The sequence below is a fragment of the Paenibacillus sp. M2 genome, assembly GCF_046713495.1.
Lineage (GTDB): Bacteria > Bacillota > Bacilli > Paenibacillales > Paenibacillaceae > Paenibacillus > Paenibacillus amylolyticus_B.
On record NZ_CP169648.1, the window covers coordinates 6,910,610 to 7,025,952 of the forward strand.

At 48.6% G+C, this 115,343-nt stretch carries 102 protein-coding genes (2 of these 102 running past the window's edge); 24 read left to right on the top strand and 78 right to left on the bottom strand.

Annotation, left to right across the window (positions count from 1 at the left end):
* Positions 1-244, top strand: the 3' portion of a protein-coding gene (locus tag ACETMN_RS31430; protein ID WP_026081419.1) for a winged helix-turn-helix transcriptional regulator. 56 nt of this gene lie to the left of the window's left edge; the window shows 244 of its 300 coding nt (coding positions 57-300); its start codon lies beyond the left edge, outside the window; its stop codon occupies positions 242-244.
* Between the two features lie 106 nt (positions 245-350).
* On the opposite strand, the gene ACETMN_RS31435 is transcribed toward ACETMN_RS31430, so the two are convergent.
* The 5 genes from ACETMN_RS31435 to ACETMN_RS31455 form a co-directional block, all read right to left on the bottom strand.
* Positions 351-1,355, bottom strand: a complete 1,005-nt coding sequence (locus ACETMN_RS31435) for a Gfo/Idh/MocA family protein (RefSeq protein WP_091012653.1) — start codon at positions 1,353-1,355, stop codon at positions 351-353.
* Between the two features lie 68 nt (positions 1,356-1,423).
* Positions 1,424-3,082 carry a glycerol-3-phosphate dehydrogenase/oxidase gene (locus ACETMN_RS31440; RefSeq protein ID WP_091012651.1) on the bottom strand — a complete coding sequence of 553 codons (1,659 nt, stop codon included), beginning with the start codon at positions 3,080-3,082 and terminating at the stop codon, positions 1,424-1,426.
* Between the two features lie 401 nt (positions 3,083-3,483).
* Positions 3,484-4,971: a glycerol kinase GlpK gene (gene glpK, locus ACETMN_RS31445; RefSeq protein WP_091012650.1), complete on the bottom strand. Its 1,488-nt coding sequence runs from the start codon at positions 4,969-4,971 to the stop codon at positions 3,484-3,486.
* A 28-nt stretch (positions 4,972-4,999) separates the two neighbouring features.
* Positions 5,000-5,569, bottom strand: a complete 570-nt coding sequence (locus tag ACETMN_RS31450) for a glycerol-3-phosphate responsive antiterminator (protein WP_091013254.1) — start codon at positions 5,567-5,569, stop codon at positions 5,000-5,002.
* 192 nt (positions 5,570-5,761) lie between these two features.
* Positions 5,762-6,529 carry a GTP cyclohydrolase II gene (locus tag ACETMN_RS31455; RefSeq protein ID WP_047840826.1) on the bottom strand — a complete coding sequence of 256 codons (768 nt, stop codon included), beginning with the start codon at positions 6,527-6,529 and terminating at the stop codon, positions 5,762-5,764.
* A gap of 323 nt (positions 6,530-6,852) precedes the next feature.
* Here ACETMN_RS31455 and ACETMN_RS31460 point away from each other — a divergent pair, with 323 nt between their 5' ends.
* The 4 genes from ACETMN_RS31460 (at position 6,853) to gntK (ending at position 11,811) form a co-directional block, all read left to right on the top strand.
* A complete protein-coding gene (locus tag ACETMN_RS31460; RefSeq protein WP_091012648.1) occupies positions 6,853-8,127 on the top strand; it encodes an ABC transporter substrate-binding protein in 1,275 nt (424 codons plus the stop codon).
* A 128-nt stretch (positions 8,128-8,255) separates the two neighbouring features.
* The gene (locus tag ACETMN_RS31465) at positions 8,256-9,122 is read left to right on the top strand and encodes a carbohydrate ABC transporter permease (protein ID WP_091013252.1); all 867 of its coding nucleotides are present in this window, start codon (positions 8,256-8,258) and stop codon (positions 9,120-9,122) included.
* A 20-nt stretch (positions 9,123-9,142) separates the two neighbouring features.
* Positions 9,143-9,970, top strand: coding sequence for a carbohydrate ABC transporter permease (locus ACETMN_RS31470; RefSeq protein ID WP_036612996.1), 828 nt, complete (start codon positions 9,143-9,145; stop codon positions 9,968-9,970).
* A gap of 290 nt (positions 9,971-10,260) precedes the next feature.
* Complete coding sequence (gene gntK, locus ACETMN_RS31475; RefSeq protein ID WP_091012646.1) at positions 10,261-11,811, top strand: gluconokinase; 1,551 nt, start codon at positions 10,261-10,263, stop codon at positions 11,809-11,811.
* A gap of 587 nt (positions 11,812-12,398) precedes the next feature.
* Here the strand turns inward: gntK and ACETMN_RS31480 are convergent.
* On the bottom strand, positions 12,399-12,788 hold the full coding sequence (locus ACETMN_RS31480) for a nuclear transport factor 2 family protein (RefSeq protein ID WP_105600290.1): 390 nt from the start codon (positions 12,786-12,788) through the stop codon (positions 12,399-12,401).
* Positions 12,789-12,950: 162 nt separating this feature from the next.
* Here ACETMN_RS31480 and ACETMN_RS31485 point away from each other — a divergent pair, with 162 nt between their 5' ends.
* The 3 genes from ACETMN_RS31485 (at position 12,951) to ACETMN_RS31495 (ending at position 15,223) form a co-directional block, all read left to right on the top strand.
* Positions 12,951-13,274, top strand: a complete 324-nt coding sequence (locus ACETMN_RS31485) for an ArsR/SmtB family transcription factor (protein ID WP_244661071.1) — start codon at positions 12,951-12,953, stop codon at positions 13,272-13,274.
* Between the two features lie 55 nt (positions 13,275-13,329).
* Entirely contained in the window at positions 13,330-14,142 is an 813-nt protein-coding gene (locus tag ACETMN_RS31490) for a hypothetical protein (protein WP_411735530.1), read from the top strand.
* Between the two features lie 121 nt (positions 14,143-14,263).
* Positions 14,264-15,223: an MraY family glycosyltransferase gene (locus ACETMN_RS31495; RefSeq protein WP_036613004.1), complete on the top strand. Its 960-nt coding sequence runs from the start codon at positions 14,264-14,266 to the stop codon at positions 15,221-15,223.
* 94 nt (positions 15,224-15,317) lie between these two features.
* Here ACETMN_RS31495 and ACETMN_RS31500 read toward each other — a convergent pair whose 3' ends face one another.
* The 3 genes from ACETMN_RS31500 to ACETMN_RS31510 all read right to left on the bottom strand — a co-directional run bounded on the left by ACETMN_RS31500 (position 15,318) and on the right by ACETMN_RS31510 (position 18,511).
* On the bottom strand, positions 15,318-16,136 hold the full coding sequence (locus ACETMN_RS31500; RefSeq protein ID WP_091012639.1) for a carbohydrate ABC transporter permease: 819 nt from the start codon (positions 16,134-16,136) through the stop codon (positions 15,318-15,320).
* Positions 16,136-17,029 carry a carbohydrate ABC transporter permease gene (locus ACETMN_RS31505; RefSeq protein ID WP_076320327.1) on the bottom strand — a complete coding sequence of 298 codons (894 nt, stop codon included), beginning with the start codon at positions 17,027-17,029 and terminating at the stop codon, positions 16,136-16,138. Before ACETMN_RS31505 ends, ACETMN_RS31500 begins: the two co-directional genes overlap by 1 nt.
* Positions 17,030-17,167: 138 nt before the next feature.
* A complete protein-coding gene (locus ACETMN_RS31510; RefSeq protein ID WP_411735531.1) occupies positions 17,168-18,511 on the bottom strand; it encodes an ABC transporter substrate-binding protein in 1,344 nt (447 codons plus the stop codon).
* Between the two features lie 491 nt (positions 18,512-19,002).
* Between ACETMN_RS31510 and ACETMN_RS31515 the strand changes: the two genes are divergently transcribed.
* Positions 19,003-20,034 (top strand): LacI family DNA-binding transcriptional regulator, encoded by a 1,032-nt coding sequence (locus ACETMN_RS31515; protein ID WP_105600660.1) that lies wholly within the window; start codon positions 19,003-19,005, stop codon positions 20,032-20,034.
* Positions 20,035-20,210: 176 nt separating this feature from the next.
* Here the strand turns inward: ACETMN_RS31515 and cydC are convergent, their stop codons facing one another.
* The 4 genes from cydC to ACETMN_RS31535 are packed head-to-tail and all read right to left on the bottom strand — an operon-like array spanning position 20,211 to position 26,408.
* The gene (cydC, locus tag ACETMN_RS31520) at positions 20,211-22,073 is read right to left on the bottom strand and encodes a thiol reductant ABC exporter subunit CydC (protein WP_341074096.1); all 1,863 of its coding nucleotides are present in this window, start codon (positions 22,071-22,073) and stop codon (positions 20,211-20,213) included.
* Between the two features lies 1 nt (position 22,074).
* Complete coding sequence (gene cydD, locus ACETMN_RS31525) at positions 22,075-23,991, bottom strand: thiol reductant ABC exporter subunit CydD (protein WP_091012631.1); 1,917 nt, start codon at positions 23,989-23,991, stop codon at positions 22,075-22,077.
* A 1-nt stretch (position 23,992) separates the two neighbouring features.
* On the bottom strand, positions 23,993-25,048 hold the full coding sequence (gene cydB, locus ACETMN_RS31530) for a cytochrome d ubiquinol oxidase subunit II (RefSeq protein WP_256974918.1): 1,056 nt from the start codon (positions 25,046-25,048) through the stop codon (positions 23,993-23,995).
* Positions 24,993-26,408 (bottom strand): cytochrome ubiquinol oxidase subunit I, encoded by a 1,416-nt coding sequence (locus tag ACETMN_RS31535; RefSeq protein WP_091012627.1) that lies wholly within the window; start codon positions 26,406-26,408, stop codon positions 24,993-24,995. The genes cydB and ACETMN_RS31535 overlap by 56 nt, the downstream gene beginning before the upstream one ends.
* A 467-nt stretch (positions 26,409-26,875) precedes the next feature.
* On the opposite strand from ACETMN_RS31535, the gene ACETMN_RS31540 reads away from it, so the two are divergent.
* Genes ACETMN_RS31540 through ACETMN_RS31555 form a run of 4 tightly spaced genes read left to right on the top strand, consistent with a single transcriptional unit; the run spans position 26,876 to position 31,368 of the window.
* Positions 26,876-28,168, top strand: a complete 1,293-nt coding sequence (locus ACETMN_RS31540; RefSeq protein WP_091012626.1) for a tetratricopeptide repeat protein — start codon at positions 26,876-26,878, stop codon at positions 28,166-28,168.
* Positions 28,168-29,160: a glycosyltransferase gene (locus tag ACETMN_RS31545; RefSeq protein ID WP_091012624.1), complete on the top strand. Its 993-nt coding sequence runs from the start codon at positions 28,168-28,170 to the stop codon at positions 29,158-29,160. The genes ACETMN_RS31540 and ACETMN_RS31545 overlap by 1 nt, the downstream gene beginning before the upstream one ends.
* 1 nt (position 29,161) lies before the next feature.
* Positions 29,162-30,700, top strand: a complete 1,539-nt coding sequence (locus ACETMN_RS31550; RefSeq protein ID WP_411735532.1) for a glycosyltransferase — start codon at positions 29,162-29,164, stop codon at positions 30,698-30,700.
* Positions 30,697-31,368: a class I SAM-dependent methyltransferase gene (locus ACETMN_RS31555; protein WP_091012623.1), complete on the top strand. Its 672-nt coding sequence runs from the start codon at positions 30,697-30,699 to the stop codon at positions 31,366-31,368. The genes ACETMN_RS31550 and ACETMN_RS31555 overlap by 4 nt, the downstream gene beginning before the upstream one ends.
* Before the next feature lie 280 nt (positions 31,369-31,648).
* On the opposite strand, the gene ACETMN_RS31560 is transcribed toward ACETMN_RS31555, so the two are convergent.
* The 5 genes from ACETMN_RS31560 to ACETMN_RS31580 form a co-directional block, all read right to left on the bottom strand.
* Positions 31,649-33,682, bottom strand: coding sequence for a glycosyltransferase family 2 protein (locus ACETMN_RS31560; protein ID WP_091012621.1), 2,034 nt, complete (start codon positions 33,680-33,682; stop codon positions 31,649-31,651).
* A gap of 82 nt (positions 33,683-33,764) precedes the next feature.
* Positions 33,765-35,759, bottom strand: a complete 1,995-nt coding sequence (locus ACETMN_RS31565; RefSeq protein WP_411735533.1) for a glycosyltransferase — start codon at positions 35,757-35,759, stop codon at positions 33,765-33,767.
* Positions 35,716-37,998, bottom strand: a complete 2,283-nt coding sequence (locus tag ACETMN_RS31570) for a glycosyltransferase (protein WP_411735534.1) — start codon at positions 37,996-37,998, stop codon at positions 35,716-35,718. The genes ACETMN_RS31565 and ACETMN_RS31570 overlap by 44 nt, the downstream gene beginning before the upstream one ends.
* Positions 37,999-38,075: 77 nt before the next feature.
* Complete coding sequence (locus ACETMN_RS31575) at positions 38,076-39,356, bottom strand: DUF6385 domain-containing protein (RefSeq protein ID WP_411735535.1); 1,281 nt, start codon at positions 39,354-39,356, stop codon at positions 38,076-38,078.
* A gap of 45 nt (positions 39,357-39,401) precedes the next feature.
* Positions 39,402-39,899, bottom strand: coding sequence for a DUF6385 domain-containing protein (locus tag ACETMN_RS31580; RefSeq protein ID WP_091012617.1), 498 nt, complete (start codon positions 39,897-39,899; stop codon positions 39,402-39,404).
* 199 nt (positions 39,900-40,098) lie between these two features.
* On the opposite strand from ACETMN_RS31580, the gene ACETMN_RS31585 reads away from it, so the two are divergent.
* Positions 40,099-40,632, top strand: coding sequence for a hypothetical protein (locus tag ACETMN_RS31585; RefSeq protein ID WP_091012615.1), 534 nt, complete (start codon positions 40,099-40,101; stop codon positions 40,630-40,632).
* 30 nt (positions 40,633-40,662) lie between these two features.
* Positions 40,663-41,244 carry a hypothetical protein gene (locus ACETMN_RS31590; protein WP_091012614.1) on the top strand — a complete coding sequence of 194 codons (582 nt, stop codon included), beginning with the start codon at positions 40,663-40,665 and terminating at the stop codon, positions 41,242-41,244.
* A gap of 121 nt (positions 41,245-41,365) precedes the next feature.
* On the opposite strand, the gene ACETMN_RS31595 is transcribed toward ACETMN_RS31590, so the two are convergent.
* From ACETMN_RS31595 to lspA, 23 genes are all read right to left on the bottom strand, one after another.
* Positions 41,366-42,712: an MFS transporter gene (locus ACETMN_RS31595; protein ID WP_411735536.1), complete on the bottom strand. Its 1,347-nt coding sequence runs from the start codon at positions 42,710-42,712 to the stop codon at positions 41,366-41,368.
* 69 nt (positions 42,713-42,781) lie between these two features.
* Positions 42,782-43,960, bottom strand: a complete 1,179-nt coding sequence (locus tag ACETMN_RS31600) for a winged helix-turn-helix domain-containing protein (protein WP_105600315.1) — start codon at positions 43,958-43,960, stop codon at positions 42,782-42,784.
* 174 nt (positions 43,961-44,134) lie between these two features.
* Positions 44,135-44,929 carry an ABC transporter ATP-binding protein gene (locus tag ACETMN_RS31605; protein ID WP_036606660.1) on the bottom strand — a complete coding sequence of 265 codons (795 nt, stop codon included), beginning with the start codon at positions 44,927-44,929 and terminating at the stop codon, positions 44,135-44,137.
* Between the two features lie 2 nt (positions 44,930-44,931).
* Entirely contained in the window at positions 44,932-45,792 is an 861-nt protein-coding gene (locus ACETMN_RS31610) for an ABC transporter permease (protein WP_051154091.1), read from the bottom strand.
* A 151-nt stretch (positions 45,793-45,943) separates the two neighbouring features.
* Positions 45,944-46,993, bottom strand: a complete 1,050-nt coding sequence (locus tag ACETMN_RS31615) for an ABC transporter substrate-binding protein (protein ID WP_047840843.1) — start codon at positions 46,991-46,993, stop codon at positions 45,944-45,946.
* Positions 46,994-47,316: 323 nt separating this feature from the next.
* Entirely contained in the window at positions 47,317-48,006 is a 690-nt protein-coding gene (locus ACETMN_RS31620; protein WP_411735537.1) for an Rpn family recombination-promoting nuclease/putative transposase, read from the bottom strand.
* A gap of 16 nt (positions 48,007-48,022) precedes the next feature.
* Positions 48,023-48,166 carry a PD-(D/E)XK nuclease family transposase gene (locus ACETMN_RS31625; RefSeq protein WP_411735538.1) on the bottom strand — a complete coding sequence of 48 codons (144 nt, stop codon included), beginning with the start codon at positions 48,164-48,166 and terminating at the stop codon, positions 48,023-48,025.
* A 195-nt stretch (positions 48,167-48,361) separates the two neighbouring features.
* The gene (locus ACETMN_RS31630; RefSeq protein WP_411735539.1) at positions 48,362-49,009 is read right to left on the bottom strand and encodes a helix-turn-helix transcriptional regulator; all 648 of its coding nucleotides are present in this window, start codon (positions 49,007-49,009) and stop codon (positions 48,362-48,364) included.
* Positions 49,010-49,021: 12 nt separating this feature from the next.
* A complete protein-coding gene (locus tag ACETMN_RS31635; protein WP_210109331.1) occupies positions 49,022-49,909 on the bottom strand; it encodes a rhodanese-related sulfurtransferase in 888 nt (295 codons plus the stop codon).
* A gap of 239 nt (positions 49,910-50,148) precedes the next feature.
* Positions 50,149-51,255 carry a hypothetical protein gene (locus tag ACETMN_RS31640; protein WP_411735540.1) on the bottom strand — a complete coding sequence of 369 codons (1,107 nt, stop codon included), beginning with the start codon at positions 51,253-51,255 and terminating at the stop codon, positions 50,149-50,151.
* A 60-nt stretch (positions 51,256-51,315) separates the two neighbouring features.
* Positions 51,316-52,821: a sensor histidine kinase gene (locus ACETMN_RS31645; protein ID WP_091012605.1), complete on the bottom strand. Its 1,506-nt coding sequence runs from the start codon at positions 52,819-52,821 to the stop codon at positions 51,316-51,318.
* A complete protein-coding gene (locus ACETMN_RS31650) occupies positions 52,818-53,528 on the bottom strand; it encodes a response regulator transcription factor (RefSeq protein WP_076216802.1) in 711 nt (236 codons plus the stop codon). The genes ACETMN_RS31645 and ACETMN_RS31650 overlap by 4 nt, the downstream gene beginning before the upstream one ends.
* A 253-nt stretch (positions 53,529-53,781) precedes the next feature.
* The gene (locus tag ACETMN_RS31655; RefSeq protein WP_411735541.1) at positions 53,782-54,660 is read right to left on the bottom strand and encodes a helix-turn-helix transcriptional regulator; all 879 of its coding nucleotides are present in this window, start codon (positions 54,658-54,660) and stop codon (positions 53,782-53,784) included.
* A 247-nt stretch (positions 54,661-54,907) separates the two neighbouring features.
* Positions 54,908-56,317: an MATE family efflux transporter gene (locus tag ACETMN_RS31660; RefSeq protein WP_091012600.1), complete on the bottom strand. Its 1,410-nt coding sequence runs from the start codon at positions 56,315-56,317 to the stop codon at positions 54,908-54,910.
* Positions 56,318-56,553: 236 nt separating this feature from the next.
* Entirely contained in the window at positions 56,554-57,441 is an 888-nt protein-coding gene (locus ACETMN_RS31665) for a carbohydrate ABC transporter permease (protein WP_373419796.1), read from the bottom strand.
* A gap of 192 nt (positions 57,442-57,633) precedes the next feature.
* Entirely contained in the window at positions 57,634-58,515 is an 882-nt protein-coding gene (locus ACETMN_RS31670) for a carbohydrate ABC transporter permease (RefSeq protein WP_036606643.1), read from the bottom strand.
* 38 nt (positions 58,516-58,553) lie between these two features.
* A complete protein-coding gene (locus ACETMN_RS31675; RefSeq protein ID WP_091012598.1) occupies positions 58,554-59,873 on the bottom strand; it encodes an extracellular solute-binding protein in 1,320 nt (439 codons plus the stop codon).
* Between the two features lie 127 nt (positions 59,874-60,000).
* Positions 60,001-60,783 carry a response regulator gene (locus tag ACETMN_RS31680; RefSeq protein ID WP_091012597.1) on the bottom strand — a complete coding sequence of 261 codons (783 nt, stop codon included), beginning with the start codon at positions 60,781-60,783 and terminating at the stop codon, positions 60,001-60,003.
* Positions 60,780-62,537, bottom strand: coding sequence for a sensor histidine kinase (locus tag ACETMN_RS31685; protein ID WP_091012595.1), 1,758 nt, complete (start codon positions 62,535-62,537; stop codon positions 60,780-60,782). The genes ACETMN_RS31680 and ACETMN_RS31685 overlap by 4 nt, the downstream gene beginning before the upstream one ends.
* 341 nt (positions 62,538-62,878) lie before the next feature.
* The gene (locus tag ACETMN_RS31690; protein WP_105600348.1) at positions 62,879-63,706 is read right to left on the bottom strand and encodes a carbohydrate ABC transporter permease; all 828 of its coding nucleotides are present in this window, start codon (positions 63,704-63,706) and stop codon (positions 62,879-62,881) included.
* Positions 63,706-64,572, bottom strand: a complete 867-nt coding sequence (locus ACETMN_RS31695) for a carbohydrate ABC transporter permease (protein WP_091012591.1) — start codon at positions 64,570-64,572, stop codon at positions 63,706-63,708. The genes ACETMN_RS31690 and ACETMN_RS31695 overlap by 1 nt, the downstream gene beginning before the upstream one ends.
* Positions 64,573-64,596: 24 nt before the next feature.
* Entirely contained in the window at positions 64,597-65,787 is a 1,191-nt protein-coding gene (locus ACETMN_RS31700; protein WP_373419802.1) for an ABC transporter substrate-binding protein, read from the bottom strand.
* A 495-nt stretch (positions 65,788-66,282) separates the two neighbouring features.
* Positions 66,283-66,774, bottom strand: a complete 492-nt coding sequence (gene lspA, locus ACETMN_RS31705) for a signal peptidase II (RefSeq protein WP_091012590.1) — start codon at positions 66,772-66,774, stop codon at positions 66,283-66,285.
* 237 nt (positions 66,775-67,011) lie between these two features.
* On the opposite strand from lspA, the gene ACETMN_RS31710 reads away from it, so the two are divergent.
* Complete coding sequence (locus ACETMN_RS31710; RefSeq protein WP_091013234.1) at positions 67,012-67,479, top strand: heme-degrading domain-containing protein; 468 nt, start codon at positions 67,012-67,014, stop codon at positions 67,477-67,479.
* A gap of 74 nt (positions 67,480-67,553) precedes the next feature.
* Here ACETMN_RS31710 and ACETMN_RS31715 read toward each other — a convergent pair whose 3' ends face one another.
* From ACETMN_RS31715 to ACETMN_RS31760, 10 genes are all read right to left on the bottom strand, one after another.
* On the bottom strand, positions 67,554-68,501 hold the full coding sequence (locus ACETMN_RS31715) for a nucleoside hydrolase (RefSeq protein ID WP_036671600.1): 948 nt from the start codon (positions 68,499-68,501) through the stop codon (positions 67,554-67,556).
* Positions 68,502-68,559: 58 nt separating this feature from the next.
* The gene (locus ACETMN_RS31720) at positions 68,560-68,964 is read right to left on the bottom strand and encodes a DUF350 domain-containing protein (RefSeq protein WP_091012588.1); all 405 of its coding nucleotides are present in this window, start codon (positions 68,962-68,964) and stop codon (positions 68,560-68,562) included.
* Positions 68,946-70,349 (bottom strand): glutathionylspermidine synthase family protein, encoded by a 1,404-nt coding sequence (locus tag ACETMN_RS31725; RefSeq protein ID WP_091012586.1) that lies wholly within the window; start codon positions 70,347-70,349, stop codon positions 68,946-68,948. The genes ACETMN_RS31720 and ACETMN_RS31725 overlap by 19 nt, the downstream gene beginning before the upstream one ends.
* Before the next feature lie 4 nt (positions 70,350-70,353).
* Positions 70,354-70,638 (bottom strand): hypothetical protein, encoded by a 285-nt coding sequence (locus tag ACETMN_RS31730; protein ID WP_036671603.1) that lies wholly within the window; start codon positions 70,636-70,638, stop codon positions 70,354-70,356.
* The gene (locus ACETMN_RS31735) at positions 70,638-71,105 is read right to left on the bottom strand and encodes a hypothetical protein (RefSeq protein ID WP_091012585.1); all 468 of its coding nucleotides are present in this window, start codon (positions 71,103-71,105) and stop codon (positions 70,638-70,640) included. The genes ACETMN_RS31730 and ACETMN_RS31735 overlap by 1 nt, the downstream gene beginning before the upstream one ends.
* A 275-nt stretch (positions 71,106-71,380) precedes the next feature.
* Positions 71,381-73,462 carry an ABC-F family ATP-binding cassette domain-containing protein gene (locus ACETMN_RS31740; protein ID WP_091012584.1) on the bottom strand — a complete coding sequence of 694 codons (2,082 nt, stop codon included), beginning with the start codon at positions 73,460-73,462 and terminating at the stop codon, positions 71,381-71,383.
* Between the two features lie 98 nt (positions 73,463-73,560).
* Entirely contained in the window at positions 73,561-73,722 is a 162-nt protein-coding gene (locus ACETMN_RS31745) for a hypothetical protein (protein WP_017691697.1), read from the bottom strand.
* Between the two features lie 113 nt (positions 73,723-73,835).
* Positions 73,836-74,120 (bottom strand): hypothetical protein, encoded by a 285-nt coding sequence (locus ACETMN_RS31750; protein WP_091012582.1) that lies wholly within the window; start codon positions 74,118-74,120, stop codon positions 73,836-73,838.
* A 53-nt stretch (positions 74,121-74,173) separates the two neighbouring features.
* Complete coding sequence (locus ACETMN_RS31755) at positions 74,174-75,172, bottom strand: glycosyltransferase (RefSeq protein ID WP_091012580.1); 999 nt, start codon at positions 75,170-75,172, stop codon at positions 74,174-74,176.
* Between the two features lie 18 nt (positions 75,173-75,190).
* Positions 75,191-76,162, bottom strand: a complete 972-nt coding sequence (locus ACETMN_RS31760; protein ID WP_411735542.1) for an aminoglycoside phosphotransferase family protein — start codon at positions 76,160-76,162, stop codon at positions 75,191-75,193.
* 172 nt (positions 76,163-76,334) lie between these two features.
* Between ACETMN_RS31760 and ACETMN_RS31765 the strand changes: the two genes are divergently transcribed.
* Together ACETMN_RS31765 and ACETMN_RS31770 are read left to right on the top strand one after the other, a co-directional pair.
* Positions 76,335-76,925 carry a TetR/AcrR family transcriptional regulator gene (locus ACETMN_RS31765; protein WP_091012577.1) on the top strand — a complete coding sequence of 197 codons (591 nt, stop codon included), beginning with the start codon at positions 76,335-76,337 and terminating at the stop codon, positions 76,923-76,925.
* Positions 76,926-77,151: 226 nt separating this feature from the next.
* Positions 77,152-77,733 (top strand): NAD(P)H-dependent oxidoreductase, encoded by a 582-nt coding sequence (locus ACETMN_RS31770; protein WP_091012575.1) that lies wholly within the window; start codon positions 77,152-77,154, stop codon positions 77,731-77,733.
* Positions 77,734-78,225: 492 nt separating this feature from the next.
* Here ACETMN_RS31770 and nikE read toward each other — a convergent pair whose 3' ends face one another.
* The 10 genes from nikE to ACETMN_RS31820 form a co-directional block, all read right to left on the bottom strand.
* Positions 78,226-79,026, bottom strand: a complete 801-nt coding sequence (gene nikE, locus ACETMN_RS31775) for a nickel import ATP-binding protein NikE (RefSeq protein ID WP_411735543.1) — start codon at positions 79,024-79,026, stop codon at positions 78,226-78,228.
* Positions 79,027-79,185: 159 nt separating this feature from the next.
* Positions 79,186-79,992: an ABC transporter ATP-binding protein gene (locus ACETMN_RS31780; protein ID WP_411736451.1), complete on the bottom strand. Its 807-nt coding sequence runs from the start codon at positions 79,990-79,992 to the stop codon at positions 79,186-79,188.
* 32 nt (positions 79,993-80,024) lie between these two features.
* Positions 80,025-80,855 (bottom strand): nickel ABC transporter permease subunit NikC, encoded by an 831-nt coding sequence (gene nikC / locus ACETMN_RS31785; protein ID WP_091012570.1) that lies wholly within the window; start codon positions 80,853-80,855, stop codon positions 80,025-80,027.
* A complete protein-coding gene (gene nikB / locus ACETMN_RS31790; RefSeq protein ID WP_091012569.1) occupies positions 80,852-81,796 on the bottom strand; it encodes a nickel ABC transporter permease subunit NikB in 945 nt (314 codons plus the stop codon). The genes nikC and nikB overlap by 4 nt, the downstream gene beginning before the upstream one ends.
* Positions 81,797-81,872: 76 nt before the next feature.
* Complete coding sequence (gene nikA, locus ACETMN_RS31795; protein WP_091013231.1) at positions 81,873-83,507, bottom strand: nickel ABC transporter substrate-binding protein; 1,635 nt, start codon at positions 83,505-83,507, stop codon at positions 81,873-81,875.
* Between the two features lie 293 nt (positions 83,508-83,800).
* A complete protein-coding gene (locus ACETMN_RS31800; RefSeq protein ID WP_091012565.1) occupies positions 83,801-84,742 on the bottom strand; it encodes a glycoside hydrolase family 113 in 942 nt (313 codons plus the stop codon).
* Positions 84,743-84,940: 198 nt separating this feature from the next.
* Positions 84,941-85,978 (bottom strand): glycosylase, encoded by a 1,038-nt coding sequence (locus tag ACETMN_RS31805; protein WP_411735544.1) that lies wholly within the window; start codon positions 85,976-85,978, stop codon positions 84,941-84,943.
* 267 nt (positions 85,979-86,245) lie between these two features.
* The gene (locus ACETMN_RS31810; RefSeq protein WP_091012558.1) at positions 86,246-87,079 is read right to left on the bottom strand and encodes a carbohydrate ABC transporter permease; all 834 of its coding nucleotides are present in this window, start codon (positions 87,077-87,079) and stop codon (positions 86,246-86,248) included.
* 2 nt (positions 87,080-87,081) lie between these two features.
* The gene (locus ACETMN_RS31815; protein WP_091012556.1) at positions 87,082-87,969 is read right to left on the bottom strand and encodes a carbohydrate ABC transporter permease; all 888 of its coding nucleotides are present in this window, start codon (positions 87,967-87,969) and stop codon (positions 87,082-87,084) included.
* 195 nt (positions 87,970-88,164) lie between these two features.
* Entirely contained in the window at positions 88,165-89,478 is a 1,314-nt protein-coding gene (locus ACETMN_RS31820; RefSeq protein ID WP_091012554.1) for an ABC transporter substrate-binding protein, read from the bottom strand.
* Between the two features lie 223 nt (positions 89,479-89,701).
* Here ACETMN_RS31820 and ACETMN_RS31825 point away from each other — a divergent pair, with 223 nt between their 5' ends.
* The 3 genes from ACETMN_RS31825 (at position 89,702) to ACETMN_RS31835 (ending at position 93,290) form a co-directional block, all read left to right on the top strand.
* Positions 89,702-90,892 carry an AGE family epimerase/isomerase gene (locus ACETMN_RS31825; protein WP_411735545.1) on the top strand — a complete coding sequence of 397 codons (1,191 nt, stop codon included), beginning with the start codon at positions 89,702-89,704 and terminating at the stop codon, positions 90,890-90,892.
* Entirely contained in the window at positions 90,889-92,073 is a 1,185-nt protein-coding gene (locus tag ACETMN_RS31830) for a glycosidase (RefSeq protein WP_411735546.1), read from the top strand. Before ACETMN_RS31825 ends, ACETMN_RS31830 begins: the two co-directional genes overlap by 4 nt.
* Positions 92,074-92,213: 140 nt before the next feature.
* Complete coding sequence (locus ACETMN_RS31835) at positions 92,214-93,290, top strand: substrate-binding domain-containing protein (RefSeq protein ID WP_411735547.1); 1,077 nt, start codon at positions 92,214-92,216, stop codon at positions 93,288-93,290.
* A 75-nt stretch (positions 93,291-93,365) separates the two neighbouring features.
* On the opposite strand, the gene ACETMN_RS31840 is transcribed toward ACETMN_RS31835, so the two are convergent.
* The 3 genes from ACETMN_RS31840 to ACETMN_RS31850 form a co-directional block, all read right to left on the bottom strand.
* On the bottom strand, positions 93,366-94,043 hold the full coding sequence (locus tag ACETMN_RS31840) for a hypothetical protein (protein ID WP_411735548.1): 678 nt from the start codon (positions 94,041-94,043) through the stop codon (positions 93,366-93,368).
* A 325-nt stretch (positions 94,044-94,368) separates the two neighbouring features.
* The gene (locus ACETMN_RS31845) at positions 94,369-95,796 is read right to left on the bottom strand and encodes a hypothetical protein (protein WP_411735549.1); all 1,428 of its coding nucleotides are present in this window, start codon (positions 95,794-95,796) and stop codon (positions 94,369-94,371) included.
* 290 nt (positions 95,797-96,086) lie between these two features.
* Entirely contained in the window at positions 96,087-96,602 is a 516-nt protein-coding gene (locus ACETMN_RS31850; protein WP_091012544.1) for a DUF2179 domain-containing protein, read from the bottom strand.
* A gap of 344 nt (positions 96,603-96,946) precedes the next feature.
* Here ACETMN_RS31850 and ACETMN_RS31855 point away from each other — a divergent pair, with 344 nt between their 5' ends.
* The gene (locus ACETMN_RS31855) at positions 96,947-98,161 is read left to right on the top strand and encodes a Leu/Phe/Val dehydrogenase (protein ID WP_411735550.1); all 1,215 of its coding nucleotides are present in this window, start codon (positions 96,947-96,949) and stop codon (positions 98,159-98,161) included.
* 424 nt (positions 98,162-98,585) lie between these two features.
* Here the strand turns inward: ACETMN_RS31855 and ACETMN_RS31860 are convergent, their stop codons facing one another.
* From ACETMN_RS31860 to ACETMN_RS31920, 13 genes are all read right to left on the bottom strand, one after another.
* Positions 98,586-100,253 carry a hypothetical protein gene (locus ACETMN_RS31860; protein ID WP_411735551.1) on the bottom strand — a complete coding sequence of 556 codons (1,668 nt, stop codon included), beginning with the start codon at positions 100,251-100,253 and terminating at the stop codon, positions 98,586-98,588.
* A 1-nt stretch (position 100,254) separates the two neighbouring features.
* Complete coding sequence (locus tag ACETMN_RS31865) at positions 100,255-101,040, bottom strand: ABC transporter ATP-binding protein (protein ID WP_105600387.1); 786 nt, start codon at positions 101,038-101,040, stop codon at positions 100,255-100,257.
* A gap of 234 nt (positions 101,041-101,274) precedes the next feature.
* Entirely contained in the window at positions 101,275-102,783 is a 1,509-nt protein-coding gene (locus ACETMN_RS31870) for an RICIN domain-containing protein (protein ID WP_411735552.1), read from the bottom strand.
* 45 nt (positions 102,784-102,828) lie between these two features.
* Positions 102,829-103,011 (bottom strand): hypothetical protein, encoded by a 183-nt coding sequence (locus ACETMN_RS31875; RefSeq protein ID WP_411735553.1) that lies wholly within the window; start codon positions 103,009-103,011, stop codon positions 102,829-102,831.
* Between the two features lie 136 nt (positions 103,012-103,147).
* Positions 103,148-103,777 carry a PepSY domain-containing protein gene (locus tag ACETMN_RS31880; RefSeq protein WP_411735554.1) on the bottom strand — a complete coding sequence of 210 codons (630 nt, stop codon included), beginning with the start codon at positions 103,775-103,777 and terminating at the stop codon, positions 103,148-103,150.
* 235 nt (positions 103,778-104,012) lie between these two features.
* Positions 104,013-104,813 (bottom strand): PepSY domain-containing protein, encoded by an 801-nt coding sequence (locus ACETMN_RS31885; RefSeq protein WP_411735555.1) that lies wholly within the window; start codon positions 104,811-104,813, stop codon positions 104,013-104,015.
* A gap of 297 nt (positions 104,814-105,110) precedes the next feature.
* A complete protein-coding gene (locus tag ACETMN_RS31890; protein WP_411735556.1) occupies positions 105,111-106,487 on the bottom strand; it encodes an ATP-binding protein in 1,377 nt (458 codons plus the stop codon).
* Entirely contained in the window at positions 106,484-107,239 is a 756-nt protein-coding gene (locus ACETMN_RS31895; RefSeq protein ID WP_411735557.1) for a response regulator transcription factor, read from the bottom strand. Before ACETMN_RS31895 ends, ACETMN_RS31890 begins: the two co-directional genes overlap by 4 nt.
* A gap of 55 nt (positions 107,240-107,294) precedes the next feature.
* Entirely contained in the window at positions 107,295-107,939 is a 645-nt protein-coding gene (locus tag ACETMN_RS31900; RefSeq protein ID WP_411735558.1) for an SDR family oxidoreductase, read from the bottom strand.
* 319 nt (positions 107,940-108,258) lie between these two features.
* Complete coding sequence (locus ACETMN_RS31905; RefSeq protein WP_091012527.1) at positions 108,259-109,440, bottom strand: NAD(P)/FAD-dependent oxidoreductase; 1,182 nt, start codon at positions 109,438-109,440, stop codon at positions 108,259-108,261.
* Between the two features lie 24 nt (positions 109,441-109,464).
* Positions 109,465-109,911 carry a DUF1641 domain-containing protein gene (locus ACETMN_RS31910; RefSeq protein ID WP_017691658.1) on the bottom strand — a complete coding sequence of 149 codons (447 nt, stop codon included), beginning with the start codon at positions 109,909-109,911 and terminating at the stop codon, positions 109,465-109,467.
* Between the two features lie 688 nt (positions 109,912-110,599).
* Positions 110,600-112,399 (bottom strand): sigma-70 family RNA polymerase sigma factor, encoded by a 1,800-nt coding sequence (locus tag ACETMN_RS31915; RefSeq protein WP_341074140.1) that lies wholly within the window; start codon positions 112,397-112,399, stop codon positions 110,600-110,602.
* Positions 112,400-112,436: 37 nt separating this feature from the next.
* Positions 112,437-113,369 (bottom strand): hypothetical protein, encoded by a 933-nt coding sequence (locus ACETMN_RS31920; RefSeq protein WP_091012522.1) that lies wholly within the window; start codon positions 113,367-113,369, stop codon positions 112,437-112,439.
* 193 nt (positions 113,370-113,562) lie between these two features.
* On the opposite strand from ACETMN_RS31920, the gene ACETMN_RS31925 reads away from it, so the two are divergent.
* Positions 113,563-113,736: a CsbD family protein gene (locus tag ACETMN_RS31925; RefSeq protein ID WP_091012520.1), complete on the top strand. Its 174-nt coding sequence runs from the start codon at positions 113,563-113,565 to the stop codon at positions 113,734-113,736.
* A 166-nt stretch (positions 113,737-113,902) separates the two neighbouring features.
* On the opposite strand, the gene ACETMN_RS31930 is transcribed toward ACETMN_RS31925, so the two are convergent.
* Positions 113,903-114,904 carry an NAD-dependent epimerase/dehydratase family protein gene (locus tag ACETMN_RS31930; protein ID WP_192135223.1) on the bottom strand — a complete coding sequence of 334 codons (1,002 nt, stop codon included), beginning with the start codon at positions 114,902-114,904 and terminating at the stop codon, positions 113,903-113,905.
* 152 nt (positions 114,905-115,056) lie between these two features.
* On the opposite strand from ACETMN_RS31930, the gene ACETMN_RS31935 reads away from it, so the two are divergent.
* Positions 115,057-115,343 carry the 5' portion of a cupin domain-containing protein gene (locus ACETMN_RS31935; protein WP_341074141.1) on the top strand. Its footprint extends 232 nt past the window's final position, so only the first 287 of its 519 coding nucleotides appear in the window; its start codon is at positions 115,057-115,059; its stop codon lies off the right edge, out of view.

Consider the following 115,343-nt stretch of genomic DNA (forward strand, 5'->3'; position numbering starts at 1 on the left):
CCAACTGTTGTCCGGACCCAAACGGTTTACGGAGCTTGAAGCAGAGATGGCGATCAGTGGACGACTTTTATCGGAGCGTTTGAAGGAAATGGAGACGGAAGGTATCGTAACCCGACACATGTTTCCCGAGATACCTCCCCGTGTAGAGTATGAATTAACACCTAAAGGCAGAGCCATTGAACCTGTCATTGATCAGATCTACAGCTGGTCATCCGACTGGTTGAAACAGCAGAAATCCGAGTAGTTGAATTGCTGCTTAATAATCTCTACTCAACACAAATACGCCTGAATCGGGCCGATCTGCGGATCATTCCCTGATTCAGGCGTATTTATATTACGTTCAACTTTTATTAATGAGAGAGATATTTTGAAGGCTGAAGCTGTACCGGCAGACCGGAATCTGCCGATGCCAAGGCCGCCGTTGTAATCTCCTGTGTACGGCAGGCATCCGCATAATCGGACAGAATTCGTGAACGGTCTCCCGTACGAAGGGCGTGAATGAACGCTTCATTCTCACGCTCGTATGGATTATGTCCTGCCGGAATCTCCAGACCTGCCATCGCATGTTTTGCCGCACTTGGCAGAAGCAAACGTTCTGGCGTCCAATCCCACACGCCTGCATCCGTGTAGAACTGGAGCCCCGCGCCGCCCTCTCCGTCTGGCAACAGACATGTATTGGCGATACTGGCAATCGCTCCACTTTCCAGCTTGAGCGTCACATTCGCCACATCGGCTACGGTCACATGCTCATGCTTCTCATGCATGCTTCGCTGAGCTGCTACGGCATATACCTCCGTAACTTCTCCTGCACAATACCGAAGCAAGTCTACAATATGTGTAGTCTGCTCTACGAATTGTCCTCCTGAACCGTCCTGACGCCGCCACCAGGCGACCCCTGGCATTCCGCCCATCCAGCGGCCAAGAGCCATGCCGACCGTCTGTTCTTTCATCGATTGCTGCAGGACCTGCGCGGCCTCCTGATAACGGAAATGGTATCCTACAGAGGTTAACAATCCGCTCTTTTGCACCTGATCCAACACCTGACGCGGAACATCCATTCCGGTGCTCAAAGGTTTCTCCACCAGGAATGGAATACCGCGGCGGATTAATTCGGACTCAATCGACCCGTGAGACATCGGAGGCACACAGATATACACCGCATCCAGCTTCTCACCATCCAGCATATGTTCAAGTTCCCCGTAACCAACTGCATCATAAACGGAGGCCATGGCCTCTGCCTTTTCGAGCGATGTTCCACAGACACTCGCAACACGAACACCTTCCATCCGTGCGAGAATATCCGCGTGTACCTTACTGAACCAGCCTGTTCCAATGATTCCGATCTGTAATGTCATGGATGTAATCCCCTCTCTATGTTACACGCTTACATGTTCCATTCGACTCTTGACCTTGAAATCCTGCCTTAGATTTTGCCGGATGCTTCCAGCAACAGCTGATCCAGTTCCTGTGTATGTTTAACCTCTTCTTCTTCAGACCAGTTCAAACGACCTGCCATATACGAGATAACCGCTGTTTTATAGCGACGAACTTCATCAATACGGAAGAATAAATCACCTGTTCTTCGTACCAAAAAGTCAGACGGGGTTACAGCCATCTCTTCATCAATCGCGTAAAGCAGCATCAGCAATAGCTCCTGTGGCATGCCATGAAGCTCGGACTTGGTGCGTGGATCGGGCATTCGCTCATACAGTGCCTCCACATTGGAACCATACGTGCGAACCAGCCGCTCCGCAGCAGGTCGGGCAAGCCCGAGGGCAACACCGTCCTTGATCTTGCGCTCCGCATACGATACAAATCCAGCCGATCCCCCTACGTCACCGCCGGAGATGGGCATCTTCTTCGTTACACAAGGGCCTATGGAATACCCACTCTCCTGCTCCATCTGGCGTGCGACCAGATCAACAACCATCTCGGCCATCTTACGGTATCCGGTTAACTTGCCCCCGGCAATCGTAATCAGATTGGAATCGGATACCCAGACTTCATCTTTACGTGAAATTTCGGAAGGATTCTTGCCTTCCTCATGAATGAGTGGACGTACACCCGCCCATCCGGATTCCACGTCCTCGGTACCAATGTGTACATCTGGAAACATGCCGTTGACTGCATCGATCACATAATCGCGATCTGAGTCGGAAATTTGCGGGTGTGCAGGATCATCCTGATATACAGTGTCGGTTGTTCCTACATAGGTTTTGCCATCACGTGGGACAGCAAATACCATTCGACCATCTGGTGTATCAAAATAGACAGCCTGCCTCAATGGGAATCGTTCACCATCAAAGACCAAATGAATGCCTTTGGTCATCTGTAGCGTTTTCCCCTTGCGCGAACCATCCAATTCCCGCAGCCCATCCACCCAGGGGCCGGAAGCGTTGATCACCTTGCTTGCTTTTAGCGTATATATCTGCCCATCGATCTGATCCATAGCTTCAATACCTGTAATCTTGCCATTCTCCTTCAGGAAACCTTTTGCCTTGACGTAGTTCACTGCCTGTGCCCCACGTTTGACAGCTTCTTTCATAACTTCTATGGTGAGCCTGGCATCATCAGTCCGGTACTCCACATAGAGTCCACCACCCAACAACCCCTGTTTGCGTAATAAAGGTTCACTGTCTGACACCGCTCCAGCATTCAACATTTGGCGCCGTTCACTGCGCTTCACCCCGGCGAGCCGATCATACACCATCAGTCCAATGGATGTGCTGAAGCGGCCGAACGTGCCAGCCGTATAGATCGGTAACAACATCGGTTCCGGTGTGGTTACATGTGGCCCATTCTCATAAACTACAGCCCGCTCCCGTCCTACCTCAGCAACCATCTTCACTTCATATTGCTTCAAATATCGTAATCCGCCATGGACAAGCTTGGTCGAACGACTGGATGTACCTGCTGCAAAATCCTGCATTTCTACAAGCGCCGTCTTCAATCCACGGGAAGCTGCGTCCAATGCAATCCCTGCGCCTGTAATTCCACCACCAATAATTAATACGTCAAAATGTACATTCGCCATGTTTTGCAAATATTCGGTCCGGTGTGCTGACGAGAACGTTTCTGTCATTCTTGAACCTCCTATTGATTTTCTCAATTTTTCCGTAAAGAAAACAAAAAAAGGACCACGTCATTCGCTCAGCAATTGCTGAGCGGCACGTGGTCCCTCCCGATCTCCAGACATCATTTTTTAACTTGTGCCTTTATCCTATCACAGATTTTTGACGGCGTGAAGTCCTGAAATGACACATTATTCAAAAAAAATTCAAAAAGTTGTTCTGCCAAAGGATGGAATTTCAAATGAATCCACTAACCTTGTTTTTTTCCTTATAGTGGGTATGCATTTTGCCTTCTCCAGGAAGAATAACCCTGTAAATCATGCATCATTTTCCACCAGTAAATATCATTTATAACATATGTTTAGTTAAAAAGTACAAATACCCACACCAAGAAATATTCATTTCATTTCTTTTATTTAAAAGCCATTGCTGCATTCACTGCACGTTTCCAGCCTGCATACAGTTCTGTCCGTTGTTGCTCAGCCATAACAGGCTTGAAGACACGCTCCGTATTCTCATGATCCGTCAATTCATCCGCACTCGTCCAATATCCAACCGCCAATCCTGCCAGATAAGCCGCACCCAATGCAGTCGTTTCATTCACCGTTGGGCGTTCGACAGGAATGCCCAGAATATCACTCTGGAACTGCATGAGAAAATCATTCGCCGCCGCTCCTCCATCCACACGCAGAGCATGCACGGGAATACCCGAGTCGGATTCCATGGCCTCCAGTACATCTTTGGTCTGATACGCCAACGCCTCAAGCGTAGCACGGATAAAGTGTTCCTTCGTCGTACCTCGGGTCAGGCCAAACACCGCACCCTTAACCTCACTATCCCAATATGGACTGCCCAGTCCCACAAAGGCAGGTACCATATAAACGCCATCTGTGGAAGGCACACGTGAGGCGTAATCCTCGCTGTCTTTTGAAGAGCGAAGCATTCTTAATCCGTCACGCAGCCACTGAACCGCTGAACCTGCGACAAAAATGCTGCCTTCGAGCGCATATTCAACCTTGCCATTCATCCCCCAAGCAATCGTCGTAATCAGTCCGTGATTGGATTGTACCGGGTTCTCTCCCGTATTCATAAGCATGAAACAACCGGTACCATATGTATTTTTCATACTGCCCTTGGTGTAACAGCCCTGACCAAACATCGCTGCCTGTTGATCTCCTGCTGCTCCCGCGATCGGAATCCGATGACCGAAGAAATGATAATCTGTTGTGTGTGCATACACCTCGGATGAACCCCGTACCTCTGGCAGCATGGCCTTAGGAATGTCGAGGATAGCCAACAATTCGTCATCCCATTGCAGATCATAGATGTTATAGATCAAGGTACGTGAGGCATTGGATATATCCGTGACATGTGTACCCCCGCTCAGTTTCCAGATTAACCAGCTATCAATCGTGCCAAAGAGCAATTCACCCTTCTCGGCCCGCTCCCGGGCACCAGGGACATGATCCAGAATCCACTTCACCTTTGTTCCGGAGAAGTAGGGATCGATCAGTAATCCTGTTTTACGGCGGAAAAGGTCCCCGAGACCCTGCGTCTTCAATTCTTCACAGATATCTGCGGTCTGTCTGGATTGCCATACCACTGCATTATAGATGGGTCTGCCTGTTTCTTTGTCCCATACCACAACAGTCTCACGTTGATTCGTAATTCCAATTCCGGCAATCTGAACAGGTTTGATTCCGCTCTCTGCCAGACATGAAGCCATCACGGCAAGAATGGAACTCCAGATTTCGTTGGCATTCTGCTCTACCCAGCCCGGTTTGGGGAAATACTGGGGGAATTCCTGCTGTGCAATGTGCACAATCTCTCCGCCACGGTTAAACAGAATAGCTCGGGAGCTTGTCGTTCCCTGATCCAGAGCCAATATATATTTTTCCATACAACCAACCTCCTGTTGTGGGTTATTTTTAATTTGTAAGCGATTTCTCAAAATGTCGGATCAGCTCTGCGTTGGATGTGGTCACTGCCGTAGCCCCGACGCCAAGCGCAAGTTCAACCTCTTCAGGTGAACGGATCAATCCCCCCGCAATAATGGGTATCCCTGTACGCACAGATACTTCCGCAATAATATGCGGAATGACGCCAGGTAATACTTCAATGTAATCAGGTTGGGTTTTGGCCAGCAACAGATAACTTTTCTCCAGTGCATGGGTATCCAGCAGAAACACACGCTGAATGGCTGTGATGCCTTTCTGCTTCGCCTTCTGGATGACACTTGCCCTAGTCGAAATCAGTCCTGCCGGGCGAATGTGCTGACACAGATACTCTGCCGCGTACTCATCGTTTTTTAATCCCTGTACCAGATCTGCATGCAAAAGTATCTTTTTGTCATACCGCCGCGCCTCATCCATTACACTCTGAAGCTGTGCAATATGCGTTTCCAGCATCACCCCATAGGTATAAGGGCCTTCAATGATCGCTTCAAACTGCTTCATGCTCTTCGCAGCCGGCAATATACGTTGTCCCTCAAATGGCACCTTGGTTCCTCCCGCATTCATCAGATGACTATATTGTATAATCCACACTGTCGGAACGGCAAGCCATTCCATGAATCAGGGAAACCTGATCGCTACCCTGTCATCCATGCAAAAAAGCCGCTGTATACTTCTCCATAGCGGAGAGTAAAACAACGGCTAATCAGCTAATCGTATATGTTCAATGAATAAAGATTAAGCCTGCGCATGCGGAAGCAGCGTCTCTGCCCCAGCCCAGCCATCACTTTCCGCCAAGTGACCAGAACGGTTCACTTTCGTTTGCAGATATTTCTCGTTGAATGCAGAGCGATCTCCCCACAGTGGGACACGTCCGCCCACATTCAATCCTGCTTCCTGCAAAGCAGCCAGCTTCCGTGGATTGTTCGTGATCAATGTAACCGGTGCGGAGCGAAGTGCACGCAGCACAGCAATCGCATCGTCATAATTACGAGCATCGTCCGTGAATCCGAGCTGCAAGTTCGCATCTACCGTGTCCAGACCTTCTTCTTGCAAAATGTACGCCATGGCTTTGCTGAACAGACCGATGCCACGGCCTTCATGATTCGCAAGATAGAACAGTGCACCCGCTCCGTGAGCGGCGATCATTTTCATGGATTGCTCCAATTGGAAGCCACAATCACAACGCTTGCTGCCAAAGATGTCGCCTGTATGACAGATGCTATGCATCCGGATCAGCGCTTCTTGTGCTTCAGCAAAGTCACCGTACACCAGAACACTGGATTGTTGACGCTCTGCTAGTTCAGCCTCAGCAAGGGATTCGATTAACTCGCCGCTCTCCATCGCTTTGTCCGATTTCATCCAGCTGTACCACTGGAATGTCTTGGTCTCCCCATCGAGGTTAACCGGAAGCTTGATTGGTCCCACCAGGTATATAAACTCTTTTCCACTCGGAAAAGTCTGAATTTTAGGGGCAAGCAGTTGAATAATATGTGAATTGATCATTGTCGTTCCTCCTGTTTAGGCCAACTTGTATGTTGATTGATTCGCATCCAGCGTGAAATTGGATCACTTGGATGTTATATAGTACGCATCTATATTATTCTCATCATCATTAGTTACTTTATGTAAGTTAGTTTAGAATAAAAATTATAATGTGTCAAGTAACTTTTATTTTTAAAGTAACTACCCAATTTATGTTACGCAACGGACACAAATATGTGTTTCATTTCAGGAATATTGGGTATGAGTTTATAAACTGCTCATACACTAATGTTGTAGTCCAAAGCACTTCATGCCTCGAACTTAACGATGAGGGGGTAATGCACATGATCCGCCGGAAAAGAACATGCTGGACAGCCATACTGATGGTCTGCGTCCTGCTCATAAGCGGATGCTCCATCTGGCCCGGACAGGACGATTCAGCGAACAACAAAAAGGTAACGCTTACATTATGGTACTGGAACCGTTCCATCGATGATAAGTTGATTGCCAGGGCTAAGGAAAAGTTCCCCAACATTGAACTGACAGCTCAGAAAATCGGCGGTGATTTCAAAGCAAAGCTCAAAACAACACTCGCTGCACGCTCAGGTGAACCAGACATTGTGGCATTGAACGACTGGATCATGGAGCTATTCCCCAGTGAGGACCGTTTCTATAATCTGTATGATCTCGGTGCAGGCGATATTGAAGACCAGTATCTGCCGTGGAAATGGAAGCAAGGCGTTACGCCAAGCGGACAGATGATCGGGTTCCCGATGGATACGGGACCAACAGCTCTCTTCTATCGTGAAGATCTCTTCAAGGAGGCAGGATTGCCATCTGATCCCGAGGACGTTACACGTCAGATTAACAGCTGGGATGCATATGCCGCTGCCGGAGAACAGATCAAGGAGAAATTCGGAGGCAAGGTATTTCTGACCGATAACATTGGAAGCGTTTACAACCAAGTGTTGTCACAAGGCGCTGAACGTTATTTCCGTCCAGATGGTTCATTCATCGGCATGGATTCTGCTCTGGTGCGAACAAGCTGGGATACATCCATAGCTTTCAAAGAGAAGGGACTGCTTGCCAATGCAGACGGCTGGACTCCAGGCTGGAACGCAGCGATGAATAACGGTGAAGTCGCCTCGTTCGTGGGTGCTGTCTGGATGAAGCAAGTGCTTCAGGAAGCTGCACCGGATACATCCGGGAAGTGGCGGGTAGCTCGGGCTCCGGGAGGGGATGGCAACAACGGGGGATCATTCCTGTCTATCCTGAAGTCGAGTGAACATCCTCAGGAAGCCTTTGAACTGGTTCAATGGCTGCAAAGTCCCGAAAATCAGCTGGAGCAATACCAGACATTGAACCTGTTCCCTTCCGCACCAGGTGTGTTTGATGACCCTGCTATGAAAGAAAAAGAACCTTTCTTCGGCGGACAGGCGACGGGGCCTGTATTTGCCGAATCGGCACAGGAGGTGCCGGATGCTTTTTTTGGCGAAAGATACCCCTCCGTACACAACATTATCACCCGACGGCTGAATGATGTGGCGAAGCAAAATGCCGATCCACAGCAGGTCTGGACAGATACGGTACACCGCGTCGAGCGGGAATTGCAGCGTTAACCTGAAGAACGTGTGGTTTCGTTATCCGCAAAGGAGGAATTCATATGGCTGTAACTGAACCTCGTCTTACTCCCGATCCCGGAAATGCAAGACCTGATCTGGATCGGCAGAAGTCACTATGGGCGAGAATGTGGGAGCATCGTGCACTTTATGTTGCAATATCGCCGTTTTATATTCTGTTTGCGGTATTTGGCCTGTTCCCGATTGGATTCTCACTCTATCTGGCTTTTCATAAATGGGATGGCATCGGTGTCATGACGTACAACGGGTTCAACAACTTCAAATACATGCTGACCGATGCCGAGTTCTGGCAAGCCGTGGGCAACACGTTCATGATCTGGATCTATTCGACGATTCCGATGCTCTTCTTCGCCCTGATTATTGCCTTTCTGCTGCATGCACCCTTTGTGAAGTTCCGTACATTATTTCGGGTCGGTTATTTCCTGCCAAACGTCACGTCCATCGTAGCGGTAGCCATTATCTTCGGTGCTTTATTTGCCAACAATTATGGCTTTCTCAATTATCTGTTGCAGTCGGTCGGGCTACCTGTTGTGGAATGGCTTAATGCACCATGGGGCATCAAAGTCGCAATCTCCTCCATGGTGGTCTGGCGCTGGACCGGATATAACGCTGTCATCTATCTGGCCGGGCTACAAAGTATCCCGCAGACATTATACGAAGCGGCCAAGATTGACGGCGCATCAGCGATACAGTCCTTTTTCCGAATTACGATTCCGATGCTGCGCCCTGTAATCCTGTTTACGGTCATTACATCAACGATAGGCGGAATGCAGCTGTTCACCGAGCCGCAAGTATTGGTAGGTAATGATGGCGGCGCTGGTGCAGCAGGCATGACGATTGTATTGTACCTCTACCGTGAATCCTTCATTAACAATTACTTCGGCTATGGCGCTGCCGTTGGTTGGGGCATGTTCCTCATTATCGCCCTGTTCTCGATTGTGAACTGGAAGCTTGTTCAAGGCAAATCATCCTGATGTGATAAGGGGGAGCGCTCATGGCGACCAAACACCTCAAATCGCTGGTGTTGTATACCGGTCTTATCGGGGGCATGCTCATATCCATGTTCCCGTTCTATTGGCTGATTGTAATGTCTACCCGGACAACGTCCGATATCTACAAGTTCCCACCGCAGCTCTGGTTCGGGGGTGAGCTATGGAATAATATTACGCGGGTATTGCAGCAAATTGATTTCTGGGGCGCCTTTCTGAATACGTTGTTTGTGTCGGGCCTCGTGACCATACTTGTACTGTTTTTTGACTCACTGGCGGGGTTTGCGTTTGCGAAGTTTGAATTTCCCGGCAAAAAATGGCTCTTCATCCTGCTGCTCGCGACCATGATGGTACCTTCCCAGCTGTCGCTGGTGCCTTCCTTCGTACTGATGGCAACGTTCGGTTGGGTCGGTTCCTTCAAAGCCCTCATTATTCCCGGCATGGTGAACGCCTTCGGCATCTTCTGGATTCGCCAGTATGCGACAGAGTCGATTCCAAACGATCTGCTGGATGCAGGCCGCATCGACGGCTGTAATTTCTTCCGGCTCTATTGGAACGTAGCGCTGCCAATTCTGCGACCTGCCTTTGCTTTCCTCGGCGCGTTCACTTTTATCGGCGTATGGAATGATTATCTGTGGCCTTTGATCGTCCTGACGGATGAACGCAAATATACGTTGCAGATTGCGTTGTCTCAATTGAACGGGTTGTATAACACAGACTATGCCATGGTTATCGCGGGTACGTTGCTTGCCGTCATTCCACTCATCGTTATGTTCCTGTTCATCAGCCGCCAGTTTATTTCGGATATTGCCGCAGGAGCGGTGAAGGATTAAGGATGATGTAATCGAGATCGACGTAATCTGCTCCATTTTGATCCATCCCTCAAGTCTGATATTCTTAACTATAGATGAAATAACAGATGTCATATAAGTTGGATGAATAGCGTCACGTGCACGAAGGGAACAGAAAGGGCCTGAAGAAATGGAATTAAAAGCTTTCTGAAGGAAAGCTACTTCGAAAGCATATGCTTCGCATTTACGCGATCGGAAGGCTTTTTGTACCGGAAGTGTTAACGTGTAACAGCATTCTTTCACTTATATATTTAAGAAAGAGGGATGACAAAATGGCTTCTTCACCCTATATGATCGGCGTAGATATCGGCACGACCTCCACCAAGGCCGTCTTGTTCGAACAGAACGGAACCATTGTGGCTCAAGGCAGTGCCGATTATCCGCTGCACACCCCCACACCTGCGATTGCGGAGCAGGATGCGGAAGATATTTTCAAAGCAGTCATCGAATCCGTTAAACAGGCCACGTCCAAAGCGGGAGTGAAGCCAGAGGACATCCTGTTTGTATCCTTCAGTTCAGCCATGCACAGTATTCTGCCAGTCGATCAACACGGCAAACCGCTGATGCGAGCCATGACATGGGCAGATAATCGCAGTGCCGAGTGGACCGAAGCACTCAAATCCGAGATGAATGGCCACGAAATCTATCTGAGAACAGGTACGCCCATTCATCCGATGTCCCCACTCACCAAGATCATGTGGCTCACTCGGGATCAACCGGAACTGTTCAGACAGACGTACAAATTCATATCCATGAAAGAATATGTCTTCTATAAATTATTTTCTGAATACGTCATTGACCACTCGATGGCCTCCGCCACCGGACTCATGAATCTGGAGAAACTCGACTGGGATGCAGAAGCGCTGCATGTGGCCGGCATTACGCCGGAACACCTGTCCCGATTGGTCCCAACCACACATGTGCTGAAACATGGATTGCACCCGGAGTACGCCAAGGAGATGGGCATTGCGGTCACCACACCGTTTGTCATCGGGGCCAGTGATGGCGTACTCTCCAATCTGGGCGTGAACGCCATTGATCCGGGCGTCGTGGCCGTGACCATTGGTACCAGTGGAGCGATTCGCACAGTCGTAGATAAACCGGTGACCGATCCAAAAGGACGCTTCTTCTGTTATGCGCTCACGGAGGATGCCTGGGTCATTGGCGGACCAGTCAATAACGGCGGTGTTATTTTCCGCTGGATTCGGGACGAGTTTGCGGCTTCCGAGGTGGAGACTGCGAAAAGACTTGGTATCGATCCGTATGAGGTGCTCACTCGTGTTGCAGAAAATGTACCTCCGGGTTCGGAGGGTCTCTTGTTCCATCCGTACATGACAGGTGAGCGGGCTCCGCTCTGGAATCCGAACGCACGCGGCTCGTTTTTTGGCCTGACGCTGCATCATAAGAAAGAACATATGATTCGCGCTGCCCTCGAAGGTGTGTTGTTTAACCTGTACACGGTCATGCTGGCAATTGAAGAAAAGATCGGTCGTCCAAAAAAAATTCAGGCAACTGGCGGCTTCGCCCGCTCTGAGTTGTGGCGCCAGATGATGGCCGATATTTTCGATCAGGATGTCATCATCCCGGAAAGTATTGAAAGCTCCTGTCTCGGCGCAGCCGTACTGGGCTTGTATGCTCTGGGCCGCATTGATTCCCTAAGTGCCGTCTCCGGCATGATCGGATCAACGCACCGGCACCAGCCTGACCCGGACAGTGTCCGTGTTTATCGGGAGTTGCTGCCCATCTTCATCCGCATCTCCCGCAAATTCGAAGAAGAGTACGCGGATATCGCTGCTTTTCAGAATAAGACGATGCAGGGGTAGGGAAGGCGTGGGATGTTACACGTCGGAGATTCAAAAAGTCGAACCGGAATACGCTAACGAATCGTAGACGTCTTATTTGAAGCTTTTAACATGTTTTCAAAATCTAACGAACCTGAGCCACCTTATATCGGATTACATGGGCAAAAAACTGCTCTAGAACCTAATATGTAGCCTATTAACGTGTCTGTGTTTCGTTAGAATCTTGAATTCACGAAATACCTTCCAATAGCGTGCGTCTGGTTCGTTAAAAGTGACCAAACAACGTTAATACAAAGGAAATCACCCTCTCCTAAGCTACATCCGGCTCAGATTAACATTCGACTCTAACGACTAGTTTTATACACGTTTACTAGGACCCTCCCGCCATGTTTTGGACATGCGGGAGGGTCTTTTTCATTTACAAATCAGATCTTCACAGACTGTTTTTGTGTACCAATTATCTTGAGGAAATTGCGCTATTCGATAAATGAATCCCCCCACCTCAGCGCCTTTCAAATTAGCTAAATATACACAAAAAAGCCACACAGCTTAAAGACTGTGGAGCTTCGTTTCTAACCATTTCAATTTCTCATATTTACATTCCGCTGTTACTGATTATACTTGCTGAACGCATTCTGGTCGGCCTGTACATTCTCCAGATACACAATCTGGCCCGCATCATTTACACGCGCGATATCAATGCCTGCTTTGGCATATACCGTTCCGTCTGCCGCTTGTCCGCATACCGCCCAGTTGGTTTGGTAGCTGCCGTCAGGCTGTTCCACCCAACCGTCCCACATATGTTTTACGTCCTTATTGTATTCGTAGAAAGCCTTCATGAAACCATCGAACCCTGATCTGCTGGTGCCGTTAAGCACAATCTCTGCGTCCGGTGTAAACAGAGACAATAAGTCCTGCATGGCGCGCTCGTCTGTACGTGAAGCATCAAATAAACGGAAATAGTTGTTCAACAGTGTAGTGGTACTTATAGTACTCATTTATATTCCTCCTAGAATAAAAAGCCATTTTCCAATCTTTCAGTTCGAACATTTTCGAACTAACTGAAAAGAAATGTAACATACTTCTTATACTGCCCGCAAGAGACAGTTCGATTTTTTTCAAACATTGAAAGAGGAAGCCGAATATGCTAACGTCAAGATATGAGAACTCCAACGATACCTATGGCTTCGGAACTGAAGCTGACCACGGTCTGCAATGCATTGGGTGATCCGATCCGTATGAAAATTGCACACTGTCTGGCCAGCTCTGGCGAGAAAAACTGTTCCGCCTTCGAAGTAGACCATATTTCCAAATCCACGTTGTCCCATCACATCAAGATTTTACGTGAAGCTGGCGTGATCCAGCCGCGCATTGAAGGTAAACAGCACTTTTACTCCCTACGAAAGGAAGAACTAAACGTACGTTTTCCAGGCCTCGTCGAGATGATTCTGAATACAACCGAGGAATACGTGACATTAAAGTAAGCAGGTCTGGGATAAACAAATGATGATCGCAATTCCCATAAAGGAGGCTAACCATATGGACAAAAAGGCAGCAAAGATACTGCTGAGTACCTTCTGGGGAGGTGGTGGCTGGAAAACAACCTCTCTACCCTTCTCTGGAGATGAATTTGAATATGCCAAAAGCAAAGGTGTTATGTTCGATCCACTCACGATCACGCATGACGAGATTGTCCAGCGTCTGTACGACATGCATCAGGATGGCTCGTTTAAGGAACGGGTGATTTCGGCATTTCTACATAGTCTGTCCACCAAAAAAGTCTATCTACGCAGCGCATTATCCAGCTGGGCTTTAACATCGCACATGCCTTTACACACCTATGCGGAACGACCTGCCCTTCACCCTAACACCAGTGCCTGTGGGGATTGTAACTTCCTGCGTTTGCAGTCAGACAAGGAATATTCCAACATCGACTTAAACGTCCTTAATTTTGAACGGATCAAGTGGGGCGGCGTGCGTCACGGTTGGCTTATCTATTGCCTGATGGATCTGGAATTACTGCGTAAGGACAACGATGCAAACTATGAAGTAACTCCTGAAGACCAAGCCATCCTTGTAAAGCTGCTTGAAGCAGCTCAGACGGAAGACCCCAAGGACAGTGCACGTTCACTGGAGAAAAAGTGGAAAGATATCTTGCCTTCCAGCAAACAGGAGCGGGATGCCCTGCTGGAAATCTGGGCGGCAGCCGGAATATTGGTTCCTGGAGATAAACCGAGAAAACGCAAAGGTGGTTCCAGCGATTTTGTTTTTGCAGCAACCTGGCAAGGTGATGATGGATATCAGGCCGAAGCCGTAAAACATTATTTTGGCTCCTATCTTCCTCAAATGTGATAAAACCTGAACTTTTGCTCACCTTTGCGTACGTATGGTTACAATAATGACATCGACAGATTTCCTGTTTAACTCGTATAATAAGGGGAAATTGGTAGATGGGAGTGAAACAAGCGAGTTTATGGTATACATACTGGCTTTTATAGTGTCTTTTGCTGTCGTGGTTCTGCTTATTCCGCCGCTTGGTCGACTGGCTCACCGGCTCGATTTTGTGGACAAGCCTCGGGAAGATGTGGAGCGTAAGCTACACAGGCAACCTATCCCGCTCACGGCGAGTTACGCGATATTTACTGGATTTTTCCTGACATACATTGCTCTGACGAAAGAAATCACATGGGAAACAGCGGCTCTGGTCGCTGGTGGTATGCTTCTGCTAACGATTGGTACCGTCGACGACTGGTACAAAACAAAAGGCAAAGATTTTCCTGCCCTGCCCAAAATGCTCGTACAGGTCTCTGCGGCAGTACTCGTATTTGCTTCTGGCATTGCGTTCACCGGATTTGTGAATCCCTTCAACGCGGAGTATGTCATGCTTCCAATCTGGCTGCAATTCATTCTCACGATCCTGTGGATCTTCGGGGTGACAACAGTCATCAACTTCTCGGACGGCATGGACGGACTGGCTGGCGGGTTATCGGCCATCTCGGCAATTACCCTGTTCATCGTGGCGCTTGCCAAAGGTCAAAGTGATTCCGCACTCATGTCGATCATTCTGGTCGGTGTAACGATTGGTTATCTGAAGTACAACAAAGCTCCTGCCAAAGTGTTCATGGGTGATGCAGGCGCTACGTTCCTTGGCTTCATTCTGGCGGTTATCGCTCTGGACGGTGCATTTAAACAAGCAACCATGTTGTCCATCTTCATTCCAATTCTGGCGCTGGGTGTACCGATCTTCGACAACATCTTTGTCGTTATCAAACGTTTCATTCAAGGTAAAGCGATCTACCAGGCCGATGCGAGTCAAGCCCATTATCGACTGCTGCGTGCAGGATTGAATCAAAATCAGGTGGTGGGTGTACTGTATCTAGTCAGCACATGTCTGTGTCTATCCTCCATTATTCTGATGTTAGTGGAGTTATAAAACCAAAATAACGATGAAAATAATAGAAGCCACCTTCATTGCGTTGAGGGTGGCTTTCTTATGATGTTTTTTTGGAAAGCTGAGTGATTCTAACTTACGATTTAACAGCCCCTGCCATAGCACCTCCAACAATGAAACGTTGCAAAGCAACATAGAGGACAACCAGTGGCAAGGTAACAATCAGAATGCCACAGGCGAGCAGCGGCCAGTTGTTCATGTACTGTCCATAAAATGTAAAGAGTCCTTTGGTTACCGGCTGATAATTCGGATCAGATAAATAAATGGTCGGCCCGATAATATCGTTCCATACACCAATCGCAGTAAGAATAATACCTGTTGCCAGGATCGGTTTCATTAACGGAACAAGGATAGTAAACAGATAACGTGTATATCCACTCCCGTCCATGGCCGCCGCCTCATCCAGTTCACGCGATATTGATTTGATATAACCCACAAACATGAGAAAGGCAATGCCCGTACCTGTCGTCTTCAATAAGATGTACCCGATTTGGGTGTTGTAGAGACCCAGATTATTAATCAGGGAAAACTGCGGAATGAGCGGGTTGGGAAGGTACATGGAAATCAGAAAGAAAATATAAATGAGTGTGCTGAATTTAACATATCTGCGTGCGAGCGGGAATGCAGCAAATATAGATAAAATCAACGTCAGCAGGGTGGACATCCCTGTATAGAGCACACTGTTCCACATATACTGAGAGAAGTTCCCTTTGTTCCATGCTTCGGAAAAGTTCTCAAGCCGGATCCCTTCGGTAAGAGCTACAGGATTGAGCAGATACTCTGTCTGTGTCTTCATGGATACATTGAACAGATAGAATAGAGGAAAGACGTACAACGCAAGCATGAGCAGAACGATGACGTAGCTGACCATTCTGGACGTTTGGCTCTGTTTCATTACGCTTCCACCTCTCTTCTGCGAAGGTAAAATAAAGCGACCATCGATATGGTAAATACAAAGAGGAACTGAATCATCGCGACAGCAGAAGCCAAACCGTAATCAGCCGTTCCTGTGCCAAATGCTGTAGCATAAACATCAAACGCAAGCGTCGTTGTATTGAACTTGCCGCCTGTAAGTACATAGATAATATCAAAGGTTTGCAATGCCCCTATGATAGACAAGAGCATATTAACCGTGAATGCAGGAGCAATCATGGGGAATGTAATGTTCGTAAATGCTTTCCATCCCGAAGCACCATCCATGTAACCCGCCTCATACAGATCGCTCGGAATGGACTGCAGACCTGCAAGAAAAATCGTCATGGAGTAACCCATGTACATCCAGATTTGAACAAAAATAATCAGTTCAAAGGCGATATTATAATCGCCAAAAAAGTTGGAACTGGTACCAAAGAAATTCAGAAAGGACTGGGCTGGTCCGCCCAGCGGATTTGCAACGAGTTGCCAAATGAGTCCAGACACAGTAACCCCCAGCACCACTGGCAAAAAGAATACCGCGCGATATAATTTATCGCCTCTAAGCTTTTTATTGATCAAAATCGCTATAAACAAACCCACTGCATTTTGTATGATCACAACAGCAAACGCAAAGTATAAGGATCGCCCAATAGCATCCATTCGGTCTCCAGCATTGGATGCACCAAAAAATGTTTTATAGTTTTCAAAGCCGATAAAGCTCCATTCCTGGCCCCGAACACCAGTAGCATCTGTAAACGAAAACAGTATCGTTACAAGTGATGGACCGAAGCCAAACACGACATAAAGTAACAACGGAATGCTTAAATACAGATAAGGAATCAGTCTTGCCTTGCCTTTCCCAAACGGATACATCGTCCTCACACCTTTCATGGGGTAAAACTAAGACATAAGAAAACCGGAATAACAGCCTTGTCTGGCCTGAAGGCTCAGACCCGAGCGCTATTCCGGCGCATACGGCCAACTTGTGCCATGAATATGAATGATTATGAACTACTTTGGAGCAGCAGCATCCCAGTCCGCTTGGGATTTACCTGCAAGCTCTTCCGGTGTTGCAATCGGTCCGGCTGGCTTGAGCATCTCTGCGTGAACGCTGGCCTCCGAAATGTACTGTCCTACATTCTGACGATTAATGAACAACTGATCCCAAGAAAGTTTAAAGCCCTCCAGGTAAGGCTGAATGCCTTGGATAAACTCACTTGTCATCTCCACATCAGGCTGTGTGGGCAGGAAGCCTGCTGCATTCACAAATTCCGTGTAGTTCTCTTTCTCCGATAACATATCAAGCCATTTCATTGCGTAATCCTTGTTCGGTGAGTTATCCACCACCATCCAGGTCATATCGTATTTACCCGCCAGATTTTTGTTCTTGGCTGCATCATTGCTACCTGGAATTGGGAAATATCCAAACTTCAGATCAGGGTTGGCCGTTTGAATTGTTGTTGCATCCCAAGTGCCGTCAGCAATCATAGCCACCTTGCCTGTAGCGAACAAACTGGGCAATGTTCCGTAGTCAATACCCATGAAACCAGGCATTGCATTGTTCATCAGATCCTGGGATTTCTGCAAGACTTCAAGTTGAACCGGATCAGTCAGCTTGGTTTCACCAGTCCATAGACCTTTGATATAAGCAAGCTGATCTTCATGAATAGAGGCCTGGAGCCCTTGCACCGCAAGACCTGTTGGCCATACATCTTTACCCGCCAGACCCAGCGCTTCGACACCATTGTCTTTGAACACTTTGATAACATGTTGCAATTCATCCCAGGTTGTAGGGATCTCCAGATTATATTTTGCGAAGAGTTCCTTATTGTAGAACAGTCCTGTGAATGCCACCTTGCCCATGTTTACACCGTACACCTTATCGTTATACGTCATTGCGTTCTGTACATCCGCTTCATTGTAGTTGTTGATAAAAGATTGATCTGACAGATCACTGATTAACCCGGCATCGATCCATTGCTTCCACATCGGATCAGCAGCACCACTGGACCATTCCTGCGGAGCGCCTACAAAGCTTGATTTGAGTGGAATGATATCTACGTCCCCATTACTTCCGGCGTTCATCCGTGTTTGCATCAACTGATCGTAAGTCGCGTCTGCCGGAACCGTAGTATATTCCACCTTTACGTCCGGATATTTCGCTTCAAATTTCGTATTAAACTCTTTGATGTAGTTGTTAATATTCTCTTGCTGCCAGTGAATGATCTTCAAGGTAACTTTTTTGCTGCCGTCTGTAGCCTGAGTTCCTTCTGATTCCGAAGAGCTGCTACTACAAGCGGCGAGCACACATAATAAAGCGGTTACAAGTACAATGGCTAAATTCATTTTCTTCATTTTCGTTGTCCCCCAAATTTTTGAATTAAATCTACGAAATCAGTTTCGTTAATTCCACCCTTATTATGACTTCAGATCTTTATTTTGTAAATAGTCATTTTGTTTTTTTGATTCCCATACTCCAATTCGCTTGATAAAAGCTTTATTTATTGCTGTATACGTTGAAATCAAGGTAACCTTTACGACAGTTACGAAAGTTACGAAAAACAGCACATGACATGGTTTCATGTACAGTCCCAGACAATCCGGTAATCCTTTAAATGGACTCAAAATCTGTAAAACAATTAAGATTATGAGCTAAAATTAGCCTTTATTTTCGCAACAAACCTCTTTGATCGCTTCAAACCTATGGATGCATATTATTTCAAGTGTGATTCCCTCCTTTCTTCTGTTGACTCTCCGGTCTTTGTAGCATAGAATACTTGCAAGAAAGCAAAAAAACCGATACAGCCCCAGTTTACGAAACTAGTTTAGGAATCCGAGGGATGTTTATGAATATCAAAACGATAGCGAGTTTAGCCGGCGTGTCTGTAGCCACGGTGTCCAAGATTATCAATAACTATCCAGATATTAGCGAGGAAACGCGCCAGCGTGTGCTTAAAATTATGGAAGAGACAGGCTATCGTCCATCTTCTTCAGCCAAAACACTGGCAACCAAAAAATCCAGCCTCGTTGGCGTTGTGTTTGCAGGGAAGCTGAACGTGGATTTCAGCCACCCTTTCTTCGTACAGGTTATCAATGCGTTTAAGAAACAAATTGGCTTGCTTGGATACGATCTACTCTTCTTCTCAAATGAGAAGTTTCTGGATCAGGGTGAGGACTACTTGGCGAGATCCAAGTATTTTCAAGTGGATGGCTGTATTATTATTGCGGGGGATGAAGTCGAGAGCAGTATATTTGACCTGGATGCCAGCCCGATTCCTTGTATCGGAATAGATATCGAACTAACAGGACAAAGCTCCTGTTACATCATGTCCGATAACGATAAGATCTCAACCAAAGTTGTAGAACAATTTTATATGAACGGTTATCGAGAAGTTGGTTTTATCGGGCTGGAGCGCGCCTCTCTTGTGATGCAACAGAGAGAGATGGCTTTCAAACGTTCACTAAATCAGTTTAGTCTTGATGAAAAGCCCGAGTGGGTTGTATACAGCAAAGATTATGCCGCAGCGGATGGATACGAAGCGGCCAAGAAAATGCTTGCCTGCAAGACTCTGCCACGTGCCGTGTTTGCAGCCACAGATCTACTTGCCTTTGGAGCTATTCGCGCCTTTAAGGAAGTGGGGTTACGCATTCCAGAAGATATAGCTGTGGCAGGTTGTGACGACATCGAAGCCTGCCGTTATACCGATCCAGCGCTAACAACCGTCAAGCAGGATACGGATAAAATTGGACGCCTTGCTGCCATGATTCTGTTCGATCTGATGAACAAACAAATGGATAATCGTTGCATTAAAGTAGAGCCGGAACTGGTTGTGCGTCAATCCTGTGGCACAGCCATGCTGCTGGCACAGGAAATCTGAGCGTTACCAAGAAGCAAAAAGGGGATGTCCCATAGTCATGAATATGACAGGGGACATCCCGTGTTTGTGTTATTTTGTTTTAATAAACCTGAGACACACTATCCGCTCCCATTTGCGATGCTGAGTGAACGGACAGTCCCGACTCTGAGATCATGGTTATACCGGGAAAGTTCCTGCTATCTGGAAGCGGCAGTAGGCAGCTTGCCCTCTACTGTCTGCAAGTCAGACCATCCGGGTCGATCGAGTTCGATGAGACGGCGGTATCGCTCTTCTCCAGCCAGCAATTGTTCGTGAGAACCCTGCATGGCAATCTGTCCATTTTCCATAAAAATAAGTTCGTCCATCTGTTCCGCACCAATCAGGTGATGGGTGACCCAGATCATCGTTTTGCCTTGCAAGCTGTCCAGAATGGTCCGCATCAACTCGCGTTCCGTCACCGGATCAAGCCCTACGGTTGGTTCATCCAATATAATAACAGGTGTCTCCCGAAGCAGTACCCGGGCCAGAGCGATCCGTTGTCTTTCCCCACCGGAGAAACGCAAACCCGTCTCCAGCATTGGCGTATCATATCCCTGCGGCAAAGATTCGATCAGACCGGATAAACCTACCTGGGCGGCCACCTGACGAATCTCCTCATCCGTTGCATGTGGACGACCAATCCGAATATTATTGGCTACAGTGGTGTCGAACAGGTGTGGGCTCTGGTTCAGCACTGCGATGACATCAGTGACACTCTCACCCAAGGTCTGCACAGGCATATTATTGATCAGAACTTTCCCCGCAGACGGAAGTAATGCCCCCTGAATCAGCTTCAACAATGTCGATTTGCCACCGCCGCTTCGTCCAAGAATGGCTAATCGTTTGCCTTGTGGCAGATGAAGGGATACATCATGTACGGCGTAGGAATCATCCGCTGCATAACGGTAACTTACGCGATTAATCTCGATGTCTGCTCTGATTTTGGGTGGAATGCGTAGACGAATTCGTCTGTCCGAGTCGCCCGTTCCATCAACATCATTCGCTCCATTCTGCCCCGGAAGATACCCTTTCCCTTCGAGCTGCTTCAAGCGATCCAGTGATTCTCGATACTGTGGAAGATGCTCCACCGCATCCCCTACAGGCAGAAGTGTTTCCGTGAGCGGAAATAACACCAATACAAAAGCAGCAATCATCACGGCAGGTAATTGCCCGACAGAAGCGGCGTTTCCGGCCCATAACGTAACCGATACCACCAGCAGGCCAATGACGCACTGGGCCATCAGATCACGCCAGCGTGTCCAACGCCGCAACTTGCGACGAACCGCGTCGACCCGTTCCTCCGCTTCTTCCTGCTGCTGAACAAATTCGGCCGCTCGTCCACTTGCAAGCCAATCTCCCAGTCCAAGTACACCGTCGGTCAGACGGGTATACAACCTGCTGTTTTCCTTTTTCAGCCGTACACGCCATTTCCACGTCACTTTCAGGGTGATCGCAGGTAACACGGCAATGAGAAATAACATATACAAGCCCATCCACAGCGCAAATCCCAGATCAACACTGCCAAAAGCAATCACAGCCCCACCGTACATCACAAGTGCCGTAACGGCGGGGAAGACTGTACGCAGATAGATATCCTGCAGCCGCTCCACATCATCGGCGAGTGCTCCGAGTACATCTCCGGTCTGCATGCGAGAGCGCAGGAACAGGGCCTGTGGCTCCAGAATGCGATATAACTTCACCCGTTGATCGGCCAACACACGCAGTACGGCATCATGTCCTGCCAATCGCTCGATATATCGAAAGACGGCGCGAAATATCCCAAATGCACGTACACCGACAATAGGTACATACACCATCAGAATATTTTCAGGACGCAGCGCAGACTTGGAGATCAGAAATCCGGAGGTGAACAGCAGCAGTACCGCACACAAGGCAGCGCATGTACCCAGCGCAATGACTGCGATGAATCTCCAGCGGTACTGTGCCACATACGGAGCGATCCAGCTATTTTTTTCTTTTCCGTTACGGACGGTCTCCATATGTTCATATCCGGACTTCATTTTATATCGCCTCCATCTGAGCCTGAATCATCTGATAATATACACCTTGTCGTGCCAGCAATTCCTGATGTGTTCCCGTCTCTGCCACTGTGCCACCGTCCATGACAATAATTCGATCCATATGCGGCATCCAATGCAGACGATGGGTAGCCAAAAATACAAGTTTGCCTTCAAACAGTGGCAGCATGGTCTGTTTCAGTTCATACTCTGTCTCTACATCCAGATGAGCTGTCGGTTCATCGAGCAACAGGATGTTTCGTTGACTAAGCAAAGCTCTTGCCAGTGCCACCCGTTGCTCCTGCCCCCCACTGAGCTGTCTGCCACCAGCCCCAATGAGCTCATGTAGCCCACCGGATAATGAGAACAGCAGCTTGGTTAATCCAGCTGCGCTAATGGCCTTGGCCACCTCCGCATCCGAAGCCTCTGGCATGTAGAAACGAACGTTATCGGCCAGGCTTCCACTAAAGATATACGGATGCTGCGGGATAGCTGCCGTCTGTCTTCGCCAAGATTCGAGCATATCCGGTGTAACCGGCTGTCCGTTAGCCAGTACTTGACCCGAAGTAGGTAACTGGAAACCAGCCAATACATCGATTAATGTGGACTTGCCTGCTCCGCTGGCACCGATAATACCGATTTTTCCAAGACCTGTGATCTGAAATGTGACATCCTTTAGCGAATAAGGACCTTCATCATCATGTCGTACCTGTACATCGGTTAGAGCCAATCTGCTATTCTCATTCCAGGAGAACACTGAGGAAGCGGAAGAAACAAGCTCAGGAATAGTAGAAACAGAAGCAGGATCAGGAGCAAGATGTCCCGCAGCCGTTTTATCGTTCAACACGACACGTATGGTCGAAATGCCCGCTTTCCTTTTACCCCAAGATAACGATGATGCATGTCCCGTCCCATCCTCTGCCATGTCCGCGTGCGCAACAACGTTTGCATAAGCTTCTTTCTGTTTCCGTTCAGCAGCTTTCCCCCGTTCAATCACCTGATTAATGGCCGCTCCGGCTTCCTTACCGTCCAATGTGGCATGATAATCAGCGCCGAGCATACGTACAGGCAGGAAATATTCGGGTGCCAGAATCAGTACCGCCAACGCAGGGCCAAGCAGCATATGCCCTTCCGTCAGACGTAATCCCAGACCAACCGCCACCGAAGCAACGGACAGCATGGTGAAGAAATCGAGTGCAAATGAAGAAAGGAAGGCCATACGCAGGGTGGACATCGTCGCCTTCCGATACCGCTGACTGACCCGCCGAATGGAGCCTTCATGTGTTTTGCTCTGTCCCAATGTTTTTAGCGTCTCCAGCCCACGCAAGGTATCAACAAAATGGTTAGCGAGTGCTTTGTAGGATCGGAATTGTCCGTCTATCTTCCGCTGAGCTGCGAGGCCAATCAGAATCATGAACACGATCAGGATTGGTAGTGTCAGCATCAGAATAACCCCGGACATCATATCCAGCTTGAACACATACAGCAAAATGACGATGGGTGTGAATCCTATGCCCAGCATGCGAGGAATGAATAGTTCGAGATACGTCTTGTATTGAGCGGTTCCCTCACGTGCCAGTGTAACCAGATGCCCTGTGCCCTCGGTCTTGGCATAACGCGGCCCAAGTTTGAACCACTGCTCCACCATCTGTCTGCGCAGATCAGTCCCTGTCTTATCCGCATATCGTGAAGTCACAAGTTGTAACCAGAAGGATAGGGCGTAGCGGGCGGCAAAAGCAGCCAGGAACAACAGCAGTACCGGGTACTGCTCCGTTATGGATGAACCTTCAAACAATGCCGTGATGGCCTGTGCCAGCCATTTGGCTTGCATAATGATCGTCATCGCCTGTAACAGTACCAGCGCTGATGCCAGCGCGAGTACTGGCCGGATGCCCGGCAGCTTCAGCAGCCCCCGTCCCATATCAGTACTCCAGGTGGTGCTGCTCGTTCAGACGTTTGCGGAAGATATAATAACTCCAGATCTGATAGCCAAGAACAAACGGCAGCAATGTGCAAGCTACAATGGTCATTACTTTCAATGAATACGCACCGGATGCGGCGTTGTATACAGTCAGGTCATATGCCGCTCCAAAGGAACTCACCATCACTCTTGGGAACAGTCCAATAAAGACCGAGGCAAAGGCAATTGCAATCACTGCTCCAGTCATACCAAAAGCCCAGCCTTCACGCTTCTGACGAACAAAGTATGCCGCAAGTGCAAGCGCGACTGCGCCAAGTACAACCATGATCCAAAGAGCCCAGCCCCGTACGGCGAACACATCCGTCATGAAATACGTCATTAACGCGTAAACAGCGAGTAGTGCAGCCAGCGGCAGCATCAATTTTTGTGCTGTCTTCAAGGCACGCTCTCTTAGATCACCAACTGTTCGTAGTGATGCAAACAGCAATCCATGAACGAGACACAACAGCGTTACGCTCAAGCCACCAATCACGGTGTACGGATTAACAATATCGAGGAATCCTGCACGCAACTGCATCTCCCCATCAATGGGCAGACCCTTCATGAACGTGGCAAAGACTACGCCGAACAGGAAAGGCAGGAGAGCGCTGGATACCACAATGATGATATCCCATGTTTTGCGCCAGCGCTGCTGTTTCATTTTACTGCGGAATTCGAAGGCAACCCCGCGACCAATCAAGCCGAGTAACACGACCACAAGCGGCAGGTAGAAACCACTGAACATCGTGGCATACCAGTGCGGGAAGGCAGCAAACATTGCGCCCCCTGCTGTAATCAGCCATACTTCGTTACCATCCCAGAACGGACCAATCGAGTTGATCAGGGTCCGGCGTTCACGATCCGTTTTGGCAATAATGCCTGTAGACATCCCCACACCAAAATCAAAACCTTCCAAAAAGAAGAAACCAACAAACAATACGGCAATCAGCAAAAACCACAACTCACTTAGTGACAACGGAATAACCTCCATCCACGCCGAACGGATCGGCCGATTCATCGTGATCTTCCGGCTTATCGACCGCAAATGGTCCTGCCTTGATCTCACGTACGAACAGGTATACCATCACGATACCAAGAACCGTATACGCGGCTGTGAACGCAATCGTGGAGAACAGGATCATTCCTGCGGATACGTTCGGTGAGACCCCGGCCTCGGTGGTCATATAACCAAATACCGTCCATGGCTGTCTTCCAACCTCGGTCATGATCCAACCTGATGTATTGGCGATAAACGGCAGGGAGATGGCAAATACCATCAGACGCATAAACCACTTTCCAGCGACCTCCAGCTTCTTGCGCACAGCCAGAAACGTACCGTACAGAGCCAGCACAATCATCAAACCACCCGCTGCGATCATAATACGGAAACTCCAGAACGTTGTCCGTACCGGCGGGATGTAGTCCCCCGGTCCATACGTCTGCTGATACTCAGCATTCAGTTCCTTCATGCCTTTGACACTACCGGAGAACTTGCTGTAGGACAGGTAACTGAGCAATCCAGGGATTTTGATCTCACCCGTACTCTCCTGTTTATCCGGATCGATAAAAGCGACCACCGTCCATGGTGCCGGATCTTCTGTCGTTGTCCATGTGCCTTCACTGGCTGCCATCTTCATCGGCTGTGTCTCCACGAGATATTGAGCCTGGAAGTGTCCAGAGAAAGCTACACCAAATGAAGAAACAAGAGCGATAATGATCGCGATATTAAACGATTTGCGGAAGATCTCCACATCCTGCTTCTTCATTAATTTGTAGGCACTGATCCCGGTTACAACAAAGGCCCCTGTCATCAATGCCCCAAAAATCGTATGTGGGAACTCGACGAGCAACTGACCATTCGTGATGAGTGCAAAGAAATCATTCATCTCGGCTCGGCCGTTGTTAATCTCAAACCCGACCGGATGCTGCATAAATGAATTGGCTGCCAGAATCCACAGCGCGGACAGGAATGTGCCGACAAACACCAGCCAGATGCAGGCCAGGTGCACTTTTTTGGACAAACGATCCCATCCAAATATCCACAAACCAATAAATGTAGACTCCATAAAAAACGCCAGTAGCGCTTCAATAGCCAGTGGCGCACCGAACACGTCCCCGACAAATCGGGAGTACTCGGACCAGTTCATACCGAACTGAAACTCTTGCAAAATACCTGTGACTACCCCGACGGCAAAGTTAATCAGGAACAGCTTGCCCCAGAACTTCGCCATCGTTTTGTAGATTTCCTTACCCTTAACAACGTACAACGTCTCCATGATTGCAACCAACAGTACAAGACCGATGGATAGCGGGACAAAAAAGAAATGGAAAATCGTTGTAAGTGCATATTGGATACGCGATAACATAATCGGATCCATACCGTTACCCCTTCTTTCTGTTCACTTCGCAGTATGCGTATCTGGCATTGAAGCTGCACCTTCGCTGTCTGTCCGCCAAATACGTTGATGAACGTATTGTGCCAGATTCCCTATTTTATACATGTGATAATTATCACAATCTCCGTCTCCAGAGCAAAAAAAAGTGATCCTGGTCACACAAAAGATAAAAATCAGCCTATTGTAGTGCGAATTCAAATATCTTTTTTTCAGTATCGAGAACGTGGAATGAAGCCAAAATGGAGGATTGGAGCTTAGGGAAGCTCTATAATGGCTTGCCTACTTCATCTATTCATGGAAGATACTCATGTTTGGGACGGAATGCCCATATGTTAGTCTCAGGCATATCATGCGAAGTACCGTGAGGGCTTTACATATGAAGTGAAAGCATGAAGTACATGCAGAACGAATGACGCGCCATATTACAGTCAAGGTGAGGTGAACGATTCATGGAAAAACCTGCGCCATTACCAGGTGAAGACTCCGAAGTCAGCCTGAATAAGGCCAGTACAACACAGTCCCCGGTCCGATATGTTCTCTTCCCCCGCAAAGGGGGCTGGTCATCCTTTCCCTATCCCGATATTGCTGCACTGCTGTCGATCGAGGGAGAGGTCTACTACGTCAGCAGCCTGACGCAAACAGAAGATGTACCTCCAGCCATTACCGTCATCTCCCTCCCTGAAGCCGAGCAGCTATTGCTGAAACCTCGCACCGTAGCCGTAGTCGCCCATCCCTACTGGCTAATAGCTACGGCTTCGCTGGAGCCTGAGCTATGTATTGCCCTGCTCCCTGAGCCTGCTGGAAACGAAGCAGAATCTCCGCTATGGGAGAGCAGTATTTCCAAACTGGTCGGCATCGCCGATCTGGTCGGCACATCCTCCGAAACACGTTATATGAAGCTGCTTTTCCAAGGCGTACGTGCCATCTGGCTGGGCGGTGAAGACCCTGCACCTGCAGGTACGATGCAAAAAGATGATCTCGAAGTCCCTCTCCGGGACTACGAACTGTTCTTCCTGCATGCGCTGCGGCAGATCCTGTCAGGCACTCCGGATAGCGTCACCCTGCTTCAATGCAGTGTACGTGCCGACTTCTACCGACAGCTCCGAGCCAAAGCAGGTGCACATGAGACGATATCCTTTTTGCTGGCAGCCTATGAGTACTTGCTTGAAGATCCGCGGTCTATCAATTCACTTCAAGAGGCATTCTCCCATGCGGTATTGAATGGTCGCGGTGACTGTGTAGTCTCCCACTATAGATTCCTGTCTGCCATTCATGCCCGGGCCGGACAGTTGGAGGACGCCCTGCGGGTGTATGGAATTAGTGCAGCCGATGAACAAGAACGGCATCATTATGAACAGTTATGTCGCTGGCTTGAGGCGGGAGAAGATCAACTTGTACGAGCGGAAGTACTGCGTATGAACGATGATTACGGAAATGCCCTGCGTATCCTTGACGAACTTGGCGGAGAAACCGCGAGACATTGGAAATTCCGCATCTACCAGGAGACTGGACGCGTGGAAGAGGCACTGGCGCTGGTGCATGCAGTCGATATTCAGGATGATGCCAGTCGCCGGGACTATCAGCAATTATCCGGCAGTGCGCTGGCACTGCGAGGGGAACGACACGGGGCAGTCCGACATTTCCTTGAGACAGCACTGGAGGATGAAGATGCGCTGGCCCGGATTGTCGAGCTGGAGCTGTTGGATCATGCCGTACAGCAATTGCTTGGGGAGGTGCCATGATGCTGGACCCGAAGAAGCGCAGGCAACAGTTGAATGGACCGATGGTGCACAGGAATATCCGAACCGAAACTACTTACACGCCAACCGAAATAGTCGATCGAACACATACAGACGCATTGGAAAGTGGAGATCATCCCCCGGATCATGTACAACCAACGCAGGACATCCGAAGCCAAGTGCATCACTGGAATGATTCACAAGGTCAGGCAGAACAGAATGCTGCTGTATCACAAGAGGAAACGAGTGTATTCAAAGAACCCTTCTCCATTCGTCGGGTTCGCAAAAGCAAAGGTAACAAGCTCACCGCCATGCTCCAGGTTCGCAATGAACGTGGCCGATACCTGGAAGAAGTATTGCATGATCTGAGTGAGTTCGTGGATGAGATCGTCATTGTGGACGATGCCAGCACAGACGGAACACCGGATATATGTAAATCCTACCCTAAGGTGGTCCGTCTGGAAGTACTGGAGAAACCGCTGTTCGCTGAGGAATGGCGTCTTCGCAACACTTTGTGGCAAGCGGCTGCGGGAACATGTCCCGACTGGTTGCTCTCAGTTGATGCGGATGAGCTGTACAGCTCAGAAGCCAAGAAAGCCATCCGCACGCTGATTAATCAGGAGTATGCGGACTGGTTTGCATTCCGTTTCTACGACATGTGGGGTGGCCGGACCCACTACCGGGAAGATGATCTCTGGTCTCTGCACAAACGGCATACCGCTTCACTTGTACGATATATGCCTGGATATCCTTATTTCTATCCACAACAGAATCATCATGTTCCCCGCCTTCCCTTGTCCTGCACGGTATTGCCTGGGGTCAGCACGGAATTGAAGGTTCAGCATCTCGGATGGGCAGGCAGTCTGGAGGACCGGGTTCGTAAATATTTGCGTTACAAGCGCATTGATCCCAGCGGTGAGTGGGGCAATCTTGCACATTACGAGTCTATTCTCGATCCGGAACCTCGGCTGATTCCCTGGAAGGAGGGACCGTGAGATGGGCGTGGTGAGTATTCTGACACATAGTTTCACCGACGGGTACAACCGGGAATTCGGTCGTGTATTTGGTGGTGGACTGGAACGCTATATTCTGGAACTGTGCAGTGTCATCCGTGGACTCGGGCATATTCCCGAAGTTCATCAACTGTCCTATTTTGAAGCATTCCAGACTCGGACGGAGCAGATTGACGTATTTGGTTATTCGTATGACATGGATAATGTACCGGAAGCCTTTGACCGGATGGCAGCCGCAGCGCGCGGCCCAGTGATCTATGCCAGCTGTCTGTGGCAACCCATCACCTACAAACCCGGCAGTCTTGGCATCTGTCACGGCATTAACTGGGATCGTCCCGGACTGCCACTGGAGACCAAACAACAAGTCGCGGAACATATTCAACTGGCTCTGGATGGACTCGTGCGCATTGTATCCGTGGATTCTCATTTTCAGACCTTTTGCCGGGCTGCGTGCACCTATACCGATCCAAGACAGGTTGTCCTGATTCCAAACGCAGTGGATACGTCCTATTTCACACCAGCCCCGCCAACACGGACCTTCGAGCAGAAACAGGAAGACGAATGGCTTGTCGCATGGAAGAATGATCTGGCGAGTCATGGAGAAAATGTTGGTGCAGTTATATCAGGGATGAAAGCTGAGGAAAGCCAGGCTGGACCAAGTGGTGATGGAGCGTACAGTGCGAAGGCTAACGGAGATGGAGGTGGGGATACAGACGATCAAGAACGAGAGGAGAAGGGAGCGGTAGATCTCCATTTGGAATTATCAAAACTGGAAACAGCCGAGGTAAATGGCGAAACGTATAGGGTTGCTCGTAACCTCCGAAATGCAACGGATTGGGCTACAGATGTTCTAGCAGAAGCAGATGCTGAATATCAGGTTAATGGTCCCATTCAGGGACAGGTTGAAAAGAAAACTGTAGATGCCCGGATGACCTCTCCCCGCCCAATTCGCATCATATATCCGCGTCGCATCAGCATGGAACGGGGTATTATTCCAATGATGCTGGCGGCGGATAAACTACTCGGAGCCTTTCCAGATCTGGAGGTTGAATTTGCCGGGGAATTGGTCGAAGGCAGTACGGTCGGGAGAGTCTTTCGTTACTGGCATCGTACTCATCCACATGCGGGGCGAATTAACCAGCGCACGTATGATTTCAGGGATATTCGGGAGGCCTACCATCAGGCAGATATCGCCGTAATTCCAACAATATTCTCGGAGGGTACCTCCTATGCCTGTCTGGAAGCGATGAGCTGTGGACTCCCGGTAATTGCCTCCAATGTCGGCGGATTGAATGATCTCATTCAGGATGGTTTTAATGGGCTACTGGTACCTCCCGGCGAGCAGGAACTAACCGCTGCTCTGGTTCGTCTCGTACAGGATCGGGCCGAGCGAGAACGACTGGGAATCTATGCGCGCGAGACTGCACTGTCCTATGATCTTGCCAGGTGGCGGAGCCGGTGGAGCACGGTGTTGGAATCATTTATGGCAGAGACAGGATTAAAGGAGGGAATTCGGGGATGATGGATACGCCCAAGGCACCGGAATTCATGGAATCAAGATACATTAGGCAAAGTGACCCTAAAACGGACACATTGGTCTTCCCCCTGCATCCGGCATGGTGGAGCCGTCCCTACGAATATGAATGGGCCCGGCGGTTTGCACGTCCAGACGATGTGGTCCTTGATGCAGCCTGCGGCATCTCCCATCCGTTCAAATTCTGGCTTGCCGAACACTGCCGTGAGGTTCACGCCTGCGATTGGGATGAACGCATTTTGTCTGAAGAGGCGATAAGACTGGATATTGTTTCTGATTTTGGCGAGCAGGCCGCCCATGATCTGCCGGAATCAACTCTCGTCCGATTGCAGCGCGCAAAGGCTAATCTGGCCCAGCTTCCGTATGAGTCGGGTAAGTTTGATCGGGTGTTCTGTATCTCTGTACTGGAGCATCTGGATACGGGCACGATGCTGCGGGCGTTTCGTGAATTCGCTCGGGTGCTGAAGCCAAACGGACAGTTGATCGCTACTTTCGATGTACCCGAGATGCGGCCTGATCTGCTGGAGACAATCATGGCTGTCACCGGATTAACCATTGAAGATAAGCTGAATGTGGTAGAGCCGGACGATGCCATCTGGTCTGACATGTACGGCACGCCGATCCGCTGTTTTCGAGCGGTGATATGCAAAGGTTGAGACGAATTGGGTTACGCTGATTTAAGTGCAGAGTGGAAAATTGAGGGCTTGAGGGCTTCACCCATTAGCAACGGAACCATGCACGGTTCGGGCAATGCTCCGATTACCGGTAGCTCCGTTGCTTTTGCAATTTCAATCGGATGGTCTATTGCGGGAATATGTGGGGATGTACAGGGGGGTTGGAGGTTGGGGACTAGGAATCAGAGATTAGTGATTAAAGATTAAAGATTAAAGATTAAAGATTAAAGATTAAAGATTAAAGATTAAAGATTAAAGGAAATTATAGGTGTACCAGTAACATGTTGCACTGGTTGGTGTATTCATCAGCAGAGGCTGCGCCGGGTGCTGTCAGGCGCAGCAGGGTTTGCAGGCCCGGCGGGATTGCAGTTGCCGGGCGACCTGTGGCGGCAGGTTGCCGGGCAGTGAGTTGGGCCGATTCGGCCCATTCACGTGCCAGGTTCTGCCGCCCGGCGAGCAACGCGAGCGTGCCCGCAAGGAGTGCGTGAGCGACGCGCTCCGGGGTGGGCACCGCGTCCGCGTGGGGCTGCTGCGCGCCGTCAGGCGTGCCGCATAGCGCAAGCAGCCCTTCGCGGACGCTCGCGGGTGCGCGCAGCAGCCCGCAGCGTGCCGCAGGCGGAAGCGCTGCGAGCAACGCCAGCGCGCCGCGGGGCGGCAGGGCTTGCAGCATGCGCAGCCATGCGGCCCAGGCGCCTACGCCGGCGAGCGCTTGCGCAGCGGCGAGCACGCCGCCAGGCACAGGCCCGGCCGAGCCGCCGGGCGTTGCATCGCCGGGCGGGCTAGACGCCATGCTGCTGCGAGCCCTGGCCCCGCGCTGCAGCAGCGCCTCGGCGGCGTGGGCCGCTGCGGGCAGCACAGCCCGCTGGCGAGCCGCCCCTCGGGCGCTGCGCCTGCCGGGCTGCTTGTGGCCCAGCGCCCACAGCGCCAGGGCCGCCTCTGGCCCGTGCTGCGCATGCGCCGCCCAGGGCTGCAAAGCCGCCCGGGCCGCGGCGTCCTCGCCCAGCTGGGCGAGCGCAAGCCCGGCGGCTAGCGGCTGTGCACGCAACGGGGCAGCAAGCGCCGCCGCATGGCGCAGCAGCCACTCCGGCCGATGCGCTGCAAGCGCGGCCGGGATCAGCGCTTGCCATGCCGCAGGCGGCAAGCTTACCCGAGCGGCAACGCTGGCGATGGAATGCGGCCGCCCTGTGGCTGCGGCCAGCAACAACAACCGCTGCCATGCAGGCAAGCTGCCGGGTTGTATACCCAGCGCCGCTATGTACGCGGCTTCTGCCTCTGCCCAGCGGCCAGCCCGCTCATATGCCATGCCTTCCAGCGTCAGGCTGCGATAGGTCCCGGCACCAGAGACTGATGTATACCTGCTGGCTGTGGAGGCAGCTGATTTAGCCTGATTTAACCAGTCTAAGGCCACATCCTCTCTCCCTTGATCCAGTTCGAGTACAGCACCAAGCTCCAACAAATCCGGAAAATCCTCATACACGGGCGCCCATGCTTCCACTACAGCAATTGCCCGTTCCGGACTACCAATCTCTCGCCAGGCGTAAGCCGTTTTCAGCACCAAATCCGAGTGATATCCACACTCCGGCATAAGTTGTGCCAATAATGGCTGCAACAACCGGAGTGCTTCATCATACTTCGCTTGCTGAAACCATTCGGCAGCCAGAGCATACAACAACTCCGGTTGATCTACCTCCTGATTCAACGCGGAACGTATCAACTGCATGTTGCGTGCACCTTTATGTTTGGCGGTAATCGCCTGCTCCAGATATCCGTAATGAATGACCTCAAGTCCAGAATGAAGCACACCTTGCGGAGCCAGTGCCATGATGGAAGAAGCAATCTCTTCATGAATTCTGCCATGAAAGGCAATTCGGGGATCATTCCGGAACAATCGACATACCGCATCCGTCACACGTTCTTCACCGGACACACCCAGCAGACTTGTGACTTGTATCCAGTACCCCCATACGTCGTCCCTGCTTGTCGCTATCAACTGCACGAGTTCTTCCTTCATCTGCGGAGTCTGTACCCATACCTCATCTGCATCAAGCACCAGAATCCACGGTTTCGTAGCAGCGGCCAGCGACAGATTACGGGCTTCACTGAAATCTCCGTTCCATTCCGTACGAATTACAATGGCCCCATGGAGACGCGCAATTTCAGTTGTATCATCTACCGATCCGGTATCCACGATGATGATCTCATCCACAACATTCCTGACTGCATTCAAGCACCGCTGAAGTGATCCGGCTTCATCCTTCACGATCATACACAAGCTAATCCCTATGCCCATATTCATCACCACCCCTCACCAACGGAGTTCAGCCCCACCCATTAGCCCGCTGAATTAAGTTGAACTCCCGGACCTGCCTGATCCCCTCTCAGATCTCAAACCCGTCCGCTCCCGGCAACTCCAGCCGAATATGCTGAACGACAGGCCAACAACGGTGCCTCTGTCCAGCTGCATGCTGAGCGAACACCTCCAGATGATGATCCGCAGCACTAACCAATCCTTTCACCAACCAACTGGTTCCCACCAGCGTATCCAAAGATCCAGGGAATGCTCCCATATCTTCTCCTTTTTCCCTATCCATATCCTTATCCTTCTCGCTTCTCTTCCCTTCCTCTTTCTCCTTCTCTCCCACTCGAACGCTCTCTCCCGCCGATAATCCTGCTCCCGCCAATTGGTGTCGACACATCTGAATCAGGCCATGCAGCTCTTTCCATCTCCCTGACTGTACACATCCCTCCATCATCAGTCCAAGGGTCTGCCAGCCATCATACTCTGTTCCTGCAACCGTTCCGTCTATGCTGGAGCCCCTGTCCTTCTTCGTTGTTACTCTCAGACCCACCGTTCGCCCTGTCTGCACAGTAGATTCCTCATCATCAGTTACTGCTGCACCTCCCTGAGAACTACGCTTCAACCACAACGTCAATGGATCATCTCCGTTGACTTCCTTCCCCTCGATCCACTCCAAACGTTCGAGCCACCGGGCAGATGAAGTTGCGAGCAACCCTTTTTTGCGCTGCACAGGTTCCAGTTTCAGACGAGCCTTGTTCCATCTTCCCTGTTGGATTTGGAGCATCGCCTCCGCCACAGATAAACGCTCCCTCATCTCTGCGGAGGGTTGTGAGGATACACTCGGTAACAATTGCAGAGCCGCTTCATAACAACGACTTTGCTCCAAAATGCCCAATACTTTGTGTGTAGCCTCTTCCGAACCGATTGCAAAGCGCTCCCTCACCAGCTCAGGAATCTGATGTTCCTGCCCGGAGACTCGCATAATTCGGAATATCCGATAGAGCGGCGGTAACAGACTCGATTTGGCACGTACCGCTTCCACGTAAGCATCCACCGCACCCTCCAGATCTGCCCTTCCTTCCAGTAATCGTCCTAACATATACCACGTCTGATAGGTGCCGATGCCTTCTTCCGTATGATATATGGGTGGAGGTGGTCCCATACGGACAGCTTCACGCAGCGAATATTCTGCCCGATCTGCATCACCCAATGCGTCTGCACATACCCCGCGATGGTGCATCAGATCCGTGTACTCTGGAAAGAGTTCAAGCGCAGCATCAATGCGATCCAATGCCTCCTGCCAGCGATTCAGGTGCTGGAGACAACGAACTTCATATTTGAACAGCAAATGCGCGTAACTGGTCACCGCAGGATCAATCCCCATCCGAGCCACACCAAACGTCTCCAAAGCCCGCTCCGCTTCCCCCACACGCAGATACTCGACACCCAGATTATAGTGATGGAATGGCTGATCCGGTTCTTCCTGCACTGCCTGTTGCAGCAGGCGAACATTACGGTTCACCTTATCTTTGCGCTCCACAATCGCCGTCTGATACCCATAATGATGGATGACCATGTCCGTCACATGAAAAGCCGCCTCTGGATTCCTACGGCAAATCGCCGCCGCAATCTGCTCATGAATCCGACCTTCGAACCGATGCTCCGGGGCATTACGGAAGAGACGCAAAACCGGATTCACGGTAACCCCCTGCTGACCCGTACCTGTATAGTTATGAATGTTTAAAAACAATCCGTCACATCCGCTGACCGACGTCCAGCTCCTGATCTGCTCCCGCGCAGCCCTATCGAGCACCTCGTCCGCATCAAGAAAAAGAATCCAGTCGCCGGAAGCCTGCTCCAGGCCAGCATTCCGTGCTGCGGCAAAATCTTCGCACCACTCAAATCGCACAACCACCGCTCCATATTGCTGCGCAATTTCCGCGCTGCGATCCGATGAACCGGTGTCCACTACAATCATTTCCTCCACCGCTCCCTGGACACTGGCAAGACAATGAGGCAGTAACTCTTCCTCATCCTTCACGATCATGCATAGGGAAATTCGTTCCGCTCGCAAGCTGATTCCTCCTTTCCTTTGCATGGAAAAGCGTACGCCATGGGATGCCTTCCGTCGTTCGCAGCCTTTGTTCCAATGCGGTATATTGTGCAGCGAGTACCCCTGAAGACGGAGATCGTACCAATTCCTGCTGAATCGCCTCCATTGCCAATCGCATGTAACATACAGCTACTCCAGCTCGGGCCTGCCACATATCAGGCTCCCGCTCCAGAGCCTGCTCGAACAGAGAGAGCGCTTGATCATTGTGACCTTTGGCATACAGCGTTTCACCCAGCCAGAATAAACCTTCGGCATCCAGTTCACTCTCGGTCATGCACTGAATCAGGATGTTCGCGGCTACCATGGTATACCCCTGACGATACAGCAGACTTGCAAACTCCCGTCGTAAAGTTATAGCCGTTCCCCAATGGTCACACATCATCATGGCCCGCAACTCATGCAGTTGCTCAGCAAGTGTAAGCTGTCCTGTCTTTATGGCTTGCCGCACAACCTTTTCTGCTACCATCTCTGAATGCGGACCCCATTGCATAAGCTTTTGTTCATGTGAAGCAAGTTTCATGCTTCGCGGCTCCTTGGTTAACTGATTCAGCAGTCGATCCATGACCTTCCAAACGTTCTTTTCTTGTGGAAGCGTAGTTGCGAGGAACGCCTCGGATAATGGTAATCCGTTGGTCCAACAAGCCAGTGCCCAATCCATTCTGTGCTCAGCCAGCAGATTGACTTCATTTACACACCCCACGCTCCAGTGTTCTTCTGCCAGTTGCAGTGCTTCGGAAACCCTATTCGCACATAACATCCAATGTATTCGATCCACAACATGGATACGAGCAGTACGCGCATCTGTATCCAGCATTTTCAATGCCTGCTCATATGCTCCACAGCCTGTTAGAACATAAATCACTTGCAACAGATGATCCTCATTTGTCATTGCATATGAATGGGGCATTTTACCACGAATCAAATCACCTTGATCTAACTCTCCGATTCCGCTACTTCTGGAAAGTAATGTTTCTGCTATGTTCTCATCGGTTTCACCGGATTGTTGCAGCACGTCTGCCAACCCGGCCCATGCCGGAGCATATGTGAACATACTGTTCAGAGCCAGCCCGTACAGATGTGCAGACTCATTCAGGAATCCCCGTTTCTGTGCAAGTCTTGCCATGGCAGTATAGGCTCTGTAACTGTTAGAACCCGCTTCCGTTACATATGACGCGTCTAACATGCTACCGCCATCACTCTGTCCAACACGGTTCGTTCTCTCCCAGCAGTCCGTTGCTCGCGCATACGATTGATATGCACGCTCCTCCAAACCTTGCTGCTCCAACGTCTCCCCATACAGCAGGTGCAGATCAGCATAAGATGGATAACGCTGTCTTTCCAAAGCCAGAATTGCATGCGCCTCGTCGTAATGTTCTGATCCCACAAGGGTCTTTGCATAATCTCTAACCAGTGTTGGTCGATATGGCGCGAGCAACTCTGTCAGGTGTAATGATTCACGGAACACTTCAATTGCCTGTTCGATCTGACCAAGCTGGCAATACGTTACTCCCAGATTGTACAGGTGAAAAGGCTGTGCAGGCTCATCTGCGAGTTCCCGCTCAATCAGCTTTAAATTACGTCTTGGTTTATGTTCCTTCGAAATCGTTGAGGCCAGATATCCATCATGAACCAGACATAGTGGAGCAAGCGGTTCTGTTTCGATCAACATATGTTCCTCACCTGTAAAGGTCTCGCTCTTATCCATATCACCAGCCTCTTCCTGGACAAGCTCGCTTGGGCCACTACGAACCAATTGCTCATGAATACGCCCCTTGTATCGATATCCCTGATGAGCACGGAACAGTCTCACTGGCTGAGAGATAACGTTCTCTTCTACCTCTTCACCGTATCGATTCTCTATGGTGATACGTAATCTCGAAATGCTTTTATGGACTTTAGGTAAAAAATTCAGCAGTTCTTCCAATCCCTGCGTAACGTATTCATCCGCATCCAAACACAGGACCCATTCCGTGCTCGCCAGAGGCAGACTGATATTTCGTGCATGGGCAAAGTCATCTTGCCAACAGGCGTGCAACACCGTTGCTCCGTACGTTCTGGCGATCTCGGGTGTACGGTCAGATGAGCCGGTATCGGTAATAAAACATTCCGTGCTGATATGCTTCAAGCTGTCGAGACAGCGGGGCAGGTGATGTTCTTCATTTTGCACAATCATATGGATTCCAAGTAAACGGTTCTTCAATGCAAACACCTCCAATACAAAAAAATACATGAAGTCCATCAAAGGAACTCCATGTACCTATATGACAAATAAATGGGTTATGTGCCTTGTCCATTGAAGAACACATCAATCGTGCTTGGTGCACCGATTAGGCTGGAGCGGTAGGAAAGACGCGTGTATTTGAGAAAACGCTGCGGAACCAATACATCGACTGACCCGGACAAAATGCCTGTTACCGTCGTTACATCCGTGTACCAGTTCGTTCCGTTGGCGCTGATCTCAACAAGAGCATCTACCCGGTTTACACCCGGCCCCCGGTTATATACAAAGAAAGAATACGTGCCAAATACACTGGTCGTAACCGCTGGGAGCGCTGTGAAGGTGTTTGCGGTCGGGGTGCTTATGAGTTGGGACTCCTGAAAACTCTTCTGTGAAATGGACGTCACACTGCTAAGTGTTCCCGCGGTAATTGTAGCACCTAGCACGCTGGTGATTGTACCATTCAGCAGGTTTGTCAACGTCCCTGCAGTCACGGTTGCGCCAAGTACGCTTGTGATGGTTCCGTTCAATAAGTTTGTCAGTGTTCCTGCGGTAATCGTTGCTCCCAATACACTCGTGATCGTACCATTCAGCAGGTTCGTCAGTGTTCCGGCTGTAATTGTCGCTCCGAGTATACCTGTGATGGTACCCGCTGTAATCGTTGCTCCAAGCACACTGGTGATCGTTCCGGCGGTAATCGTCGCTCCCAATACACTTGTGATTGTACCATTCAGCAAGTTGGTCAGTGTTCCTGCGGTCACCGTGGCTCCGAGCACACTCGTGATCGTTCCTGCGGTAATCGTCGCTCCCAATACACTTGTGATTGTACCATTCAGCAAGTTGGTCAGCGTTCCTGCGGTCACCGTGGCTCCGAGCACACTCGTGATCGTTCCTGCGGTAATCGTTGCTCCCAATACACTCGTAATCGTACCATTCAGCAAGTTCGTTAGTGTTCCGGCTGTTACGGTTGCGCCGAGCACACTAGTGATCGTTCCCGCCGTGATCGTCGCTCCCAATACACTTGTGATTGTACCATTCAGCAAGTTCGTTAGTGTTCCGGCTGTTACGGTTGCGCCGAGCACACTAGTGATCGTTCCCGCCGTGATCGTCGCTCCAAGTACACTCGTAATCGTTCCGTTCAGAATGTTGGTAATGGTTCCTGCGTTAATTGTAACGGTAGTCAGACCTGAGATATTACTAATGGTCCCGTCCAAAATAATGCCAACCACATTCCCGCTCGTATCGGTTCTGACAGGCTGGGCTGTCCCTGTACTATCCTGGCCGAAAATCAACGTTCTTAGATTATCCGGATTCGTATTAAACGTCGTAAAGTTAGGCATGTGCCTCGTCCTCCTCCCTGGTCAAATCTGTGAGATCATACTCCCTTACGGCATACGTTGTGCCTGAAAGTAAACGTCGAGCCGGGTCGGTTGATCCGGTTCAACGGATCGAATTGCAAGCCGGGTATAGTGTAAAAATCGCAATGGTACCAGCGCTTTGGTCTGGCCTCCCGCGACCACCTCCTGGCTGTCCACAGCATAATCCACGGCATTTGGGCTGATCTGGATCTGTACAAGAGCCGGATGTTTTCCCCGATTCACAACGCCATAGGTATACATGCTGAGTGATGAGGTGTCTTGTGCCGGGAGTGAATCCATACTGCTACTGGTTTCGGCTCCGACATACGTATGCTCTGTAAAACAATGAATAGCACCAGGGAGTTTCGTACGTGAGGAAGCACCCTGCTTGAACCGGGGACGAGTAATCCGGGAACAAGGGGGTTTCAGCAATTTAGCGCGGCAGGAATGACGGGAACGGCGGCGACTGACATATTTAGTTGGTTGCTTCGTTCTCTTCTTGCTTTGCTTTGCTGTTCGACTCATCTCGATTTCCCCTTAAAAAATGTGCTTACGCATCGTATGCCCGGATCGGATTTACGGGCACGGCATCTGCCGTTATTTTGGAATTTGCAGTCCGTTCCCAAACGCTTTCTCTTGTTCTTACATACAATGCAAGTAATGAGGACATGCGAAACAAATAGTATCGCCAGACCATTTCCATCTATTCAGAGGGGGGGACAAGATGACAAACTCTAATGTATTCAACCAGTCTAATGGGCCCCTGTTCACTCAAATGACCAACACTTATGCAGCCCCGGGTATTGAAGCTTCAGTAGATACCGGTGCGGCTGCGGCAGGCAGTTTTTTTGCCCTGACGACCAATAATATAGCGATTCCTGCCAGTCAAAATCTTCTTCTTCAGATCCTGAATGCAACTGGAAGTGGCAGAACAGTACGTATTGCCAGCCTTTCGGGAGGTACAACTGCTGCAGCTACTCTGGTCGTTTATTCCGGCGGCACTGTAACCGTAGGAACTACACCTGTACCCGTTAATACGTTGCTTGGTAACGCCAACACCAGCATCGTTACCACCCGGCAAAATACCGGAACGCTTGGGGGGACTTTCACAAGCTTGCTCAGCATACCTCTCACTGCTGGAATGTACTCTTTGAATTTAAACGGTTCCATTCTTGTTCCACCGGGACAATCACTATCCATCAGTTTAGGAACTGGCAGTCAGACGGCAGCCATTAATCTCTTCTGGTGGGAATTCTGAACATGATTCTGATAAAAGGAGGTGCACACTGTGCCGAACAACAATGTATTTAATCCATTAAATCTGCCCGTCTATACGTCCAACACGAACACATATATTTCTCCCGGCATTGTTGCTCCTCCGGAGAATAATGCTGGCAGTACAGGCAATCTGTACAATGCAGGTTCCACCAACTCTACAACACTGGGGTTGCTGGGAGGAACGGTTATCGCCACCGTACAATTGGCCAATCCTGTAGGGAGCGGGAAAACCCTATACGTATCGCGGCTCTCTGGTGGAATTACGGTCTCACTTAATCTGTTATCTTCCTTCAGCGGTTCCATGAGTCTGAGCGCTAATGGAACACTGTCATCGCCCAACACACTAACATCGGTAAACAGCAATCTTTCCAGCAGCAATACCAGTGCAGCCATCGTACGATTCTCTTCTGCTGCACCTTCAGGAGCAACCCCATTGATGGCTATGCCCCTTCAAGCGGGACCGTTTCTATCCAATGAATTTGGCCGTTATGTGGTTCCTCCAGGTCAAGCCATTAACCTCTCTGTCAGCGGATCACTTTCGGTTGGTGGACTGCTGGCCTCTACTGCTTATTTCGCTTGGTGGGAAGTGTGATTCGCTTAATCGTGCTTAACTATGCAATGTGCAAACAGCCGCCTTCGGATGAGTACCGAAAGCGGCTGTTCGTTATATTGTAGATGCATTGAAGTTAACAAATATTAACCGGACGAGTCTGTCAGACCGTTTCCTGCGGGATGGTCTCTTTTGCTTCAGACACGAGAGGCTGCTTTCCCTCCCACAAGATTCGTTGCAGCAGTATGCCAGCAAGACCAATCGCCAGCGTAGCGAGACCGATATATTGAAAGGTGGGGCTCGGACCCGCAACTCGAATGAGCGCTCCACCTGCAAGTGGAGCTACGACCAGTACAACACTGGATAGTGAATTTTGAATGCCAAAGACGCGCCCTACATAGGCAGGAGGGGTTTCCTTTTGCAGCAAATAATTCAGTGTTACCATAAAGAGCCCATTGCCTACCCCAATGCATAACCCCCAGATTAAGACCCAATTTTCAGGTGTTTGTGGGCTACTCCACCCTAATGCAGCAATTCCGGCCCCGATGAACAGATATCCTCCACCTAGCCCCCACCCATACCCAATTCTCGGCAAGCGATTTAACAACAAAATGATGACGACTGCCCCGGCTCCTGCCGACGACCCCAACCAGCCGAGCAGTGATTCATTACCTGGCTTGATCTCCCGAAACAGGGTCGTAAACTGATAATCAATCATGAGAATGGCCATGAGTCCAAAACAGCCGAACAGAATCGTACTCAGCACGGTGCGACTGCTCTGTATAAAACGCCAGCCTTGCTGCCACTGGGTAAACAACGATTCCGAGATAACCTTTGCATCAGCAGTACTTCCGTCTGGTTCCACAGGCTCCGGCTTCTCCATCAATCGTCGCAAGGGCCATAACACTGCGCCCGACAACAGGCGGGTACAAGCATTGATTAATATACAGATCTGTGGTGAAAAAAAGGCTAGTATGACGGCTCCCAGAAGTGGCCCTGCGACCTTCGAACATTGGCTCACAAAACCATTTAGGGACGATGCCTGAAACAGATGCTCCTCTGCCACCACCTGGCGGGTTAGCGCCTGTTGGGCGGGAACGTGGAACACTCCCATCATGGCACGCAGAGCGAGCAGTGGAAGCAACCATGCCGGGCTTGGTGCGAATAAAATAGCAACGGTTAATCCCACGGTGATTACATCACACAAAATCATGATTTTCACTTTGTGCAGTCGATCAGCCAGAGCACCTGCAAAGGAGCCAAGCAGTATACCCGGGACAGCCATACATACAGGAATAAGTGCAATAATCAGCGGATCAGCACCCCAGCGGTAGGCCACCATCACCTGTATGGCAAGTGCATCGAACCAATCTCCAAACGTAGCTAGCGAGTATGCAATAAACATGCGGACAAACCGGAGGTTAGTCCATAAGCTTTTGGAAGATTGTGCAGATGAGGCGGGCGATTCGGTGGATTCATTGGATGTGGATTCAGTTGAAATGACGGTCATACATGTACTTCCTCCCTTGATTACAGCCGTTAGCGATCTGTATGTTCCTTGGCTGTAATCATAAAGAAGTTATATCAGAGGAAGATCAGAGGATGGGGGGATAGGGGATAAAAAGTTGCGTATTTCATCTACAATTTGCTGTCCATATGCGGGAACACCGTAACTTTTGCCGATCTCAGCATACACTTGTCGATACTTACTCCGAAGTCTGCCTTCAATTCGATGATGACCCAGGAATAGGAGAATCTGATATGCAGCATTCAGATATAGCGGTGCGTTCAGCGACATTTTCAATACATCCAGACCGTCATCCATTCTTAACTCTGCCTCACGAATCCGTCCCTGCCGAAGTAACCATAATCCTTCCATCACCTGAAAACGTCCGATCTCTCGCAGATAGGGTTCATCCTTTAATCCTGACCGCAGAACTGCCATCTGGGCCTCAACAGCTTCACCGCTACCACCCCACAGTTCCACATACAACGCTGCAAGTGCCACAGGCAGTCTGAAATTCTTTAGCTCGTCAGTCTCTATTACACGATACGTTTCCTCCAGTTGTGCTTTGGCCCGTTGATATTGGCCCACCTCTACATAGACTTCAATGATGTTCAGAATGCGGAGTTCGCGAAGCTGATCGGCAGACAATGCCGATGAATTCAGCGCCTGTTCATACAACTGAATACTATCCGCCGGCTCGATCAGGGGGTGCACGAAAATTAGTAGCCAGTATAGTCGCTCCTCAAAGGGAATTTCCTTTGTTGTAATCAGCCATTCCAGATCTCCCTGTATAAAACGGATATACAACTGATAATAAGGGGCGATCTGAATGCCGAGTGCTTCCTGCTGTTGAACCAGGGTCTGTATGGCATTTCCCTGCCCAAACAAGTGATATTTACGAAGTAATCCGTGAATGACTTCCTGCATTTCTGGGTCCTGAGCAGAAGGGCTAGCGGGTAGAGCGGACTTGTTCTCATGCACAGCAAGCCGATATCCGTAGCCCCGTACTGTATCCAGACGGATCTCATCCCAGCGTTTCAGCTTCTTGCGCAGGCGATAGATATGATCGTCCACGGTGCGTTCAACCGGATATTCCAGTGGCCATACCCGATCCAGCAGTTGGCTGCGGGTGAAGGCTTTTTCCTTGTTTTCATACAGAAAATGCAGCAGTGCAAATTCCTTGGCGAGTAGACGAATGGATTCCGTTCGCCGTGTTACCGTATATGTCCCTTCATCCAATTGCAAAGACATGCCTGGTTCCCCCTACTATGTATAATTCGCTAATCCGAAATCGTATAGATTCATTCCATTTTTTCAACGTGTTCAACATACCATAAAAACCCTTTGCGAGAACGCAAAAGGTTTTTATCGTCTATCTTATAGATAGCTAGATTGTAGACGCTACGTATATGGTATTACCTTGCCTTAACCCAGCACGACACGATCATCCGCCATTTTTTTGCCGCTAATCCGCTCGAATTCACCAAGCAACTCAGGGACAGTCAACGTACGCTTGCGCTCTTCGCTGACATCCAGAATAATTCGGCCTTTGTCCATCATGATCAGACGGTTACCCAGACGAATGGCCTGCTCCATATTGTGCGTCACCATCAATGTAGTCAGTCTCATCTCACGCACAAGTGTCTCCGTTAGTTCCGTTATCAGTTCAGCACGTGAAGGGTCAAGTGCAGCCGTATGCTCATCCAGCAGTAGAATCTGCGGTTGGGTAAAGGTCGCCATCAATAGACTAAGTGCCTGCCGCTCCCCACCTGACAAGAGACCGACTTTCGCGTTAGGCCGCTTTTCCAGTCCGATTCCCAGCTTCTCCAATTGCGTGTTAAAAATCTCACGTCTGGCACGGGTAACTCCGAAGCCCAGTCCGCGTCCTTTGCCACGTTTGTATGCCATTGCCATATTTTCTTCAATGGACATATGTGGTGCTGTTCCTGCCATTGGGTCCTGAAACACCCGGCCAATCCAGCTGCTACGCTTATGCTCCGGCAGGTTTTTAATGGAGCGGTCATTGATTAGTACATCGCCCATATCCGGCTTCATCACACCCGAAATGATGTTCATCAGCGTGGATTTCCCGGCCCCGTTACTGCCAATCACCGTCACAAAATCTCCCGGATTCATCGTCAGATTCACGCCAACCAGCGCGGTCTTCTCGTCCGTTGTGCCTGGGTTGAACAGCTTGGTTACTTGCGTAATCTCCAGCATGCTCACATACCTCCCTTCGCCTGATGACCCCCGGATCGCATCAACTCTTCCGTTCGTTTGCGAGCCAGACTACGCTGCTTCATGGAGCGCTGCATCGTTGGGAATACAAGAGCAATAATGACAATCACCGCGGTGATCAACTTCAGATCAGATGTATCAAACCATTCGACCTGTAGGGCAAGGGCGACCACAATTCGATAAATGATTGAACCAACGATCGCTGCAAGTGTAGCCCAGAATACCGTTCTTGCTCCAAGAATGGCCTCACCGATAATCACTGAAGCCAGTCCGATGACGATCATACCAATACCCATCGTGATGTCTGCAAAGCCTGATTGCTGTGCAATGAATGCACCAGACAAGGCAACCAATCCATTGGATAAGCTGACCCCTACAATCGTAGTCACATCCGTATTTGCACCAAAGCTGCGAATCATGCGTTTGTTATCACCTGTCGCGCGGAGTGCCAGTCCAACATCTGTTTTCATGAACAGATCGAGCATGATTTTAAACACCAGCACCACGATGATAATTAGTACCATGACATGCTCACCTGAGAATGGATTATCCATACCCATAATGGATTTATTCGGTGCGCCAAGAATACGCATATTAATGGAGTAGAGCGCGATCATCATCAAGATCCCGGATAACAATCCATTAATCTTGCCTTTGGTATGAAGCAGGCCCGTACAAGCTCCGGCTACCATACCGCCAGCCATTGCCGCCAGACAGGCGAGCCAAGGAGAAAAGTCATTGGAGATCATCACCGCCGCGATTGCGCCCCCTGTTGTAAAACTTCCGTCTACGGTAAGGTCAGGAAAATCGAGTATGCGAAACGTAATATATACACCAAGTGCCATCAGTGCATATAAAAGCCCCAGCTCGATCGCCCCTTCAATTGAATTCCAGCTTATACTCACACTACTTCCTCCCTGTCTATCAAAAAGAATGAGGCGAACCCGTTGCATGTTCGCCTCGCATCCATACTGCCGGATTTACACTCCGGTCAGATTATTGAATAATGTTGTTTTCCTGGTCTTTTACTTCCGCTTTCATCTCATCCGTAACCGTGATACCTTGGGCTTCAGCCGCTTTCAGGTTCAGGATCAGATCCAGTTTGTCCGGAACGGTGACTTTCATATCACCAGGTTTTGTACCATTTTTCAGAATGTCCGCGGCCATCTCACCAACCTGATATCCATGGTCATAATATTTGAAGCCAACCGTTGCAAAAGCTCCTTTTTCAACGGTATCCCGATCACTGGAGAAGAACGGAATTTTATTACTGTTCGCCGTTTGAATGATCGTATCAACCGCACTCACGACAGAGTTATCAAGCGTGATGTAGAAAGCGTCTACTTTGCCAACAAGAGAATCCGTTGCCTGTTTTACTTCAGATGTATTTGTAACCGGTGCTTTCACCAGCTTGATATTATGTGTTGCGAGCGCTTTTTCTGCATTATCTGCCATAACCACCGCATTTGGTTCACCTTCGTTAATGACCAAGCCCACCGTTTTCACATCCGGCAGATTTTTAGCGATAAAGTCAGCCAATTGTACAATAGCTTCCGGATTCGTATCGGATGCACCTGTAACATTGCCACCCGGCTTGTCCATATCGGTCACTAGTTTGGCACCCAACGGGTCCGTTACCGCTGCGAACAGCAATGGCTTGTCCTTCACTTGTTGAGCCAGCGCCAGCGCAGATGGTGTTGCGATGCCGAGTACAAGATCATTTTTGGAATCACCCGAGATTTTCTGTGCAATGGACAGGTTGTTCGTCGAATCACCTTGCGCGTTATTGTAATCGATTTTGAGGTTCTTGTTCTCTTCAATGCCCGCTTCCTTCAGGGCTGCAATGAATCCTTCACGTGTAGCATCCAGAGATGGATGTTCAACAATCTGCGAGATGGCAATCTGGTATGATTTTTCCTCGCTTCCTCCACCTGTTGTGGTCCCTGATCCTTCGGATTCCGAGCCTGTACCGCTGTTATTTCCGCAACCTGCTGCAACGATCATTGAAGCAACCATCATCAGTGACATCCAAAATTTCTTTTTCATGTGTGAGAACCCCTCTCCATCTTATAAAATGTGGTTACCCTTATCGAGATTCCATTGACACGATAGGGCGGGACAAAACAAACGCTTCAACGCATTGTTGCTTTGATCGACAAAAGCAGACAAATATAGACTTTTCTCATGCGACTGAAGTCCATGACCCGTGTTGGTGTTTTATTGTTCCCCTAATATTAAGGGGCGTCCCGGTATCCGTCAATGGTTGAACCGCTTCCAATTTACTCTCATCGTATGATTGTGATAGAAAACATTACATAAGATCAAAAAAGGCAACCCACATGTTATGCGAGTAGCCTCATATAGATAGCTTATTTTTCTTCTTGAATTGCTTTTAGCTCAGCAGAGGTTAGTCCCGTCGCTTTGACAATGGTCTCATGATCAAGACCCAAGGTGAGCATATTCAATGCAATTTTCCGCTTGCTCTCAGCTTCACCTTCTTTAATTCCTTCTTTAATCCCTTCTTTAATCCCTTCTTCGATTCCTTTTTGAATTCCTTCCTCCATGCCTTTCTTGAGACCCTCTTCTCGTGCGCCCTCAATCATGGAAGCTTCGTCCCATAGAAATTTTTGTCGGTCGATATATCGTTGACGTGCTTGCTCATCCTGGCTCAGAAACTCTAATACACTCATGGCTTTTTTCAAAGCCGGTTCCGGTTCGTGCATCATTAACGCCTCCCAGCTTGATTTAGTCATTCCTTTCAGAAATAACAGCCAACGCACCAATCCATCCTGTATTTGAATATTTTCATCATTCAGCTTTGGTATTTCCATAAAATGAATCTCTATGACATCCGTCAACGGAATATCGGTATGGTCTTCTCTTAAGCGAAATACGTTGTGGTACTGGTCATTAGCGAGCATTTTGAAATTAACAATGTTGATTGCAACACATTTTTTGAGCTGACTATATCTCTGTCCTTCAAGTAATTGTCCGGAATATTGTTTACCCCAATAGAACAAAGTCCTCTTCTCTAAATCATACTGATTAAACAACTGCATTTCAACATTAATTAGCTCACCTTGATCTCTCGGTCAGTAAAGATTCGCCTGCATTTTTGAAGGTATGATTCAGAAAAGCCAGAAGAACATCCTTATTCTCTTCACTTCCAAAGATTCGTTTGAACACATAATCGTTCTTGGGATCAAGCAACTCTGTCATTATTATTCACTCCTACGCGCAAAATGAACAGAATATATCTGCTGAAGTATCAGCAAATATAAGGATGCGAACATGCACTGGATGTTAACTCCATTATAACACGCATCACCATATGGAAATAGCGTTTATACGTAATTCATTATCAAAAAAAGAGACTATTTCGACGAATCGAAACAATCTCTTGTGTATAAACCGTTAATTCCCCGATGCTTCGCGAATCTCATACTTGCACCTTTTGCCGCCATCGGCGTAACATTCGGTACGCTCTACCTCAGCTTGAAGCAGCGAGCGAAACAGTTCCAGTTCACAGCGGCAAGCCTGCTTGTATACACTCGCGACTTGTACAATCGGGCAGTTCATTTCCGTAATGACGTAGGTTCCATCTTCTTCTCTGGACGCATCCGCCATATATCCGTTGGCATTCTGGATTCGCGCGAGCTCCTCCACCCGTCCGGCCAGATCCTGGCCCTCCATCTGGGGCAATCCGCTACGAAGCAGCTTGTCCCGGCGACTCTCGAACAATGCATCCACCACACCGCTACCGGCAGAGTCAGACAATTCTTCAAGAAGTTCCAAAGTAAGGGACGAATATGATTTTGGGAAAAAGCTGTCCCCGCGTACCGTCAGTTGGTACACCGAGGACGGACGTCCGGCCGTAGCCCGGGCCTCCCGAACCTCGATCCAGCCGTCCTGCTCCAGTGCCGTCAGATGACGACGAATGGCCATGCCGGTCAGACCCAGATCAACTGTCATTTCCCTCGCGGTCAATGTACCTTGCTGCTTCAGCATGAACAAAATCCGTTCACGCGTCGTTCGTTCCTCTTCGCGCTTCACGATCAGCACCTGCTCTCCTGCTTATGCGTGTACCGGTGCTGCCTCCCGGCAGGCATCCGAGCAAAAGCGGTTATGCGTCTCTTCGCAATCCTCACAGCTTACGTGCTGCAGGTTGCAGGTTGGACAATTAATATATCGATCATGTGTCGTTCCACAGTGATAACAGCTGGCAATGACAATATCCTCGTCTGTCCGGTTAATCGGTACAGAGATCCGCTCGTCAAACACGTAACACTTGCCATCAAACAGATGTCCTTGTACTTCCGGATCTTTACCGTACGTGACAATACCGCCGTCTAATTGAGCTACGTCCTGGAATCCTTCATTAATCATGAACCCGGTCAGCTTCTCGCAGCGAATACCACCCGTGCAATAAGTAATGATCGTTTTGTCCTTCATGTCACCGAGGTTCTCGCGAATCCACTCCGGGAACTCGCGGAACGACTCAACATCTGGACGGATGGCGCCGCGGAAGTGACCAATTTCGTATTCGTAATCATTGCGGCCATCGATAACGATGACATCATCCCGTTGCAAATGCTCATGGAACTCCTTCGGTGAGAGACGTTTGCCGCTAATTTCATTCGGATCAAGTTCGTCTTCCACGCGGAAGGTAACCAGCTCTGCTTTGTGACGAACAAAGATTTTTTTGAACGCATGCTCTTCCACATCATCAATCTTGAACACCATATCGCTGAACAGCGGGTTGGCATGCATGTCTTTCATATACTGTTCCGTCTGTTCAGGCGTTCCGGATACCGTACCGTTAATGCCTTCGGATGCGATCAGAATACGGCCTTTCACACCGAGGTCCTTGCAGTATTGCAGATGCTCTTGTGTAAACGTCTCGGGGTCTTCAATCTTCACGAACTTATAATATAAAAGCACGCGGTACGCGCTGTTACACATGTATATCACCTGTTCCTATTCCATGTTGTTATTAGCCGGATCATCCGGCAAGACGACTACGTTGCACCCTTACTGTTAAAAAGAAAATAAACAGCCGCCCGAAACATCGTCTCGAACTGCTGCCTGACATTCGACTTTTATTCCTGCATTCTAGTTTATCGGAAGCGGAATAGCTTAGTCAATATAAATGTATAGAAAGGGATGAAAGATATGGAACATATCTGTCCACAACAATCATCCTATTCCGAGATCGTAATGACTGAGGTTACAAAGTGATACGATTCGTTCTCCAATACCGCCTGCGATAACAGGATCTTGTTGCCTTCCGGGCTCCAGGCGAGAGGGTCAGAGGCGTTGTCCATATCCGCCGAGATCTGGAACTGCTCAGCCGACTCCGTGTTGGAGACAAACAGCCCTTTCTCATTATCATTCTCAGAATTGATCGTATACGCAATCTTGGAATCATCACCCGACCAGCTTGTGCCGAAAATCTGTGTGCCTCTGGCGAGTGTGGCCTTCTCATTACCTTCCAGATCGGTGAGTACGAGCGCCCGTTTGGTATCCGCCGTTCTTTTCACAATCGCAAGCCTTGTTCCATCATTAGAAGGGATGACCCATTCCACACTTTTCAGCACCTGTTTCACGTCACCCGTCTTCGCATCGTATGCATTCAACTGGCCATCTTCGCCCGTAATATAATAGATGGTGCCATTCGAAACCTTGATGCTTCGAACATTGAAATTACCCGTCTCCACCAGTACCTTTGTTGTACCGTCCACACTTGCCGAGATCAGATCACCCTTCATATTGGGGAAAACGACATGTTCATTATCCAGCCATGCGCCCTCTTGGATAAATCCATCCTCCTTGCCAGCAGGGGTTGTCTCCCCATTATGCAGGTTCAGGAAGTAGCCTTTTCCCGTATTTTCCTCCGGCTCCCGGTAGAACAGGTACTGACTATCTGGTGACACCAACGGTGCACCCAGGCTAACTTCACTTTCCTTGAGCGGCGTGTCTGTACCTTTGGTTAGATCATACATATATAAGTTATGCGGATATCTTTCCTGGCCTTCAACGTTAACGGGTTTCAGGGATTTGTTCTCCTTGTCGGATACAATCCAGTCGTCACTTAGCCATGCAATTCCGCGCATATTCGGCAATTTATCAATTTTCTCCAGCTTAAAGCTCTGGTACACGGACGTGTTGGTATTATCTTTTACTGTAATGTCGGTGCCCGTTTTCCCACCTTGTGCGTTGCCCCCCGGCTCCGTTGTTCCCCCGCATGCCGCTGTCGTTAACAGGGCAATGGCTCCGAACGTGCCCAAAGCTGCTTGTTTCCAATTCATGATGGTCCCCCCTGGTTTCTCTTGCTATAGACCAAGCATACACATCGCATACTTCCAAAGTTATTCAGACTTGTTTCGAACTTGTAAACTTGAATCAGCCAAAGGGAACATGAGCTGGAACGTCACACCTTCCCCAGCTTCTGGATCGCCCGACAGCAGGGTTATTGTACCTCCCTGTTTTTCAACAAACTGCTTCACGAGAGATAGCCCCAGTCCGGTTCCACCGGTTTTTCTGGCTCTATCTTTGTTTACGGTGTAAAAGGGTTCAAAAATCTTCTCCCGCGCCTCTGCCGGAATCGGCGTACCCGAGTTGTAGATGCGAATGATCGCTTGACGCTCCTGCATCCGTAGTTCGCTCTTCACCCGTATCACACCATCCGGAATGTTATATTTGATGGCATTATCCAGCATGTTGATGAAAATATGCATAAGACTCTCCCGGTCGCTACGGATCACCGCCGGTTCAAGATCCAGTTCCATGTTCAGCGCAAACTTCTCCGCTTTCCCACGCATCCGGCCACAGGCATCCTCCAGTAGAGCACTGACCTCTACATCTTCGGCCTGGTTCTCGAAGTCATACTTCTCCAGAGCAGATAAATGTAGTACTTTCTCCACCATCTCGTACAGCCGCTCCGTTTCTTTGCCAATGTTACTCGTGGCATCATCAAGGAGTTGCGGATCATCCTTGTACATGTCGAGTAGCTCCACATAAGCTTTGATCGATGTCAGCGGTGTCTTGAACTCATGGCTGATGTTACCGATATATTGTTTTTGCTGCTTTTCCAGCGCCTGAAGTTTCTCAATCGCTAGTTGCAGCTTCTGCTGCTCCGCATGCATGGCTGTGATATTTTGCTGAATGGATGTACTCATATAATAGATGCCCTGCCCCAGCTCACCCAACTCATCCTTGCGCTTTAAAGGAGACTCCGTAATGTAGTTCCCTTCGCGAATGGAATCTGCAGACTTTTTCAGCCGGGTAATCGCGACAGCAAACCGATTGTAGAACAGATACCCCAGAATGAAGCTCAGCGCCACAACCGCAATCCCTGCCCACATAAATAGTTGAAGGATACGGGCATAAAAATCTTGGTAACTCTGGACCGGATACTGTATCCACACGGCACCCATCTGCCCATCCGGACCGTCCAATGGTGCAGCGTAGAGCAAGGTATCCCCTTGTTCATGATAGGCAATTTTATTTTGCAGTGCATAGTTGAGCGTATCCTGAACAATCGCACTCTCCCCGGAGCTGATCGATGAACCGACTTGTTGGCCTTTCATATCATAGAGTGCTATCGGCAAGCCGGTAGAGTTGGCCAGTTCCTGTGCAAGCCTGCGCCCGTTTTGATGTAAAAAGACTTCCTGTTCAAGATGAACGGACTCGGTGTAGTAGGACTGTCGCACATTCAGATTCACCAGCCGTGTCTGCTGTGATAGAATACCTTCAATCTGTGACTGCTGATTGCGTTCAATACCGCGCAGGACCAGTGAACTAAGCACCACCACGGTCAGGATAAGCAATGCCGCCAGAAAAACACTGAACTTCAGCTTGATGCTGACTCTCATATGGCCCCGCCTGGTTCAGGTGCAGATGCTTTGTAGCCGATCCCATATACGGTCTGCAATTTTTGCTGATCCGTATCTCCGATTTTTTTGCGCAAACGCTGAATGTGAATGTCCACGGTCCGTGTGCCACCTGCATATTCCATGCCCCAGACCCGATCCAGCAGATCATCTCTTGTGTACACCCGCTCAGGATTGGACATGAGAATGGTCAGCAGATCGAACTCTTTTGGTGTCAGATCCAGCTTCTCCTCATTCACGGTCACCGTGCGGTGAGCAACATGAATACGCAGTGTGCCATTCACGATGGCCTGATTCTTCGAATCGTCAGGCGGTGGACTGCTTTTCTCAACACGGCGCATGAGTGCTTTTACCCTTGCGAGCAGTTCACGGATCTCGAATGGTTTGGTCATGTAATCATCGGCACCCATTTCCAGGCCAACGATTTTGTCCACGATATCATTTTTGACAGTCAGCAAAATAATACCGATATCCTCGCGGTCCTCCAGCCTGCGGCATACGCCGTATCCATCAAGCCTTGGCATCATCACGTCCAGAATCATGACCTGTGGGTGAAACGATGCGACCTTAACCAAGGCCTCTTCGCCGTCACTCGCAGTATCTACTTCATATCCTTCGCGCCGCAGCGCGTAAGCAATGGCACTGACGATGCTTGATTCGTCATCTACCACAAGCACTTTTTTATTCATGGGATTCATCCTCTTTATCTATGTCATGAGTTCGTTTATGGGTCTATGTTAGCAAGGTCTATGTTAAATGGCTATGGATGAGTTGCAATTTGTATGAAAGGTGCATATCCTCTCAGCTTGGACTTCGCTTTACTTTCTTTATACCCCAAAGGCAACAAAAAGAGCCAACCCGTGATTGGATCAGCCCTGGATCTATAGATTCCCAATTCATGTTACTGATTTTGAGGCAACAACTTCTTGATCACCTCAGCATTTACTCCTCAAATGACAGATTCAGCGGCTCATCCGACATCTCATACTCTGTCTCCATATGTGTCAGCGGTGTGTTCAGATCAACCTCCTCGAAGCGGAAGCTGTCAACCCACACTTTTCCTTTACCGTTCAAAATAACCCCGAACGAAATGACCGCGCTGCCCTCCGGCACATCAAGCACAATACTATACTGGTTCCATGGCTGCGTACCCGTAATCGGCCGATCATGCATGTTATCGAATTGAAGTACATCATGGACATTATTATCCACACGCATCCATAATCCGCAGAACGCGTCCACACGCTCGGTCTTCACAAATCCCGATAATTTCATCCGCTTGCCTACATACTTGTCCGCTCTGAACTGTTGCATCATCGTTGCGAATTCGTTAGGCTCCATCGGCGTAACTGCCTTCAAATATCCTGAAGCTTTCCCCTGATGCACTTCGGCAGGGTCAATGCCCATCTCATAATTTTGCGGATGACTTCCCGTTAACATCCAACCTGGAATTGTTGACGTCTGATTCATCTGTAATTCTCCTCCTCTGGTTCTTCCTTCGAATAATTTCAGATCGAACAATTTGCGAAAACGTCCTGGTGGCATGCCATATAATTTGCAAAATGCACGGGTGAAGGCTTCCTGACTTTCAAATCCACATGCCAGGGAAATGTCCAGAATGCCTGCATCTGTGGATCGTAGGGCTGTGGATGCCAGACTCATCCGGCGATTACGGATATAATCCACCACAGTCATACCCACCTCATTGCGGAAAACCCGATGATAATGATAGGGTGACAACAACGCCTGGGATGCCACTTCTTCCAGCCCGATCTCCTCATGCAGATGGGCTTCAATGTAGAACAAACTTTGCTGAATCATTGCACGGTAACGGCTCAACTGTGGTAGATCCCCCTTCCATATCCTTACTATACGTGCTACAGCATAAGGCGTTTTGATCATTTCTGCTACATATCGAGATAACCGTAATTGGAGAATTATTCTCTCATCGGAGTTGGTGTAACTAAGCGTTGGTTACAAGGGCATATATACGCCTCACAAAAACAAAAAAAGAGCCGATCCAGGGACAACATTGCCCCTTGACCGACTCTATACGAAAACTCAACAATCAGACAGCCGGTACCGGCTGTGCGCCAACCTCTTCGTCATCATGCTCCACCAGTTCATGTTTCTCCCAAGCTCTGCTCTTCCAGCGGAAGAACATAATGACCGCACGGGTCCACTCATCCGCCGCAATGGCAAGCCACACACCAGCAAGCCCCAGATGAAGCTGGAATATGAGCAGGTACCCCAGTGGCAGACTCATGCAGACCATGGAGATCAGACCCATGTATACCGGGAACTTCGCATCCCCTGCCGCACGCAGGGAACCAATGATCACAATATTGCAGGTACGCCCGGTTTCGAGCAAAAGACTGAGTAGAATCACTTGAGCCCCCAGCTTGATAATTTCCGGATTATCCGTAAAGATGCTCATCAGCGGCACACGGAAAAAAATGATGATTACATCAATGATGACTGTGGCCAGAAGCGCCCATTTTACACTGTCAAAAACACGTTTGTACGCATCATCTTTGCGTCGCGCACCCACAAGCCGACCTACAATGATCGATGTCCCCATACCAATCGCCATGCTGAACAAGTAGATATAGCTGGAGATGTTACCCGCATACTGCTTGGTTGCCATAGCTTCTGCGCCCAGATAGGTCACATACAGCGTGAACACGAGCTGGCAGGAATGATATACCATGGATTCCATCGCAGACGGAATTCCAATCCGCAGAATTTTGCCAATGAATTTCTTGGACAACTTAATGTAGTATTCGAAATCCACCCGTACCTCGCTCACACGATACAACAACCAGAAGAAGATCAGCAGGCAGATAAACCGACTCCCTACCGTAGAGATGGCTGCACCTTCCACCCCAAGCTTCGGCAGGCCGAAGTGACCAAAGATCAATGCATAGTTACCAACCACGTGAATCACGTTCATGAATACAGCGACGTACATTGTTTCTTTGGTGTAACCATGTGTACGAATCGTCGCAGCCAGGGCATTAATGAGTGCCTGGAGGAAGATCCCGCCACCGACGATATTTATATACGAACGGGCAAAATCATAAATTTCGCCTTGAATATTCAAGAGTGATAACAAATGTCCTCCGAATAGAAGAAAGATTCCGCTCAGGACCAGACCTACGATAAGGTTCAGCGTAATCGCATTACCTGTCACTTGTGCTGCTTCACTTAACTTTTTGGATCCAATATATTGTGCGACTACAATCGCAGCACCATGTCCAATGACTTCCAATACAAGGATAGCGATAGAAATAATCTGATTGGCTGCTCCAACGCCGGAGACCGCATTATCGGATACCGAGCTGAGCATGAGCGTATCCACGCTCCCCATCAACATAAATAAGAAGAGTTCCAGGAAAATAGGCCATGTCAGTCGAATCAGATTCAGATCCTTGGCATCAGAACGAAGGGACTCTTTGGTTGAGGATATTGCTGTCATTTTCTCACCTTTCCCATGTGGGCTTTAATTCTTAGGGTATGTTAGCACAGGTGGTTTGAAAATGCAGTAGTTTTGCGAAAAAAGTTGAAAGTTTTTTGTAATTCCATAAATAGGTATTTTCGGCGTTTTCATCTAGTCCCTTTTCCGTACGACTATCCAAGGTTTTAGAAGACAAAAAAGGCCCCTCCCCACTCGCTTTTAAGCAAGTGATGAAAGGACCTTCGACGCTCAACCTTTTAACCTTTAACTGAACCCGCAGCAATGCCCTCCACGATTCGATTACTCAGGATGAGAAAAGCAATCAGAATCGGCATAATGCTGATCATCAGCGTGGCACCAATGGCCCCCCAATCCGTTGTATATTGACCGATAAAGTTCTGTACCCCAACGGTCAGGGTCTTGTATGAATCCGTACTGATGAACGTATTAACAAAGATGAACTCATTCCAGTTATAGATCATGTTGATGATTGCCGTTGTGGAGATAACCGAAGCTGTCATCGGCAAGATAATCCGAAAGAAAATTCGATGCACGGAGCAGCCATCCATCACTGCGGCTTCTTCCACTTCCCGGGGAAGCGCGTAGTAGAATCCGAGTAGAATCATAATGGTAATTGGCATATTAAAGGCAATATAAGACAAGATGACTGACAAAGGATGATCTGTGAGATGAAGCTTCAGGAACAAGCTGAACAGCGGGATCAACGTGGAGTGTACAGGGATCATCAGACCCACCATGAATAGCCCCAGCACCAGCGAACGACCCTTCCAGCGCATACGTGTAATGGCAAAGGTCACCAGACTGGCAAACAGCACGGTGACCACCACCGAGACCACGGTAATCCATACACTGTTGAAGAAGTACAAGCTGATATTTCCCTCTGTCCATACCTTGACATAGTTTTCCCAACGCGGGGTAGCAGGAAGGGAAAAAGGCGCCATGTCGAATACTTCCTGATTATTTTTAAGCGAGAACAACAGCAGCCATACCAAGGGTAAAATTTGCAGCAAAGCTACCAGGGACAAGAGGAAATACAGCAGAATATATCCGAATCTCCTTAACCATGCCGAACCTCGGCTTGTCCCCGGGTAAGTTGACAATCTAACGGCCGTATCCGTCTTCACCGGGATGGACCTCCTTTCATTTCACTAGGGCGTGTCTGGAAACTCCGACGGTGGCAGATTTTGCCGAATTTTCGTTCCAAGCAAGGAAATTTTCCGCAGGCGTGCCGGGGCACGTCAAGGGAAAGTGACGCAGCAGGGGGCGAAAAGGCGGTAAAAGATGCACTTCAGCGAGTTTTCAGACACGAACTAGCGTCAGGAATACTGGATCGTATCTTTGGATGCCGTCGCTTTACGAAGCAGCCAGGTAACAAGCAGACAGATCAAGAGCAGGAAGAACCCTACAGCACTGCCGTAACCAAAGTCGAAGCTACGGAACGCCTGACGATACATATAGGAGGCCATCACTTCGCTGGAGCCATTTGGTCCGCCATCGGTCATCACGTAGATGAGATCAAAATACTTGAGTGAGCCTACGACAGCCAGTACCACAGTCACCTTGATAACTTCAGTAATTAGCGGCAACTTGATTCGAAAAGCGATCTGCCAAGGGCTTGCCCCATCAATCCGGGCTGCTTCCACCAGAGATTCCGGAATATTTTTGAGGGCCGCATAATAGATCAAAATATAGAAGCCTGCATACTGCCATAGGATCGGTACGAACAGTGCATACAGCACCAGTGATGGCTCCGCCAGCCAAGCTGGCGGATTGCTGAAGCCGATCGCTTCCAGAAAGGTGTTCAGCACACCATTGCTGGGATGATAGATCTTCAGCCATAACTGAGCGATCGCGACCGAAGACAGCAGCATCGGGATCAAATATATTTTGCGGAACAGATTGGCACCCTTAATCTTGCCTGACAGCACCAAAGCAATCATCAGATAACCGATCAGACTCAGCGCAGAGAACAAAGCAAGCAAAAAAGTATGGTTTGCACTCTGCCAAAATGTTCCGTCCTGAAGCAGTCTGGCGTAATTATCCAATCCAATAAAGGTCATTGCACCGATCCCGTCCCATTGCATCAACCCATAATACCCGGTGAGCACGATCGGGATGTATACCAAGACCAGCAGCAGAAGCAGTGCAGGAAGCACGTACAACGCAGCAACGAGACGGTTGGACATGACTTTGTCCATCACATTATCCTCCCTTCAAGCGTTCAAACGTGTGTACGTCAATTGCCTTTATCAATCGCAGCCTGATGATTCTTCACAAAGTCCTCCGGTGTAACCGCTTTGCCAAACAACGCCTGAATCATATCCAGATGTGCCTGAGCGGCTGCCGGTTTCATCTGTACGTCTGCAAAGAGCGTAAGGCTGCTGGCCTGATTCAATTCGTTCAGCAGGTCGATGTAGAGCTGTGGCAACTGTACTGCAGCCGTATCCACTTTGGTTGCCGGGATGACGCCTGCCTCAGTCACCGAACTCTCACCCCATTTTTCCACAAAGTATTGCACAAACTTCGCCGATTCTTCCTTCACTTTGGAATTCTGGGCCACGAACAGCCCTACGCCTGGACCACCTACCCAGCTGTTAATATCGCTCTTGCCATCTTCCATCGTTGGGAATTTGAAAAATCCGATCTTGTCTTTGAATTCCTGTGGGATGTCCGGGTTAGTCGTGAAGTTTGGCAGTTCCCACGTACCCATCAGATACATGGCAGCCTTTTCGTTCATGAATTCGGATTTGCCCTCATCGTTGGACAACCCGTTGAAACCTTTGTTGAAGGCATTCATGTCCACCAGCTTTTGTACCTCGGCAGCAGCTTGAGTCAGAGCAGGATCGTCAAACTTGCCGGAGCCATTGATTGCCTTTTCCAGTGCATCTCCACCTAACCGATTTGCCAGATACATATACCAGAGTGAGCCAGTCCAGCGGTCTTTATTGCCCAGTGCGATCGGAACCTCACCGTTCTCGGTCAGTGTCTTCAGCACGCTCAGGAATTCATCGTACGTTGCTGGCGGCTGCAAGTTATATTTCGCAAAAATGGCTTTGTTATAATAAATGGGGGAGATATTCAACTCGATTGGTAGCGCATATGTTTTGCCGTCTATGGCATAAGCTTCTGTTGTTCCGGCTATGAATTTCTCGCCCAACGAGTCGCTCAGCAGATCATCGACCGGTGCGAACAGGTTCCCCTTCACATAAGGCTCCAGAAAACCAGCAGCCCAAGTTACACCCACATCGGGAAGTTCATTGGATGCAGACAGGATTTTCAATTTGTTCTTATATTGTTCATTCTCCAGCACTTCCTGCTTGATGGTCACATTCGGATGATCCGTCTGGTACTGCTTGATGATATCGTTGACCAATTTATTTTGCTGTGCAGAACTTCCTGCCGGCCAGAGGTGCATGAATTTGAGGGTTACTTTCCCATCTGTGCCGTTGCTGCCCGTTTCACCCGCTTGATCCGAACTTGAACTGTTACATCCGGATAAAATTACGGCGAGAACCAGCGTCCATGACAGAAGAATGGCCATCGTCTTTTTGCTCATTATTCCAGACCCCCTTGGTTTTTTCGGTTAATGTAACCGCTTTAACCAAATTGTAGCATGGGCCTATTGCCTCTATAAGACCAGAACAATTTGGAAAAACTCCACTTTTTTGAGGTTATTTGTTATCTCATTCAGACAGGGAATGCCGATATTTGCTTGGACTTAACCCCTCAAGGCTTTTAAATACCGTGATAAAATACTTATCCGTCTGATAACCCACCTGTTCCGCAATCTCCGAGATTGGCATCGTTGTCTGCACAAGCAACTCCTTTGCCCGCTGAATGCGTTTCCGGGTGAGGTATTCACTAAAATTGATGCCGATCTGTTCCTTAAACAATACGCTGAAGTAACTGGAGTTGAGATGGAGTAAATCAGCAATTTCACGCATGGTCACATGTTCACCCAGATGAGTATCCACATAGGCCAATGCTTCACTGATCTGGCTATTGAGCCTCTGTTCCCCGCGCTCCTTAACATCCAGCAACTTGGGGTCAACCATTTCTTGCATCGTTTGAATACGTCGCTGTTTTTCGCTGAACTTTAGGGCCTTTTCGACGGTCTGCAGCAACTGTTCCTTATCAATCGGTTTCAACATATACTCCACGACACCCAGCTTAATGGCCTGCTGAGCGTATTGAAAATCGGCATGTCCCGACATAATCAGGACAACAGGTTTGTTTGCAAAATGCTGAATGGCTTCAATGAGGGACAAACCGGAAAATTCCGGCATGCGAACATCCGTTATTAACAGATCTGCCGACTTTTTCTTGAGCCATTCGACAGCCTCGACGCCACTTTCTGCAGTCTGAATGTGATTTCGTCCTGCTGACCATCCTTCCAATGTTTTGCGAATACCCTCTCTTGTACGCGGCTCATCATCAACAATAAGAATCGTTTTGTCATGAATCATATTGCACCCTCCGTTCCCATGGGAATCTCAAAGCCAATGACGGTCCCTTCCCCAACCTTACTTGTTAAGGAGAGCTTGCACCGTTCGCCAAGTTGGCTGCCAAAGTAGAGCTTCAGCCGTCGATGTACGTTGATTAGACCTACACCTGTCCCCTTCTTGGACACAGCCGGCCCGCCATGTAAAGCATGAATAACAGATTGAAGTCGTGATTCATCCATACCCGGGCCATCATCCCGGACCTCAATGCGAACCAAATTCTTGTCGGTCGAAGCATCCACATGGATGCTTATCTTTCCAGGTCCCAGTTTACTTTCAATGCCATGGAGGATCGCATTTTCCACCAAGGGCTGTATAAGCAGTTTCGGAATGGGGACCTTACGAACCGCATCGCTGAGCTCAATCTCCCATTGCATTCGATCCCCCAACCGCATCTGCATAATGCGAAGATACCGCTCTGCGTGTTCCAGCTCGTCGGCAATCGTAACCCACTCATCCTGCTGAGAGCTGGAGATAATGTAACGAAACAATCGGGACATCGCCACAACCATACGTGCCATCTCCTCGTCTCCCTTTTCCTCCAGGGACCAATAGAACGCCTCCAGTGTGTTAAATAGAAAGTGGGGGTTAATCTGAGACTGCAACGCCTTCAACTCCGCCCGGGACTGCATGACTTCCTTCTCATGAACCACACGGGTCAATTCGTTCTGTCTGTAGACCATCTGGTTATACACGTTGTTGAGTTCATTAATCTCCATCGTTGCGCTGACCATTAGATTAGGTCTCATGGCTCCCGGTTGTGCACTGCGCATGGCCCGCATCAGGCGTATAAGCGGACGTGTAATCATCGTGGAGAGAAAGAAGGACATGATCAGGAACAGAACAACACCAATGATTCCCGAAACGAGAAGCGCCGTCCTCAGGATGGATACCCCTTCCGTTGTCTCCTGCAGCGGAGTCAGCACAGCAAGTGTCCATCCCGTTAATTCAGACTTTTGCCGGACGACGATATAGGATTCCTCCCCGTTCTGCACGACGGATTCGCTGTCCAATATGGCTTTTGGATCGAGATTAATCTCCAGATCAGAAGTCACCACTTCGCCTGCACCATCCAAGAGCATGATCGAGTCCTGCGAACCATCTGTCCCATTCGAATCATTGAGTTGAAAGAAACTGCGTTGCATCCGCACCACAATATAGCCTCCATGCTCAAAGGAATGTTCCAGCAGGTTAATGCGCCGAATAGCCAGAAGCACACCCGGATCTTCAGGGTCAGCGCCTGCCCATACCAGTCTGCCTTTGCCTTCATCCGCCAGGCTGATCCAGTTGCGCTCCACTCTGAGATCGAGGGATCGGTCATCCATGGGAAAGATGCGGTTATAACCCGTAGTGTATATCTCCATACTCTGCGCGCCATTGATGAAAGACTGATAGCTGCCCGCAATCTGCAAGAGAGCTTGACGCTGATTAAAGGTGGCCGGGTTGCCTTGTTTCTCATCGCTGAGCAGACGCTGCACGTATGAATCATCCGCCACCTGAGCGGTCAGCGAATTCACTTGTGCAATGAGTGCATCCAATCTGCCACTGGCCTGGACGGCAGTTTGATGAATATGTTTCTCCGCATTGCTTTTTAGCAAAGCAGCTACCCGATCATAGGCCGATATGCCTGCGAACAACAGAACAACAAGCATCACCATAACAAAACCAATAAAGATTTGATTCCGAAGAGAGTTAAAATGTCCTTTTTTCCCGTGCAACTTCCCCATTCTCCTCTCTTTTTTGGCATGTAAAAGAACCCACCACCTTACGCCCGTGCTCTTGAAGACTGGGTACAAACGATGCCGGATTTATCTACGTATTCAGTTTTTCTTATTAAAGCGCTTGCAAAAAAAGAAACCAGAATCCCCTCTTCTTATCGTCTTTGTTTATCGATTAAACTAACGACTAAAAAATAGCATAGTTTTACAGGTTAATCAATCCTTTTGACAGTTCCCAAACGTCAAATGACAAGGATCGAAAAAAAGAGAGTGGACTCTTAGAGTCCACTCTCTTGGTTCATATTCCTTCACACATAATCTTTTCTTTAGCACATCTTCGGTTATTTTACAGACCCTTGTGTAACCCCGTTGATGATCCACTTCTGTGCAAACAGGTAGATGATAATCATCGGCAGCAACGCGAGCAGGTAGGATGCAAACGCAAGGTTAAACTCGGTATTGAACTGCCCTTGGAATACATACTGTACAAGCGGCAATGTGTACTGTCCCGGATCACTGATAATAATGAGGGGTAGCAAGAAGTCGTTGTACGTGGACAGACAGGTCAGAATACCAACCGTGGCACTGATTGGCGCCATGAGCGGGAAAATGATTTTCCAGAATGTGCCCCAGGTTGTTGCCCCATCCACAAACGCCGCTTCCTCCAGCGCTACCGGAATGGACCGGATGTATCCAACGTACACAAATACGTTAAATGCCAGGCCATATACCGTGTGCAGCAGGATCAGACCTACCAGATTTGTCATCTCCAGCGATGCGGTCAGTTTAACAATCGGTAGCATGATGATCGGGAACGGAATGAACATCGCGCTGACGAAGTAATAATAGAGTCCTTTGAAAAACTTGCGCTTCTCCATATTTCTCGCAATCGCATAGGCCACCATAGAGTTACTAAGTAACGTCAAAAGCACGGTTGAGGCGGTAACGATCGCACTGTTACGGAACGATTGGAAGAAGTTTGTCATGTCGATGGCTCTTGCGAAATTCTCCCAGTGAAGCGTTGTCGGAAGGGCAAAGACCGATTGGGCCATCTGCTCCGGATTTTTCAAAGCAATCGTAACGGTCATATACAATGGGAACAGGATAAACAGGGTACCCAGTACAACGAGCAGCATAACGAGCCAATTGATTCGTGTACGGCTTCTCATTACAGATCCATCTCCCTTCTTTGCAGGAACCGGATTTGCAGAATTGAAATCACCGCAATAACGATGAAGTAAATAACCGAGTTCGCAGATTGATATGCATATTCGCCGCCTTCAAATCCTCCGGTGTAGATCAGATGGGAGATGGACTGCGTCGCCCGTCCAGGACCACCGTTGGTCAAGGCTACGATTTGGTCGAAGACCATAAGTGAATTTTTCATCGCCAGCACCATATTAATGGTGAAGAACGGGGCAATAAGCGGGAAGGTAATACTCCAGAATTCACGCCATTTGCCTGCACCGTCGAGGTTGGATGCCTCGTACAGTGTCGTTGGTATCGTTTGCAGACCAGCCAAATACAGAATCGTATTCAGGGCCACGGATTGCCATACGGCAACAATGACGATACCGATCCAAGCCAGACTCTCGCTGCCAAGTATGTTCGTGGATAGCGCGTTGATGCCCAGATTTTGTCCCCAGATCGGGAATACGTTGGAGAACAGGTAGTTAAATATGTAACCTACGATCAGTACACTCAGAATATTGGGCAGGAAGTAGATGCCGCGGAAAAAGTTACGGAACTTGATCTTGGCATTCAGTCCGAGTGCAATGAGCAGGCTCAGAATATTGGTCAGGATCGTCACCACGATCGCGAATTTGAACGTAAACCAGTAGGCGTTACCTACATTGTCATCCTGGAACAAGTTGAAATAGTTTTTGAAGCCAACAAAATCATACTCTTTCCCGAATCCATTATAATTCGTAAATGAATAATAGATGCCCTGGAGGGCCGGCAGGGTCATAAATACAAAGAACAATATAACCGCCGGAACCGTCATCCAGTAATAAGGTGCGATACGCTTGTTCATACTCCATCCTCCTTCAGACAAGGCTTAGCGCCGATTGGCAACCTTGTCCCATTCTTTGTCGAGTGTATCTAGATAGTTGTCGATGTTTTGGTTCTGCAAAAAGGACTGTACGATGGAATTCAGCTGCACCGCAGCCGGAATATAGTGATCGGGAAAGTCAATAACCTTGCCCTGCTCGATATAAGGCATCAATTCCTGTACCGCAGGATCATCCTGCTTCACATCTTCGACCGCAGAGAACAGCGTCTGTTCGTCAATGTATCTTCCGATATTTTCAGGCTTCAGCAGAAAAGCAATAAACGTCTCTGCCTGCTCGCGATTAGGTGTGTCCGCTGCAATCGTAAATAGGGAGTCGATCCCGTTCACCAGCTTGATCTTGCTTGCATCATTGCCCGTTGGGAACGGGAAGAAACCGATGTCTACATTCGGGTTCGCTTTGCGAATCTCCGAGATGGCCCAGGTTCCCTGGATGTACATGAAGGCTTCACCGTTAGCGAAAGCACGGTTACCGTCTGAATAGGCTTTACCAAAGTTATCGCCGTGACCGTACTTCATGAGCTCCAGCTGCTTCTCAGCTACCTCGCGGTACTTCTCCTTGAACGTAACTTTGTTATCGCGCCGTTCCTGATAGAAATCAATGCCGACCAGGTTGGAGGCCAGTGCATTGAACGGCAGGCTTGTCTGCCAGTCATCCTTGTATGTGAAATAAAATGGAATTTCGCCCGCATCCTTAATCTTTTGGGCAGTCGCGATTAGTTCATCCCACGTCTTGGGCACGTCCAAGCCCATTTCCTTAAACAGCGTTTTGTTGTACATGATGCCGTTTGCATTCGTCGCGTAAGGAATACCCGTCACTTCGTCCATACCTGTGAGATCCTTAAGCATTTGTATGTAGTTTGGATCAATCGTCTGGAGCAGTGAACTGTCCGTCAGATTGGTGAAAATATCACTCTGGGCCAGAATGGAATAGGTGTCGGTTGCCCCCATGGCCATAATGTCCGGGATATCATTTTTGACAACACGTGTCTTCAATACAGTCTCCGCATCTGGCGGATTCACCTGTGTCACCTGAATATCGTCATTCTCCGCATTAAACGTTTTGATCAATTCGTCAAAGGTTGTTTTGGCTTCAGGCTTGTTCTGGAAAAATTCAATCTGCACTTTGCCATTCGCGCTATCTCCACTGGTACAGGAAGATAAAAGTACAGCCATCATTCCACACAGCAACATTGTCCCGAGAGCCTTGGTGAGCGTTGTTCTCATGTTGTACCTCCCTCAGCTTTAAAAATTGAACTAATGTGATTTACACGGTGTCACTCCGATTGCAGTACCATCTTCCGAGCGTTGTTATCCCCAGATTTTTTTGATTTCCTTCCTCAAAGGGAAAATCCGGTGATAAACACGCACGCTTCGCTTCTTCAGATTGGTTCTGCACTCTCCGTGTTCGTGTATATCTTAGTTTCACTTTATATACGTAAAGATTTACCCATTCAGGTGGTGAAATAACCATTTGGTTAATCCTTCCACAAACTCATACTATGAGCGTTGGCTATACAAGCCTTTATTATTCCTAAAACGATTTCGGTAAAAATGAATCAAGGCATTTCTTCCCACGATTCGAATTGGGCATAACAAAAAGGACAATGGATGATATCCAATGTCCCTCATTTATTAAGCTAATATTCACCCACTGTAACGCTTTTATCCATGTTACGAACGTTCTGCTTTCGGCAAAGCATTGCGTAAACGTTTGGCCCGATAACTCTGATATGCACGAATCAACATGCCAATGATAATCATGACAACACCGATGTTAATTGCGACATCAGCGAGATTCAAAATCCCGCGTCCTGACGGAAATACGAGGAAATCCGTTACCCGGGCATAGATAAATCGATCGATCGCATTTCCTAAAGCCCCTCCGACCATAAAACCCGCGCCAGCTTGCATCCAGAAACCGCGAATCTCACCTTTACTCCGGTAATACAGCATGCCTGCTATGAACAGAACAGCAATCGCACCGAACAAACGCGCATTCCCCTGAAACATGCTGCCCGCCATTCCACTGTTCTCGTAATGCTGTAACTGCATGCCCGAGTTACCCAGTCTCATGACGTCGCCAACCTCCATATACATCCTCACTGCAATCTTGGTCCCCTGATCCACTAAAGTCACCAGCAGTGCTACAAAATAAAACAGCATCGTGCTTCTCCTCCTGCCTACTGAGCGCTAACTTATTTTAACTTTAAGAGTTTTGTATATTAGGTTACCTTCACTTTAACACAGCTGATGTACGGTCTCCAAATGAGCCATCCCCAGCCATACATATAGCGTCCAGTAACATGGTCCAGTCGCACTTGGAAGGTACTGTCCCCATTCATGTCGAATGTAGACATCAATCATATATGTAAAGGGGATGCCTGTAATTTGAACCTCACCATGATCGAAAAATTAAAGGAAATGAAACAGGAAGAATTAGAATCGGTATTTGCCACATTTGGTTCTGAAACGGCGCTTAACCTTGGCCTGCATCTGGTTGAAGAAGCGAAGCGTCGTTCACAGGCCGTGACCATCGACATTACCCTGAAGGGACATCGTCTCTTTTTGCATGCGATGGAAGGAACTCATCCCGACAACGAGGACTGGATTCGACGTAAAAACAACGTGGTGAATCATTTTTCCTCCAGTTCTTGGCATACCGCCCTGCGTTTGAGAAACGAGAACCAGACCCTTGAGCACAACTTCAATCTGCCTTCATCGGACTATGTACTGGCTGGTGGCGCTTTCCCGCTGATTCTCGAAAATGAGGGACAGGTCGGCACCATTACAGTATCGGGTCTGCCTGATGAGGAAGACCATGATCTGGTCACGACAGGAATTCGCTCGTTTTTGTTGCAGCAAGGGTAGATTAAGCGCGCCAAAAAATCCGCACCTGATAAGGTACGGATTTTCTTCTTTTTCCTGCAGTTTAATTACTGCGTTTATTGAATCGCTGAGAGAACATCGAGCAACATGGATTTGAATTTTGGCCGATCAATGGCCTCACAGACACGTACATTCGGCTCTTTGCCAAAACGTCCGTTGATATCAACCACACTGTATCCGCGTGTCAATTCTCCTGCCGCTTCTACATCCACATAATATTGACCCGACTTGGTCATGATGGATTCATCCGCGGCTACAGCCATCAGCAACGTATCGGGATGAGTAGTACCATTGAGTTTATGTACCGACTTGTTGAACTGCATAACCACTTTGTTAATGGCTGTAAAGAAATCGGCACCCGATGTACCGAGAGCGGCAATCTCTGCATGGTCGTCATCATCCATCACTGAATATTGCGTGCACATCTCCCAGCCAACCATTGTGATCGGAATGCCCGCATGCAGTACAATTTTCGCTGCTTCCGGGTCTACGTAGAAGTTATACTCCGCCGCCGGGGTGATATTGCCCAGTGCATTATTCGTTCCGCCCATGATGTACAGGTGAGCAATCTCCGGAATAATCGTTGGGTCCTTCTGGATCGCCATTGCAATATTGGTCAGCGGGGCAATTGCCAGCAGTTCAATTTCACCTGGATGTGCATGCACCTTCTCAATGATAAAATCAACCGCATGCCCGCTCTCGGGACGCTGATCCGCCTTCGGGAAATGCGCGCCGCCCATGCCGTCATCGCCATGCACGTCTTCCACTGTACGGTGCTGAGCTTTACCGTAGGCCATTAACGGACGCTCGCAACCTTTATACACAGGCACCTTGCCGCCATGTCCAGCAACCTGTACCGTGTACAAGGCATTTTCAACCTCTTGGTCGAATTGTACGTTACCGCCCGTAATGGTGATGCCTTCCACCTGAAAGTGATGCAATGCCGTCAGGATCGCAATCGTATCGTCTCCTGCTGTATCTGTATCGATGATGACTCTTCTCATGATGCCGCGCCCCTTCTTCCGTTTATATAGTAAATTCTATAAAACACTATGTCTTATTTTACATTAAAAATGTACCGATGACGATGGAAACGCCGATGATAATCGAACGTAGCAGCTGCGCTACCGCCATATTTCCTCGTGCGATTTCATCGCAAACTCGCATTTTGGGCGTGAGGAAGTCAAATATAATATAGACCAGGCACAGCAAAATAATTCCAAACGCCGACCACAGCAGCATATCCAACCACGAATGCGTTGAGAAAGATACCATGCCCACAATAATACACAGTCCCAGCAATTTGCTGCCCATGTACATGCCCGCCGCTTCGTTTCCTTTCGCGATCTCTTCACTATCGTTATACCGGGTCAATTTGCTAAAAGCGAAATATCCACATACCAATACCACCAGCAAAATGCCTATACCCACCACAACATTCAGCAAGTTCAATCCCAAGTTCTCCATTCCTTCTTCTCCTCCTCATCATTCATCCGTTCACGAACCGCAGCCGCGCAATAATAGGCCATATCTCCGGTTACTTTCTCCCCAACCCGTGGCAGCACTCCAGCCAAACGCCCACCTATAACAAATACCCCTGTAAGCAGATAACCGCTGTACGCTCCATTTTCCGTCTCAATCACGACCTGTTCCATCGGAACCAGCTTCTGATAGATTTTGGGCTGATTTTCGTAATAAGCTGTAATCTCTTCATCCTCGTCTGTTGTCGCAGTTGCACGATTGGATTCCAGCGTCTCGTTAAGAGGATGCTCCATATCCTGCTTTCCAAAGGCATTGTTCGTTCCTCCATCCAGCAAAAGAGTTCCTCTGCCTTCGCGCCCCCAATAGCTTTTGGCTACATATGGCATGGCGTTCAGATCGAAGGGTTCAGCTGAAAAATAGGTTGGCAGCAGATATCGGGAAATGACGTCCATCTCTGTATCATCAAAGAGGGTAAACCCGCAATATTCCGGGGTTTGCTCATTACGCTCGTAGAGCGACCAGATCGCTGCCATGAAGCCTTTGCTCTGCATCAGCACATGCTGAACGGGATTCATCAGGCCTAGCCGTCCTTCCCGTACAAGTTCAAGTAACGCAGCGCCAATGTCCACGCCTGTCGTCTCATCCCGATCATCGATCAGATATTCCAGTGGATAGAGGCGGTAGAGCAGATTAATCTCCCGACCTTTATGGTAAAGCGCCTCTCCCGGAACAATCTCCAGTTCATCAAGTGGAGCATAGAAAACCTCGTATCCCGCTTCCTGACATCGTCTCATCAGGTATTCCGTATTTGTTCGATCTTCGACATGTTCACCAAAAGAAGTGAATGTCACCGGACCCTGCAATCCTTGCTCTGCATAGAATTCCAGCCATATCTTGAAACACGCCTGAATACGTGCATCCATCTCGGCAGATGGTGCAGTCAACGCGGCAGGCTCAGCAAGACCGACCAGGATATTTTCCAATGCAGCAGCCTCCGGTATGCCCGTTGGAGTGTCCGTATTATTTTCAATACACTTGGGCCCAGCTTCTCCGATAATCCAGTCCTGACGGGTAATGCCTCCAGTCACCATCTCCATGCGTGCCGCCGGGATAAGCCCGGGATGGATACCCAGCTGATGCTCCAAAAAGGAATCCGGCATATATTGCTGGATAAATCGCATCACTTTACAGTAAATTCCGTCTACCGCCTCGGCTGCGGTACGCAGCTCTTCTACCTCCGAGGGAGAATAGACCGTCAATGCAGGCACGCAATATTGCTTCCCGTACATTCGATGGTATGGAATCTGTTGTTCCGTTTCACCCTGAAATACTTCTTCGTGACTAAACGGCAGTTGAACCACTTGCCTCATCCGGTTATCCTCCCGAACTGCGGAAGAAGCTACCGAAGCCGCTTGATTTGGACTTGGATTTGCTATAGGAGCTGTTACTGTCCTTGTTGCTTCGATACGACGACCCACCGTAGTAATAGTGTCCACTGCTGGAATCATATTCACATCCGGTATCATACTCCGGGTCACATTCATCATTGTTGCTGCCACAACCGGATAACACGGCAGGAACCGCCAGCATCAGGGAGAAAGCAACCAGCTTTGCTTTTGATCCGGGTTTCGATGCTTGCCCCCGCTCTTGGTCACTCATTACAGATCCACCTCTTTCATATAAAACAACACTTTCTTGCGATCCGCATCCAGCACGGAATACAGGAACTCATACGTCTTGCCACTGCGAACCATGTAATGGTCCAGCAGTTGCTCGGCAAGCTCCATCGTATAGGTGGATGACGCTGTGAGTTCCAACTCCTGAAACGAACTTCCATTCCACAGCATATACTCTGCACTATACATGGAAGACATTTTGCACATGGCCAGCGCAGCATCCGCAATGGCTGCACCGTACTCGTCCGGCATCTGTTGCTCATACGCCGTTACGTATACCGCATGTTCCCGCCCATCCTGGCATTCATTGGACAGATGCGCCCAGAGTTTATTTTTTACCAAGGTAGCATCCACCAGTTTGCGCATGAACAGTTCATCTCGTGTGACTGATGTCTGTTCCAGCACCCCCGTCTCCGCCTGTCGATCATCCGACCAAGTCCGATACGTCAATGAATAATAGATACCGATAACCTCCCTTTTTGCGAGCTCTTAGGTGAGCCGTTTCAATTCATACAAACGTATTTAACGCATGTGAAGGTAAAAAGTTCCACTAGTGAATCAATTTCACAATACCTTTAGCTGCTTCAATCAAGTTGACGATGCTACATTCGTGCTTTAACGCTCTCTTGGCTAACACAAAACGTATGGTATTTAACCCCGGTCAAAAAGGCCGGAAATGATTCTCCGACCTCGCTTGTTCCATCTTATGCTCATGCCATTCTGACTTATAACTCAGCCCACTGCGCCAATATATCATTATATTCAGCGGACAATTGCTCGCGATCATTCCAGATTTGTTCCAGTTCAACCGGATTGTTCTGTACGGATTCCAACTGTTGGTCCAGTGCCTGAATCTGTGCCTCAAGACGAGCTAACGTCTGTTCCAGCTTCTCCGCAGACTGGTTGTTGCCATTGCTACTTCTATGATTCGATGCAGTTGCTGCCGAAGGAGTCAACGCCTTGCTTGATCCTGTGGAAACTTCATGATCACGACTTCCATCGGTAGCCGTAACAGTGGAACCGTTCAATGTCGAGGTTGCTTCTGGTTTCTTCCCTGATCTGGCAGTTCCGCCGGGAGCAGACGTTAAACCTGACTTCATCTCTGACTTGGCGTTCCCACGAGAAGAAACTCCCACTCCTGCTGTAGCCTGAGTTGTCGCCGCCGCACGAGCTTGCAGTTCAAGCTTCTTCTCCCGATATGCCTCATAGTCTCCCAGATAAGCGGTCATCTGACCGTCCTCCAGTTCCCAGACACGGGAGGCGAGGCGATTGACGAAATACCGATCATGTGAGATGGCAAGTACGGTTCCTTCAAAATCAACCAGCGACTCTTCCAGCGCTTCTCTGGATGCGATATCCAGATGGTTGGTTGGCTCATCAAGCAGCAGTACATTGGGTTTGCGCTGCACCAGCAGAGCCAGCCGCAGGCGCGTCCATTCCCCGCCGGATAACTGCCCGACTGAGCGGAATACATCCGCTCCATAGAACAGGTATCGAGCCAGAATCCCGCGTGCTTCGCCTTCCTCCACGCCCGCTTCCAGACGGAAGTATTCAAGCACATTCAGCTTCGGATTCGTAGGTTCTTCCTGTTGAGCCAGATACCCTACATCCACGCGTGCTCCCCACTCCAGCTTGCCCGCATTGGGCTGCTCATCACCAAGCAACAGCTTGAACAAGGTCGTCTTGCCGGAGCCATTGCGTCCAATGAGTGCAATTTTATCCCCATATTCCAACAGACCCGAGATTCCAGATAGGATTTCGCGCTCACCATAGCTCTTCTCGACCTGTTCCAATACCGCTACCCGTTTGCCCGTTCGATCCGTAGGACGAACATCGAACTCGGCATTGCGGCGCTCCAGCACAGGACGCTTCACCTGTTCCATCCGCTCGATTGCTTTACGCATCGAGGCCGCCCGTCTGAAGAACTTTTCATTCCCACCAATTCGGCCCCATTCCTCCAGTTGGCGGATCGTTTCTTTCATTTTTTTGATCACCTTCTGCTGCTCCTTGAACTCCTCGAATTGCTGCAACAGCCGTTGTTCCTTCACTTTCATATATTCCGTATAACCGCCAGCAGACGTTTCCGCTTCTCCATCCTCCAGCTCCAGTGTTCGATTCACTACCCGATCGAGAAAATAGCGATCATGCGAGATCAGGACAATGGTGCCGGGATATTCTCGTAAAAATCCTTCCAGCCACTCGACCCGCTCCAGATCGAGATGGTTCGTTGGCTCATCGAGCAATAACAGATCAGGTCTTACGATTAGCTGCGAAGCCAGCACCACCCGAGTCTGCTCCCCACCGGACAAGGAACCGAAGCGCCAACCATAGTGTGCCTTGGCGATATCCAAACCGTCCGCCACCTGATCGATCCGGGCATCCATTTCGTATCCACCCTCACGCTCAAACTGATCTTGCAGTGCCGCATAACGTTTCAACAAGCGCTCCAATTGATTAGGGTCTGCTGCACATGCTGGATCGGACATCTGCTGCTCCATTTCCTTCATTTGCGTGCGACATATCATAAGCTCTTTGAATCCAAGGCTCAGCACATCCAGGACGGTATGGTTATCCAACCCTTCTGGAACCTGAGCCACATATCCCATTCGTGTATCTTTCTTGATCATCAATTGTCCTTCATCCGGCTTGTTCAGTCTTGCCATCAGGCGCATAAGTGTGGTCTTGCCGCTTCCGTTACGGCCGATCAGGGCGACCTTGTCACCTTCCATAATTTCAAACGTAATGCCGTCCAGCACCAGATGTGCTCCGTGGTATTGAGTCAGTTGTTGCGCGCTAATCATCATCATAATAAGGTTCCTCCTATGGTATGGAAGATCCTGACCGCAACACAAAAAGAGCCGCAGGAGGTTAGCTCCGCGGCCCTTCAGAATTCAAGCAATATCGCTTATCGTCCGAATGAGGTCAAGGCAGGCATCTTCTCGCAAATGTTAACTTCCGTATATTCAAAATTGGACAGACTTCTCCCGTTGGTCAGAAAAGTATGAACAATGCCAGCCATAGCAATCGGCAGCTGGCTAATACGGTTGTTAAGCATCTCGTGATTCACCTGTCTTCACCTCCCTTGTCATAATTAATGTAAATATATCACAGACGGATGCGTTCCTGCAACCATCCCATCACCCGATTCAATCTTACTGTATAGAGGTTTCATTCTTCCGCTTAATTCCTGCCCCGTCGCCGAAGCACCAAATCCCTGATCGCCACCGTAATGAGTGTTAACATTCCCGCGGTACCCAGCGATACGCCAAGCAGGGCATATCCGATGCCGTTCCACCCGCCAATATCGATGCTGATCATGATTACGACGGCACCGCCGAGCAAGGCCACACATGGCAATATATATTGTACCCACGTCATTCGGCGTCCTTGCAACCGGTAGATAAGCCATTCAATCAGCAGCTGCACCGCCCACATTCCCAATGTCCACAAGATCAGTACTTCCATAAGGTTCCCCTCCTGTTGCTGGATGGATTAAGCCCTTTGTTACAGACCTTACGTTACTTCAACCAATCTGAGAAAAAGTGCCGGTACCCTTCTTTCATCTTCGTGCGCGAAAAAGCACCAAAAGCATACTCCCGATTGTCTTCCGACACACTGCGCGGCGCTGCCGCAGCCATGTTCACCAGTTCAAACCAGTTATCCTCGTTGCCTGCAAAGGCATGCGTGGATCGAATGTGACCGTAGCAAGCGTGCTCCGGCTTCACAACCATTTTGCCCATCGCCATCGCTTCCGTCAGCGGCATCGCAAACGTATCAAAGGCTGAACAGCTCCAATACACCTTGGCAGAGTTCATCAACGTAAATATCTCATCCTGCGTGAGCGCGAACTTCAGCTTCACGTTGGCAGGAATGTCGTACTTCTTCATGGTTTCCTTATAGCGAACACCGCCAAACACCATATATACTTCCTTGTCCGGGTTCTGCCGAGCATATTCCAGCACCAGATCCGGTCGACGATTCGCTTCATCCCTACCAATCCAGAGCACCCGATTATGCACGACCTGGCTCGGGTCATAGTGCCGGTTCGCCAGCTCTTCGCTAAAGCCAATCGGGATGACGTTCACGTCATGTACGCCGAAATTGCGACCAAGTTCTGTTTTCAAAAACTCCGTCTGTACAACCGCTTTATCCACCATCGTATAAAATGGCTTCATCATCTCATATCCCGTTAGCGCGGGATCGGGGAAACTGTGCGGGAACAGTACACTCTTTGGTAAGAACATCTTCAAAAACGTAAACCCGGATACGGTGTAGATGACATGCTCTATATTTTGGCTATGAATCTGGTCCAGCACGATATCGTAGTTCACCAGGTCACCTTTCTCATGCTCATAACCCGGCAACCAGTCGTATCCGCTGACATGACGCTCCGGCGAGATGAACACAATATCCACGCCCAGCTCCAGACCAATCTGCTTCAGTCGATCCGCAAATACGCGTGGCCCCTGTGCTTCCGTGAATTGAATTTTACGCATAACAAGTCCGACTTTACGCAAGCTTCTCACCCCTCATTTCTATTCCTCACCCATGTGCTTCATGCACTGTTCCAGCGTCGCTGCCGTCTCATGCCACTGGTTACGCAACTGTTCCTTCGGCCACACACATTCCTCACTTCTCAGGTCACCATCAATCAAACACAGCATCCAGAGCGAAAATACAATAGCATAGGCGTTGTACCATCCTGCAAAAGAATCCCATTCAATCTGCACGCCCAGGCTCTCTAGTTTGTCCAAATAAATGTCTATGACCCGCTCTCGCAAAGCAGGCGTAACCGTTCTGGGAAACAGCGGATGCGAGAGATCTACCAGATGGTACATGTCCCACAATGGCGTATTCATATGGGCATGCTCCCAGTCCAATATGACCAGTCTGCCGTCCACCTCCGCCATATTTCCGGGATGCAGGTCTCCGTGACACAGAACAGTAGGAAGCTCTTCTTCTGCCGTGAGGATCAACCTTGAGATCTTGTCCCAATCCGATGAAGACAGCCGCATATCCAGCCTGGACAACAGATCATCCGTAAATTGTCTGTGCATCTGCAACTCATCCAACATGGTGCGAATAGACGGTTTCTGACCTACGCGAGGAAGCTCACTCCAATCCGTAACAGGCAATGCATGCCATGCTGCCATATGTGCCGCTGCATCAAGCATCGTCGCCTCTCGCGAATCATGCACCAGTTGCCCCAGATCCTCATAGATCATCCAGCTCTGTGCCGGTGCAATGGTAAGATCCGACGCTGCAATGAGTTGCGGATAAATCGGTGGTAGGCCAGACATCACACGCTCGTACATCCATCGTTCTCGTCCGTGCTGTGCAGGATTCGTCAGCGGTTTGAAAATATAACTTTCACCAGTAGGAACAGTGAATCGCTCCACATATCGTCCGTTCATTCCTTTATACAACTGTTCGCGGCTTGTTATATAGTGATCATTCAGCAATCCTTCGGGCGTCACCCAGCTATATGCATCCATCTCATCTTTCACGCAATCCACCATCCGTTTCGTTCTTCCTGCTGCTCCGATGTTGATTTCTATTCATCATACGTTGCCTCTCTCAAGCCTGCAAGCTTTGTTCGTAAGCGCTTATTCCGTGTCTCCATTCAGAGTTTCAAAATTGCCTGTTGCATTTTAGTTAGTAATCACTTACTATACGATTATGAAGAACAAACCTCATGTGGATAGTAAAAAGAAAGATATTTTACAAGCGGCGATGCGCTTGTTTGCAACCAAAGGCGTTGACGGCATATCCGTCAAAGAGATCGGTGACGCCGCCGGAGTAACCGATGCGGCGATCTACAAACATTTTAAAAACAAAGATGCCGTTGCCCTGGAAGCCTTCACTCAATACTGCGCGGACTATACTTCACTGATTGACGGGTATGTTCGACAGGAAGGTCCCGTGTTGAAACGCTTCAAGCAACTGATTACCGAGGTTCTTCACCTGCACGATGAAGATCCCTACGGACTGCTGTTGATCTCACAGAATCATGAAATATTCATTGAAGCCGGCAGCAGTGAGGACTACCGTCAACCATTGGATGCGTTAATGGATCTGATCGATCAGGGAATGATGCGGGGCGAACTGCCTCAGCAGGATTCACGGCTCACAGCCGTTCTGGTGATCGGTGCGATTACACGTATGGCGGTCTCGAGTATGCAAGGTGAATTGCCAGAGTTGTTGGTACCCTACACCGGGGAAACCGTTCACCGACTCTCATTGATGTTGGGGCACGTATCTCAGGAGTAGAACTGGAGAGGGGCAACCATTCTGGCCTCGCAGAACACCAAAAAAGGTTCAGAACTGCACGTTAATATAAGTACGTGTTCAAAAAGTGGACTCTTTGAACAACTTCTAAAAGAGAATCGTCAACATACCATCAGGATATACCGATGGATTACCGGGTCATACGTGACCTTTTCTTTTTGCACATGAGGTTAGTGTTCATTAACTAAAATAGTCAGGACGTGTCGTCATCATGAAGAAAATATTAATCATCCAAGGCAACCCCGTTTCCCCAAGTTACAATGGCGCAATTGCCGAAGCTTATCGTAAAGGCGCTGTGCAGGCAGGCGCCGAGGCCCGCGTGATCACCCTGAACGAGTTGGCATTCAACATGAATCTGGAGGGAGGCTATCGTAATAAACTGCCGCTTGAACCGGACTTGCTAGAAGCACAAGAGGCGATTAAATGGGCCGAACATCTCGTATGGGTATTCCCGATTTGGTGGGGAGGACCGCCTGCCCTGCTGAAAGGATTCGTTGACCGAATCTTCATGCCAGGTTACGCATTCAAGTACCAAAAAGGAAAACCTTTCCCGGATCAGCTGCTCAAAGGCCGCACCGCTCGCATGATCACCACGATGGATGGTCCTAGCTGGTACTTCAAATGGTTCCAAGGTGAGCCCGCACACAAAATGATGAAAATCTCCACCTTTGCGCTGACAGGCATCAAACCAGTTCGGATAACACCTGTAGATGTGGTGGGAAAACAGTCCGAGGAACAGAGAAAGAAATGGTTGGAGAAGATCGAGTTGCTTGGTCGGAAGATGGGGTAAAAGATTTCTGCAAGAAATCCTCATCGGAAGTATAGGTTTCTCTCCAGATGTTCACCTTATAAGTTAAATCAACAATCTGGGGATAAGTGTAATTTTAGTTTAACTTATATCAGAAAGCAGGAAATGTGCCTATTCCCAGGTACAAAAAAAGGGTTGTCCCCTACGTCTTGTTCAAGGCGTAGGGGACAACCCTTTTAGCATTCATTTTCATCATGGTCTAACGAATCTTACACACGTTAATAGCTCCATTTCCCACAAGTCTTCCGTTTAACGAATCGTAGAAGCGTTATTCTCCCAATGTGTATGTGCTTTCGCAGGTTTTGGCAGGTTTGCACCGGAATAACTTCACTGAGGTTCGTTACATTTTGCATTCCGCGCTAAATCGCCATTTAACGATCACTCGGTTCGTTAGCGACTTCGCATCCATAATGCAGTGGAGCAACCATGTTAAGCAACTCCAGCTAACAGCCATCTACAAATACAAACAACGCATTACCTAAACGAAATACGACCCGACGGATGCTCAGGCAAAATGGACGATACCAACTGCTGCACAGCCGGATGATCCGACTGCATTACCGAATTCCCGGCATCACCGCTATAAACAATTCTGCCCTGATCCATTACGGCAATGCGGTCACAGATGGTCATGGCAGCCCGGATATCATGCGTGATAAAGAGATACGATAACCCATACGATGCTCTGAGCTCTGCCAGCAAGGATAGGATTTGCGTCTGGTGCACCATATCCAGACTGCTAATCGATTCGTCCAGTACGATTAACTTCGGCTTGAGCGCGATAGCTCGTGCGATGTTGACCCGCTGTAATTGGCCACCGCTGAACTGGTGCGGAAGCTTGCTCCCATCCTCTGGTGTAAGTCCGACCTGCTCAAGCAGTTGTCCAACCACACGAAGTTGTTCTTTTGCCGACAAACGCTCGTAATTATCCAGCGGCTCACCGATGATCTGCGCGGCAGTCATAAGTGGATTCACAGCCGAATAACAGTCCTGGAACACGACTTGCAGGTCACGTCGTAATCCCTTAAGCACGGATTTGCTGGATCGATAGATATCCTGCCCTTGAAATAAAACCTGACCCTGGCTGGGCTTCTCCAGACCAAGCATGATTTTGCCCAAGGTGCTTTTACCTGCGCCACTCGTACCCAACAGTCCCAGACAAACACCCTTTTCAATCGTAAGTGAAATGTCTGCCAGCACAGGAGGACGCGCTCCCGAACGATCCAGCCAATTGCGTCTGCCATAGCTATGGCTTACTTCACGTACCTGAAGCATCAGGTCATCCTCCTCTCTTGTACTTGGCAGAAGCAATCTCCGAAGAAGACGAAATTGCACATCACCATGTCCATTCCACCCCTACCCTACCCAATCAAAATACAGTTCATACCCGCTCTACACATACACTCACTGAACGATTCAACTCACCTGTAATTACTATCGTCCCAAAGACATTCTGGGTCTGGCATTTAACAACATCCGGGTATACTCATGCTGCGGCTGATCGAACAGTTGGTACACATCTGCTTGCTCCACAATCCGCCCCTTCTGCATAACCGCGACTTCATCCGCCATTTGCGAGATCACGCCCAGATCGTGCGAGATGAGCAAGATGGATGTGCCATATTCGGTACGTAGCCGATCCAATTCCTGAAGCACTTTCAACTGATTCACAACATCCAGTGCCGTCGTTGGTTCGTCAGCAATAACCAGGGCGGGTCGCAGGCACATCGATATGGCAATCATCACCCGCTGAAGCATGCCGCCACTCAGTTGGAAGGGATATCGCTTCATCAGTTTTGTTGGTTCGGACAAATTCATGTCTGCCAAGGCTGCAATCGCCCGCTCTCGGGCTGCTGCTTTCGACATTCCCGTATGCGTACGCAAGGTTTCAATGAATTGAGATCCAATCGTATATACGGGTGTAAAAGCATTCATCGGATTCTGCATAATAAATCCGATGTCCTTGCCACGGATGCGCCGCATCTCCTCACCTGACAACGAGCCAAGCTCCCGTCCATTCAGCCGGATGCTGCCCGACACTTCCATCCTGCGCGGATCAAGCAGATGGAGCAAGGCGTTACACGTAACGGTCTTACCGCTGCCACTCTCACCGACCAGACCAAAGACACGACCCTTTTTCAATTCGAAATCAATGGGCGCAAGTAACGGGACTGAACCCTCCGCTGTTCTAAGATTCACTTGCAGACCACGAACTTCGAGTACCTTCGCTGCATCATCCATCGTTACGTTCACCTCCATATGCCTCCGAATTACTACCTTTTTGCAATGCCATAACGCTCGGATAACGCTTCACCCAAGATGTTGAACGTAATGACGACCAGCAGAATCAATGCACCCGGGTAGATCATTAACTCCGGATGACTGCGAATATAACCCGTTCCTTCATGAATCATGGCGCCCCACTCTGCATTGGGTGGTTGAATGCCAAGCCCCAAGAAGGACAGAGCGGATATATCCATAATCGCCCAGCCCATCTCTAACGTACCCATGACAACAATGGGACGGTGCACGTTGGGGATGATATGTTTGCGAATAATCGTCCACGAAGAGGAGCCGCTAATCCGCGCCGCTGCGATGAAGTTCCGTTCCTTCAGACTTACGACCATATTCCGACAGATGCGTGCATAATACACCCACTGCACCATCATGAGGGCTAGAAGTACCTGCATCAGACCTGGACCAAAGATCCCCACAATACCAAGCACCAGCACCAGATTCGGAAACGCCATAATGCCTTCACACAAGCGCATTAGCAGACTGTCCACCCAGCCACCAAGGTATCCGGAGATCGAACCCACAATGACACCAATGAGCAGAGAAGACAGAAAAATCAGAGTAGCAAATCCAAGCGACACCCGCGCACCATACATCAGCCTGGTGAGATTGTCGCGTCCGAGATGATCCGTTCCCAGCCAATGCTCAAGCGATGGACTCGCCAGCTTCTGCAACAAATTCACCTTCACCGGGTCATGAGGAGCAATCCATGGAGCTAATAACGCGACTATGAAGAAGAGCAATATGATCACAGAGCAGATCTGGATGGCTCTCTGTCCTTTAAATATCGCACGCCATTTGTTTATCAATGTTCTGCCCGTCCTTTCGCTGAAATCCGTGGGTCCATAACGAGCTGCACCAGATCAACGAGCAGATTGCATACGATGAACAGGCATGCCGCCAGGAAGACATAACATTGAATCACGGGAATATCCCGGTTAAATATCGCATCGACAAAATAACGCCCGAACCCCGGCCAGGAAAACACCTGCTCTACAATAATGGTGCCTGTGAGCAGCTTGCCCATACTCATCCCCATCCCCGTAATGAGGGGCGATATGGCGATTTTCAGGACATGTTTGAGCATAATCACTCTTTCGCGAATCCCGCGTGTTCTTGCATACTTTACATATGTCTCCTGCAATTGCTCCAGTACACTGGAACGTAACAATCGGGTGTAGACCGCAATCAGGATCATGGATAGTGTTACCGTAGGCAGAACCAGATTCTCCCACGATCCACGCCCCTCCACAGGCAGCCAGTCCAGCTTCACCGAGAAAAAGAAGATCAGCAGGTAACCGAGCCAGAATTGCGGAATAGATGCTCCAATATAGGAAATGGCCCGGCTGACCATGTCAATCCAGCTATTCTTGTACACTGCGGCCAGTATTCCCAAAGGAATACTTACCAGAGCCGATAACAACATACTCCAGAAGGCTAGTTCAGCCGTAGCCGGAAGCCTTAATTTCACTTCATCCCATACGGGTTTATTGGTGAGGTACGAGGTGCCGAAGTCGAGCTTGGCAATCTTCTGAATCGTATGCGCATATTGGGTTAACAAGGGCTGATCCAGACCGAATTCATGTCGCTTTTGCGCAAGCAGCTCCGGTGTTGGATAGATATGAGCTGCTGTCAGATAAGCCTCGGCCGGATCAACTGGTGAAATATGAATAAGCGCAAAGGTAACAAGTGTAGCGATAAAAACGATAGGAATGATTGCGATCATTCGTTTACCGATATAACTGATCACCAAACGTTCCTCCCTTTCATCAAGCTACATGGCCTTACCAAGGGCCATCCACTTCCTTAATTAAAGTAATTACTATTTATTGATTGCCCAGTTCAATGCCCACAAACGGATTCTCATCACGGTTCGCCGGGAAAATAAAGTTGGAGATTTTCTTCTGATATACAGCCGTTTTCTTAATATAAGAGATCGGTACGATCGCCGATTGCTCCTGAAGTGTTTTCAAGATGGAGCCATATAACTCCTGGCGTTTCGTCTCGTCTGTAGATGACAGGGCTGCATGCACCTGATCGTCCAGTTCCTTTTTCATCGGCAACGCACTCAAGGTCTCGGAAATCCCGAATCCAGGGCTTGCCACAACGTTAATGAAGGAATGAGGATCATACGGAGCGCCATAGTTATACCAGAAATACAGGTCAAAATCATTGGCTTTCAAACGTTTGATCTGTACCGTCAGTTCCAGTCCCGTGAGGTTTACTTTAACCCCCAGCTCGCTCCATTCTGCCTGAATGGTCTCCGCCATCGCTTTCTGAATCGGGTCCGTTTTATCAAAAATCATCTCGAAATCAAGCTGCTGACCGTCTTTCTCACGAACCGTACCACCAGCCGGTAACTTCCAGCCCGCTTCATCCAGTAAAGCTTTGGATTTCTCAACGTCATACGTGATCGGTTCCAAGTCTACATTCGTGTACGGATAGTTTTTGGACAGTACGGTATCGGCTGGTTCTTCCAAACCGGAAGTAACACCTTCCACCATCGCCTGTTTATTAAACCCTTGCTGAAGCGCCATCCGTACTCTGACATCGGACAGCTTCGGATTGGAAGAGTTCAGCAGCAAGCTGCGAGTGCCTACCGGATCAGACAATTGGGTCACATATTCATCATTGTCACGCAGTTGTTGGAACGCATCCAGACTGATCACACCTTCACCATAGATCAGGTCGAGATCACCTTTTTCAAAAGCGAGTACACGGGTTTCACCGTCAGGAATGATTTTGACCGTAATCTGATCTACCTTCGGTGCTGTTCCCCAATAGTTCGGGTTACGCTTGAAGACGGCATATTCGTCCTGCTTGTATTCAGCCAGCATCCACGGACCAGTACCCACCGGCTCTTTGATGCCTTGGGATGTATCTCCGTCATCCGGGAATCCGGCTTCACCCAGGAAGCGAAAAGGACGAACTACCGACAAGTCCTGAAGAACAGGATAATACGGCTCTGTGAGTGTCAATCGGAAAGTCTGATCGTCCACAACCTCGGTCTTGTCGAGCACACCTACAATGCCCAACCAGCTATGTGTATCTTTATTTTTCATTACAGCGTCAAAATTCTTTTTCACAATCTCAGCATTAAATGGCGTACCATCTGAGAATTTCACACCTTGGCGAAGCTTGAATGTATATACTTTGCCGTCATCGGAGATGGTCCATGATTCTGCCAGAGCAGGTTCCAGTTTTCCGTCCTTCTGGTAACTGATCAGCGGCTCATAGAGCATGGATTGGGCAAATAATTGCGAAGGATTGTACGTATGCGGATTCATTGTACCGATATCACGTGGCCATGACATCGTAATCGACTTCGTTGATGTTTGATCCGAAACCGCAGATGAGGATTCATCTCCACTTCCTGTATTGCTGCAACCCACGATAACGAATAGCAACAAGAGCATAGTTGCCAGCGTGAGCGCCGAAGATTTGCGATGTTGTACAGACATGGATGTTGAACCCCTTTTCTCTATTTCATGATAATGATTCTCATATTCATCCATTAAGAATAGGCAGGAGTCCTCCTTTTGTCAACAAAATTCGACATGGTATGTGTTGTTACTAAAATAGCCAAAAAACCTTTCCTGTGGGAGGAAAGGCTTCTTGACCTGAATGAGAGTTACAACTGGAAAAATGAGCTCCACCATAATCTGCTATTCCTTGCTCACAGCATGGAAATCACGAAAGTACATATAGAGATATATCACTAAGATCATCTCACATACACCTTCTTGTTTCTCGTTTAAACTTCTACAGTGATGTCTTCATAGAACCGACGAATAATTTTCTCCGCAGGCTTACCATATACCCCGTATCCGTCGTTAATCAGTGCATCCCTCTCCGCGTGCAGATGTGCGCTCCAATCCCATAGACCGAACCCGCGCACCCAGTCACGCTGACTGACATGCCGGAACATGGCCTCATAGAAACGCTCCTGTTCCTCAGCACTCACTTCGCCTTCCAGTCCCCAATCGTTCGGTACCTGGGCTGATCCACTGCGGCTGGGACAGCCTGCTTCCGCGAAGAAAAAGGGTTTGCCATATGGAGCAATCACCTGTTCAATACGATCCAGCTGTGCCTCCCAATCTCCAATGGGATAATAGCCACTGGAAGAGATCACGTCCACAGCATCCCACCATTTCACATGACCTTCCTGATATTTGTCCGTGTTGTATGACACCAGTCCCGTGTACACATCACGCACACCAGCGATAACCTCTCGCCACTCTTGATCCCGACGCTCGGATTGCACCATCTCACAGCCTACAATGAACATCTCACACTTTTCCTGCTCTGCAATCGCTGCATAATGCTTCTGAAATGCCGTGTAGCTGCGGAACCAATCCTTCCACTTCGGCTCACAAGGCACATCGATATCAAAAAAGTTAATATGTGCACGCCATGTGCCATCGGTGCAGTTGACGGTTGGTTTCAGAATGACACGCAGCCCGAGTGTACGGGCATAACCAATCATGTCGACCAGTTCATCATCCTCGACCAGATGTTCACCCCGATACTTGACCTCTACCGCCTGCGGATGATCCTGATGTGCCGCCAGTGCAAAAATAACATGCGAACTGCCTGTACGTTCAGCCATCAGGCGCAAGGACTCCTTCGCTTCCGGCTTGCGGAAGTCTCCCCTGCCACTCATCCAGCCAAATGTAAATCCTTTGATGTACTCCATGTGCATTACTCCCCTGTGTTCCTGTTCACTTAATGTAAAAAGAATGGCCGAATGTATACACTTTCACTACGATTGCAGTACCATCTTCCGATCGCCGTTATCCCCAGATTTCTGTAGATCCCTTTTATACAAGGGAGAAATCCGGGAATAAATGCGACCACTTCGCTTCTTCAGATTGGTTCTGCACTTTCACTTCAATTACAGCTTGCCCTCTTCATGGTCTCCTGCAATGACTTCGTCCGTCTCGATCACATAGTTTACGATCTCTTCTACGGTCGTGTAAGCCACGCCCACATACGTATCGGCAGCGCCGTAATAGATGGCGATACGTCCGGTCTCTGCATCATGCAATGTTGCACACGGGAAAATGACGTTATCAACGAAGCCTTGTTCTTCATACCATTTTTCTGGTGTCAGCACGAAGTTGGAGGAACGATATTTTACTTTGGATGGCTCATCCAGATCCAGAATGACCGCACCCATGCTATAGACGAAACCGTTGCACGTTCCAGTTACGCCATGGTAGAACATCAGCCAGCCTTCGGACGTTTCGATCGGAGCAGGCCCGCCGCCAATTTTGACCGATTGCCACCAGCCTTGACCGCCTTTGCTCATGACATGACGGTGCTTGCCCCAGTACACGAGATCCGGGCTTTCGCTCAGGAAAATATCCCCGAATGGCGTATGTCCACTGTCACTTGGTCTGGACAACATTACATAGTTATCGTTGATTTTGCGCGGGAACAACACGCCATTCCGGTTAAACGGCAGCATTGGATTTTCGAGGCGGACAAATGTTTTGAAGTCATCTGTTTTGGCCAGGCCCAGTGCTGCACCATAGAAGTCTGTACACCAGATGATGTAATACGTGTCTTCGACTTTGACCAAACGTGGATCGTACGCATAGTTCGGCATAAACGGATCGCCATTTTCATCTACAAATGCAATGCGCTCTTCTTCAATCGTCCACTCCAAACCGTCCTCACTCGCCCCCATGTGAAGATGCGGACGGCCATTAACGGTTTCAGCACGGAATACCCCAATGAATTTCCCTTCATACGGTACAACGGCACTGTTAAAAATGCGGGCAACGCCTTTAACTGGATTACGTGGGACGACCGGATTCGCCAAATGTCTCCATACCGGGCCTTCCGTTCCCTCCGGTTTGTTCTCCCACGGCATATTCGGCAAAGCATCCCCAACAATGTGTACGTTTTTCGTTTCAGCAACTGACATTTTTCATTTCTCCCTTCGGTTAGGCTTTATGAAATGAATACTTAAAATTGCACTAGACCACTTCAATGACAGAACAACCTTGCGATCGCCGTTATCCCCAGATTTTTTTGATCCCTTATAAAAGGGGAAAATCCGGTTATAGCATATGCTTACGAAGTGAGCTTTCTTTCAGAAAGCTTTTAGCAAACACTCCGTTTCTCCAGCTTTTTTCTGTCCTCTTCGTTCCTGTGCATTCTCAATATGCATTTCATATAACCTCTCGTTTTTTTATTTAACTGAGCCTTGCGCGAAGCCATTGTAGATGTATTTCTGTAACAACAGGAAGATGATCATGGTTGGAATGATGGCGATCATGATGCCAGCGCTGATGACTTCCCACTGCGATCCGAAAGGTCCCTTGAATTTGAACAAGGCGGTGGATATGACCTGTAGATCGGTCTTTGGCATGTACAGGAACGGTGTGTAGAAGTCGTTATAGATGTTCACACCCTTCACGATAATGACCGTTACAATGGCCGGTTTCAGTAGTGGCAGAATGATTTTCCAGTAGATCGTGAAGTACGAGGCACCGTCCAGCATGGCGGATTCATCCAATGCACTTGAGATGGAGCCCAGGAATTGCAGGAAAATATAAACCGCGATGATATCTGTACCCAGGTACATGACGATGGCGGCCCAGCGTGTGTTGAACAGGTCGAGCGCGTTGATGATCTGGAATGTGGCAACCTGCGTTGTCACACTTGGGATCAGGGTAGCGAGCAGGAATGCCGCGACCATGATTTTCTTGCCTTTGAATTTGAACCGATCCAGCACATACGCGATCATGGAGCCCGTTAGGGTCGCTCCTATAATAGAGATGACCAGGATAATAATTGTATTTTTGAAACCAACCAGCATGTTGCCATCCACAAAAGCCTTTGCATAGTTCGCAAAGTTCAGCCAGTTGGCTGGCGGGGCAAGCGGGCTGCTGGTAGCGTATTCCGCATTCGTTTTGAGAGATGCAAACAGGATCACCACGATGGGTAACAATGCGATAAACGCCGCAAGCACCAGGGAAGCATATTTAACCACGCTCGCAAGGGTGTATTTGAGTTGTGTCACGTTTATTCCTCCCCTTTCATGGTGACGCGCTGCACGAGTGTAACGAGAATAACGATCATGAGCAGCACCACAGCCATGGCGGATGCCAGTCCCAGCTTGCCATATTTAAACGCCAAATGAACCGTCTGAATTACAAATGTCATACTGCCGTTGGAACCATCGGTCATGATATATGGAATATCGAACGCACTAATTGCGCCGCTAATCGCCAAGATCAGGTTGAGCTGCAGGATGCGTGTAATGCTTGGCAGGATGATGTGGCGGAATTGCTGCCAGCGATTGGCACCATCAATATCGGATGCTTCATACACATCCTTCGGAATGGAGGAGATTGCACCCAGGAAAATGATAAAGTTGAAGCCCATGTATCTCCATACCGATGCACCTGCGAGTGACACGTTGATAATATTGGGGTTACCGAGCCAGAGCTGCGTATATTGTCCCAGCCCTACAGCATGCATGAGCATATCGAGTGTACCATCCGGTTTGAAGAAAAAGAGGAAGATAAAACCGATAGCTACCCCATTCAGCAAATAAGGAAAAAACAGTATGCCTTTGAAGAAGTTTTTGCCTCGAACTTTGAAACTCAGAATGGTGGCAAAGTAAAGCGCCAACCCCATCTGTAAGAACGTAGCCACGAAGTAGTACAAGCTGACAATAAATACTTTGAAGTATTCCGGATCACTGAATATGCGGGTATAGTTCTCAAAGCCAACATAATCAAACCTTTTACTATATCCGTTCCAATCGGTGAAACTGTATTTGAACATGTTGATGACCGGTAAGTATGCAAACGTGAACAGCAACGCCAGGGGAATAGTTGAGAAGGCACAGATGATAAATATGCGTTGCGCTGAGTAACCCCAATTCGAAAGTTTTAAGTACTTCATGCTCTCCACACCTCCAAGCGGTTCTCCCGCCTATATATCGAAAGACTCCCGTCCAATGGAATCCTGGTGGAACACTGCCGGGGGAAGAGCATGGGTATTATGCTTTCAAATACCACATACTCCATGCTCCATTCATATATGGATTCCTATATCCCCGCAGTTCATTCATCACCTGATCCACTTACGTTAATCCCATTATTTCGTGAGTTCTGCTCGCGCTTTTACCCACTTGTCATTTAGGTCCTTCATGATGTCGTCATAGGATTCCTTGCGGTTACCAATACCTGCTTCGATAATGCGTTTCTTGAAGTCAGGCTGCCAGAGACCGATTTCGCCTTCGTTATCAATCTTGTCAACGAGACCTTCCTGACCTTCTTTGGCAGGGGTAAGTGTGGAGAATTTAACGTCTTTATATTGATCCAAAATCGGTGGCAATTCAGCGTTTTTGTCGGCATCCATACCGCCGCCCTGTTCAACTGCATAGTTCGATTTCGCCAGGAACCAGTCAATCCAGGCTTTCGCAGCAGGTTTGTTCTCGCTGTTCACGTTCATGCCGATGTTATAGTCAGCGGAAAGTGGTACCACAACCTCGCTTGCATTCGTAGGGAAAGGAAGGAATCCGATGTTATCCGGTGTATCCGTCATCCCTTGAATCTGTGTGATGGCCCATGAGCCAAGTGCCATTGTGGCAATTTTGCCTTTGGCCAGATCCGCTTTGGAGCTTTCCCAGTCGGTTGTCGTTGGATCTTTCTCGATTAAACCGTTCTTGGCTGCATCATAGAGCACTTTATATAGTTCATAGTGCGGCTGACCAGGCACAAAGTTTTCATCTGTATTCGGTTGATCCACGTTCACGTAGTCCACGCTGCCTGCAACCGTTGGCAGGTCCGATTCCCATTGGGTGAGAGCCCAGCCGGATGCATAGTTGGTGTAGAGCGGAACCGCATCTGTATTGTCTTTGATCAACTGAAGCGCAGCCTGGAATTGCTCAGGTGTTTTTGGAACTTCCATAATGCCTGCGTCTTTGAAGACCTGTTTGTTATAAATGATTCCAGAGAACGTAATTACGGTAGGGATACCGTAGACCTGACCATCCACCATGCGTTCTTCAATGGCGGTGTATTTGTCTTTCAACTCATCGTACGTGCCGAGCGGCTCGAAAAAGTCCGGGATATCTGCGATCGGAACACTGGTCGGAATCATCAGTACATCACCATAATCCTTGGTGCTCATACGGATCTTCACTTGTCCTTCGTAGTCGGCCAGTGCCTGGAAGTTTACTTTCACATCGGGATATTCCTTGTTGAATTCTGCTGCGTAGTCTTTGAACACGGTATCCACAATATCTGTCCGTTGCGTCAGAACGGTTATTTCACCTTTGATATCTGCCGGATCTGTACTGATCTCCTCCCCTGCCTGCGAAGATCCACCTCCGGATGAACATGCAGCAAGTAGCGAAGTGATGAGCAGCATCGTCAGCAACATCATCCAACCTTTGTTTTTTCTCAATTGTTTCGACCCCTCTCTTAATTTAATTAAGTTATCGTTAAGGTTGCAAAATGAATTCTATTATGGTAACGCTTACCTGTCAATTAAATTATTTATAACTTAACAAGAAAAATAGCAAAGTAATTCGTTGACATCTGTTTTTCAGAGCACTAATATGGACTAATAAAGTTACCGATAACCTAATAAATTAGATTGATGCACTATTCTGAAGGAGCGCTCACTTATGAATACAAAAACAACCGAACTTCAATCTGAGATTAAGGCGCATTGGGAGAAGCAGATTTTACCCTTCTGGTCCAACCTTAAAGATACAACCCACGGTGGATTCTACGGCTGGGTTGGCAATGATCTTCAGGTGAATCCACAGGCACCCAAAGGCGGGATCGCCACGGCACGGCAACTTTGGTCTTTTGCAGCAGCCTATCGGGTTACCGGAAACGAAAGATGGCGCGATCACGCGGAGCACGCCTATCGTTTTCTCGCTGACCATGTGATGGATAACGAATTTGGCGGCATGTACTGGATGGTAAATTACACAGGGGAAGCGCTGGACACGAGCAAACATGTGTATACGCAATCATTCGGCGTGTATTCACTCAGTGAGTACTATCGTGCTACCGGGGATGCTTCTGCATTGGAACTTGCGAAAACGCTTTTTGCTCTCATCGAGGACAAAGGTCTGGATGCCGAACTACCTGCGTACAAGGAACAATTTGATCGTACATGGAAGGAACAACCCAATGAAATGCTGAGCGAAAATGGGGTGATTGCGGATTACACCATGAATACGCATATCCATGTGCTGGAGGCCTACACCACGCTCTATCGCGTGTGGCCGGGTCAACAAGTGAGGGCGGCGCTGGAACGCCTGCTCGGAATTTTGTATGAACGTGTGTATGACCAAGACACCACGTTTCTCGGGGTATTTTTCAACAAACAGTGGGAATCCATCATTGACCTGCGCTCGTTCGGACATGACATTGAAGCCAGCTGGCTGATTGACGAAGCACTGAAAGTTCTGGGGATGGAACAACATCCGGAGTATGCGGCGATGGTAACGGATATTGCCTATAACATCTCCAATGTAGCCGTGAATGCGGATGGTTCCTTGTTAAATGAACAAGAAGGTGAACATATCGATGAGAAGCGAATTTGGTGGGTTCAGGCCGAGGCCATGGTGGGCTTCTATAATGCATATCAGCGTACAGGTGATCCATTGTTTCTGGAGAGAATGGAACGCTTGTGGACCTATACAAAAGAAAACATCATTGATCAGCGCGCTGGTGGGGAATGGTACTGGTCGGTTGATGGGAACGGAACACCGGATCAGAGCGAAATTGCCGGACCATGGAAATGCCCGTATCACAATAGCAGATTCTGTATTGAACTAATTGAGAGGATGGGATCAGAATGATACACCCGAAATACAAGGAGTTACTGGAGAAACAGGAGCAACTGCTTGCTCGCCCCAATGAGATCAATTCTTCATTCTACAACGGCGTATATGATCGGTATCAATATCCGGTAATCACTCGCCATCATGTGCCGCTGCATTGGAGATTCGATCTGGATGAGACGACGAACCCGCATTTTATGGAACGCCTGGGCATTAACGCAACGCTGAATCCGGGAGCCATCTATTTTAATGGCAAATACATCATGGTCATCCGTACGGAAGGATTGGACCGTAAATCGATCTTTGCGCTCGCCGAAAGTGACAATGGAATTGATGGATTCCGTTTCACGGGTAAACCACTGGTCTGGGATGATATCGATGCGGATGAAACCAATCAGTATGATATGCGTCTCGTTCAACATGAAGACGGCTGGATCTACGGCATCTATTGCTCTGAACGCAAAGACCCGGAGGCTCCTGCATTTGATACGTCCAGCGCAGTTGCACAGGCAGGGCTGGTCCGTACACGGGATCTTACAAGCTGGGAACGGTTGCCCAACATCACCACCAATTCCCCTCAACAGCGCAATGTCGTATTGCACCCGGAATTCGTGGATGGAAAGTATGCCTTCTACACCCGTCCACAGGACGGATTCATCTCGACAGGCAGCGGCGGCGGAATCGCCTTTGGCCTGTGTGAGGATATCTTGAACCCGGTCATTCATGAAGAGACGGTTATTGATGAACGGCAATATCATACGGTCTACGAAGTCAAAAACGGTCAAGGCCCTGCTCCGCTCAAAACGGATCGTGGCTGGATTCACATTGCTCACGGGGTTCGGAACACCGCAGCAGGACTGCGCTATGTGTTATACACTTTCGCAACGGATCTGAATGATCCGACGCGTGTGATTGCCAAGCCCGGCGGCCATTTCATTGCCCCTTATGACGACGAGCGTGTAGGCGATGTATCCAATGTTATTTTCTGCAATGGTGCTGTGGTGAATGAGAAGGAAGAAGTCTTTATCTATTACGCATCCAGTGATACCCGCTGTCATGTGGCAACTACCACTCTGGAGAAACTGGTTGATTATACGTTTAACACACCGGCAGATCCATACCGCTCCCTGGACTGTGCCAGCCAGCGGGGTCAGCTGATTGAAAAGAATGAGAAGCTTTTACAGAAACAATTAACGTAACATCGGTAGAGCGTCCTCTCAGGGAAACCTGCAATGTGCTGAAAATTAGCGAAACAACAGCCAGAATGGCTTTATTCCAAGTGGGTAACGATGTATACTGATATGGATTGTTATTATGTTGGAGGAAAGCACTCATCATAGTGACAGCACATTGTGCCTATACCGGCTTGAAGGAGGCGACCATACTGAAGAACAATATCACCATGCGGGATATCGCCGACAGGCTCGGGGTCAGCAGTGTGACCGTCTCGAAAGCGTTGAATGATAAAGATGGCGTGAGTGGCGAATTAAAAGAAAAAATTAAAGTGCTTGCTATTGAAATGGGTTATCGGTATAATGCCGCTGCCCGTTCGATGAAGGAAGGCTTAACTCATAATATTGGCGTAATTATCCCGGAGCGTTTTACCGGACCTACGCAGTCGTTCTATGTACGCGTGTTCCAGCGCATCACCAAACATCTGGAGGAACAGGGCTACTACGGCATTCTGCACATTCTGAATGTGGAGGATGAAGAAGAATTAACACTGCCCAAGCTGTACAGCGACAACAAGGTCGATGGTTTCATCGTGCTCGGACAGATCAGCAAAGAGTATATTGAACTGGTGCGATCAATGGAAGTTCCCAAAATGTTTCTCGACTTCTATGATGAACATTCGGACATTGATTCCGTCGTTACCGATAACTTCTACGCTGCCTATGAGCTGACGAACTATCTGGTTCAGCAGGGCCACCGTAACATTGCTTATGTAGGGAACCTGTATTCCACGAGCAGTATCCAGGACCGTTTCCTCGGGTATTACAAATCCTTGCTGGAACATCGGTTGCCGATGAATCCAAATCTAATTCTGAATGATCGGGATGAACGCGGTACTTTTATTGAAATCGATCTGCCCGAGCAGCTGCCAACGGCCTTTGTATGCAACTGTGATCAGGTCGCTCATCTGCTCGTTCAAAAACTGAATTCGATGGATATTCAGGTACCTGGCCAATGCTCTGTTGTTGGTTTTGATAATGATATCTATGCCACGCTCTCCGATCCCAAGCTGACAACCGTCGAAGTGGATGTGGAACAGATGGCGCGCACGGCAGTTCAGTCCATGCTCAAAAAGGTCGACAACCCAAACCGCAGTTTCGGCCGTGTACATGTGAAAGGCAATATTATCTATCGTGAATCGGTGAGTGCTACGTCTGCCTCATCAGATTCTATGGATGTCTGAATTATAGAATTAAATAAACGAACAAAGATGACTGGCCTTTATCTTACTGGCCAGTCTTTTCTGATGCATCGGAGCTTAACGACGGCGATGATCTGTTGAATTCTTCAAAAATGTAGTCGTTCTCCAAATCGAGAGGATGAGGATCAGCTCATACACATTGGTTAAAGCTCCACTTTCCACTGGCAGGGAGATTAACTGCCCTACAAACAATAATGCAGTCCCAACAAACAGCCATACCCATTTATGTCTGAAAAGCACAATCAAACTAACAAACAAGAGTACAATGCCCACGATGATAACCATCATCGGCGGACCTCCATGACCCTCTGCCATATATCGCAGTACTCCATACTCTTCTATAGCAGTGAGGTTTTTAACCTCGGATAAAGTAAAGCCTACAATCTGGTAGATAACCAGACCCAGCGTTATCAGCCATGCTGCCACATTCGTTATACTTCTATTTGCAAACTTGGCACCTGAGCTACGCAAGATATGGTAGCCAACAAGAATAAGGGTAGGCGTAGCGAAGGCATGTAGCCAAAATCGAAGGCTACTAAGAACGGTTAACAATTCCCCTTCTCCTACCAGGTTACCTACAGCAATAATTCCATTATCATATGCCAAGCTAAACGCTACGAATAGCTGAAAACTGGAATATGTGAGCCATTGTTTCCTTTGGGTTAAAACGACGACCATCCGAAAAACAAGTATCAAATAAACAAGAGTCAGTGCGGAGTATATCCATACATCCAAGCTGCTTCACCATCCTTATTGGTCAATTCTAATAAATTATACTTACCGGTAAGTATAATTACAAGGCGTACTTGTATAAATGGTTAATTTGTCATAAATTACTCACTGGGGTAATGAAGATAAATATCAATTTACAACGTTTACCCGGGAGACCAACACATGCTTTAGCTGGAGATAATACACCCTTACAAGGAATCATTCTTCTATAGACCACCAAACAGTTTATGGAGCTAAATTATATAAAAAGAGCACTCCCGGCTATCGTAGCCGCAGGAGCACTCTTTTCTTAGTTTAAAGAATGAAAAAGCAATAGGTTACTCTGATATCAATAACTTGTCTTCAACCAATTGTCCTTGGACCAGGTCAGTTTACCTGAACCCGCGCCATTGGAAGCAATGAGGCGTGCATTCAACGTAGATGGATCATCCGTGGTATAACTGTAAGGAAGTGTCGAGAAACCGTTCCAGGAGAACGATTTTATCACCGCCGGGATTGGCGCCAGTGGACTGCCAGACGTATCACTACTGCCACGGAATGAGCTGCCATCCAAAGAATACATGGTATCGGTCACTCTGATTTTGCCGGTATAGGTTGGATCTGCCGGATCGGTCTGATTGTTGCGAACAGGATACAGAACGTCCTTGATGACTGATTTCTCAACCAATACGGCTCCGCTCTCTGTGGAGATTGCCCCATTGCCAATGATATCGAACTTATAACCTTTGGACGCAATCGCTGTTGCCATCGAAGTTGTAATTTTGGCTTTAGCGGCACGTGCCCCTGTCGAATCCATCACGATGTTGTAAGCATGTGCGTTGCCTCCACGCAGGCGTGGCATCCGGTCCTGAATATCTTTGTACAGATTATGGTGAAGCGTCATGGACAGGTTCGCGTTAGCTGATTCCAAGCTGGTCGAACCGACCAGATGTCCTTTCTTTTGCGGTCCCGAGATGGCGATAATATCGGCTTTGCTAAGACCTACCGCACTGCTGCGCAGGTAGTTATACATGGGATAGGAAGCCTTGTTTGCTTCCAATTCGTTAATCTGCTGGGTAACCCAGCTGTTCGAGCTACCGTCATCCCCTTTGAAGAGGGACCAGGAGATGGTCACGCCGCTGGTTCCTTTTTTCGAATCGACGAGTCCGTCATAGGCTTTATTAAATGTGCAGTGATCAATCCATACGTTGCTGTTCTCCTCCAGGGTGATGTAATCCCAGTCATTCTTGTCGTAATCACCTTTGGTGGATTCATCCCATTCCCATAACTCATCAAACTCCAGATTACGGATGATGACATTCGAGCTTCGTTTCACGCTGATCGCTGCGTGTTTGATTTTGGAACCATTGGCGGAGAAAATCGTGAGTCCATTGAAACCGTCAATCGTGAGCTTGCTGACACCGGTCTGTTTTAATACGGGATGCGTCAGCGCATCATTATGCTTGGCAAAAGGAGAAGTCTGCGCTGCACTCGGAATTTCATTCCATCCCAGATTCAGATCGTTCATGATCTCAACGACTTTGACACCGGAGTTCTTTTTCAGTGCCAATGCCAGATCGGTCGCATTATACACTTTCTTATACGTGGCTGTGTTTGATTCGCTAATGATGCCGCCGCCCGCGTTCCCTTGGGAGAAGCCTGTAAGATTGTAATCTGCGTTACCCGCTGCCTGCACACTTGCCGGTCCGGACAATAAAGTTAACCCCAACGTTAGAGCCAGGGCTGTGCTGCATAAGCTACGAAATTTAGTTTTCATCGATTCCATTCCTCCCAATATATGATGATGACATTCGTCCATCGCTGCCATGCCAAGTTACGAAGGACATGTTCTCAATGTAAGTGTTAAAAGCGATTACAACAATAATCCCTATCTCACATGTGGTTAGGAAAGGCTGGTATGGTAAGGGTTTGTACTGTAAGCAACCTTGAATCGTACAGAGTTAACTTGGGAAGTGAGGTTTCAGGGATACATCGTGGTAACAAGAACATTCCAGATGGGATGAAATTAAAAAAGCAGGACTGCATCTGCCGCAGACCTGCTCGATTTTACTTTTTAATGGAACGTGTCCAGAAGCCGCCATGGAACTGTTTGGGCTCCACGGTAATGACAAATGCTTTGGGGTCCAGACTGAGAATCGTCTGATAGAGCAGTTTCTGGTTTTTTCGTTTCGCCAGAATCTCCATCACAAGCCGATCTCCGTCACGTCCACTACCCACCCACGCAGTAACACCGTAACCTTTGTCCCGCAGGGCATTCGCAACGTTGCTTCCCATCTGGTTACAAATTACTTTAACGGTAACGTAACCGAGGGCAATCTTCTCTTCGATCCAGGCCCCGAGTAATACACCGAGTCCATAACCTACCGCGTAGACGATCAGGGCAGATGGTTGGGTTAAATACTTGAGTACCAGATTCAGACCGAGCACATAGATCACTATCTCACCCATGCTGATCAGTGCGGCGATATATTTCTGGCCTTTAAGTGTCAGAATCATCCGTAATGTATAAGCCGATACATATACAATCTGGATCAAAAAGATAAATACCAATATTTTAAACAATCACAATCCCTCTTTCCTGGCCTTCACAACGGAATTGGCCCTTTGCTGCATATCCTCGACGATTTCGTGTCATCTATGCTTCCTGTATGTTCGCTCTATCTCCATCATTGGACGTTATACCCTCATTCTAAACGGTTGGATGTAAATCCGTAGGCATTTTCTGCTCTCTGGCATGCCGGAACTGCCATTATAGAACCGTTTGTACCGATTATCAACCCGGCGGAGGTCCCAGGGTCGAAAGCGGGGGTCTTTGAATATGCTGTATCATCATAAAGCCAAGCACGCTGGCACAGGATATCAGGTCAGAACCAGGATGGATGGTCAATACAAAAGGGGGTACCGTCATGCAGCTATGGCAGGAGATGGAGCGGGAAGGCATGGAGGAACTCATTTTTTGCCATGATGCACATAGTGGATTGAGGGCAGTCATTGCCATTCATAACACGGCTCTTGGACCTGCGCTGGGTGGATGTCGCTACTGGACATATGCGTCCGAGGAAGAGGCTGTTCGGGATGCCATGAAGCTTGCCAAAGGCATGACGTACAAAAATGCAATCTCCGGACTGCCGTATGGTGGCGGGAAAGTGGTCATATGGAATGTGCCTTTTGTGAAGAATACAAAACCGGATGAGGATGGTTGCGGATCTCAGTGTGGTGAGCAGGTCGCTGGAGATCTAGGGGTAGAGCAGCAAAAGAGCGCTGCCGCTGAACAGAAAGTCGCCGCTGATGAGATGATTTATCAACAAGATAAAAACCTGGATACGGACATATCCAAGCGGGCGCAGCGCTTTCGCGCACTGGGTCGTTGTCTGGAGCGGCTGAACGGACGGTACGTGACCGGTCTTGATCTGGGTACCACGGCAACAGACATGGACCAGATCCGACTGGAGACCGCACATGTGACGGACACCACCGGTTCGCTTGGGGCGCAGGATGACTTCACTGCCGAGATGACCGCCTACGGCGTACACATCGGCATTGTGACCTCGCTGCGCCAGCAAGGCATTGCATCTTTGCAGGGCATTCCCGTTGCCGTCCAGGGACTGGGCAAGGTCGGGTATGCCCTGTGCCGTTACCTGCATGCAGCCGGGGCACGGCTCATTGTGGCAGACGTTGTACTAGAGCGTGTACAACGTGCCCTTGTGCAGTTCAGCGGCGCCATCTCGGCCGATCCGGCCCATATCCACGCCGCTGACTGCAAGGTCTTCGCCCCCTGTGCCCTAGGGGGCGTACTGACCCCGGCAACGGCGGAGGAGCTGCGCTGCTCCATCGTTGCCGGGGCGGCCAACAACCAGCTGAGTGAACGACAGCTGGTTGCAGGCCGCATGCAGGCGCGCGGCATCCTGTACGCGCCTGATTATGTGCTCAACGCAGGCGGAATCACCTCCACCGCCTACGAGCTGGAAGGCGCCGGGCCTGACCTGATCCGCCAAAAGGTGGCGGGGATTGCAGGCACGCTGAGCAAGGTATACGCAGAAGCTACGCAATCTGCAATCTCCACAGCGGATGCAGCCGATCGGCTGGCGGAATCCATCCTCCGATCAGGCCATACAAGATAGGGTGCCCCCTCCTGAAGAACCTCCACTGCTTTACTTCATTCTAAAGAACCTGATACACGCTATTTGGTCCTTTTAGCATGGATCTAATATCTAATGAATCTCAGACACGTTATTGTGCCTAGTTTGGTCCTTTTTCAAGCTAAACAACTACTTTTCCGAAGGATAGCGTTCCTGAGGTTCGTTAGAATTTATATTTCAGATTTTTGCCCCGAATAGGTTTTCTCAGGTTCGTTAGCGCTGCGGCCGAACATTTCTTTGGGGTAGTATCACCTATCAAAAAGAGCTAACCCCGACATCCATGTCCAGGTTAGCTCTTCTTAGTTCTTCTTAGCACTCTTAACTCTTCTAGGCTCTTATCACTTCGTCCTTCTACTTTCTAATCCCTTATCGCTTTTCTTTTATTCTTCTGTCCTGCTGTAACTTCTCAAACTGCAACCGACCTCTTCTCCGCTGTCTTCTTCTCTCGAAACAGCAGCGTCCACAGCATCATATTCGCTACGATTAGTAGCGCACCATAGATCCATACACCCCCCGATATCGAACGGAAGAAGACATGGACTCCCCATAACATGGCAAGCACAGGGAGGGCGGCGAATACATACCAACCATCACTTTGCTGTGCCATACTGAAAGATTGGGAGAACGGCGGCTTACGCAGCAACAATTTGCCTGCCAGTGGCACAAGCGCCGTAGCTGTCAGCATAATTATCGCAATATCCGGCAGTATCCGTAATCCAAATGTCCAGGTGAACAAAATAGCATTTGCTAAGAATATAGGCAGGAACATGTTGCACAGGAACGCCTTCAGAGCACCTTTATATAACGCGCTATCATTCGCCATCGGTGCAGCGCGAAAGGTCCAGAACGCCTTGTATTGTCCCGAAAATTTCAGCATGACTACCACCGTTACAACCAGAATCAGCACGATGTAAAAGGTGTATACAAACGAACTTTGCCTAAACTCCGCCCAGGTGGAGGATTGCAATTGGGTATACCAAAATATATAAGGCAAAACAAAGGATAAACCAAGCGATGGATACACCTTCAGCTTGAATTCCCGTTCGTTACGCATCATGCTGGCGGACAGACGGAAGCAAGCCTGCTCCTCTCTGGAACGACTGACCACCTTGGAGATCAAACGATCCCATGTTCCGCGTCTGCGTCCAGATGACTGACCCGAGTGTGCCATTTTCTCCAGATACATTTCAAAGGAAGGCATCAGCTTCACATATACGATCAGACTCACCACAGGAACCAAGACTGCCAGTGCTGTGAACGTATAGAGCCACACATTCCCTCCCCCTGCAAATAACCATTCATAGGCAGCCGCATACCATAACGGGGGCAACAGCAACTGCCACCAAGTCGGTGTAAATACCATACCAAAGTCAAACATGCTGAACGAACGAATGACCAGCTGATAACCGATCGCAATCCCCACCGAGAGAAGAATCTGTACCATATTGATCATATCCTTCAGCTTCTCGCCATCCAGAAACTTCATCATGAGAAGATAAATCAGGGATGTGGTCACCAGAATCAGCATGTTGATCAAAATTAATTCCACAAGGAAGATCAGAAAGAATCCGATGCCATGCGTAATCAACGCGGCAATTAGCGGTACACCTGTTAACGAACCCGTCAGCAGGAACAGATAGACACCTGCATGAATGGCTCGGGCCATACCTACCGTTCGTCCATTAACAGGCTTCGTCATGATAATATTACGGTCCCGGATGTCCAGCAGTACGGAGGAGAAATCCGAGATCATGGACGTCATGATCATAAACATTAAGATGCCGAACACCAGACCCATTTGAAGCATGAAATGCCCTGTATCCCACACGATGAAGGGAACCATCATCAGTCCCATTAATCCATACAACCACAGGGATCGATGAAACTGATTACCTTCCTTGCGCTCCTTTTTCCCTGAATTGTTGGACAAAATGGTAGGTACTCTACGTTGATCCATCTGGAACTTCACTCGCAAAATCAGGCGCAGCACATCATAATCAGCCCCTGTTCTGACGATGATCGGACGAAAGCGATCCAGGATCTTCAGCGTGCGGAAGTCGGAGGTTTCCTCCATATCAGTACACCTCCTGCACAATCGATACGAATCGCTCAGCAATGGCTATGTGCTCATTGAAACCCGTCAATTGATTGAAGACTTCCTCCAGCGTACCCTCCATGGACTGCTGTTGGAGCTGCTTAAACGTACCGTCTGCCACGACGCGTCCTTCAGCGATCAGTACAATTCGACTGCTGATCTTCTCCACCACATCCATGATGTGTGACGAATAGAAGATCGTTGTGCCTTTGGCTGACAACTGCGATAAAATCTCTTTGACCACCATCACACTATTGGCATCCAATCCGCTGAGCGGTTCATCCAGGAACAACAGATCCGGGTCATGCAGCAGCGCAGAGATCAACAGCACTTTCTGACGCATACCTTTGGAAAAGGATGCAATGCGGGAATGATATGATTTTTCCAGTCCAAAACAATCCATCAATAGCTTGGCTTTGTAATCCGCATCTTCATAGGACATACCGTATAACTCTCCCGTAAAAGTCAGATACTCCGCAGGCGTTAATTGTTCGTACAATTCCGCCACCTCCGGAACATAGCCGATTCTGCGTTTATACTCCACATCGCCATCCGCAATATCTTTACCAAAGATTCGCACCGTGCCTACATACCCTTCAACCAGCCCGAGTAAAATCTTAACCGTCGTACTTTTGCCAGCCCCGTTGGGACCAATATATCCAATCATCTCACCGCGATTCACTTCCAGATCGATGCCGTTCAGCACATAACGTCCGTTGTATCTCATACGCAAGCTTTCAATTGATAGCACTTGTTGTTCACTCACTTCGTTATCCAGCTCCTGTCTCTATCTTTTTCTACAATTCTACTAGTTTACCACAGTTTGGTATGGTAATGATCGGATATAGGTCACGATATGAGCCATCAGCTGGATATCCCCATCGAGTAAGAGCATCACATAACATGCGTGAATACATCACAAAGCCCCTGTCCCACCTTATGGTAAGAGACAAGGGCTTCCACTTTATGTTGAACTTTATTTTATAATATCTAAAACGTCTTACTGCACTTTAACAATCTGAAAATGCTGATTCGTACCGCCATTATCCGTCCACTGGATGGCCGCAGCCCCATCTGCCAGGGATTGACTGGAGATATCCAAGACCTTGCCTGTACTACGATTCTTCAGTTTATAATAACCACCACCTACATGGACGAGCTGCCATTGCTGGCTGGCCCAGCCCCCGTCATTCCACTGTTCAATGACAGCCCCATCGGTCGTGGAACCATTCTCCACACCGATCAGTTTGCCGCTGGAACGGTTGATAATTTTGACATAGCCCCCACCCGCATCGGTAATCTGCCACTGTTGACTTGTTGTTCCCCCATCTGCTCGCTGCTCCACATCCGCACCGTTGGCGGAAGAACCCCCGATGACATTCAGTAATTTATTGCTTTTACGGCTAATCAGCTGATATGAAGCATTCGAGTCCCAGACATCCGGTGTATTCACTCCGGTCACATTCCCTGTTGCTGTATCAATCGTAATACTGCTGGCCCAGTTCATCGCCAGACTAGTTGCGCTAGGGAACGATAGGGGTAGCCAAACATACTTGGAATCCTGCACAGGTCCGCTCCATGCACCAGCCCAGCGGTCACCCATGTAAAGATAGGATGTGGTCTGTGAACCTTCTACAGGAACGACATAGGTGGATTGGGAACCATACGTTGTGCTGTCTCCAAAATTGCTAAGGCCGCTCCATGTGCCTGTAATGCTGGAGGCTGTCGCATATTTGGCCTGATTTGGATTCCAGCCGGTCGCACCCGAGGTGATCAGGAAGTAAACGCCGTCTTTTTTGAATAGGGCTGGCGCTTCACGATATTGTCCGGGCCACAGCGTTGTGACAAGCGATTCCACACCCAGGAAATCAGGGGTCAGCTTATATATATTCAGATCGGCATTCACTCGGGTTGCGGAGATCAGATAAGCGGTTCCGTTATCGTTGTACACCGTCATATCTCTGGAATCATATCCAAGGGGACGATAGCTGCCCACATACGTGTAGTTGCCATCAACCGTATTCGAAGTAGCTACGGCCACTCTGGCCTCGCCATAATCCAGACCATTCTCCTTGTGCATCCAAAGTACATATTTTCCAGTCGAACTATTGTAGATAACTTTCGGGCGTTCAATGTTGGAGATATTTAATTCGGCTGCCGAGCTGCTGGTCAGCACATCATTGCGATATTCCCAGTTTTTCAGATCCGATGAACGATACACAGATACCGCCTTGAACGTTCCATTTGGGTTGCGATTCTCCCCAAACCAGTAATAATACCCATTTGCCTTGATCATCCCGCCCCCATGGGCATGAACGACATTGCCATTGGTATCCTTGAACTGTATCCCGTTCGTAACACTAAGCGGAGCAGCTGAAGCATCCGGTCCGGGTGCAAGCAGCATACCTATGGATTGCAGCGCCAAAACCAAAGCAAGCAGATAACTCAAGCGGCGGGTAAAGCGACGTGAATGTGTATTCTTTTTCAACCATCTATCGTTCATAGCCATATCGTAATGCACCTCCACGTTTTTTTATGAAGCGCTTACATATAATTAAAATCGATATGTCTTATCTGCCTCCGATCGATGATGCATTTCAGCATTAGAATTCCTGGCAATACTGGCTGGGCGTTCACCTCCTTGATTCAGATTGTAGCCGCCACGTTCCTGCTCGAATAGTGAACAATCCGGCGGAACATGTACAATTCCATACTCCCCGCTCTCCATAAAAAGCAAAAAGACGCTTCCTCCGAAGCGTCCTCTGCTATCCCTGCCCTGCCCCTCCATGATGTAACGATCTCTAGCTGTGTGCGGCTGTTCGTGGGCAGGTTCGTTAAATGATGTTTTATCGGCATTTTCTCGCCCTTATTGCTTAATCTTGGTCGTAAAATTCCTGGTCGAACGATAACACTTTACCAGTGTTGGCATCGATATCTACATCTGCTTCACCTTGAGCTGTTCTCAGTTCGATCTCATACACATAGCGACCATCATCATGATCCAGCTCGACCTTGGTTACTTTACCACCCGTAACTTGTTTCAAAGCAATGTTTGAAGCTTGGGATGCTGTCAATTTGACCTGCTTAGAGGCAGAGCTGTTGGATGTATTGCCTGTAACAGTGCCTTGATAGTCATCGTCATCATCGTAGTCTTCATCATCCACGACTGCCAAGATTTTGCCTGTGTACGCATCCAGACGAACGACAACATCATTTTTGCCTTTTCGATCAATCTCGATTTCATAGAACGTTTGGCCGTTTCTGCGCTCCAGATCCACGTCATCCACTTTACCATCGGCTGCTTTTAACGCCAACGCTTTCGCTTGTGATGCATTCAGCATTTTACCTGTGCTGTTCTGATTCTGTGTTACAGATTGTGTTGTTGACGTTGGTGTAGTTTGCACCGATTGTCCGTTCACATTCCCGCTAGCCGCTACGGCCGATCCACCAAGTAATACCGCTGCTGATAAGCTGCCAATCCAAAGTTTATGTTTGTTCATCATCATCATTCATCTCCTCGTTGTTGTTGTTTTCGTTCTCGTCTACATTTATAGAATAACCTGCAGGAATGAGAGATCAGCGAGAGTTAGATTAGAATTTGATGAGAAAATGAGGAGAGTGCTCATTTAACAGGTATCCATGTCCATCTAATTGAAAAAGATGACCCCTAAACTAGGAATCATCTCTTTGAAGCGATTTTACCCTGTATTCAAAGGGTTTTCTTCTGAACTTTAACTTTTAATCATCGTCCTCATCCCAAGTCACCGAACGAATCGCTCCCGAGATGGCATTCACCTGCACAATAGCCTCCCGGCCATCCGCCAGATCAATTTCAACCAGATAATACGGATTCCCGCTATTGGTTCCACGCAGTTCAATGTCGTCCACTTCCCCCTGGACCTCCGCAAGTGCCTTCTGCTTGGCTTGTTTCTCGCTCAGAAACTGAGGTTTGGGATCATCCTTGGTTGGTTCAGTTGTCGGGGCTGTTATTGTTTTGGAAGATATCGTCTCTCCCGTATATGGATCAATCGTGAGTTCTTCACGGCTGTTATCCTTCGCCTTCACTACCGCAGTGTATACCGGACTGCCTTGCTGCTCTACAAGTTCAAGCGAGACCAATTGGTTATCTGTTTGTTGTTTTAACAACGCCGTCTTGATCTGCTCGCGGCTCCATAACGTCTTCTCTTCCGCTTGCGGGTTCGACTCCAGCCGTTTAATGGAATTCACAGCAGCTGTAACGGCATCCACTTGCACATCATATAGGCCGGTCTCCGAACGGAGCTGCATGATATACGTCCCGTCCTTCAACGTGGAATTCACAATCTCCCCTGGATATTGATCCAGTACGGATTGAGCTGCCGCATCTGCCGTAAGTACCGCACCCGTCGATTGCCAAGGCTTCCACCAAGCAACTACTGCTACAATCAGCACAATGAGAAGCCCTGAACCCCACCAGAGTGATCTTCGCGATTTCGCCCATCCACTGTTCCCCTGTTCATGCCGCTTCATTTCCGGTGGTCGCTGCTCATGCTCTGTCATCACGTTTCCCCCTTATAGCTCTCCCCATAGCCCAAGTACAAATGCTATATATTCGGTCTGAGTTTAGTTTCCAATGGCTACTACATCAAATGAACTAATCTTTTACACAATACGGAGAGGACAGAAAAAACCTGAAAAGCGAAGCGTTCGCCTTTATCCCCGGATTTTCCCCTTTGAGAAAAGAGAATCCAAAAAATCTGGGGATAACAGCGATTGGAAGGTTGTTCTGTCATCGTAGTGTCAGTGTGAACAATCTTTAGTTCAGTTTATATAGTATATAAGAGAAGAATGAGAATTTTATGAGAGCGGCCCGTTCTGAACGGATATTGGCAAAATAATCGAAGCCTCGGTGCCTTCACCCTCGGTGCTGGTCAGTTCGATTCGTGCTCCAACTGCTCCTGCAAGCTCTTTGGCAAGTGACAACCCCAGACCCGAACCGCTTGCGCCCAAGCTGCGTGTTCTGGCCGGATCAACCCGGTAGAATCGGTCAAACACCTTCTTCAGCTCGTCCTCCCGTATACCAATCCCGGTATCCACAATCCGAATTCGGCACTCTTGTCCCTCCGCTTCCAGCCTGACTTCAATTGCATCTTCACTATACTTCCGGGCATTATCCAGCAAAATAAACAACAGTTGCTTCAGCTTGCTCTCATCGCTGATTGCCCAGATTGGACCTGGATCGACACACCGGACTTCGCGGTGGTAGGCTTCGCGAAACGCACGTGTGGATTCTGTTGCCAGTCTCGTGATATCCACTCGCTCCAACTGTACATTCCATTGCTCTGGCTGCTTCGCAAGCAGTAAAAGTTGCTCGGTCATCTCCCGCATACGAACCGATTCGGACAGAATCGCTTCTACCGCTTCATCAAATACCTCGGGTCGCTCTTTTCCTCGCCGCTGTAGCAGACTGGCGTAGCTCTCAATAATGGTCAGCGGCGTTTTGAGTTCATGAGATGCATCCGATACAAATCGTTCCTGACGTTCAAAGTTGGATTCGAGCAGATCCATCATCCGGTTAAACGTCTGTCCCATCGTTTTCAGTTCATCCTTCGACCCTTCCTCCAGTGAAAGACGCTTGAATTGGCCGCTGGACTGTATATCAGTCATCGTACGTGTCATCTGCTGAATCGGTCTGGTCATCCGGTTCGCGAGAATTCGGCTGGAGATAATGGCTGGAATGAGAGCAATAATCGTGACTGCCACAAGCACGGTACGCAGTACAGACAGACGATTCTCCGTTTCTGCTATGCTCTCGGTGACCTGTACATTCACCACCTCACCATCAGGCCAGATGACCGGGACTGATACCCACACATACCCAATCTGTTCCACTTGGGTATACTCCGATTTCTTCTCACTTTCGTACTTATAGGGCAGCTTGCTCAGCTGCTCGGAGGCTGATGTTGTCGTCACCGGGGAACTGGTGCCGTCTTCATTAACAATCCGAAGCATGCCGTTCACAGGCGCGTAGGCCCGCAGCAAGTCATCCGGCGGAATGGAGCCGGCAGACTGACGTACTCCTTTGACAATAGACTCCGCTTCCGCTTCCACCCGATTAACCTCGTTATCAATCGACATTCGTTCAAACACGATATAGACGGAAAGGTTCACCGCGATTAACAGCACAGCAAATAATACAGACGAATATCCGTAGATTTTACTGCGCAGACTCATGACTGTTCCTTCAGGACATAACCTACGCCCCGTACGGTATGTATTAAGGGCGGTGTGAATCCGTTATCCACCTTTTTGCGCACATAACGGATGTACACATCCACCACATTGGTATCTCCATAATAATCGTATCCCCACACGGCCTGCACAATCTGGTCACGACTGAGCACCTGACGTTGATTCTGCAACAGATACACAAGCAAGTCGAACTCACGTGGAGTAAGCTCAATGGCTACACCATCTCGAGATACCTCTCGCGTTCCTTCATTTAGTTTCAACCCGGCTGCCGTCAACCAGCCCGCCTCAGCTTCATCCTGATGCCCAGAAGAGTCATTTCCCGTATCAGCAGTTGTAGACGAAGAAGCAGAAGAAACAACAGACGCCACTGCACTAAGCCGTAAAGCCGCCCGAACTCGGGCAAGCAGCTCTTCAATCTGGAACGGCTTAGTGATGTAGTCATTGGCTCCGAGATCCAGACCGGATACTTTGTCTTCCACGGAATCTTTGGCGGTGAGCATGATGATCGGGACCGTAGCATCTTTGGCCCGAACTCGCCGCAACACTTCAATTCCACTCAGACCAGGCAACATCACATCAAGCAGAATCAGATCCCACTGTCCTTCTGCATACTTCTCCAGTCCTTCTGTTCCACTACCCGCCTTGCCTACCTGATATCCCTCATACTGTAATTCCAGTTCCAGCAGACGTGCTATTTTGGGCTCATCCTCTATGACCAGCACGGCTTCGTTCATGCAGAGCTCCCCCTCATCCCCATCATTTCATTCTCCCGTTATCTTACAATAACATCTACAATTTGCCCAAGGCATCTTCAACCGGATGCTCCCCGGCAATCAGATCAAAGGCCATTCGGTACGTCTTCTCTTCCTGCAAAGAAGCCACAATTACACGGGCCACATCTTCACGCGGGATACTTCCCGGCTCCAGATCGGTTCCTACTGCAATCTTGCCCGTACCCGGTTCATTCTTCAGACCACCTGGGCGAATAATCGTGTAATTGAGATCACTTGCAAACAATGCACGATCCGCGTAATGCTTAGCCACGTAATAAGGCTTGATGGACTCTGACCATTTCTCCCGTTGATCTGCGCCATACGCACTGACCAGAATATATCTGGAGATTCCTTGCTGCTCTGCGGCTTCCATCGTTTTCACCGCACCGTCGAGATCAATCAGCAGTGTTTTGTCCTGACCGGTAGATCCGCCAGAACCTGCAGTAAACACAATGGCATTATGATCCTTCATGGCTTCAGCCAAGTCCTCCACACTACCCTCCAGGTCACCGATTATCACATCTGCACCGAGTTCCTTCAGTGCATCCGCCTGCTCCGGTTTACGGATCATGGCCGTTACTTTATGTTTGCTTTCCTGTGCCAGCTGCTCCACCACCAACTTGCCGATTTGTCCATTTGCTCCTATAACTAAAACGTTCATACGTCATTTCTCCTCTCAGTTGAACGGATGGCTTGATGCGGCTCCCCCGTTCCTTTTATTTAAAGATGCTCATCCTATAATTTAAACGAAAGCCGGCGCTTCTAAGCGCCGGCTTCATGTTCATGCCCGTTCAGTACATCTATGAAATGTGTGTCATTCGTTGTCCCCATTAATATGCCATATCCCCTAGGTGGTTTATACGCGACCTCACATTGACCGCTTCTGCCATACCTTTTTCACATCTGAATATCTGTGATTCCTTGCCATCGGGACAACTAAAAAAGACGCCCAAAAGGGCGCCCTTGAATAGCATTTAAGATTAGTAAGCCAGTGCGAACAAACCGTGAATATGAGCCAGGTAACGGATGTTACTTGCTTCTTTCATCATGGTTGCAGGCAGACCTTTCAGACGAGTCTGGTTGCCACCGATCATGCCGACAGCATCTTTACGACCCAGACTTCCCAGCGTACCGGAGAATACTGGTGTGAAGGATTCCATTGCGCCACCTTTGAACATAACACCCAAGTTGTGACCAATAGTCTCACCCATTTGCCAAGCCAATTGTGCTGTTGGAGGGTATGGGCGAGCGCCTTCGCTAGGGAAGACCACTGCGCTGTCACCAGCAACAAACACGTCTTTGTGAGAAGTAGATTGCAGAACTTCCGTAACTTTCGCACGGCCACGATCCACTTCAATTCCGCTGTTAGCAACAACCGCGTTGCCTTGTACGCCACCTGTCCATACGAGTGTGTTCGTAGGGATGGAACTGCCGTCTTTCAGCAGAACTTCGTTTTCTTTCATCTCGGTAATCGCTACGCCAACGATGAAGTTAACGCCACGTTTCTCAAGACTTGCTTTCGCACGGTCAACCAGCTCTGGCGGGAATCCTGCCAGGATGGAAGGACCTGCTTCAACGGTGTACAGGGATACTTCTTTGAAGTCGATGCCTTTTTCTTGACATACTGCAGGAAGCAGGTCAGCGAATTCGCCAACAAGCTCAATACCTGTCAAGCCGCCGCCACCAATAACAAACGTAGCGTCTGCTTTGTTGCCGGACTGTTTGTAAGCATCAAGACGTGCTTCAACGTGTGCACGAATACGGTTTGCATCGCTAACCGATTTGAGCGTGAAGCTGTACTCTTGCAATCCCGGAATTCCGAAGAATGCCGTTTCGCTGCCCAAGGCAACAACAAGTGCATCGTAAGAGTATGTGGAGCCGCTGGTCATCAGAACTTTTTTCTCGTCCGGCTTGATTGTATCCACCGTATCGATTTTCAAGTTCACGTTTTTGCCACGCAGCAATTTTTCAAGTGGAAGAGCAACAGCTTGTTCAGCAATGCTTCCCGCTGCAAGACGGTGCAGTTCCGTGATAATTTGGTGTGTAGGGTAACGGTTAACGACAGTAATTGTCGCTTCTTCCGGAGACAAGTATTGACGTGCAGTCAATGCAGTCAACAGACCGCCGTATCCTCCACCCAAGATCAAAATTTGCTTCGACATATCCATCCTCCGTTCTTCTAAGTCTTAACGTTTCGGTTGTTGACGCTCGTTCAGGATGCTCAGGAAAGATTGAGCAAAACGAAGCGATTGTTGTACGTTTGGATCTTTAAGCATTTTCAGCATAGCGAACAAGCCAACTGAAGTTTGCTCTGTTTGCGCACGGTCATTGGCTTCGATGGCAGCAGAAGCTACCCCTTTAGCTTTGTCTACAACAGGCTTAGCGAACTCGCCCATTGCGCTCATTGTGTCGCTGATCAGAACCTTGTCTGTTGCTACACTTTGTGCAAAGTCATAAGCTTTCGTCATAGCAGTAACCATTTCAGCCAATTTAGGCAGGTTCTCCACCAGAACGGTTAAAGACTCCTGTACCTCAGGCTTCATCAGTTGATCCAGAACGTCCAAGGACTGGCGCTCGGAAACGTTGGCACCTTCTGTAACTGGCACCTCTTGTTGAGTAGGCGATTGTGACATAAGAGAAAGTCCTCCTTTACTTTGGGATAGAAGTCCGCGACTTTCATGATGCCTGTCAAGCAGAGCCGAACCACAAAATACATCGAATACATCTAAATGTACCAAATTTCACACAATAGGATGAGCGTAGCTCAGGGCCACTCCCATATCATGCATTGTATCTTGGATCTATTGCGGACAACATGTGTTGACGCACAAAACGACAAGCAGGCCGAAACCGAACTCTATACCCCTATATTACACCTCTTACACATGAACATGAAAAAGAAATTTTTTACACTTGTGAAGATATTGTGAACATTGTAACAAAATCGATCTTTTTGTCAACCCATGAAGACAGACTAAATCCGCCGATCCTCCTGTCCAAGATCCGTATTCCTACCACATGTGGTATTAAGACAAGATCACATATGACCAGATGTGCGATATGTACACAAGGAAGGATTCGTTTATCCAAAATTTCAGGAATTGTTTTCCAATATCTCGATAATCATGCAACGAAATTGGTCACTGTCGTTATTATGCAGCGATGAGCGCAGCCTTATTCCATCATGGAGACATCTTTTCTATTTCAAGTATGAACCTCTTGCGTCACGAATGCAAAAAAGACAGAAAGAAGGCCTGACGTATCGCCCTGCCTCCTGATATTTGTTTCCGCTGTTTGCCCAATCTGATCGTTACAATTAGGTCACACCATAACTATTTCTGGGGAATGCTGATCCATTCCTTCAAGCAACGCTTTTATTACAACGACAGCGGCTCGCTCCAATTCCTCCACTTCCAGAAGTATCGAGATAGCCTGATCAGCATGAAGCTTCTCATTAGGTAGTCCTCCATCTGGAAAAGGAAATAATTCCACGAGTGTATTTAACTTTTGGGACATGTTTCGATATAACTCTTCTGCCTGAAGACAGAATGGAATTAAACTGGAATAGCAGGCATTCGAAGCCCACTTTAGAGAAACTTCTTTGAAAAACTCACTTGCATAACGTCTTGCATCCCACAAAACCGCAATGTTATAGGCGTGACCGTTTGGTTCTACCCTTCTGTATTCTAGGGCTTCTCTCCAGACTGCATAGGCAGCCACACCACTGACTGTGTTCGGCAAGGTATACGGGTCCTCTCCACGATAATGAGCCAACACAGCTGTCAGTGCCCCGTGCAAGTTCATTTCTCGTATCATGCCATCCGATTCCGCTGCCAGTACAAATACTTCCTGATTCACACCCCGGCCTACATGATCATAGGGAATTGTTCCTGATTTAATGAAATCGGTACCGTATAGGGTCCGGGCTGCATCATCATAACCATAGATCAACCCGAATTCGGGAATATTCAGGTCCCACACAACGGCCGGAATTCCCCGATGAATCGCGTAACGTATCAGGGAGAGGGCCTGGACAAGTCTTGGATTAAGCAACCTTTTCCCTTTCGCTTTCTCCTCTAGCATCAAAGGATCGACCAGATTGGCATTGAGACCCGCTTCGCTCGCCAAAGCCTCAACTGCATGGGAACGATAACCCATATGTTGCAATCCTCTTGTAAGCACCTCTTTGAAGTTATAGGCGGTAGGTCCAGCGATATGTATGTCCTGAGGCAGGATGGTCAGACGAAAAGAAAGTCCACTCATCCCCATAACCATGGGGAGAGATGGAGATGGACCGATATAACCTAACATCTCGTGAATGGACGCTGCTGCCGAGTTCCAGGTTTGGGGAGCACGAAACGAAAGGGGTTCCTCCAGAGTCACTCGGTTTTGCCCGAGTGAATTCCACTCTGCCAGCATTTCCTCTACAGATAAATGAATATGAAGCTGAGACACTTTTTTACGTGAACGGGACAGAATTTGATACACATTGGCAATTGTCAGATTGAATTTGCAGGCCATTTCTTGCGCTGACAGCTGCTCCATCCAATATGATGTGAAGACCTGTTGTTCTCTTTCATTCAGACAAGCCAACAGCCTGTGGAGATTGTTCCTCATTTCCTGCTGAGCAACAGCTTGATACGGATCATAGCCTGTCTCCTGCGATGTCCGATTCGAGTCATTCAAAAGATGATTCAGCGTGATGTCGAGCGAGTCTTGATCGCTCCATGAGGCATCATCGGCTCCAAATCCAAATGCAAAGAATGAAGAAAAATGTTCTTCCCGCAGCTGCTTTTGGCGCTGCATATGTGAGTATGCCTGATTACGCACAATGCGCTGCATCCAGGCCATAAAACGCTCAGCATTCTGAAGCTGTCCCATATGAATGAACGCACGAATAAGCCCATCTTGTAAAATGTCTTCTGCGAGATAAGAATCATACGTAAGTGCTCGCACATAACGAAACAATTGCCCACGGTAACGGTAAATCAACTCTCCAAAGGCCTCTGTATCCCCCGTTTGGGCTCGTTGGATAAGCGCGATATCCGGCTCCTTTTGCCGATCCTCTAATATCTCATCTTCCCCTGGCCTGATATGGCGATTGTTAGTTAATCCATCCATGTATATCTCCCTTTCTTATAGCGCCGCTTCACTTTCATTACTCCATCTTCAAAATAGAAGCTTCGATCATGGCTTCCGTCTCCGCGAGTGCCACCATGATTGTCGCAGCAGCCTCCCAGTTCCGAGAGACAAGACGGGATTGGCATTCCCCGAATTGGCGGGATTGTGCGTATTTCAAAGCAGAAAGGTCAGGATGGATTGTTTTAAAAAACAAACCATAATCATGGGCACGACGTGCGCCTACTGGCAGAGCAAAATACACATAATGAGCCCACTCATTACCATCGATTGCTCCAGTACGAACCTGTTCCGCCTTATGCAGAATGGCTGAAGCTCCGGTTCGTCCTTCCTGTGCAGCAATATCATGGGTCTGTTCTGTAAGGATTGATTTGAACCAAGTAAAAGCCCGGCGGTTAATCTCCTCCAGATCAGGATGTTCAATGCGTTCAGGACTCCACCATCGTCGATACACACCACTACTCCATGGGAATTCAGACTTCCATGCTTCCTCAAGTTTATCCAGTGTCAGGAGTACATTGGGGAATCCCGCTGGGTCATGCAGGCATATTTCATCGCCCCTCATATTGAGCGCAACTACATAATGATCGCTACCACCCAGGTTGGGAGAGTTGGGATTGTAAACGAGTTTGCCCATATCCAGCGGACCCATCATTACAGGGCCCTGCTTCAAAGCCTCTCTTAGCTCGTCTACAGGCATCTCTGTACCCCGTGCTTGCACACTTTCGCACACCCTAAATCCCAGAATGCTCATCGCCTTGCTGATGGCCAGATCAGGACTGGATGTACAGTTATCAAAAAAAAGCATATCTTCCTGCGTTCGAAAGGCCCCTAGTGAAAAGCCACCGATGGTTTCGAGCAGACCGGGATCTATCTTTTCTCCAACGGACGACAGCAGCATTGAAGCTGAATTGGCGTAGCAATACGCACCATTTCCAATATAATTGCTCATATCATAACATCCTCTCATTCCTTTAATGAAGCACGCGATTAAGCAATGCCTATACTTATACTGACTCTTCGTACAGATCATTTCTGACAGAATATCCAGAACAAATTTCTGACCGCCCTGAAATAATGAACGTTTAGAATCCGGACATCCCGGTTAATAAGGACTACACCAGACAACGAAGGAGATGTTCGATATGAGTAATTCAACTGGCGATAAAATCAAAGCAGGCGTAAACAAGGCCAAAGGCGAAGTGAAGGATCAGATCGGTAATGCAACCAATAACAGATCCCTTCAGGCTGAGGGTAAAAAAGACAAAGCCAAAGGTGCTGTACAGGATAAAATTGCCGACATTAAAAAAGATCACTAGATCCTTTTGATGTAAAACTCAGAAAGCACGAAGATTTCGTGCAATAGATCGTTTTAAAATAGCCTGACCGTCCGTGTTCGGAAGCTATCCGAAAATGAGACGGAGGCGCAAAAAAGCCAAGGAAGGTGTTACTCAATACACCCTTCCCTGGCTTTTTTTGTGCATTTTATACTGCTGGAACTGCGTATCTTGCCATATCGATAATGAAACTGCGCGTTTCCCTTGTTGTATGGTATTCACGGCTGAACTGTCTGACCCATTCGGGATGTTCCCGATACCAACGGAAAGTTTTTTCCAATCCCTTTTCCAACGTGGTTTGCGGTAACCATCCCAATTCCGCTCGCAATCTGCCTGAGTGCACGACCAGACTCGACCCTCTGGACTGGGTTGGTTCTTGCTCCCGGATCTCTACAGCAGCTACGGATCGATCCATTGGTTTCAATATCTCCCCGATCTCCTGCATGGTTGTTCCAAGCCCTGTCGATATGTTGTAGACCTGTCCGTCTTTGCCTTTCAGCATAATCTGTTCAATGGCCCGGAGGGCATCATCCACATACAAGAAATCACGCACTGCCGATCCCTGAATATCCAGAGGCAGTCCGTCCAACATCCGACCAAAATTTCGGGGAATAATACGGTCTGGTAATTGCCAGGGTCCATAGAGGTTGGTCAAACGAAAGAGTTTGACTGGAAGCTGGTAACATTGAGCGTAGGAGTGAGCCAGCATTTCACAGGCAACTTTGGATGCGGAATAAGGAGAGACGGGTGCATACGGATCTGATTCATGATAGACTCTGCCCCAATCACCGCCATACACTTCAACGGATGAAGCCAGCAAGACTGGAATGTGATGTTCCGTAGCATATTGCAGGATGGCCTGTGTGCTGAGTGTATTATTGCGGAAAACTTCCCCTGGCTGATGATACGAATAATCCACGTGTGGCATGGCCGCCAGATGAATGATGTAATCTGTTCCTGGAGGTAGATGAATCCGGTCCGATGCAAGGTTACAACAGATGAACGGCATCTCATGCAGAGGAGAGATATGAACCAGCCTCTGACAATAATCATCCCGATCCAGAAGGGTAATTCGATGCCCCTTTTGCGCCAAATACTGTGAAAGATTAAATCCCACAAATCCAGAAGCCCCTGTAATAACAATGTTCACACACGATTCCCCCTTGCGATTTATACAACGAGTGCATTGAAGAGAGTTTATGTACTGAGTATAACCTTAAAATGATACATTTTGTATCATTTTACAATTGTTTTTTGTTCGTCCTTGAGGTTATCGGGTAATTTATAGTGAGGTGATGTGAGATGAATGAACGAAAAAAGGACATAGAGACGTTATTCCTTCAGGATGACGGTGTAATTCCCAATCATCCGACCCTGCCTGTGCTTTTGTATAAAAACGTATGGGCTGAAGAGGCTTTTCATGCAGAATCGTTGCTGAACCGTCATGGATGGGGAAATAGCTGGTTGAATGGTGTGTTCAATTATCATCATTATCATAGTAATGCTCATGAAGCTCTTGCTGTGGTGAGTGGATTCGTGAAACTGATTCTAGGCGGAGGACATGGGCAGAAAGTTTATCTTCAAACAGG

Coding starts and splice junctions, on each gene's coding strand:
- ACETMN_RS31435 (WP_091012653.1), bottom strand. CDS start 1,355: ATGACATTACAGATCGGAATCATTGGAACAGGCTGGTTCAGTAAGGTA.
- ACETMN_RS31440 (WP_091012651.1), bottom strand. CDS start 3,082: ATGACAGAAACGTTCTCGTCAGCACACCGGACCGAATATTTGCAAAAC.
- glpK (WP_091012650.1), bottom strand. CDS start 4,971: ATGGAAAAATATATATTGGCTCTGGATCAGGGAACGACAAGCTCCCGA.
- ACETMN_RS31455 (WP_047840826.1), bottom strand. CDS start 6,529: ATGATCAATTCACATATTATTCAACTGCTTGCCCCTAAAATTCAGACT.
- ACETMN_RS31460 (WP_091012648.1), top strand. CDS start 6,853: ATGATCCGCCGGAAAAGAACATGCTGGACAGCCATACTGATGGTCTGC.
- ACETMN_RS31465 (WP_091013252.1), top strand. CDS start 8,256: ATGTGGGAGCATCGTGCACTTTATGTTGCAATATCGCCGTTTTATATT.
- ACETMN_RS31470 (WP_036612996.1), top strand. CDS start 9,143: ATGGCGACCAAACACCTCAAATCGCTGGTGTTGTATACCGGTCTTATC.
- gntK (WP_091012646.1), top strand. CDS start 10,261: ATGGCTTCTTCACCCTATATGATCGGCGTAGATATCGGCACGACCTCC.
- ACETMN_RS31480 (WP_105600290.1), bottom strand. CDS start 12,788: ATGAGTACTATAAGTACCACTACACTGTTGAACAACTATTTCCGTTTA.
- ACETMN_RS31485 (WP_244661071.1), top strand. CDS start 12,951: ATGAGAACTCCAACGATACCTATGGCTTCGGAACTGAAGCTGACCACG.
- ACETMN_RS31490 (WP_411735530.1), top strand. CDS start 13,330: ATGGACAAAAAGGCAGCAAAGATACTGCTGAGTACCTTCTGGGGAGGT.
- ACETMN_RS31495 (WP_036613004.1), top strand. CDS start 14,264: ATGGTATACATACTGGCTTTTATAGTGTCTTTTGCTGTCGTGGTTCTG.
- ACETMN_RS31500 (WP_091012639.1), bottom strand. CDS start 16,136: ATGAAACAGAGCCAAACGTCCAGAATGGTCAGCTACGTCATCGTTCTG.
- ACETMN_RS31505 (WP_076320327.1), bottom strand. CDS start 17,029: ATGTATCCGTTTGGGAAAGGCAAGGCAAGACTGATTCCTTATCTGTAT.
- ACETMN_RS31510 (WP_411735531.1), bottom strand. CDS start 18,511: ATGAAGAAAATGAATTTAGCCATTGTACTTGTAACCGCTTTATTATGT.
- ACETMN_RS31515 (WP_105600660.1), top strand. CDS start 19,003: ATGAATATCAAAACGATAGCGAGTTTAGCCGGCGTGTCTGTAGCCACG.
- cydC (WP_341074096.1), bottom strand. CDS start 22,073: ATGAAGTCCGGATATGAACATATGGAGACCGTCCGTAACGGAAAAGAA.
- cydD (WP_091012631.1), bottom strand. CDS start 23,991: ATGGGACGGGGGCTGCTGAAGCTGCCGGGCATCCGGCCAGTACTCGCG.
- cydB (WP_256974918.1), bottom strand. CDS start 25,048: ATGAATCGGCCGATCCGTTCGGCGTGGATGGAGGTTATTCCGTTGTCA.
- ACETMN_RS31535 (WP_091012627.1), bottom strand. CDS start 26,408: ATGGATCCGATTATGTTATCGCGTATCCAATATGCACTTACAACGATT.
- ACETMN_RS31540 (WP_091012626.1), top strand. CDS start 26,876: ATGGAAAAACCTGCGCCATTACCAGGTGAAGACTCCGAAGTCAGCCTG.
- ACETMN_RS31545 (WP_091012624.1), top strand. CDS start 28,168: ATGCTGGACCCGAAGAAGCGCAGGCAACAGTTGAATGGACCGATGGTG.
- ACETMN_RS31550 (WP_411735532.1), top strand. CDS start 29,162: ATGGGCGTGGTGAGTATTCTGACACATAGTTTCACCGACGGGTACAAC.
- ACETMN_RS31555 (WP_091012623.1), top strand. CDS start 30,697: ATGATGGATACGCCCAAGGCACCGGAATTCATGGAATCAAGATACATT.
- ACETMN_RS31560 (WP_091012621.1), bottom strand. CDS start 33,682: ATGAATATGGGCATAGGGATTAGCTTGTGTATGATCGTGAAGGATGAA.
- ACETMN_RS31575 (WP_411735535.1), bottom strand. CDS start 39,356: ATGCCTAACTTTACGACGTTTAATACGAATCCGGATAATCTAAGAACG.
- ACETMN_RS31580 (WP_091012617.1), bottom strand. CDS start 39,899: ATGAGTCGAACAGCAAAGCAAAGCAAGAAGAGAACGAAGCAACCAACT.
- ACETMN_RS31585 (WP_091012615.1), top strand. CDS start 40,099: ATGACAAACTCTAATGTATTCAACCAGTCTAATGGGCCCCTGTTCACT.
- ACETMN_RS31595 (WP_411735536.1), bottom strand. CDS start 42,712: ATGACCGTCATTTCAACTGAATCCACATCCAATGAATCCACCGAATCG.
- ACETMN_RS31600 (WP_105600315.1), bottom strand. CDS start 43,960: ATGTCTTTGCAATTGGATGAAGGGACATATACGGTAACACGGCGAACG.
- ACETMN_RS31605 (WP_036606660.1), bottom strand. CDS start 44,929: ATGCTGGAGATTACGCAAGTAACCAAGCTGTTCAACCCAGGCACAACG.
- ACETMN_RS31610 (WP_051154091.1), bottom strand. CDS start 45,792: ATGGCACTTGGTGTATATATTACGTTTCGCATACTCGATTTTCCTGAC.
- ACETMN_RS31615 (WP_047840843.1), bottom strand. CDS start 46,993: ATGAAAAAGAAATTTTGGATGTCACTGATGATGGTTGCTTCAATGATC.
- ACETMN_RS31620 (WP_411735537.1), bottom strand. CDS start 48,006: ATGCAGTTGTTTAATCAGTATGATTTAGAGAAGAGGACTTTGTTCTAT.
- ACETMN_RS31625 (WP_411735538.1), bottom strand. CDS start 48,166: ATGACAGAGTTGCTTGATCCCAAGAACGATTATGTGTTCAAACGAATC.
- ACETMN_RS31635 (WP_210109331.1), bottom strand. CDS start 49,909: ATGTGTAACAGCGCGTACCGCGTGCTTTTATATTATAAGTTCGTGAAG.
- ACETMN_RS31640 (WP_411735540.1), bottom strand. CDS start 51,255: ATGAATTGGAAACAAGCAGCTTTGGGCACGTTCGGAGCCATTGCCCTG.
- ACETMN_RS31645 (WP_091012605.1), bottom strand. CDS start 52,821: ATGAGAGTCAGCATCAAGCTGAAGTTCAGTGTTTTTCTGGCGGCATTG.
- ACETMN_RS31650 (WP_076216802.1), bottom strand. CDS start 53,528: ATGAATAAAAAAGTGCTTGTGGTAGATGACGAATCAAGCATCGTCAGT.
- ACETMN_RS31655 (WP_411735541.1), bottom strand. CDS start 54,660: ATGATTCAGCAAAGTTTGTTCTACATTGAAGCCCATCTGCATGAGGAG.
- ACETMN_RS31660 (WP_091012600.1), bottom strand. CDS start 56,317: ATGACAGCAATATCCTCAACCAAAGAGTCCCTTCGTTCTGATGCCAAG.
- ACETMN_RS31670 (WP_036606643.1), bottom strand. CDS start 58,515: ATGGACAAAGTCATGTCCAACCGTCTCGTTGCTGCGTTGTACGTGCTT.
- ACETMN_RS31675 (WP_091012598.1), bottom strand. CDS start 59,873: ATGAGCAAAAAGACGATGGCCATTCTTCTGTCATGGACGCTGGTTCTC.
- ACETMN_RS31680 (WP_091012597.1), bottom strand. CDS start 60,783: ATGATTCATGACAAAACGATTCTTATTGTTGATGATGAGCCGCGTACA.
- ACETMN_RS31690 (WP_105600348.1), bottom strand. CDS start 63,706: ATGAGAAGCCGTACACGAATCAATTGGCTCGTTATGCTGCTCGTTGTA.
- ACETMN_RS31695 (WP_091012591.1), bottom strand. CDS start 64,572: ATGAACAAGCGTATCGCACCTTATTACTGGATGACGGTTCCGGCGGTT.
- ACETMN_RS31700 (WP_373419802.1), bottom strand. CDS start 65,787: ATGATGGCTGTACTTTTATCTTCCTGTACCAGTGGAGATAGCGCGAAT.
- lspA (WP_091012590.1), bottom strand. CDS start 66,774: ATGCTGTTTTATTTTGTAGCACTGCTGGTGACTTTAGTGGATCAGGGG.
- ACETMN_RS31710 (WP_091013234.1), top strand. CDS start 67,012: ATGATCGAAAAATTAAAGGAAATGAAACAGGAAGAATTAGAATCGGTA.
- ACETMN_RS31715 (WP_036671600.1), bottom strand. CDS start 68,501: ATGAGAAGAGTCATCATCGATACAGATACAGCAGGAGACGATACGATT.
- ACETMN_RS31720 (WP_091012588.1), bottom strand. CDS start 68,964: ATGGAGAACTTGGGATTGAACTTGCTGAATGTTGTGGTGGGTATAGGC.
- ACETMN_RS31725 (WP_091012586.1), bottom strand. CDS start 70,349: ATGAGGCAAGTGGTTCAACTGCCGTTTAGTCACGAAGAAGTATTTCAG.
- ACETMN_RS31730 (WP_036671603.1), bottom strand. CDS start 70,638: ATGAGTGACCAAGAGCGGGGGCAAGCATCGAAACCCGGATCAAAAGCA.
- ACETMN_RS31740 (WP_091012584.1), bottom strand. CDS start 73,462: ATGATGATGATTAGCGCGCAACAACTGACTCAATACCACGGAGCACAT.
- ACETMN_RS31750 (WP_091012582.1), bottom strand. CDS start 74,120: ATGGAAGTACTGATCTTGTGGACATTGGGAATGTGGGCGGTGCAGCTG.
- ACETMN_RS31765 (WP_091012577.1), top strand. CDS start 76,335: ATGAAGAACAAACCTCATGTGGATAGTAAAAAGAAAGATATTTTACAA.
- nikE (WP_411735543.1), bottom strand. CDS start 79,026: ATGCTTCAGGTACGTGAAGTAAGCCATAGCTATGGCAGACGCAATTGG.
- ACETMN_RS31780 (WP_411736451.1), bottom strand. CDS start 79,992: ATGGATGATGCAGCGAAGGTACTCGAAGTTCGTGGTCTGCAAGTGAAT.
- nikA (WP_091013231.1), bottom strand. CDS start 83,507: ATGTCTGTACAACATCGCAAATCTTCGGCGCTCACGCTGGCAACTATG.
- ACETMN_RS31800 (WP_091012565.1), bottom strand. CDS start 84,742: ATGGAGTACATCAAAGGATTTACATTTGGCTGGATGAGTGGCAGGGGA.
- ACETMN_RS31805 (WP_411735544.1), bottom strand. CDS start 85,978: ATGTCAGTTGCTGAAACGAAAAACGTACACATTGTTGGGGATGCTTTG.
- ACETMN_RS31815 (WP_091012556.1), bottom strand. CDS start 87,969: ATGAAGTACTTAAAACTTTCGAATTGGGGTTACTCAGCGCAACGCATA.
- ACETMN_RS31825 (WP_411735545.1), top strand. CDS start 89,702: ATGAATACAAAAACAACCGAACTTCAATCTGAGATTAAGGCGCATTGG.
- ACETMN_RS31830 (WP_411735546.1), top strand. CDS start 90,889: ATGATACACCCGAAATACAAGGAGTTACTGGAGAAACAGGAGCAACTG.
- ACETMN_RS31845 (WP_411735549.1), bottom strand. CDS start 95,796: ATGAAAACTAAATTTCGTAGCTTATGCAGCACAGCCCTGGCTCTAACG.
- ACETMN_RS31855 (WP_411735550.1), top strand. CDS start 96,947: ATGCAGCTATGGCAGGAGATGGAGCGGGAAGGCATGGAGGAACTCATT.
- ACETMN_RS31860 (WP_411735551.1), bottom strand. CDS start 100,253: ATGGAGGAAACCTCCGACTTCCGCACGCTGAAGATCCTGGATCGCTTT.
- ACETMN_RS31870 (WP_411735552.1), bottom strand. CDS start 102,783: ATGGCTATGAACGATAGATGGTTGAAAAAGAATACACATTCACGTCGC.
- ACETMN_RS31880 (WP_411735554.1), bottom strand. CDS start 103,777: ATGATGAACAAACATAAACTTTGGATTGGCAGCTTATCAGCAGCGGTA.
- ACETMN_RS31885 (WP_411735555.1), bottom strand. CDS start 104,813: ATGACAGAGCATGAGCAGCGACCACCGGAAATGAAGCGGCATGAACAG.
- ACETMN_RS31890 (WP_411735556.1), bottom strand. CDS start 106,487: ATGAGTCTGCGCAGTAAAATCTACGGATATTCGTCTGTATTATTTGCT.
- ACETMN_RS31895 (WP_411735557.1), bottom strand. CDS start 107,239: ATGAACGAAGCCGTGCTGGTCATAGAGGATGAGCCCAAAATAGCACGT.
- ACETMN_RS31900 (WP_411735558.1), bottom strand. CDS start 107,939: ATGAACGTTTTAGTTATAGGAGCAAATGGACAAATCGGCAAGTTGGTG.
- ACETMN_RS31905 (WP_091012527.1), bottom strand. CDS start 109,440: ATGTCGAAGCAAATTTTGATCTTGGGTGGAGGATACGGCGGTCTGTTG.
- ACETMN_RS31910 (WP_017691658.1), bottom strand. CDS start 109,911: ATGTCACAATCGCCTACTCAACAAGAGGTGCCAGTTACAGAAGGTGCC.
- ACETMN_RS31915 (WP_341074140.1), bottom strand. CDS start 112,399: ATGGATGGATTAACTAACAATCGCCATATCAGGCCAGGGGAAGATGAG.
- ACETMN_RS31920 (WP_091012522.1), bottom strand. CDS start 113,369: ATGAGCAATTATATTGGAAATGGTGCGTATTGCTACGCCAATTCAGCT.
- ACETMN_RS31925 (WP_091012520.1), top strand. CDS start 113,563: ATGAGTAATTCAACTGGCGATAAAATCAAAGCAGGCGTAAACAAGGCC.